105 protein-coding genes, 1 tRNA gene and 2 pseudogenes (1 of these 108 running past the window's edge) are annotated in these 115,343 nt (G+C 46.5%); 56 read left to right on the top strand and 52 right to left on the bottom strand.

The window, feature by feature from the left end; all coding sequences use genetic code 11:
• Both QUA62_RS11055 and QUA62_RS11050 read left to right on the top strand, forming a co-directional pair.
• A protein-coding gene (locus tag QUA62_RS11055; RefSeq protein ID WP_333403943.1) for an SdrD B-like domain-containing protein crosses the window boundary here: on the top strand, positions 1–1,017 show its final stretch. It extends 1,572 nt beyond the left edge of the window; the window shows 1,017 of its 2,589 coding nt (coding positions 1,573–2,589); its start codon lies beyond the left edge, outside the window; it ends in the stop codon at positions 1,015–1,017.
• Between the two features lie 505 nt (positions 1,018–1,522).
• Positions 1,523–2,383 carry an SDR family oxidoreductase gene (locus tag QUA62_RS11050; RefSeq protein ID WP_333403941.1) on the top strand — a complete coding sequence of 287 codons (861 nt, stop codon included), beginning with the start codon at positions 1,523–1,525 and terminating at the stop codon, positions 2,381–2,383.
• Positions 2,384–3,000: 617 nt separating this feature from the next.
• Here the strand turns inward: QUA62_RS11050 and QUA62_RS11045 are convergent.
• Entirely contained in the window at positions 3,001–4,029 is a 1,029-nt protein-coding gene (locus tag QUA62_RS11045; protein WP_333403939.1) for a hemerythrin domain-containing protein, read from the bottom strand.
• A 302-nt stretch (positions 4,030–4,331) separates the two neighbouring features.
• Between QUA62_RS11045 and QUA62_RS11040 the strand changes: the two genes are divergently transcribed.
• From QUA62_RS11040 to QUA62_RS11030, 3 genes are all read left to right on the top strand, one after another.
• Positions 4,332–5,597 carry a pitrilysin family protein gene (locus QUA62_RS11040; RefSeq protein ID WP_333403937.1) on the top strand — a complete coding sequence of 422 codons (1,266 nt, stop codon included), beginning with the start codon at positions 4,332–4,334 and terminating at the stop codon, positions 5,595–5,597.
• A gap of 281 nt (positions 5,598–5,878) precedes the next feature.
• Positions 5,879–7,147, top strand: a complete 1,269-nt coding sequence (locus QUA62_RS11035; RefSeq protein ID WP_333403935.1) for a pitrilysin family protein — start codon at positions 5,879–5,881, stop codon at positions 7,145–7,147.
• Positions 7,148–7,283: 136 nt separating this feature from the next.
• Positions 7,284–7,598, top strand: coding sequence for a helix-turn-helix transcriptional regulator (locus tag QUA62_RS11030; RefSeq protein ID WP_333403933.1), 315 nt, complete (start codon positions 7,284–7,286; stop codon positions 7,596–7,598).
• A gap of 62 nt (positions 7,599–7,660) precedes the next feature.
• Here the strand turns inward: QUA62_RS11030 and QUA62_RS11025 are convergent, their stop codons facing one another.
• The 4 genes from QUA62_RS11025 to QUA62_RS11010 all read right to left on the bottom strand — a co-directional run bounded on the left by QUA62_RS11025 (position 7,661) and on the right by QUA62_RS11010 (position 9,055).
• Positions 7,661–8,317 carry a hypothetical protein gene (locus QUA62_RS11025; RefSeq protein WP_333403931.1) on the bottom strand — a complete coding sequence of 219 codons (657 nt, stop codon included), beginning with the start codon at positions 8,315–8,317 and terminating at the stop codon, positions 7,661–7,663.
• 219 nt (positions 8,318–8,536) lie between these two features.
• The gene (locus QUA62_RS11020; RefSeq protein ID WP_190661752.1) at positions 8,537–8,815 is read right to left on the bottom strand and encodes a BrnA antitoxin family protein; all 279 of its coding nucleotides are present in this window, start codon (positions 8,813–8,815) and stop codon (positions 8,537–8,539) included.
• Positions 8,778–8,915, bottom strand: a complete 138-nt coding sequence (locus QUA62_RS11015) for a BrnT family toxin (protein WP_333403928.1) — start codon at positions 8,913–8,915, stop codon at positions 8,778–8,780. Before QUA62_RS11015 ends, QUA62_RS11020 begins: the two co-directional genes overlap by 38 nt.
• Entirely contained in the window at positions 8,885–9,055 is a 171-nt protein-coding gene (locus tag QUA62_RS11010; RefSeq protein WP_333403926.1) for a BrnT family toxin, read from the bottom strand. Before QUA62_RS11010 ends, QUA62_RS11015 begins: the two co-directional genes overlap by 31 nt.
• A gap of 212 nt (positions 9,056–9,267) precedes the next feature.
• Here QUA62_RS11010 and QUA62_RS11005 point away from each other — a divergent pair, with 212 nt between their 5' ends.
• The 4 genes from QUA62_RS11005 (at position 9,268) to QUA62_RS10990 (ending at position 16,039) form a co-directional block, all read left to right on the top strand.
• Complete coding sequence (locus tag QUA62_RS11005; RefSeq protein WP_333403924.1) at positions 9,268–11,088, top strand: efflux RND transporter periplasmic adaptor subunit; 1,821 nt, start codon at positions 9,268–9,270, stop codon at positions 11,086–11,088.
• Positions 11,089–11,225: 137 nt separating this feature from the next.
• The gene (locus tag QUA62_RS11000; protein ID WP_333403922.1) at positions 11,226–12,491 is read left to right on the top strand and encodes an ABC transporter permease; all 1,266 of its coding nucleotides are present in this window, start codon (positions 11,226–11,228) and stop codon (positions 12,489–12,491) included.
• A 61-nt stretch (positions 12,492–12,552) separates the two neighbouring features.
• Positions 12,553–13,686, top strand: coding sequence for an AAA-like domain-containing protein (locus tag QUA62_RS10995; RefSeq protein WP_333403920.1), 1,134 nt, complete (start codon positions 12,553–12,555; stop codon positions 13,684–13,686).
• A gap of 430 nt (positions 13,687–14,116) precedes the next feature.
• Entirely contained in the window at positions 14,117–16,039 is a 1,923-nt protein-coding gene (locus tag QUA62_RS10990; protein ID WP_333403918.1) for a hypothetical protein, read from the top strand.
• Positions 16,040–16,130: 91 nt separating this feature from the next.
• On the opposite strand, the gene QUA62_RS10985 is transcribed toward QUA62_RS10990, so the two are convergent.
• From QUA62_RS10985 to ndhC, 6 genes are all read right to left on the bottom strand, one after another.
• Positions 16,131–16,379 carry a DUF4926 domain-containing protein gene (locus QUA62_RS10985; RefSeq protein WP_333403916.1) on the bottom strand — a complete coding sequence of 83 codons (249 nt, stop codon included), beginning with the start codon at positions 16,377–16,379 and terminating at the stop codon, positions 16,131–16,133.
• 85 nt (positions 16,380–16,464) lie between these two features.
• The gene (locus QUA62_RS10980) at positions 16,465–16,692 is read right to left on the bottom strand and encodes a type II toxin-antitoxin system HicB family antitoxin (RefSeq protein WP_332967673.1); all 228 of its coding nucleotides are present in this window, start codon (positions 16,690–16,692) and stop codon (positions 16,465–16,467) included.
• The gene (locus tag QUA62_RS10975; protein ID WP_006635497.1) at positions 16,689–16,913 is read right to left on the bottom strand and encodes a type II toxin-antitoxin system HicA family toxin; all 225 of its coding nucleotides are present in this window, start codon (positions 16,911–16,913) and stop codon (positions 16,689–16,691) included. The genes QUA62_RS10980 and QUA62_RS10975 overlap by 4 nt, the downstream gene beginning before the upstream one ends.
• Positions 16,914–17,078: 165 nt before the next feature.
• Positions 17,079–17,582, bottom strand: a complete 504-nt coding sequence (locus QUA62_RS10970; protein WP_333403914.1) for an NAD(P)H-quinone oxidoreductase subunit J — start codon at positions 17,580–17,582, stop codon at positions 17,079–17,081.
• Entirely contained in the window at positions 17,575–18,297 is a 723-nt protein-coding gene (ndhK, locus tag QUA62_RS10965; RefSeq protein ID WP_190661736.1) for a photosynthetic/respiratory NAD(P)H-quinone oxidoreductase subunit K, read from the bottom strand. The genes QUA62_RS10970 and ndhK overlap by 8 nt, the downstream gene beginning before the upstream one ends.
• Positions 18,288–18,650 (bottom strand): photosynthetic/respiratory NAD(P)H-quinone oxidoreductase subunit C, encoded by a 363-nt coding sequence (gene ndhC / locus QUA62_RS10960; RefSeq protein ID WP_006635500.1) that lies wholly within the window; start codon positions 18,648–18,650, stop codon positions 18,288–18,290. The genes ndhK and ndhC overlap by 10 nt, the downstream gene beginning before the upstream one ends.
• 162 nt (positions 18,651–18,812) lie before the next feature.
• Between ndhC and QUA62_RS10955 the strand changes: the two genes are divergently transcribed.
• The 9 genes from QUA62_RS10955 to QUA62_RS10915 all read left to right on the top strand — a co-directional run bounded on the left by QUA62_RS10955 (position 18,813) and on the right by QUA62_RS10915 (position 25,348).
• Complete coding sequence (locus QUA62_RS10955) at positions 18,813–19,148, top strand: rubredoxin (RefSeq protein WP_333070731.1); 336 nt, start codon at positions 18,813–18,815, stop codon at positions 19,146–19,148.
• Positions 19,135–20,148, top strand: coding sequence for a photosynthesis system II assembly factor Ycf48 (locus tag QUA62_RS10950; RefSeq protein ID WP_333403912.1), 1,014 nt, complete (start codon positions 19,135–19,137; stop codon positions 20,146–20,148). Before QUA62_RS10955 ends, QUA62_RS10950 begins: the two co-directional genes overlap by 14 nt.
• A gap of 56 nt (positions 20,149–20,204) precedes the next feature.
• Positions 20,205–20,453: a cytochrome b559 subunit alpha gene (gene psbE, locus QUA62_RS10945; RefSeq protein WP_006635503.1), complete on the top strand. Its 249-nt coding sequence runs from the start codon at positions 20,205–20,207 to the stop codon at positions 20,451–20,453.
• Between the two features lie 20 nt (positions 20,454–20,473).
• Positions 20,474–20,611 (top strand): cytochrome b559 subunit beta, encoded by a 138-nt coding sequence (gene psbF / locus QUA62_RS10940; RefSeq protein WP_006635504.1) that lies wholly within the window; start codon positions 20,474–20,476, stop codon positions 20,609–20,611.
• A gap of 9 nt (positions 20,612–20,620) precedes the next feature.
• Positions 20,621–20,743, top strand: a complete 123-nt coding sequence (locus QUA62_RS10935; protein ID WP_006635505.1) for a photosystem II reaction center protein L — start codon at positions 20,621–20,623, stop codon at positions 20,741–20,743.
• A gap of 69 nt (positions 20,744–20,812) precedes the next feature.
• Positions 20,813–20,935: a photosystem II reaction center protein J gene (locus tag QUA62_RS10930; protein ID WP_006635506.1), complete on the top strand. Its 123-nt coding sequence runs from the start codon at positions 20,813–20,815 to the stop codon at positions 20,933–20,935.
• Between the two features lie 336 nt (positions 20,936–21,271).
• Positions 21,272–23,524: a transglycosylase domain-containing protein gene (locus QUA62_RS10925; protein ID WP_333403910.1), complete on the top strand. Its 2,253-nt coding sequence runs from the start codon at positions 21,272–21,274 to the stop codon at positions 23,522–23,524.
• A 487-nt stretch (positions 23,525–24,011) separates the two neighbouring features.
• A complete protein-coding gene (locus QUA62_RS10920; protein ID WP_333403908.1) occupies positions 24,012–24,566 on the top strand; it encodes a hypothetical protein in 555 nt (184 codons plus the stop codon).
• Between the two features lie 47 nt (positions 24,567–24,613).
• Positions 24,614–25,348 carry a hypothetical protein gene (locus tag QUA62_RS10915; RefSeq protein WP_333403907.1) on the top strand — a complete coding sequence of 245 codons (735 nt, stop codon included), beginning with the start codon at positions 24,614–24,616 and terminating at the stop codon, positions 25,346–25,348.
• Positions 25,349–25,453: 105 nt separating this feature from the next.
• Here QUA62_RS10915 and cobA read toward each other — a convergent pair whose 3' ends face one another.
• The 4 genes from cobA to QUA62_RS10895 form a co-directional block, all read right to left on the bottom strand.
• Positions 25,454–26,263, bottom strand: coding sequence for a uroporphyrinogen-III C-methyltransferase (gene cobA / locus QUA62_RS10910; protein ID WP_333217416.1), 810 nt, complete (start codon positions 26,261–26,263; stop codon positions 25,454–25,456).
• On the bottom strand, positions 26,260–27,003 hold the full coding sequence (locus QUA62_RS10905) for a sirohydrochlorin chelatase (protein ID WP_333403905.1): 744 nt from the start codon (positions 27,001–27,003) through the stop codon (positions 26,260–26,262). Before QUA62_RS10905 ends, cobA begins: the two co-directional genes overlap by 4 nt.
• A gap of 240 nt (positions 27,004–27,243) precedes the next feature.
• Positions 27,244–27,927 carry a manganese catalase family protein gene (locus QUA62_RS10900; protein ID WP_242716323.1) on the bottom strand — a complete coding sequence of 228 codons (684 nt, stop codon included), beginning with the start codon at positions 27,925–27,927 and terminating at the stop codon, positions 27,244–27,246.
• A gap of 190 nt (positions 27,928–28,117) precedes the next feature.
• The gene (locus QUA62_RS10895; protein WP_333403903.1) at positions 28,118–29,653 is read right to left on the bottom strand and encodes a serine/threonine-protein kinase; all 1,536 of its coding nucleotides are present in this window, start codon (positions 29,651–29,653) and stop codon (positions 28,118–28,120) included.
• A gap of 628 nt (positions 29,654–30,281) precedes the next feature.
• Between QUA62_RS10895 and QUA62_RS10890 the strand changes: the two genes are divergently transcribed.
• From QUA62_RS10890 to QUA62_RS10880, 3 genes are all read left to right on the top strand, one after another.
• Positions 30,282–30,354 (top strand) — tRNA-His (locus QUA62_RS10890).
• A gap of 303 nt (positions 30,355–30,657) precedes the next feature.
• Entirely contained in the window at positions 30,658–34,962 is a 4,305-nt protein-coding gene (locus QUA62_RS10885; protein WP_333403901.1) for an AAA domain-containing protein, read from the top strand.
• Positions 34,940–35,830, top strand: coding sequence for a hypothetical protein (locus tag QUA62_RS10880; protein WP_333403900.1), 891 nt, complete (start codon positions 34,940–34,942; stop codon positions 35,828–35,830). Before QUA62_RS10885 ends, QUA62_RS10880 begins: the two co-directional genes overlap by 23 nt.
• Positions 35,831–36,088: 258 nt before the next feature.
• Here QUA62_RS10880 and QUA62_RS10875 read toward each other — a convergent pair whose 3' ends face one another.
• The 3 genes from QUA62_RS10875 to QUA62_RS10860 form a co-directional block, all read right to left on the bottom strand.
• A complete protein-coding gene (locus QUA62_RS10875) occupies positions 36,089–36,352 on the bottom strand; it encodes a hypothetical protein (protein ID WP_333403898.1) in 264 nt (87 codons plus the stop codon).
• Positions 36,353–36,691: 339 nt separating this feature from the next.
• Positions 36,692–37,447, bottom strand: coding sequence for a DUF3747 domain-containing protein (locus QUA62_RS10865; protein ID WP_333403896.1), 756 nt, complete (start codon positions 37,445–37,447; stop codon positions 36,692–36,694).
• Positions 37,448–37,879: 432 nt separating this feature from the next.
• Complete coding sequence (locus tag QUA62_RS10860; protein ID WP_006635514.1) at positions 37,880–38,872, bottom strand: ribose-phosphate pyrophosphokinase; 993 nt, start codon at positions 38,870–38,872, stop codon at positions 37,880–37,882.
• Positions 38,873–39,481: 609 nt separating this feature from the next.
• Here QUA62_RS10860 and QUA62_RS10855 point away from each other — a divergent pair.
• The 4 genes from QUA62_RS10855 to QUA62_RS10840 all read left to right on the top strand — a co-directional run bounded on the left by QUA62_RS10855 (position 39,482) and on the right by QUA62_RS10840 (position 44,283).
• The gene (locus tag QUA62_RS10855; protein ID WP_333282125.1) at positions 39,482–39,940 is read left to right on the top strand and encodes a GatB/YqeY domain-containing protein; all 459 of its coding nucleotides are present in this window, start codon (positions 39,482–39,484) and stop codon (positions 39,938–39,940) included.
• Positions 39,941–40,315: 375 nt separating this feature from the next.
• Positions 40,316–42,046: a serine/threonine-protein kinase gene (locus tag QUA62_RS10850; protein ID WP_333403894.1), complete on the top strand. Its 1,731-nt coding sequence runs from the start codon at positions 40,316–40,318 to the stop codon at positions 42,044–42,046.
• Between the two features lie 60 nt (positions 42,047–42,106).
• The gene (gene bioD / locus QUA62_RS10845) at positions 42,107–42,814 is read left to right on the top strand and encodes a dethiobiotin synthase (RefSeq protein WP_333282131.1); all 708 of its coding nucleotides are present in this window, start codon (positions 42,107–42,109) and stop codon (positions 42,812–42,814) included.
• Between the two features lie 254 nt (positions 42,815–43,068).
• Entirely contained in the window at positions 43,069–44,283 is a 1,215-nt protein-coding gene (locus tag QUA62_RS10840; RefSeq protein WP_333403892.1) for a M20 family metallopeptidase, read from the top strand.
• Between the two features lie 372 nt (positions 44,284–44,655).
• Here the strand turns inward: QUA62_RS10840 and QUA62_RS10835 are convergent, their stop codons facing one another.
• Together QUA62_RS10835 and QUA62_RS10830 are read right to left on the bottom strand one after the other, a co-directional pair.
• Positions 44,656–45,636 carry an aldo/keto reductase gene (locus QUA62_RS10835; RefSeq protein WP_333403890.1) on the bottom strand — a complete coding sequence of 327 codons (981 nt, stop codon included), beginning with the start codon at positions 45,634–45,636 and terminating at the stop codon, positions 44,656–44,658.
• Between the two features lie 347 nt (positions 45,637–45,983).
• Positions 45,984–47,375 carry a glycoside hydrolase family 10 protein gene (locus QUA62_RS10830; RefSeq protein ID WP_333403888.1) on the bottom strand — a complete coding sequence of 464 codons (1,392 nt, stop codon included), beginning with the start codon at positions 47,373–47,375 and terminating at the stop codon, positions 45,984–45,986.
• A 229-nt stretch (positions 47,376–47,604) separates the two neighbouring features.
• On the opposite strand from QUA62_RS10830, the gene QUA62_RS10825 reads away from it, so the two are divergent.
• The 3 genes from QUA62_RS10825 (at position 47,605) to QUA62_RS10815 (ending at position 50,627) form a co-directional block, all read left to right on the top strand.
• Entirely contained in the window at positions 47,605–48,894 is a 1,290-nt protein-coding gene (locus tag QUA62_RS10825) for an FAD-dependent oxidoreductase (protein ID WP_333403886.1), read from the top strand.
• Positions 48,895–49,020: 126 nt separating this feature from the next.
• Entirely contained in the window at positions 49,021–49,680 is a 660-nt protein-coding gene (locus tag QUA62_RS10820; protein WP_333403885.1) for a DUF2834 domain-containing protein, read from the top strand.
• A 197-nt stretch (positions 49,681–49,877) separates the two neighbouring features.
• On the top strand, positions 49,878–50,627 hold the full coding sequence (locus QUA62_RS10815) for a gamma-glutamyl-gamma-aminobutyrate hydrolase family protein (RefSeq protein WP_333403883.1): 750 nt from the start codon (positions 49,878–49,880) through the stop codon (positions 50,625–50,627).
• A gap of 7 nt (positions 50,628–50,634) precedes the next feature.
• Here QUA62_RS10815 and QUA62_RS10810 read toward each other — a convergent pair whose 3' ends face one another.
• The 8 genes and pseudogenes from QUA62_RS10810 to QUA62_RS10775 all read right to left on the bottom strand — a co-directional run bounded on the left by QUA62_RS10810 (position 50,635) and on the right by QUA62_RS10775 (position 55,405).
• Positions 50,635–50,823: a CPXCG motif-containing cysteine-rich protein gene (locus tag QUA62_RS10810; protein WP_006635525.1), complete on the bottom strand. Its 189-nt coding sequence runs from the start codon at positions 50,821–50,823 to the stop codon at positions 50,635–50,637.
• Positions 50,807–51,268 (bottom strand): SRPBCC family protein, encoded by a 462-nt coding sequence (locus tag QUA62_RS10805; protein ID WP_333403881.1) that lies wholly within the window; start codon positions 51,266–51,268, stop codon positions 50,807–50,809. Before QUA62_RS10805 ends, QUA62_RS10810 begins: the two co-directional genes overlap by 17 nt.
• Before the next feature lie 12 nt (positions 51,269–51,280).
• The gene (locus tag QUA62_RS10800; protein ID WP_333403879.1) at positions 51,281–51,640 is read right to left on the bottom strand and encodes a transcriptional regulator; all 360 of its coding nucleotides are present in this window, start codon (positions 51,638–51,640) and stop codon (positions 51,281–51,283) included.
• Between the two features lie 4 nt (positions 51,641–51,644).
• Positions 51,645–51,974, bottom strand: a complete 330-nt coding sequence (locus QUA62_RS10795; RefSeq protein WP_333403877.1) for a type II toxin-antitoxin system RelE/ParE family toxin — start codon at positions 51,972–51,974, stop codon at positions 51,645–51,647.
• A gap of 34 nt (positions 51,975–52,008) precedes the next feature.
• Positions 52,009–52,122, bottom strand: a pseudogene (locus QUA62_RS10790) (SRPBCC family protein); the annotation flags it as partial.
• A 117-nt stretch (positions 52,123–52,239) separates the two neighbouring features.
• Positions 52,240–53,877, bottom strand: coding sequence for a radical SAM protein (locus tag QUA62_RS10785; protein ID WP_333403972.1), 1,638 nt, complete (start codon positions 53,875–53,877; stop codon positions 52,240–52,242).
• A gap of 205 nt (positions 53,878–54,082) precedes the next feature.
• Positions 54,083–54,604, bottom strand: coding sequence for a signal peptidase II (gene lspA / locus QUA62_RS10780; RefSeq protein ID WP_333403875.1), 522 nt, complete (start codon positions 54,602–54,604; stop codon positions 54,083–54,085).
• A 222-nt stretch (positions 54,605–54,826) separates the two neighbouring features.
• A complete protein-coding gene (locus QUA62_RS10775; protein WP_006635529.1) occupies positions 54,827–55,405 on the bottom strand; it encodes a biotin transporter BioY in 579 nt (192 codons plus the stop codon).
• Positions 55,406–55,787: 382 nt separating this feature from the next.
• On the opposite strand from QUA62_RS10775, the gene pstS reads away from it, so the two are divergent.
• From pstS to pstB, 4 genes are all read left to right on the top strand, one after another.
• Positions 55,788–56,972: a phosphate ABC transporter substrate-binding protein PstS gene (pstS, locus tag QUA62_RS10770; protein ID WP_333282160.1), complete on the top strand. Its 1,185-nt coding sequence runs from the start codon at positions 55,788–55,790 to the stop codon at positions 56,970–56,972.
• Between the two features lie 450 nt (positions 56,973–57,422).
• A complete protein-coding gene (gene pstC / locus QUA62_RS10765; protein ID WP_333403874.1) occupies positions 57,423–58,379 on the top strand; it encodes a phosphate ABC transporter permease subunit PstC in 957 nt (318 codons plus the stop codon).
• Between the two features lie 34 nt (positions 58,380–58,413).
• A complete protein-coding gene (gene pstA, locus QUA62_RS10760; protein ID WP_333403872.1) occupies positions 58,414–59,310 on the top strand; it encodes a phosphate ABC transporter permease PstA in 897 nt (298 codons plus the stop codon).
• Between the two features lie 141 nt (positions 59,311–59,451).
• The gene (gene pstB / locus QUA62_RS10755; protein WP_190657593.1) at positions 59,452–60,252 is read left to right on the top strand and encodes a phosphate ABC transporter ATP-binding protein PstB; all 801 of its coding nucleotides are present in this window, start codon (positions 59,452–59,454) and stop codon (positions 60,250–60,252) included.
• A gap of 231 nt (positions 60,253–60,483) precedes the next feature.
• On the opposite strand, the gene QUA62_RS29355 is transcribed toward pstB, so the two are convergent.
• Positions 60,484–60,747 carry an NblA/ycf18 family protein gene (locus QUA62_RS29355; protein WP_006635534.1) on the bottom strand — a complete coding sequence of 88 codons (264 nt, stop codon included), beginning with the start codon at positions 60,745–60,747 and terminating at the stop codon, positions 60,484–60,486.
• A gap of 135 nt (positions 60,748–60,882) precedes the next feature.
• Between QUA62_RS29355 and QUA62_RS10745 the strand changes: the two genes are divergently transcribed.
• The gene (locus QUA62_RS10745; RefSeq protein ID WP_333403871.1) at positions 60,883–61,479 is read left to right on the top strand and encodes a phycobiliprotein lyase; all 597 of its coding nucleotides are present in this window, start codon (positions 60,883–60,885) and stop codon (positions 61,477–61,479) included.
• Here the strand turns inward: QUA62_RS10745 and QUA62_RS10740 are convergent.
• Positions 61,420–61,770, bottom strand: coding sequence for a hypothetical protein (locus QUA62_RS10740; RefSeq protein ID WP_333403869.1), 351 nt, complete (start codon positions 61,768–61,770; stop codon positions 61,420–61,422). The genes QUA62_RS10745 and QUA62_RS10740 overlap by 60 nt on opposite strands.
• A 126-nt stretch (positions 61,771–61,896) precedes the next feature.
• Here QUA62_RS10740 and QUA62_RS10735 point away from each other — a divergent pair, with 126 nt between their 5' ends.
• Entirely contained in the window at positions 61,897–62,655 is a 759-nt protein-coding gene (locus tag QUA62_RS10735; RefSeq protein WP_333217391.1) for a phycobilisome rod-core linker polypeptide, read from the top strand.
• A gap of 143 nt (positions 62,656–62,798) precedes the next feature.
• A complete protein-coding gene (locus QUA62_RS10730) occupies positions 62,799–63,647 on the top strand; it encodes an NERD domain-containing protein (RefSeq protein ID WP_333403867.1) in 849 nt (282 codons plus the stop codon).
• A gap of 236 nt (positions 63,648–63,883) precedes the next feature.
• Here the strand turns inward: QUA62_RS10730 and QUA62_RS10725 are convergent, their stop codons facing one another.
• The 3 genes from QUA62_RS10725 to QUA62_RS10715 all read right to left on the bottom strand — a co-directional run bounded on the left by QUA62_RS10725 (position 63,884) and on the right by QUA62_RS10715 (position 67,557).
• Positions 63,884–64,849, bottom strand: coding sequence for an RluA family pseudouridine synthase (locus tag QUA62_RS10725; RefSeq protein WP_333403865.1), 966 nt, complete (start codon positions 64,847–64,849; stop codon positions 63,884–63,886).
• Between the two features lie 541 nt (positions 64,850–65,390).
• Positions 65,391–66,839 carry an ATP-dependent DNA helicase RecQ gene (locus QUA62_RS10720; protein WP_333403863.1) on the bottom strand — a complete coding sequence of 483 codons (1,449 nt, stop codon included), beginning with the start codon at positions 66,837–66,839 and terminating at the stop codon, positions 65,391–65,393.
• 337 nt (positions 66,840–67,176) lie between these two features.
• Positions 67,177–67,557, bottom strand: a complete 381-nt coding sequence (locus QUA62_RS10715; protein WP_333403861.1) for a hypothetical protein — start codon at positions 67,555–67,557, stop codon at positions 67,177–67,179.
• A 33-nt stretch (positions 67,558–67,590) separates the two neighbouring features.
• Between QUA62_RS10715 and QUA62_RS10710 the strand changes: the two genes are divergently transcribed.
• Together QUA62_RS10710 and QUA62_RS10705 are read left to right on the top strand one after the other, a co-directional pair.
• Positions 67,591–67,776 (top strand): hypothetical protein, encoded by a 186-nt coding sequence (locus QUA62_RS10710; protein ID WP_333217386.1) that lies wholly within the window; start codon positions 67,591–67,593, stop codon positions 67,774–67,776.
• A gap of 199 nt (positions 67,777–67,975) precedes the next feature.
• Positions 67,976–68,596 carry a M23 family metallopeptidase gene (locus QUA62_RS10705; RefSeq protein ID WP_445243744.1) on the top strand — a complete coding sequence of 207 codons (621 nt, stop codon included), beginning with the start codon at positions 67,976–67,978 and terminating at the stop codon, positions 68,594–68,596.
• Between the two features lie 263 nt (positions 68,597–68,859).
• On the opposite strand, the gene ftsH is transcribed toward QUA62_RS10705, so the two are convergent.
• Positions 68,860–70,794 (bottom strand): ATP-dependent zinc metalloprotease FtsH, encoded by a 1,935-nt coding sequence (gene ftsH, locus QUA62_RS10700; protein ID WP_333403859.1) that lies wholly within the window; start codon positions 70,792–70,794, stop codon positions 68,860–68,862.
• Positions 70,795–71,116: 322 nt separating this feature from the next.
• On the opposite strand from ftsH, the gene QUA62_RS10695 reads away from it, so the two are divergent.
• Positions 71,117–71,662: an NADPH-dependent FMN reductase gene (locus QUA62_RS10695; RefSeq protein WP_333403857.1), complete on the top strand. Its 546-nt coding sequence runs from the start codon at positions 71,117–71,119 to the stop codon at positions 71,660–71,662.
• A 159-nt stretch (positions 71,663–71,821) separates the two neighbouring features.
• Here QUA62_RS10695 and QUA62_RS10690 read toward each other — a convergent pair whose 3' ends face one another.
• Positions 71,822–72,052, bottom strand: a complete 231-nt coding sequence (locus QUA62_RS10690) for a hypothetical protein (RefSeq protein WP_006635545.1) — start codon at positions 72,050–72,052, stop codon at positions 71,822–71,824.
• A gap of 132 nt (positions 72,053–72,184) precedes the next feature.
• Between QUA62_RS10690 and psb32 the strand changes: the two genes are divergently transcribed.
• A complete protein-coding gene (gene psb32 / locus QUA62_RS10685) occupies positions 72,185–72,907 on the top strand; it encodes a photosystem II repair protein Psb32 (RefSeq protein ID WP_333036839.1) in 723 nt (240 codons plus the stop codon).
• 59 nt (positions 72,908–72,966) lie between these two features.
• On the opposite strand, the gene QUA62_RS10680 is transcribed toward psb32, so the two are convergent.
• Positions 72,967–73,350: a DUF4346 domain-containing protein gene (locus tag QUA62_RS10680; protein ID WP_190657611.1), complete on the bottom strand. Its 384-nt coding sequence runs from the start codon at positions 73,348–73,350 to the stop codon at positions 72,967–72,969.
• Between the two features lie 73 nt (positions 73,351–73,423).
• Between QUA62_RS10680 and QUA62_RS10675 the strand changes: the two genes are divergently transcribed.
• The gene (locus QUA62_RS10675) at positions 73,424–73,612 is read left to right on the top strand and encodes a hypothetical protein (RefSeq protein WP_333403855.1); all 189 of its coding nucleotides are present in this window, start codon (positions 73,424–73,426) and stop codon (positions 73,610–73,612) included.
• Between the two features lie 76 nt (positions 73,613–73,688).
• The gene (dcm, locus tag QUA62_RS10670) at positions 73,689–74,720 is read left to right on the top strand and encodes a DNA (cytosine-5-)-methyltransferase (protein WP_333403852.1); all 1,032 of its coding nucleotides are present in this window, start codon (positions 73,689–73,691) and stop codon (positions 74,718–74,720) included.
• Between the two features lie 398 nt (positions 74,721–75,118).
• Here dcm and QUA62_RS10665 read toward each other — a convergent pair whose 3' ends face one another.
• Complete coding sequence (locus tag QUA62_RS10665) at positions 75,119–76,927, bottom strand: aspartate kinase (protein WP_333403851.1); 1,809 nt, start codon at positions 76,925–76,927, stop codon at positions 75,119–75,121.
• Positions 76,928–77,202: 275 nt separating this feature from the next.
• Positions 77,203–77,985 (bottom strand): annotated as a pseudogene (locus tag QUA62_RS10660) (Uma2 family endonuclease).
• Positions 77,986–78,096: 111 nt separating this feature from the next.
• Between QUA62_RS10660 and QUA62_RS10655 the strand changes: the two are divergent.
• Both QUA62_RS10655 and QUA62_RS10650 read left to right on the top strand, forming a co-directional pair.
• Positions 78,097–78,756: an HAD family hydrolase gene (locus QUA62_RS10655; protein ID WP_333403849.1), complete on the top strand. Its 660-nt coding sequence runs from the start codon at positions 78,097–78,099 to the stop codon at positions 78,754–78,756.
• Between the two features lie 408 nt (positions 78,757–79,164).
• Positions 79,165–82,506, top strand: coding sequence for a PAS domain S-box protein (locus QUA62_RS10650; RefSeq protein ID WP_333403847.1), 3,342 nt, complete (start codon positions 79,165–79,167; stop codon positions 82,504–82,506).
• Positions 82,507–82,997: 491 nt separating this feature from the next.
• On the opposite strand, the gene QUA62_RS10645 is transcribed toward QUA62_RS10650, so the two are convergent.
• Positions 82,998–85,247, bottom strand: coding sequence for an iron uptake porin (locus QUA62_RS10645; RefSeq protein ID WP_333403845.1), 2,250 nt, complete (start codon positions 85,245–85,247; stop codon positions 82,998–83,000).
• Between the two features lie 164 nt (positions 85,248–85,411).
• Here QUA62_RS10645 and QUA62_RS10640 point away from each other — a divergent pair, with 164 nt between their 5' ends.
• A complete protein-coding gene (locus QUA62_RS10640) occupies positions 85,412–86,143 on the top strand; it encodes a sucrose-phosphate phosphatase (protein ID WP_333403843.1) in 732 nt (243 codons plus the stop codon).
• A 410-nt stretch (positions 86,144–86,553) separates the two neighbouring features.
• The gene (locus QUA62_RS10635; RefSeq protein ID WP_190657625.1) at positions 86,554–86,907 is read left to right on the top strand and encodes a DUF6464 family protein; all 354 of its coding nucleotides are present in this window, start codon (positions 86,554–86,556) and stop codon (positions 86,905–86,907) included.
• Positions 86,908–86,989: 82 nt separating this feature from the next.
• Here QUA62_RS10635 and QUA62_RS10630 read toward each other — a convergent pair whose 3' ends face one another.
• The 6 genes from QUA62_RS10630 to QUA62_RS10605 all read right to left on the bottom strand — a co-directional run bounded on the left by QUA62_RS10630 (position 86,990) and on the right by QUA62_RS10605 (position 96,844).
• On the bottom strand, positions 86,990–87,340 hold the full coding sequence (locus QUA62_RS10630; protein ID WP_333282220.1) for a hypothetical protein: 351 nt from the start codon (positions 87,338–87,340) through the stop codon (positions 86,990–86,992).
• Positions 87,341–87,414: 74 nt separating this feature from the next.
• The gene (locus QUA62_RS10625; RefSeq protein ID WP_333403841.1) at positions 87,415–87,723 is read right to left on the bottom strand and encodes a DUF1830 domain-containing protein; all 309 of its coding nucleotides are present in this window, start codon (positions 87,721–87,723) and stop codon (positions 87,415–87,417) included.
• A gap of 1,064 nt (positions 87,724–88,787) precedes the next feature.
• On the bottom strand, positions 88,788–89,174 hold the full coding sequence (locus tag QUA62_RS10620) for a response regulator (protein WP_333403840.1): 387 nt from the start codon (positions 89,172–89,174) through the stop codon (positions 88,788–88,790).
• 542 nt (positions 89,175–89,716) lie between these two features.
• Positions 89,717–93,163, bottom strand: coding sequence for a PAS domain S-box protein (locus QUA62_RS10615; RefSeq protein ID WP_333403839.1), 3,447 nt, complete (start codon positions 93,161–93,163; stop codon positions 89,717–89,719).
• Between the two features lie 269 nt (positions 93,164–93,432).
• Positions 93,433–95,355, bottom strand: a complete 1,923-nt coding sequence (locus tag QUA62_RS10610; protein ID WP_333403970.1) for a response regulator — start codon at positions 95,353–95,355, stop codon at positions 93,433–93,435.
• A 202-nt stretch (positions 95,356–95,557) separates the two neighbouring features.
• Positions 95,558–96,844, bottom strand: coding sequence for a chemotaxis protein (locus QUA62_RS10605; protein ID WP_333403838.1), 1,287 nt, complete (start codon positions 96,842–96,844; stop codon positions 95,558–95,560).
• A gap of 631 nt (positions 96,845–97,475) precedes the next feature.
• Here QUA62_RS10605 and QUA62_RS10600 point away from each other — a divergent pair.
• From QUA62_RS10600 to QUA62_RS10590, 3 genes are all read left to right on the top strand, one after another.
• The gene (locus tag QUA62_RS10600; protein WP_333403836.1) at positions 97,476–100,022 is read left to right on the top strand and encodes an ATP-binding protein; all 2,547 of its coding nucleotides are present in this window, start codon (positions 97,476–97,478) and stop codon (positions 100,020–100,022) included.
• A gap of 175 nt (positions 100,023–100,197) precedes the next feature.
• Complete coding sequence (locus tag QUA62_RS10595; protein WP_333403834.1) at positions 100,198–100,512, top strand: four helix bundle protein; 315 nt, start codon at positions 100,198–100,200, stop codon at positions 100,510–100,512.
• Between the two features lie 82 nt (positions 100,513–100,594).
• Complete coding sequence (locus QUA62_RS10590; protein ID WP_445301654.1) at positions 100,595–101,314, top strand: N-acetylmannosamine-6-phosphate 2-epimerase; 720 nt, start codon at positions 100,595–100,597, stop codon at positions 101,312–101,314.
• Positions 101,315–101,486: 172 nt separating this feature from the next.
• On the opposite strand, the gene QUA62_RS10585 is transcribed toward QUA62_RS10590, so the two are convergent.
• Positions 101,487–101,846 carry a phage holin family protein gene (locus tag QUA62_RS10585; protein WP_333403832.1) on the bottom strand — a complete coding sequence of 120 codons (360 nt, stop codon included), beginning with the start codon at positions 101,844–101,846 and terminating at the stop codon, positions 101,487–101,489.
• Positions 101,847–102,060: 214 nt separating this feature from the next.
• On the opposite strand from QUA62_RS10585, the gene mrdA reads away from it, so the two are divergent.
• The gene (gene mrdA / locus QUA62_RS10580; protein ID WP_333403830.1) at positions 102,061–103,875 is read left to right on the top strand and encodes a penicillin-binding protein 2; all 1,815 of its coding nucleotides are present in this window, start codon (positions 102,061–102,063) and stop codon (positions 103,873–103,875) included.
• A 96-nt stretch (positions 103,876–103,971) separates the two neighbouring features.
• On the opposite strand, the gene QUA62_RS10575 is transcribed toward mrdA, so the two are convergent.
• The 3 genes from QUA62_RS10575 to QUA62_RS10565 all read right to left on the bottom strand — a co-directional run bounded on the left by QUA62_RS10575 (position 103,972) and on the right by QUA62_RS10565 (position 106,010).
• Entirely contained in the window at positions 103,972–104,349 is a 378-nt protein-coding gene (locus tag QUA62_RS10575) for a hypothetical protein (protein ID WP_333403828.1), read from the bottom strand.
• A 207-nt stretch (positions 104,350–104,556) separates the two neighbouring features.
• Positions 104,557–104,745: a hypothetical protein gene (locus tag QUA62_RS10570; RefSeq protein ID WP_333403826.1), complete on the bottom strand. Its 189-nt coding sequence runs from the start codon at positions 104,743–104,745 to the stop codon at positions 104,557–104,559.
• A gap of 233 nt (positions 104,746–104,978) precedes the next feature.
• Positions 104,979–106,010, bottom strand: coding sequence for a hypothetical protein (locus tag QUA62_RS10565; RefSeq protein WP_333403824.1), 1,032 nt, complete (start codon positions 106,008–106,010; stop codon positions 104,979–104,981).
• Positions 106,011–106,113: 103 nt separating this feature from the next.
• Between QUA62_RS10565 and QUA62_RS10560 the strand changes: the two genes are divergently transcribed.
• Positions 106,114–107,049, top strand: a complete 936-nt coding sequence (locus QUA62_RS10560) for a metallophosphoesterase (protein WP_333403822.1) — start codon at positions 106,114–106,116, stop codon at positions 107,047–107,049.
• 27 nt (positions 107,050–107,076) lie between these two features.
• Positions 107,077–107,559, top strand: a complete 483-nt coding sequence (locus QUA62_RS10555; RefSeq protein WP_333403820.1) for a PD-(D/E)XK nuclease superfamily protein — start codon at positions 107,077–107,079, stop codon at positions 107,557–107,559.
• Positions 107,560–107,645: 86 nt separating this feature from the next.
• Here the strand turns inward: QUA62_RS10555 and QUA62_RS10550 are convergent, their stop codons facing one another.
• Positions 107,646–108,521, bottom strand: coding sequence for a DNA adenine methylase (locus QUA62_RS10550; RefSeq protein WP_333403819.1), 876 nt, complete (start codon positions 108,519–108,521; stop codon positions 107,646–107,648).
• Positions 108,522–108,795: 274 nt separating this feature from the next.
• On the opposite strand from QUA62_RS10550, the gene QUA62_RS10545 reads away from it, so the two are divergent.
• The 3 genes from QUA62_RS10545 to QUA62_RS10535 all read left to right on the top strand — a co-directional run bounded on the left by QUA62_RS10545 (position 108,796) and on the right by QUA62_RS10535 (position 110,586).
• Positions 108,796–108,999 carry a DUF751 family protein gene (locus QUA62_RS10545; protein WP_190657763.1) on the top strand — a complete coding sequence of 68 codons (204 nt, stop codon included), beginning with the start codon at positions 108,796–108,798 and terminating at the stop codon, positions 108,997–108,999.
• Between the two features lie 341 nt (positions 109,000–109,340).
• Entirely contained in the window at positions 109,341–109,733 is a 393-nt protein-coding gene (locus tag QUA62_RS10540) for a PadR family transcriptional regulator (protein WP_190657761.1), read from the top strand.
• Between the two features lie 319 nt (positions 109,734–110,052).
• Positions 110,053–110,586, top strand: coding sequence for a cofactor assembly of complex C subunit B (locus QUA62_RS10535; protein ID WP_190734228.1), 534 nt, complete (start codon positions 110,053–110,055; stop codon positions 110,584–110,586).
• Between the two features lie 342 nt (positions 110,587–110,928).
• Here QUA62_RS10535 and QUA62_RS10530 read toward each other — a convergent pair whose 3' ends face one another.
• A complete protein-coding gene (locus QUA62_RS10530) occupies positions 110,929–111,252 on the bottom strand; it encodes a DUF3155 domain-containing protein (protein WP_006635576.1) in 324 nt (107 codons plus the stop codon).
• A gap of 395 nt (positions 111,253–111,647) precedes the next feature.
• Between QUA62_RS10530 and QUA62_RS10525 the strand changes: the two genes are divergently transcribed.
• On the top strand, positions 111,648–113,033 hold the full coding sequence (locus QUA62_RS10525) for an ATP-binding protein (protein ID WP_333403818.1): 1,386 nt from the start codon (positions 111,648–111,650) through the stop codon (positions 113,031–113,033).
• Between the two features lie 28 nt (positions 113,034–113,061).
• Positions 113,062–113,754, top strand: a complete 693-nt coding sequence (locus QUA62_RS10520; RefSeq protein WP_333403817.1) for a hypothetical protein — start codon at positions 113,062–113,064, stop codon at positions 113,752–113,754.
• A gap of 618 nt (positions 113,755–114,372) precedes the next feature.
• Here the strand turns inward: QUA62_RS10520 and QUA62_RS10510 are convergent.
• A partial coding sequence (locus QUA62_RS10510) for an ATP-binding protein (protein ID WP_333403816.1) occupies positions 114,373–115,343 on the bottom strand: 971 nt, incomplete at its 5' end.

The following is a 115,343-nucleotide window of genomic DNA, read 5'->3' as shown; positions in this document are numbered from 1 at the left end:
CCAACAGGCAACTATGTCGTTCGAGAAGTTGCACAGCCCAATTTCTCTCCTTCTACAGCCGATCGCGTCGATGTGACCCTCAGCACTCAGGACGCCAACATTACCTTTGCCAACACACCCAACAGCAACATCACCGGTTGCAAGTTTGAGGACTTTAACCTGAACGGTTATCGAGATGGTAACGAACCAGCTATTCCTGGTGTCACCATTGCGATCGATACCAACCGTGACGGTGTGTTGCAAGCAAATGAACCCACTACTACCACCGATCAGTTTGGTACTTTTGCATTCACCAATTTGCGCCCTGGCAATTACAGCGTTCGGGAAGTAACACCTTCTGGCTTCTTCAAAACGACTCAACCGCTGGATATTGTTCTCGGTGCAAATCAAACCTTTACTTGTGCTTTGGTGGGTAACTCTCGCCGCTATGACCTGTCGGTTCCTAAATTCCGAGATGACAACCGCAACGGTATACGGGATGCAAACGAACCGCCCCTGGAAAATATACCATTTACCTTGGATTTGAACAATAACAACCGCTACGATCCTGCTACCGAACCGCTGGTGAGAACAGATGCTAATGGTATTGCTCTGTTTCCTAATTTGTCCCCAGGCACCTACTCGGTTTTGGAAGTCTTCGATGCGAGCGTTAATAACCCGTTCCCAATCCCAACGGGACCGAATCCGGTTAACTTTAGCGTGCCGGGTCCTAACACAGCGCCTACGACGACTGCGACGCCCCCAGACGCATCGGGAATAGTAAGACTAAGCAGCCTCGATCTCGACGATCCTGTGACTGGTCAATCTCGGGAGGTGGCAACTGGTACCGATCCTCTGAATAACCCCGGCTCGGTTGCTCAATCTGTTACCCCTATTGACAGCTTGATCGCACCTCAGATTGCATTTAGCAGCTTGATTAACCCTGATGAGTCGAGAACGGCGAGTTCGCTGATTGTAACGCCCGACAATTTGGCTTTAGTCGATCCATTACTGTTTTTGGTAGCTCCTACAAAGTAGCTGTTCTGATGTTAAGTTGAGTCTCTAGTTTGAGACTCAGCAATTAGCAGCTAACTTTTTTTAAACTGCACGTCAAATCATGTTTTGGCGTGCTTTTTGCTGTTTTGACAACTATAACCTAAACTTCCCCCATACAAATGTACTAACAGTCCTAAAACTCTTACTCAACAAATGATGCAACTGTTGAGCTGAAAATTTGTACCCATTGATCGGCAATAGCTGACGCAGGATCTCGCGCTCAATTGTTGTAGATTCAATATAATGACCGATCGCAAACAGATATCAATCATCTACATGGGTACACAATTTTTTACTCAACAATTGAAACCTTTGCGCTCGGATACTTTTGAGTCTTTGTAAGTATCTTTGCAGGGGGAAGTTCAGTATAACAATTGGTTTCGATCGCCCTAACTGTCTTTAGTGGTAGGGAACGATCGGCAAAAAGAGCGATTCCCCGCCTCAAGAAAACCTTTATTTATAGAGGTAGAACCTAGAGGAATATGTTATGCCAACTCAACAACAAACCAATCCGGCTCAACATCAAGACCAGCAACCCGGTATTGAATCACAAATGACTCCGCAACCTCAGTCCTTCGCGGAGGGCTATCGCGGTAGCGACAAATTGCGGGACAAAGTAGCCTTAATTACCGGCGGAGACAGCGGTATCGGGCGTGCAGTGGCGATCGCCTTTGCCAAAGAAGGCGCTAACGTGGTCATCAGCTATCTTAACGAAGATGATGATGCCAAAAAAACCAAAGAGGCGATCGAACAACAAGGTCGGCGCTGTATTGCGATCGCCGGCGACATCGGCGACGAAAACGTCTGTCAAAACCTTGTAGAACAAACCGTTAAAGAGTTTGGTAGCCTCGATATCCTCGTCAACAACGCCGCCGAACAGCATCCCCAAGAAAGCATTGAAGACATCACCGCCGAACAATTAGAGCGCACCTTCCGCACCAACATTTTCTCGATGTTTTATCTCACAAAAGCCGCTCTCAAACACCTCAAAGAGGGAAGTGCAATTATCAACACTACCTCTGTCACCGCCTATAAAGGCAATCAACAATTACTAGATTACTCCTCCACAAAAGGAGCAATTGTTGCCTTTACCCGCTCTTTGTCTCAAAGTTTAGCGGAGAAAGGAATTCGCGTCAATGGAGTCGCGCCCGGCCCGATTTGGACCCCTCTAATTCCTGCAACTTTCCCTGAAGAAAAAGTGGAGAAATTTGGTGCAGACACGGCATTGGGACGCGCCGGTCAACCCGATGAAGTTGCCCCCAGTTTCGTGTTTTTAGCTTCAAAAGATTCGTCTTACATGACTGGTCAAATTTTGCATCCCAACGGCGGATCTGTGATTAACGGATAGATTTGTCGCGACTTTAGATATAAATAACCGCATTTTTTGGCGGAGAATTTCACCCACAATCTCTGACTATAAGTCACAATCTAAATAAACCCGCCCCCACAATGACGTTACCTAGGGCGGGTTTATTCATTTTTTTAGTTATATTGAATCTGCTAGCATCATCGGGCGTAAAATTCAGTCAACAGCGAGGCCCCCTTAGCTTCGCCGAAGGATCAACAATCACGGACGGTGCAAGCGAAATTTATACAATTAATCTGCATTAATCTGTGTTGATATGCCGTCATCTGCGGAAAAAAAAAGAATTGGTGAACCGCAGATGACAAGGGATTGACGCTGATTCACGCACATGAAGAGAATAGATAGATGAATAATTCCGATGCAGCCATCCTAAATCATTTATGAATTTCTTACTCCCTCCCCTTGCCAAGGGGAGGGTTGGGGTGGGGTAAAAAATGTACGACTCCTGGAAGGATTGCTATAAGAGATTTGATATTAGTTTTTGAACATTGGTGACGTTTACACAAAACAGTAATCCCGCTACGTGGGTAGCGGGATTGATAGGTTGCAGTTTAGCTAGTTTTGAGCTCAGCTAGAGCTACAATTAGCTCGCTGCTGAATTAGCTCAGGTTAGCCATTTCTTGCTGGAGGGTGCTTTTGGCTGCTTTGAATTGAGTAGCCATTTGTTCCATTTGTGCTTCGCTCAAGTTGCGGCGAATTTGAGGGAACATATCGTTTTCTTCTTCTTTTACGTGATCTTGAACCGCTGCTTGGAGCTGTTTGATTTGGGCTTTGAAATCAGAAGAACTGGGGTCCATTGACTTAATCTTGGCGAGCATTTGCTTCATTTCTGCTTGCTCGTCGTACAGTTCTTGAGTGTTGTTGTAGTAGCTGCGAATTGCTGGGTAAACAATTTGTTCTTCGGCTTCGGCGTGAACGCTGAGGTCTTTGTAAAGTTGACCGAAGAATTCTTGCAGTTTTTGAGGATCGTCGGTGCTTGCGATTTCCATAAAGAGGGTATCGGTTTTGCGGTGATCCATTGAGATGATTTCGGTGATGTTCATCTCATCTTTGCTGCGGGTAACTGCACCGCCGATGATGCCGGTCATTGCTGCCATTGCATCTTGTACGCGAGCCCAAACGCCTTGGTCGGGGTCTTTGCCGGTCAGCTCGCGCACGCCCAAGATTTCCATAACTCCCTTGAGTTGCTCTTGGTGAGCGCGGTTTTCAAAGTTAACTGTGTTGAGGGGAGTAATGGCGGCTTCGATGTCGGCGCCGACTACTTGAGCAGCTTTGTGAATTAACAAACCGGCCATTGTTTGTTTGTGTTTGAGCAGTTCGTGCTGGGTGACTTTTTCAAACAGTGTCAGTTCAGAACCTTCCATGAGTTTCTGAACTTCTTCAATCATTTTTGCACTGGTTTCTTTGGGCTCAGCTTGAATGCCGTATTGCACGATCGTAGTTTCTAATACGCCCAAGTTTTTGCGATCGTCTTCGAGCATATCCCGGAAGCGCTGGGCTAGTTCGGAGTCGTTGCAGGAATTGATGAACAATTGCTCGTTGGCGATCAACAGGTTTTGCAGCGCTTTCATGTCTGCTAATTTAGTGGCGATCGCTTGGCGCTTGGTATCTTCTAGGGTAGCTACCATCTGTCGTTTCTCCTCTCAATGTCTTTAGTGTTCTTACATCTCTTAATTTATTGATATATTCTGATAACATCCTCTTTCTCCCGACTGATTCATTAATATCCCGCGCAACCTATTGACTTTTGAGCAAAAAAAGGGTAAGTATTTGAGACTGCTTGAAAAAAAGCAAAAAGCAAAAAACAACAGATGAGTAAGGATGAATGGCAGATGAGTGATGATTTCTGTATCAATTAATCCCGATCGCATAGCTGTAAAGCGCTACCATAGTTGCAGCCGAAGTTAACTAAAGTTTAAGAATAACTAGCTTGTCTCAACTGCTCACTGCTTTAGAGTTCCCAGCCAATGTCTGGAAGCTGAATAATGGGTTAACGGTCATTCACCAGCGGATTTCGGCCACACCGGTGGTCGCGCTAGACGTGTGGGTGAAAGCTGGCGCTACGCTGGAGCCGGATTCTTGGTCGGGAATGGCTCATTTTCTAGAACACATGATATTTAAAGGGACGGATTCGATCGCCCCGGGAGAATTTGACCAGGTAATCGAAAATCGCGGCGGTGTCGCCAACGCAGCTACAAGTCACGACTACGCGCATTTTTTCGTCAACGCTGCGGCTGATTATTTAGCAGAAACAGCGCAGCCGCTGGCAGAATTGCTGCTGCGGGCTTCGATTCCAGATCTGGAATTCGATCGCGAGCGAGATGTGGTGCTCGAAGAAATCCGTCAAGCTCAAGACGATCCCGATTGGCTGGGTTTCCAAGCCATGATGGAAACAGTTTACCAGCGACATCCCTACAGGCGATCGGTATTGGGCACGGAAGAACTGCTGATGTCGCGAACTCCCCACGAAATGCGCTGTTTCCACCGATCGCACTATCAGCCGGAAAATATGACTGTGGTGGTAGTCGGGGGAATTGATGAACAACAGGCTAGAGATATTACGGGGAAAGCTTTCGAGCAGTTTTCCGATCGGTGGGATTGTCCCAAATTAACCGCAGAGGCGGAACCGCCACTGATAGAAATTCGCCGTCAGGAACTCTGTCTCCCCCGATTGGAACAAGCGCGGCTGATGATGGCCTGGACGGGCCCGGGAGTTGAACACTTGCAAAGTGCTTGCGGTTTGGATTTGCTGTCGGTGTTGCTCGCACACGGGCGGACTTCGCGTTTAGTCAGGGAACTGCGGGAAGAATTACAATTGGTAGAGGCGATCGACAGCACTTTCTCGCTGCAACGGGAATCGAGTTTATTTACTATAAGTGCAGTCTTGGACGCGAAAGATATTGAACAGGTGGAATCTCGGATTTGCGATCGACTTTGGCAATTGCAGTCTGAGCCGGTTTCCGAGGTAGAATTGCTCCGCTGTAAGCGTTTGCTGTGCAACGATTTTGCTTTCTCGCTCGAGACGCCGGGACAGCTCGCCGGTCTTTACGGATATTACAATACGATCGCCACTGCGGAATTAGCGCTCAGCTATCCCACCAGGATTAAAGCATTTGGGCCCTTAGACCTCCAGCGCCTGGCTCAACAATATCTCTCTCCCCGACGCTATACGGCCGTCGTACTCAAACCAATCTAATTGGTAAACGGGTGAAAATACATATATTTTTGGTACCGGAGAGATGTTCGGCATTTGTCCGGGGTTCTTTGTGCTTGTGGCACACCCTACGCGATAGATGTTGTTACATTTAGATGTTGGGGGTCAGGCCCTGCCCGGTATGACATCATACAAGATCCGCATGGAAAATAGAAAAATGGCAATCAAGTAATTACCAATTACCAATTACCCATTACCAATTACCCATTTTCAATTACCAATACTTCAGCTACTCTCAGTACAAGTTCCCAACTAAATTAACCATGAAAAATGAAATCCAGCGCACGGTTTTAGACAACGGTATTGTTGTCTTAGCAGCAGAAAATCCAGCAGCGGATATTATTGCAGCCAGGATATTCCTGCGGGCCGGCAGTCGCTACGTGCAGCCGGAACAAGCAGGATTGTGTCATTTGCTGTCGGCGGTAATGACTAAGGGAACCGATCGCCTGTCTTCGCGGGAAATTGCCGAGCGTGTAGAATCGGTGGGAGCGAGGTTGAGTGCCGACTCTACTACAGACTATTTTTTAGTGAGTTTGAAGACAGTTTCTGCGGATTTTGAGGAGATTTTGGAGTTGGCGGCGGAATTGACCCGATCGCCCAATTTCCCGGAACCTGAAGTCGAACTCGAACGGCGCATTGCCATATCGGCAATTCGATCGCAACAAGAACAGCCATTTGCGATCGCCTTCGAGCAATTGCGGCACTCGATGTACCAGGAACACCCCTATGCTTTCTCTCCCTTGGGCACGGAAGCTACTATGTCAAAGCTCACCAGAAACGAGCTCGAACAGTTCCACAAAACCTATTTCCGTCCCGATAATGTAGTTATTGCTGTAGCCGGCAGAATATCGACCGAAGATGCGATCGCCCTGATCGATCGAATTTTTGGAGACTGGAAAGCGCCTTTAACACCCTTACCAACTTTAACCGTCCCCCCTCTGTCACCCTCCCCTGAATCGGTCGTTACGGCGCAAGATACGCAGCAATCAGTGATTATGCTGGGCTACCTCGCACCCTCTGTCAAAAATCCCGACTATGCAGCGATTAAGTTGCTAAATACTTATTTGGGTAACGGTTTGTCGAGCCGGTTGTTTGTGGAATTGCGGGAAAAGCGGGGCTTGGCTTACGACGTTTCCGCGCTCTACGCGACACGCTTGGACACGGCTCAGTTTGTCGTGTACATGGGTACTGCGCCGGAAAATACGGCGACTGCTTTTGAAGGATTGCGCGCAGAAGTCGATCGACTCGCCAACACCGAACTAAGCGAGGAAGAATTGCAAGCTTGCAAGAATAAAATGCTCGGTCAATATGCTTTAGGAAAACAAACTAATTCGCAAATTGCCCAAGTTTTAGGCTGGTACGAAATTTTGGGATTGGGAATTAAATTTGACCAGCAATTTCAAGAAGAAATTGCACAGGTGACAGCTTCACAAGCGCGGGATGCTGCTAAGAAATATTTTGTAGAACCGTATGTTTCTTTGGTCGGCCCGGAGGCAGCGATTACAGAGTTGGGTGTAGCGGCTGTTTGTTGAGTAGGAAATTGGCGATCGAACTTTTCAAAAGTTCGATCGGTTTAGTCAAGAAGCACGCATAGAGGCTGGTGTGATTGTCAGACACTTGCAGCAAGGTGAAAGTCTCGTAATGCCTCATTTATAGAGGACTAATGTTATGGATATTTCAAAAAAGAAGCGTCTAGAAGATAAATGCTGGAAGATTGGATCGGGCTCGGAATTCTTAGAACTTTCACCAGAGGAATCGATCCTAATTGACATTAAGTTAGCTCTCATTCTTAATCTCCAAGAACGTCGGCAAATATTGATGACACAGGCAGAGTTGGCTGAGAAAATCAACTCCAGCCAACCTCGTATTGCCAAAGCTGAAAATGGCGACGATTCGGTTTCAATTGAACTGTTAATACGCGCAATCCTGGCAACAGGTGCAACGCCTCAAGATATAGGGCAAATTATTGCTCAAGTAGGATAGACAGATCGATAACTAACCCACTATACTATTAGCGTATACCTCCGTTCCGGTGCAAGTGCTTGTTAGGTTGTGGAATACCGAAGCGTTGAGATGTATATAACAGACAACCCTAGACGATTCCAATTGGGTTGATTAAGCGAAAATAATACACCTCCCGCTAGTGCTGCCCACCCTACAGGACCGAGTAGAAATGCAAGAGTTTGGCTCACACCCATGTAAACTGCAAAGGGCAAGGCAATCCCCAAAGCACTTGTGAGGCTACCTAGTACAGTGCTTGCCAACAAATACACCCCAAAACCACTCATCTTTGCTGCAAACATTGTACCACCACTTAAAAGGAAACCTTCAAGATTAGGGTCATCGCTCTCTCGTCTGAGATCCATAATAATTTGTTGTCGTTGCTCTGGTGTAAGCTGATCCAACATATTCTGAAATAGCTTAACAACGACAGCACCTTCAATTTCTTGAGTTGATAACTCAAGCCATGTACGATCGTTAAAAATTTCGGACCAATCAATACCAATGTGATCGGCAACATCTGTGACAATTTGTTTCCAAGAGCTGTTCCAGAAAAGCTGACCAAGACTCCCGCACCTCAAATACCGTAGGTGATTGCAAAGAATTTCAGAGGAACTACCAAATCCTGAATTGGTCAACTCTGCTAAGTTTTGGCGTTGCTCTTCTGTAGCTAAACTGACGATTTCGTAAAATTCTTGCATATTTAGTCTTAACTTGGGCGAGTAATCTCAAACTATTTACCAAGTGATATAACCCACATTCCGCACCCTCTACTATCATAGGTTTTTGCGGAAGTTTGAGCTATTATCGCGGCTAGAAGGGAATCAAGCCATTATGATATCTACTACCGATGCGTTCAACGGCGGTACAAAGCTTTGAGTCATCACCAGAGTATTGAGTCCGTCCGTTAAAACGCACGGCTATGCTGAGTGGTGAGTTTTGTTGCTCTCTATATATTGGCGTAAAACGTTATTAATTAGAGTTTTATACTGTTCTCCTTGAGCCTGAAACCACTGCTTCACATCTGGATCAAGCTGAACTAAGTTGTCGGCTCGATCGGCTGGAATAAGTAAAGTCGCTCGTTCAAAAAATTCATCGGTCAGCGGTGGAATATCTGAGTAGTCGATATTCTCTTCTGACCTTGACTCTAAGGCGGCCCAGTTAGTACCAGAGGTACTGTTCAAATCGTTTCTGCTCATGACGGTTAGCTCTTCGCGCTGAAATGATTCGGATTACATTGTTTTGAGGTTCTGTCCAGACTACTACCGCTATTCCAGAACCGAGAAAACCGATTCCCAACCAGCGATCTTTACCACAATCAAAACATCGTCTAGCTCAATCAGCATTTCACCATCAAACATCGCGGGAACATCGGCAAAATTAATCTGATGTTTACGGATGTTTTTAATATTTTTCGCTTCGTCCCACTCAAATTGCATGAAGGATTAGGGTATGCCAGATTAAACTATCTTCCTCCATTATCACGCATTTGGCTGAACAGGTTTTATGCAGCACTGGATCTCGATGTTGATATCTAAAGTCGATCGCCCCCAAGCATTAAACACCGGAAAAAACTTAATCAGACTTCAATTGAACCTTTTCTGTTCCCGATCGGTCTAAATTCAAGACAGACCCATCAGGTCTAATTTATATGTACTTAGTAAAGCACTTTCAGATTAAAAAAGAGCTGACTCCCTGGCTTAGCGGACTCCTCGCCGCTTCCCTGCTTGCAGGAGTAGGCTACACCGCTTACAGCCAACTCACAGTCAAATCCAGCCGCGAAACCAGACGCAAGGAAAAAACCGTTGCTGTCGAAAGGGTGAACCTGCCGATTACTATTTCGGCAAATGGCACAATTGTGCCCGAACGTTCCGTTAACGTCAGCCCCAAAACTTCAGGAATGCTCAAAAGTTTGCTTGTCAAGGAAGGAGATAAGGTTGAAAAAGGGCAGATTCTCGCCTACATGGACGACTCCAACCTCCAAGGGCAACTTACCCAAACTCGCGGACAACTCGCAGCCGCAGAAGCAAACCTGGAAAAATTGGTCAACGGCACTCGAACCCAGGACATTGCTGTGGCTAAGGCTGTGTTAGCAGAACAACAGGCAAGTCTGGAAAAATTGCTCAACGGCAATCGAAGCCAAGATATTGCTGTAGCTGAGGCACAACTAGCTGAACAACAGGCAACGTTGCAAAAATTGCTCAACGGCAATCGAAGCCAAGATATTGCTGTAGCTGAGGCACAACTAGCTGAACAAGAAGCAAATTTACAAAAATTGCTTAAGGGCAATCGGCCTGAAGACATCGCCCAAGCAATTGCCAAACTCAGAGATGCCGAATACGCCAAAAACCAAGCAGAGGAAGACTTTCAGAGAAATCAGGAACTCTATAATGCCGGAGCCATTGCTTTGCAAGTTGTGAACAACTCCCGCACCGCGCGCGATCGAGCTCAAACGCAAGTCAGGCAAGCTGAACAAGCTGTAGCTTTGCTGCAAGCGGGTACTCGCCCCGAAGAAATCGCTTCGGCGCGGGCTGCTGTGGAGCAAAAACGGCAAGCTTTGACCCTGGCGCGATCGGGCGCACGCCCTGAAGAAATTGCTGCGGAGCGGGCTGCTGTAGAGCAAAAACGGCAAGCTTTGGCCCTGGCGCGATCGGGCGCACGCCCGGAAGACATCGCTGCGGGGCAGGCCGCCGTCGAGCAAAAACAGCAAGCTTTGGCGCTGCTAGAAGCCGGTTCTCGCCCCGAAGACATCGCCCAAGCCCGCGCTCAAGTTCTCGCCGCTAGAGGCAGCCTGCAAAGCGTTCAAGCGCTGATCGACGACACTGTGCTACGGGCTCCTTTCACCGGCACTGTCACCCGCAAGTACGCAGATCCGGGCGCTTTTGTGACTCCCACGACGGCAGGTAGTGCGGTTTCTTCGGCGACTTCTTCTTCGATTTTGTCCTTAGCTTCAAAGAATCAATTAGTAGCAAACGTAGCAGAAACTAATATTTCTGAGATTAAGATCGGCCAGGCTGCGTCTATTCAAGCCGATGCTTTTGCGGGAAAGACTTTTGCAGGTAAAATCACTCAAATTTCGCCTCAGTCGATCGTCCAGCAAAATGTGACAAGTTTTGAGGTAAAAGCGGCAATTATTAATGATGATAAACAAATGCTGCGATCGGGAATGAATGTGAATGTGGAGTTTAAGGCTGGTGAACTCAAAAATGTTTTGGTAGTTCCGACTGCGGCAATTGTCCGCCAACAAAGGGAAACGGGGGTTTTTGTTGCGGGTGGAGAAGATGGTAAACCTGCTTTTATGCCGATTAAGACTGGTATGACGGTGGATGACAAGACGGAAGTGCGATCGGGTTTGAAAGGAAATGAAAAAGTGCTACTTAGTTTACCCCCCGGATTGCGGCCTAGATCCCAAAATCCATCGTCGGGCGGGATTCCGGGTTTGCAACCGGGTGGCGGAACGCGCTTGCGTTAGGGTTTTGATTTTTTTATTGAACCGCGAAGACGCGAAGGGCGCGAAGGAGGAAAAGGAAGAAGGAATAAGGAATAAGGTTTTAATTGCCTATGCTTTTCGGCTCACTGCCCAATACCCAATGCCTAATCAATAATAACATGAAATTACAGACTCGCCCCCGCACCAACAAAATCTCTAACGTTCAAATCGCGTTCATGGCGACAGAGGCGCTGTGGAATAATAAGTTGCGTACCAGTTTAACTATGCTGGGCGTAATTATTGGGATATCTTCGGTAATTGCCATTACTTCTGTGGGACAAGGAGTACAAAAATCAACTGAAGAACAGTTAAAGGCTTTGGGTACAAATGTGCTGTTGGTTTTATCCGGCGCTTCGCGATCGGGCGGTGTCAGTCAGGGAAGCGGTTCTGCTACTACCCTGACTTGGGATGACGCTAAGGCGATCGGCAAACAAGCTCCTGCAGTTAAGGCTATTTCGGCTTATTTGCAGCGCCAAGTGCAAGTGGTTTATGGCGGACAAAATTCATTTACTGCTATTTTGGGAACGGATTTAAATTATCCCGATGTCAAGAACATTCAACCCCAAGAAGGACGGTTTTTTAACGAGGATGAATTGAATGCTGCTGAGCCAGTAGTTGTCCTCGGTTCTAAGGTGCGGGACGAACTTTTTGGAGCCGGAGCTAATGCGCTCTCCTCCGATATTCGCATTCAGGGAAACCGCTACAAGGTCATTGGAGTGATGGAAAGCAAGGGGTCTGTAGGGGGAACCGATCAGGACGATCGAGTGTATATTCCCCTCAAAAATATGTCTTCGCGGATTGTGGGGAGAAATTCTTTAGCAGGGATTGCGATATCGGGTTTTTGGTTGGAAACTGCGGGCGAAGCGGATTTAGCGGATGCTCAATTTCAAGTGGAAAATATCATGCGCTTGCGCCACAATATTTATCCGCCACAACCGGATGATTTTCGAGTTGTAAATCAAGCTGAGATCGTTAATACTTTTAGCAATGTGATAGGTTTATTTACGGTTATGATCGGAGCGATCGCCGGAATTTCTTTGGTGGTTGGCGGCATCGGTATTGCTAATATTATGTTGGTGTCTGTTGTGGAACGCACTAAGGAAATCGGGATTCGCAAAGCGGTAGGCGCTACTAATGCAGCAATTCTAATTCAATTTATGGCGGAATCTATTTTAGTTTCCACGGTGGGGGGAACGGCGGGTATTGGGTTGGGAATTGCGATCGCCTTTGGGGCCTCGACAGCCTTCAAATTTCCGTTTGTGGTTTCTGTATGGTCGATCGCGGCGGGTTTTGGGCTGTCTTTTACCGTCGGGTTGTTAGCTGGAGTATTGCCGGCTCGGAATGCGGCTCGCTTAGATCCGATCTCCGCCTTGCGGAATGATTGAAAAGCGTAACGTAGTGTATCATCAATCTACCAATCCGCTTCTGCTCTAGTCAAATAACTCTATGGCTCCCCCTTCGCCATCTCCCTGTCCGTTTTCTGCACCCTCTATGCTAAAAAAGCGCGATTACTTTGTGGGGCGCAAAGACGAACTAAGATTTATTCAATCTCAGATGACAGGCCCACAGCCAACCAGCGTTAATATTGTGGGGCCACATAAAATTGGCAAGTCATCCCTACTTTGGCGTTTTTATCAAAATTGTCGCAATCATCCTCAATACGCTTCCAGCCCTTATGCTGTAATTTATTTATCATTTCAAGATGGTGAATGCCAAGAAGAAAATACTTTCTATCAAGCAGTTGCTCAAAAGTTGAGCGAAGTGCCAGTTATTCAAGCCAAGCCAAGTTTAGTTACAGCGTTTCAAGCTCCCGATTGGAATCGCAGTATCTTCGCTAAAGCCATTAGACTTTGTGAGGTACAGCAAATATTACCCGTGTTATGTATAGATAAATTTGAAGCGCTGTTTCAGGAGAGTTATCGCGAAAAATTTGATGAAGGATTTTATGACAATCTTCACTCCTTAATCAACAATAGCGCCCTGATGTTGGTATTAGCCTCTCTAGAAACTCTTGATTCCTACCGCACCAAATATAAACTGACCTCTTCTTTTTTCAACGTCGGTTCAGAGTGCTTATTGAAAAAGTTTTCGGAAGCAGAAGCTCAAAAATTGGTCGAGTTGCCTAAAGGAAATATAGCAGGGGCTATACCAGCTTTAACTCAAACAAATCAGCGCCTAGCTTTGGAGTGGGGAAAACAGCATCCTGTGCTTTTGCAATTAGCCGGAAAATATCTCTGGCAAATGCAACAAGAGCGTAAAGATGTGAAGTGGGCAAAGCAGAAGTTTCAAGACCAAACTAGGGCATTTTTACAATTGTCAACTCGACCCAAGCGCCCTCAGAAGTTTTGGCATTTGCTGCGCTGGCTAGTCTGGGATATGCCAATTTGGGTGGGCAATTTCGCTAAAAATTTCGGGCTGAAACTGGATGACATATTTACTTGGCTAATGGGTCTGAGTTTGATAATTGTGGCGATTATGTGTGTCGCAGGTATTGTTACTCAAAATTACTTTTTTGATTTGTTCAAAAAGTTTTTGTGTGGCAGTTTGAGTCCGGTGTTAGGCAAGTGGTGTGATGGTTAGGATAAATATAAATCGAAATTATTTAGCTGAATGTGCTCGCCTTCTATACTGGATTTACTTTAAACCTTTTACTTTGGCGGACTGGCTGCGAGAAATTCACCCTGATTTGAAATCGGATACTAATCCTTTTACGATGCGGGCGGAGTTTAGGGTTAATCCTAAGTTGAGGCGGTATGCAGAACAATTTTGGTTTTTAAAAGCAGCAACAACTATACTTCCTGTAATCCTATTTTGCATCACTTATTCTCTTTCCATTATATTTAATTGGTCGTCTTTGAGTATTCCTACGACGATATTGCAATTGACACACTGGGTATTTATTAGTATTAATAGTAGTTTGCGAAAGACGTTGAAACAAATTATATCAATGGTTTTCAGTATTATATTTTTGATAATTATTAGTCTGATATTCTCGCCGGAACTAACGCCATTGATTCCACATATCGTTCTCCTACAATATTTAATTCCATTTCAGGTTGATTGGATGGTGGGGGATGTAGCAGCGGATGTGGGAAGGGATGTAGGGTTAGGTGTGATGTTAGGTGTGGGGTTAGGTGTAGTGTTAGGTATGGCATTCGGTGTGCTGTTCAGTGGGGCGTCCAGTTTTGCGTTGGGTGTGACGTTGGGTGTGGCATCCAGTGTGGCGTTAAATGTGGCGTTCATTCTCGGCATTTTGCGGGTTTATTTCTGGATTCCAGAATTACTGTGGATGTTTTTCCTGTTGAGGTTCGTGCCAAAGGGAGACGAGGCAAAATGGCTGCTGCGTCTGCCACCCTACTTCGACCAACTCATTCACTTACCGATTCCTTGGATGGACTCTTTTATCGTCAAAGCTTATTGCCAGAACTCAGTTGCAGCCCAACAAACCATCAATTATCTAATCGACTCAACTAACCAACAAAAAGTAGCATTAAAGGCAATGGTGGGAATTGCCATTGATACCCTCAACCGCTGTCAGAACTCTCAAGATATCGTTACCATTACCGAACAACTTGCCTGGATACCCTCACCACCGCCCGCCGAACTCGGTTCCGTACTACCTGAATTTTTGGAAATCAGCCAAGATGTCCGCGCTGCCGAAAATGCTAGTTCTGCCTACCTTCAATATGAAATGCTGGCAACACTTTTGACTAAACTCAATCGCTTGCGAGAAAGTCTGGTTTTAGGCAAAAATGCAGCTTTAGCAACCAGCTTTGGCAACATTGTGCAGCGGTGGCTGAGTATCTTAGAAACCTCCCGACAAACTCTAGAGGACGCAGCTTTAGATTCAGCAGAAATCCCGCAAGTTTATGTCGCTGGGCCAGCCCTCAACCCAGAAGATTCTAGCACTCGCTTCAAAGGGCGTTTGGACGTATTCCGAGAAATCGAGTCTTTGGCTCGTTCATCTCAACCACCTGTATTGTTGCTGTATGGAGGCCGTCGCACCGGGAAAACCTCCGCCCTCCAGTTTTTACCTAAGAAAGTTGGCTCAGAATTAGTGCCGTTGTCGATCGACTTTCAGGGTGCAGCAATGACAACAACCTTGAGCGGTTTAGCCGAGTTTATCGCTGGTGAAATTGTCGAAGCGGCGCGGCGCAACCGCAATTTGCAATTACCCGCCATTGAAAGAGAATCGCTAAAGATTGATCCGTTTATGGCTCTCCAAAAATGGTTTGTGCAAATTGAAAAAATTGCGCCAGGAAAGCGATTTTTGTTATGTATGGATGAGTTTGAGCGGTTAGAAGAAGTAGTCGAAGAGACGGGAAGTCGATCGCCCCTGAACTTTTTGCGCTACATTTTGCAGAACCGCGCTAATTGGATTTTGCTATTCAGCGGTTCCCATACTTTGGACGAACTAAATCCTTATTGGAACGATTATTTGATTAATACACAATCTTTACGGATGACGTATTTGCAGGAAGCAGAGGCGCGGGATTTAATTCAGCATCCTATTGATAATTTTCCCGACATTTATACAGAGGGCGCGATTGATGAAATTATTTACTTAACCCGGTGTCAGCCTTATTATGTACAACTGATGTGTCGCGTACTTGTCGATCGCCTGAATGCAATAAACAGAGAAAAGACCACGTTAAATCAGGAAAAACAAAGGCAATTAGCACAAGGGGACGTGAAGGCTGCGATTCTCAAAAGTTTGGAACAAGGGGGGGCTGCATTTCGAGAACGCTATCAAGAATTAACGGAATCAGAACGAGAGTTTTTGCATAAATTAATCAAAGAACCAGTTGTAGCGGTAGCAGAAAGTGGTTCATGGCCGAGACTTGTGGAGAAAGAAGTGCTGGAGGTGACTGAAGAAGGTTATCGTTTTCAAGTACCGCTATTCCAGAAGTTTGTAGAGATTCAAAGTCGGTGATAAGTTATACGCTCGATGATTCCGCGATTGAAATCGCTTCTACATTTACCAGATATCAGCTTATACTAAAGTCCGCAAGTTATTTTGCCACTTATGCTGTAACCCTTTCGGGTTTGATATCCGGTGATGCTGGCTGAAAGTACAACACCATGATTTGCTCTGGATGCAACCCGACAGATTCATAAGTGCGTCCGTTGCGATCGCTAAATTCAACTTCAAACGCTGCACCATCAGCCAACTGTTCAACCACAGTCCCTACTTGTCCGCGCCAGAGGTTGTATTCAGGAATGTCAACTGTCAAGGCAACAACATCTAGTAATTTAATTGTATTCTTTGCCACTCTTATTACCTCCAGGCACTACAAAGGATAGCAGGTTGTTAATCTCGGAATCTCCGAATCATGCTCAATGACTTCAAATCTATGCTCAAGCAAACAGCAAGTTTTGTACTAAAGTTTTAGGTGCTGGGAGAGATTTACCATCTGCCTGATATTCTTCTACTAAAAGCTCTAATACCTCCACTGCATTCTGCAAAGCTTCTTCGTAGGTATCTCCGTGAGTGTGGAACTGCTGAGATGGAAAATCAGGTAAGTGAACTAGGTAGCAGTTATCTTCATTTGACCATTGAATAACAATTATATAAGGTAATTTCATGATTCAGACTCCTCTTCTTCAATTGCTTTCAATATTCCAATTTTTCGATTAACTTCTCTCTCTAAATACAGTTTCGCATCATCGCCATCATTTCCAGCAATGGTAATTGGTTCATTAGGTAGTAAAGGATGAACCCATCTTGTATGACTGCCTTTTGCCGAACGATAAGTAAACCCAGCTTTAAGCAACAGGCTTTTGAGTTCTCTAATCTTTTTGGGCATAAGCAGACATTAAAAATATGGCAAGGTGACGGACACACTTTCATCATATCCCAGAAAGTTTTGATCGACATTTCAAAAAAAAACGCACAAAAAAATGTACCCACTCCTCAAAGAAGTGGGTGCAAAATAACCAACTGTATTTTGAGCTAAAAACTCAAAATTTCCTTAATAAGCGTCTTGCAATTCGTAGAAATCCGGGGAAATGTAATCTTTCCGCAGCGGCCAGCCTACCCAATCTTCGTTCATCAAAATCCGTTTCAGATTCGGATGTCCTTCGTAGACAATGCCGTACATATCGTAGGATTCCCGCTCTTGAAAGTCGGCTGCTTTCCAAATCCAGTAGACTGATGGCACTCTGGGATCTTCGCGGGGTACGAATACTTTGACGCGGACTTCTTCAGGCTTGGAAGCATTATCTGTCAGCTTAGCCAAGTGGTAAACGCTGACTAAATCTTCTCCGGGCCCTTGGTCGTAGGCGCACTGGCACTGCATATAATTAAACCCGTAGGCATACAGTGCTGTTGACATTGGAATTAAGAAGTCTCGATCGACCTTTAATATCTCCACGCCCAAATTATCGGGCGCTAAAGCTTCGTGTTCAAACCCATTCTGAGTCAACCACTGGGAAACCTTCCCGGCTTCAACAATTGCAGATTCTGTCTCAGCCACGGTTTACCTCCTGTTTTTGTCCTGCAAGCAGGGCCGGCGGTACTGGCATTCCCATTGCTTCCGTCAATTCCTTCGGCGGCGCTATCCGGCCTGGAATAGATAAGTATTTGCCGTCCAAAATGTCGTCTACTACTTTCATTTTGTGGGGTCTGGTGTAGTAGCGGTGGGTGGGCAGCAATCTGGCCCGTTCTTGCATGGAATCGTTGGCGATTTTTTTCCGCAGTTTGATAATTGCGTCAATAATCGCTTCTGGGCGGGGGGGACAGCCGGGGATGTACACGTCTACAGGAATCAGTTTGTCAACGCCTCTGACTGCTGTGGTGGAGTCCATGCTGAACATTCCGCCCGTGATGGTGCAAGCGCCCATCGCGATGACGTATTTGGGTTCCGGCATTTGTTCGTACAGCCGCACCAAGATGGGGGCGTACTTCATGGTAATTGTGCCGGCCGTGATGATCAAGTCGGCTTGCCGGGGGCTCGATCGCGGTACTAAGCCGAATCTGTCGAAGTCAAAGCGCGATCCGATCAAAGCTGCAAATTCGATGAAGCAGCAGGCTGTGCCGAAAAGCAGCGGCCACAGGCTGGAAAGTCTCGCCCAATTGTAGAGGTCATCCACTGTTGTCAGGATGACGTTCTCTGAGAGTTGCGATGTGACTTCGGGGCGCTCGACTGGGTTGATCAGCGCTTTTTGTGATTTGTCAGAACTTAAGACCATTCCAAGGCTCCTTTGCGCCATGCATAGACAAGAGCAATAACGAGGATCGTGATAAAAAACAAGGCTTCGATGAAAGCCAACAGTCCTAGCTGGTTGAAAGCAACCGCCCAAGGATAGAGGAAGACGGTCTCTACGTCGAAGATGACGAAGACTAGGGCGAACATATAATATCTGATGTTGAACTGAATCCAGGCTCCGCCGATCGGCTCGACGCCAGATTCGTAGGTAGTGCGTCGGTCGTAGGGACGACTTTTCGGGCGCAGTACCTTAGACGCCGTGAGGGCGAGGATAGGGACTAGGCTGGAAATTAACAGGAAGCCTAAGAAATACTCGTAGCCGCTGAGTGCAAACACGGTGAATAATTACTGCCTAGGTGAAAGGGTTCTGTAACTTAGTCTTTACATTATATAGATTTTGGGTAGCTAAAATTACGAGTTGGTTGAGATTAATCGTCCATCTTCTGCAATAATTTTTAATGTATATTTTAAGATTAGCTTACCTACTCTTTTGGAGCTATGAGCGATCGAGCCACTGAGACTAAGACCCTCGATCGGCACGAGTGCCGCGCCTGCGGCTACGTCTACGATCCGAAAAAGGGGAATCCTAAAAATGACATTGCCCCGGGCACGGCTTTTGAAGATTTGCCCCAAACTTGGGTCTGTCCCGTTTGCGGGGCACGCAAATCGGTGTTTCAAAATCTCGGTCAGATGGAAGGGGTATCGGGATTTAAGGCAAATCAGCGCTACGGTGTCGGTGTCAACGGCATGACCGAAGGTCAGAAAAGTTTGCTGATTTTTGGCGGCTTGGTCGTTGGTTTCTTGTTGTTACTTAGTATGTATGGTTTGCAGTAAAACGATTGTGAGATTTTGGCAACGAATTGTAATGTTATTGGCCGCTGCCCTCATCTGTACGAGTTGCAGCACCATCAGTTCCGTGAGTTACAACCCCTGGCACGTTATTTCCTTGCCGACGGAAGCTAATTTGCAGGATATTGCCTTTACGGGCAATTCTCAGCACGGCTGGGTTGTGGGTTCTGAGGCGACTCTGCTCGAAACCCTTGACGGTGGCACTAGCTGGAAGTCTATAGCACTGGATATCGACGATCCGAGGTCGCGTTTTGCGTCAGTGAGTTTTTCGGGTTCCGAAGGCTGGATTGTCGGCCAGCCTTCAGTTTTGCTCCACACGAACGATGAGGGCAAGTCTTGGACGCGGATTGCTTTGAGCAGTCAGTTGCCTGGTTCTCCCAGTACGATCGCAGCTTTGGGCCCGAATTCCGCCGAGATGACGACCGATGTCGGGGCGATTTACCGGACTTCCGACGGTGGCAAAAATTGGAAAGCTGTCGTGCAGGATTCTTTTGGGGTAGTTCGCAATATCAACCGTTCTGAAGACGGGCAGTATGTTGCGGTTTCCTCGAAGGGCAATTTCTACTCGGTGTGGAAACCCGGACAACAAGCTTGGGAACCTCACAACCGCAATAGTTCTCGCCGCCTGCAAAATATGGGCTTTACCAAGGACGGGCGTTTGTGGATGCTCGCCCGCGGCGGTCAGATTCAGTTTAGCGACGCGTCCAATCCTGACGGTTGGGGAAAACCGTTTTTTCCCGATCGCAAAGCGAGTTGGGGTTTGCTGGACATGGCTTACCGGACTGATAATGAAGTTTGGGTAGCCGGCGGCGGCGGCAATTTGCTGTGCAGTTTGGACGGCGGGAAAACTTGGCTAAAAGACCGCGAAGTAGAAGATGTTCCCGCTAATTTTTACAGGATTGTCTTTATGGGCCCCGATCGCGGATTTGTGATCGGCGCGAGCGGTACTTTACTTAAATATCAAGGTTCAGCACAAGCTGCTTGATAGTAGAATAGTAATAGAGATTGTCTGTCAATTTGTTGTTGAAAGGAGGATTCTAAATGGCTGGTACAACTGGAGAACGTCCGTTTGGGGACATTATTACAAGTATCCGTTATTGGGTAATTCACAGCATCACCATTCCAGCTTTGTTTATTGCTGGATGGCTGTTTGTGCAAACGGGTTTGGCTTACGATGCTTTCGGAACTCCTCGCCCTAACCAGTATTTCACACCGCAGCGAGAAGAAGTGCCGATTATCTCGGATCGCTTTGAAGCTAAGAAACAAGTAGATCAGTTCATTGCCAAGTAATTTAACAAGGATTTGGAAAAATGACGAGCAGAACCCCAAATAATGAGCCAATTTCGTATCCGATTTTTACGGTGCGCTGGTTGGCAGTTCATACTTTAGGTGTCCCAACAATTTTCTTTTTGGGCGCGATCGCAGCAATGCAATTTATTCAACGATAGGAGTTTACAATGCCTGAGCGCCTTCCTAATCCCAACGAGCAGCCTGTTGAGTTAAACCGGACTTCTTTGTATTTGGGTTTGTTGCTGATTTTTACTCTGGGTATTTTGTTTTCCAGTTATTTCTTTAACTAACTGGTGTCTGAGTTGGTTTTCGATAGTTCGATCGAATGTGTTTAGCTGTGAATTAGTGAGGTGATAGCTATGTTTAGTGAAAGTGGCAGAATTCCTTTGTGGCTGGTAGCTACTGTCGCAGGTCTCGGTGTTCTGAGCATTGTGAGCCTTTTCTTCTACGGTGCTTATGCCGGTTTGGGTTCTTCGATGTAAGGAGAATTAAGCGGATTTTCGGCTTTTAACCCCCCTTTTTCAAGGGGGGTTTTAATTACTTAAAGTGTGTTGGTAAATTAGGGATAAATTTGATTTAAAGTGTTGATTTGTGGGCAAGTTTATGATATTTTAATTCTCTCGTGAGAGCGGGATTTTTTGTGGTTGGGTAGAGATTTGCTCAATAAACGGATTCCGAGCGGGTTCACCAATCACCGCAAAATCGATCGCCACTAGCCGACGATCGCCTCCTTCTGTGGGGCAGATCCTGAAATTAGCCAAAAGTTGCGAGTAGAATGGTGCAAGAGCCGATCGCTCGACTGTAGTGCACAGCGAAATATGACCCCACCGCCGCCGCCCCGCAAACCTCAAACCGTCTTGGGTGCAATTACCCAAGCAGTCCAGACTATTGCCAAGGTTAATTTTAACCAGCTAGCGCTGAAACCAAACGCCAAAGTACCCGAACTGTGGGTACAGGATGCGGGTGCAGCTAAAGCTGAGGTTTATCCGCTGTTAGGCGATCGATATTTGTTAGGTCGATCGTCCAAATCTTCAGATATTGTAGTTCGCAATCCCGTTGTCAGTCACGTACACTTATCCCTGTCGCGGGATACTCGGCGGCGGACTCCTTTTGTCATCAAAGATGAAGACTCCACCAACGGCATTTACAGCGGCAAAAGGCGAGTTAAAAGTATGTCCCTGCGTCACGGAGACGTGTTCACATTAGGGCCGCCGGAACTAGCCGCCGCTGTCAGAATTCAGTACGTATATCCGCCGCCTTGGTATTTGGAACTTGTGCGTTACAGCTTTTACGGCGTCAGCGGAATCACCGCTTTGATTGCCGTGTTGGTAGGGATGGAATCGACAAAGTTTCAAGTGCGGCCTCTGCCTAGAAGTATCAATGGCCCCGTGATTGTTTACGCGCGCGACGGGCAAACTCCCCTGCGTCCTCCTCAGAATAACGCTCACTTAGAATTAAAAAAATTGCAGGATTTTTCGCCTTATTTATCCAAGGCGGTACTTGCTTCGGAAGACAGCCGCTACAATTGGCATTTGGGGGTCGATCCGCTGGGGGTTTTGCGGGCGCTTTTGACCAATGTTCGCGGGGGAGGAATTCGCGAAGGCGGCAGCACTGTGACGCAGCAGTTAGCGAGGAGTTTGTTTCGAGATTATGTGGGAACTCAAGATTCGGCAGGACGCAAGTTGCGGGAAGCCGTAGTTGCTTTTAAACTGGAGACTTATTACAGCAAAGATGAGCTGTTGCTGACTTATTTAAATCGGGTGTTCTTGGGAATTGACCTTTACGGTTTTGAGGATGCGTCTCGGTTTTATTTTGGCAAGTCAGCGAAGGATTTAACTTTGTCAGAGGCAGCAACTTTGGCGGGCATTTTGCCTGCGCCAAACAGTTTTAATCCGATTCAAAATTATCAATTGGCGGTGCAGTACCGCGATCGAGTGATCGAACGGATGCGGGCACTGGGGACTGTTTCTCAGGAAGAAGCAGATCGCGCGAGGCGATCGCGAATTGAGATCAATCCCAAAGCTCGCGAATTTTTGCAAAGTACGATCGCTCCTTATTTCTACAGTTATGTATTTGACGAATTGGAGTTTTTGCTGGGGGAACAGTTAGCCCGAGAAGGCAATTTTATTGTAGAAACAGGTTTGAATCCCGGCCTGCAAAAGTTGGCGGAAAGTTCCCTCAGAAATGCTGTTGAAAATGCGGGAGCCAGTGCAGGTTTTTCTCAAGGAGCAGTGGTAACTCTCAACAGTACAACCGGAGAAGTCTTAGCTTTAGTTGGGGGCGTAGATTATTTGAAAAGTCAGTTTAATCGGGCGACTCAAGCTTTGAGACAGCCCGGTTCTACATTTAAGATTTTCACCTATGCAGCCGCCCTGGAACGGGGAATCTCAGCCGAGAAAACTTATTCTTGCGCCCCCCTTTCCTGGGGGGGACAAAGTTACAGCGGCTGCGAAAGAACCAGCGGCAGTGTGGATATGTATCGCGGCTTAGCGTTGTCGGAAAATGCAATTGCATTAAGGGTAGCACAGGATGTCGGTTTAGAAGATGTAGTGCAAATGGCTAGGCGTTTGGGGATTACTTCTGAACTGCGTTCTAACCCGGGTTTAGTATTAGGTGAAAGTGAAGTTAATGTGTTGCAATTAACGGGTGCTTTCGGGGTTTTGGCCAATCGGGGTTTGGGAAATCGTCCCCACGTAATTAAGCGAATTATTGACAGCAGCGATTGCAAAGATAGAAATGATTTTAACAGTTGCCGGGTGATTTATGACTATCAAAAAGATGGCATTGCCAATCGGCAGTTAGTTTCTGAAGCCGTAGCGGATACGATGACTGATATGCTGCAAGGTGTTGTGCGGGGAGGTACGGGCAGCAGTGCTGCTTTGGGGTTGGGAGAAGCGGGAAAAACAGGCACGACTAATGATAATAGAGATTTGTGGTTTGTCGGTTATATTCCGAGTCAGCAACTGGTGACAGGAGTTTGGTTGGGAAATGATGATAATTCTCCGACTGCCGGAGGTAGTGCAAATGCCGCTCAGTTGTGGGGGGAGTATATGCGGCAAGTGGCGCGTTGAAATTGCTGAAATTATTACTTTTACTTTTTTAAAATCCCCGACTTCTTTAAGAAGTCGGGGATTTGCGTATTGGTGGACTTATTTATAGCATTCACCAAGGTGGTTAAGACTTTTATTGGTAGGGGTAAGGCTAGCCATAAGCACCCTACAGATAGAGTAGGTGCGTAAGTTTTGAGTTTTTTTACCAGTCGCGGCCATGTCTGTAAAATAAGTGACACTCAAACGAGCTACCCCAAACGAGTGTCACTAGAAAAAGTTACTGGTAAAGCGTTTCCGTTAGCAGTTACGCCTAAGAAATAAATGCAAACAAGGGGTCACGTAATGCTAGACGGAGAAACAATGCCACACGAATTCGCGATCGCGAATTCGAGGGTGAAAGAAATTACGAATACCAAGGCCTGAAACCCGCATTGTATCCTCGGCGCTCTAAAACTGTCCCGAGTATTGATTTAGGTGTATGTAGACTCACCTACTTTAGGAGTTTCCCATGAAATTTAGTTCCCTGTCGATGACGATCGGCTGTTCGAGTCTAGTTGCTCTGGGGCTATCGCAATCCCCCTCAATCGCTGCAACTGTAACCGTGCACTTTCCTCGGATGCCGAGGAGCGGCCAAAACTTCGAGCACACCCACACTGTCAGACGTTCTACCAGCAATCCTCTGCAGGATGTGGGTGCTCTCCAGAACTTATTTCAGGGGCCAACCCGTACCGAAATTGCTAATGCACCGGGTCTAGAGAGGGCGCTACCGCTGCTCCCGAGCAATGCCTGCAACGGTCAACCTCTACCTCCTGGAGCCATCAATGCAGGTCGCTTTATCATCAAACGCCAAATCAGAGGCAGTAACATTGCCTACAAAATTCGCATCTGCAAACCTTTTATTAGCGGTGGAGTTGGAACTACTGCGATTCTGGAAACCGCTATTAGAAAGACTCTTTGGGCAAATCTCAACTACGTCTCCCGCGTGAAAAACATTACCCAAATCGATATCGCTCAACCTAATAATCAGTGCCTTGGTGGTAGTGGAGCTACCTGCTGGCCGTAACATCTGCGCTCAAACCAAATTCATTTATCTAAATTAAGGAACATACTATGAAACCCATAATTTCTATTTTAGGCGCGATCGCTGCGATCGCCCTTTTGCCCCACATTGCCCAAGCCAGCGCCTACAAAACCAGCAGTCGCACCACTTTTATTAATATTAAAGAAATTCCTGGTGACAGTGGCTCTGCTATTGGCGGCGGCTACTACAGGACTTACGTAGGTGGCAGGCAATGGGGAGGGAACTTCCAGGCGACTAGCGTCACCAGCAGTGGTGGTATCAGAACCTATACTGGAACCTTCACCGACGAGCGTTTCGGGCCCGGTGCAACGCAACAATGTAAGGGCAACCTGAAACTACAACGTCCGGTTTCTAACTCCGGCCCGGCGCGCCTGACAGCCACTTGGACGATTACTGGTGGGGTCAACTGTCCCTCTCGGGTGGGTTCAATCTTCAAGCTCAATCTGACCGAAGCCGTCCCCGTCGCCAATAGCAGCGGCAATTTCCTGGCCAGCAATGCCAATACCATTGAATCTGAAACGGCAGGCAGCGCCACTTGGCCTAAGTGGGTTGTCACCGACCCAACGGGACTCAATTGTCGCGCCACTGCCCCTAGTGGCACTGTCGTTACGACCTTCCCCAACGGCAGCACCGTTGATGTCGGTTATCTGGGCCTCAACAGCTTCATCACCGCTGGGGGCGCTTCCTGGCTGCGGGTGCCCAGCAAAAACTGCTTCATCCGCGCCAACAGCCAATACATAAAGCCCAAGCTGATGCCCTTCTAACGAGCATCTAGCCACTTATTTGAATCTCTAATTTTTGCTTGGCTAGAGAGGGTGTAGGGGCAAACAAGGGCGATCGATCGCCCTTATTTGCTCCTATGTTTTCGCTTATTCTACAGTTTGATGAACAGGGCGACAGCCAGACAATATTGAGTGCAAATTGACAACATTTCCGATTACGGCGATCGCAGGTGCTGCAAATCCGACCGCCTCAACTTGCTCTACAATGGTACCCAAAGTTCCGATCAATTCTTCTTGTTCCGGCCGCGTTCCCCACCGTACTAATGCTATGGGCGTTTCTGCACTCAATTCGGCTGCGGTCAACTGACCGATAATGTAAGGCAAATTGTGGATTCCCATGTATACTACAATGGTTTCCGAGCCGCGGGCGATCGCCTGCCAATTTACCTCCGGTCGATATTTTCCCGCTGATTCGTGACCGGTGACAAAGGTGACAGAGGAACTGTACGATCGGTGTGTTAAAGGAATTCCCGCATAAGCAGGGGCCGCAATCCCAGAAGTTACGCCGGGGACGACTTCTACTGACACTCCAGCTTTTACCAACTCTTCCATTTCTTCGCCGCCGCGACCGAAGATAAACGGATCGCCGCCTTTGAGACGAACTACGATCGCATTATCTCCAGCTTTTTCTATCATTAACTGAGTTGTTTCATCTTGCATTAACGAGTGACGGCCTTTGCGTTTTCCGGCATCAATTCGTTCTGCTTGGGGGTTGATTGCTGCCAAAATTTGAGGACTGACTAAAGCGTCGTAAATCACCACATCCGCGCACTCTAACAAAGCTTTTCCCTTCAAGGTCATCAAACCCGGATCTCCGGGTCCCGCACCTACTAAATACACTTTTCCTAAAGACATTTTTCTTTCTTCCTTTACCTCTTCTGTGCCTCGGCGGTTCATTTTTGAATTAAATCCCTAATTAAGTCTGCTAATTCTACACTTGGGCCTAGAGGATTTGCGAGATGAAGTTCCGCCGCAGGAAATTGCTGCTTTAGCTGTGCGACATTTTTGGCGATCGCATCTGTAATTCCTCCATTAAATAAGAAGTATGGCACAATTCCTATTTGCTGCTGTCCACCACGAACCAAACTCTCAATTTGCTCTTCCAAACTCGGCTTTACCGACCAATACGCTGTTTGTGCACCGATTTTGCTGGCGATTTCCTCAACAATCGAGTTACCTCCGGGGCGACGGCTGCCGTGAGATAATAAAATCCATTTTGGCAATAGCAGATTGGGGAGAAAAGCCACCTCTTGCATCTGACTTTTTACCAATTGTGTTAAGCCTGCTTCCTGGGAACCTAAATGCGGGCGCAATTCAATTTTTAGCTTGTCACCAAAAGTTTTTTGGGCAAGTTCCACCTCTGCCGGTATGTCTTCGGCGACGTGAACTCCGGGCAATAAAAATACAGGCAGGATTTGCAATTCTGTCACTCCCAGCGACAGGGTACGTTCGCCAAAACTGCAAATTTGTTCGTGCAGCGGTGCGGGCCCGAGCTCTAAGGTGGCGGTTGCTACTGCGGGGAAGGAGTCAGCCAAATTTTGAGACAGCAGTTGACCTAGGTTTTCCAAAGCTTGTTGGGGTCTGGGGTCGCGGCTGCCGTGAGAAACTAATAAATAGGTGGATGATCGCAATTTCAATATAGATTGGATGTTAATGTTCGATCCGGATTTCAAATAATTATAACACCGTGGGGCGCGTGACTTAAAAATTACTTAACACAAAAGTTCGATATTCTAGGGTGCGCGGCTTAAAAATTACTCAACACTGGGCTTAAAGTTTCTAAGCCGCACACCTTACAAAAGAAGGTGCGCGGCTTAAAAATTACTTAACACTGGGCTTAAATCTTCACTCGCCACCCAGGTTACACAAATCTCAAATTAAGCTTTGGGAGCGGGATCGGCAATGTATTGGAAAGTAGGTTCCGAGTTCCAAGGCCCGCGTTCATCCTTGCCATTTGTGGACAAGTTAAAGTAGAGATCCACAGTGGAATCGGGGGGAATATTGCCGAACATCGGATCGGTGAGTTTGCCCACCGATTCCAAAGCTTTCATGAACATTTGAGTGTGAGAAATTTCGCGAGTCAGCAGAAACTGCAGCGTCTTTTTCGTTCCCATATCCGGTGCTAGTTTAATCAACTCTTCGTAGGTTTGGCGAGCTCCTCCTTCCGCAGCGATATTAGCGCGCAAATCGCGCACCACTTCCCCGCCTTCGTTGATATAAGCTGCCGTCCAAGCTTGACCTTGGCTGTCTAACAAGTGTGGGCCTACGCCGCGCACCGCAAACAAAGTGCTTTTATAAGCTTCTGTTTGGTCAGAGTTTTTGGTGTGCATTTCGATGAGTTGACCCACCATTTCTAAGTGGCTGAATTCTTCGAGCGCAATATCTTGAAGCATATCCTTAATCCCTGCATCTTCACAGTGGAATGACTGCACCCAGTATTGCAGAGCTGCTGTCAGTTCTCCGGTTGCTCCGCCAAACTGTTCTAGCAGCAATTGGGCAAAACGGGGGTTGGCTTCGTCTACAGTCACCGCAGCCATTAATTGTTTTTTGTGAAAAAACATGGATTGATACCTCTCTTTAATTCTGTTGTGTCTCAGGATCGCAGACTTTATCTGTGTTCGCCTTCAGCATCCATTGTGCGACAAGCGATCGCACCGAGCCTCGGTCAATGGATACATCTCTCGCGATAAATTTCTCTGCTTTCAGGTAGAGTTTAAAGTTAAAATTTTAGCTACTTAGTCGGTATAAATACTACAATTTACACGCGGCATTATTGTCGCACTCGGTTAATTTTGCAGACAGGGCATCGAGATGCCGCAGCCACTGAATGCCACCAACCCAAATGCGAGAGGGGAGGTGTCCGATTGGTGCTTGCTGATTAAATTTAATCTGCCCTAAAGTAGTAGTAGAATTGTAGGCTTGCCAGTTGACCCGATCGCAAAATCTGATATAGTCTCCCTTAACGCTTTCGTAAATCTGCTTTTGGACGCTGAAGCCAAACCGACCTTGACTGTAGTGCAGCCACAGGCGATCGACTGTTTGCAAATCTTGGCAGGGGAGCTGGTAAATTTGGCTTATTTCTAGCTGAGTTCCCGGTGGCTGGGAAAGAGATTGACACATCAAGCCCCAAGTTTCGCGATCGGCTTCTTTCCACTTTTTGTGAGACAAAAAATCCCGCAGTTTGGTATAATCAACTCCCCGTGCAGAAATTAGGGTTGGATCGAGATTTGAAGTATTTGAAGTGACAGATAAGGACAAATTTTCTGCCGAATTGGGGACGGCATTGGTGGGTAAAATTGAAGAATCCGGAGCTTGTAGTGCGCTGATATCGGTTGAGTTGTCGGTATTACCGAGCTCAGGAGCGATCGGCTTTTTGGGCGAAAGCAAATTTTGATGACGAATTTCTAAAGCTGCTTGGATATCGTCCAAAACTTCCGCAGCAAAACTGTACCGCTGATTGAGATGAGTTTGCAACAATTTATCTAAAATTTCACCTAACTCGTCGCTAATACTCGTGGCTTTGGGGAGAAACTCGCGCCACCACCAGCGCTCGTTGTTGCAGTCGTACATATCCAAGGGAGGAACTTGCGTCATTAGGCGAATGCAAGTAACACCTAAACTGTAAAGGTCGCTAGCAGGAAATACTTTGCCGCGCATTTGTTCGGGAGCTACATAATCTTGACTGCCAATGAGCGTTGCTGGACGAAGCATGGCTGAATCAGTCAGCAGTTTGGCAATGCCGAAATCGATCAATACGAGTTTGTTGTCTGACTGTCGGCGGATAATATTTTCGGGTTTGATGTCGCGGTGAATGACGCGCTTGCCATGGATAAAATGCAGCACTGGCAATAAGTCTTGCAGCAGTTGCCAAATTTTCTCTTCATCGTATACACTCTTGTCTAATTCTTGTTTAAGAGTCGATCCCCCTATAAACTCTTGAACTAAATAAATATGACCTTCTTGTTCAAAGCAGGCTAATAATGTAGGGATTTGCGGGTGTTTTCCGAGTTCGTCTAAACGGACGCCTTCTTGCCGAAATAATTCAACGGCTTTGTTAAAAATTTTGGGGTCGCGGTCGTAAAAATAAAATTGCTTGACTGCACAGCGGGGTAGAGATGGGATGTCTTCATCAATTGCTAGGAAAGTTTTACCAAATCCGCCTCTACCTAAAAGTTCAATCGGGCGATATCGCTGTCTCAGCACCAGGTTAAAGCCGCAGTTTAAGCAAAATTGTGCGGCGTTGGAGTTGTGAGGATTTTGACATTCAGGGTTCACACAGTAGCTCATATTGATTTTAGATTTTAGATTTTGGATTGCGGAGAAGAGTTTTTTTTACGAACCGCGAAGACGCGAAGCGAGGCGAAGGAAGAGGGAAGAGAGAAGAGAGAGAAGAGGGATGGTTGATAACTCATGCGGTGTGGGATAAGCTGTCCCGCTTCTTGTGTTGTATTTTTCGGGCGGGCGGGAAACCCCACAAGCATTTCATCTGAGATGTTGCACCATTCTCAATAAGGCTTTTAGGAGCGGGCTAGAAGAGCCCACCCTACAAGAAATTCATTCTTTGTGGAGCAGGCATCTTGCCTGTTCTTGAGAAGGGTGCAAGATGTGAGTTTTATCAAACTGGACTGTAAAATTTAGATGCGCCTGGGCTGATAAGGCTATTTTAATGCGCTGGGCCGAATCGGAACGCTGCCAAAGCTACCGAACCCAAGCCGCATGACTGCTGGGGGCGATATAATTGCCGATCGCACAAGCCGATCGCGCAGAGCGAAAATAGTGCTATAGTCTTACTGTGCTTGGAACTTGAGGCACAATCGATCTGTCGGGTTCAGGGACGCTCAGAAATATTTCAAAATATTTTTGCCTTACCCCTAGACTTGTGCTGAGATCTGATGCTATAGTTAAAACTGATACGGCGAGCGTAGCCAAGTGGTTAAGGCAGTGGTTTGTGGTACCACCATTCGTGGGTTCAAGTCCCATCGTTCGCCCTTTTGATTCTAAACAGTTTAATTCGAGCGCCTGTCGCCTGTACGGTAATTTGCGATGGTCGTAGGGTGTGCAATGCACACCTTAATTTTTTTTGGGATGTAGCGGTTCTGTCGGCACAAGTTCCGATGTGCTAATCTTAAATCCGGCGTTGCTGAATACAAATAAGAATTCAGATTTCGGCATTGCTATAAGCCAAGTCGGGTTAGTTTTGTAACATCAAGCGAAAATTTGATTCATACCGTGAATCAGCAACACCCTTAAATCCAATCTAAAATCTAAAATCTAAAATCTAAAATCAAAGTATGCCATCTTTAGTAACAGAAGATTGGGGATATAAATTTAGTGGCGATCGCACAATTAATAAGTTTATTCGGGATATAGAAGGAGAAGCGGCTTTAGGGAAATATTGCGATTGGGAATGTAGAGAGCGTGCGGAAATTCTGATGTCGGAGATAGCTGGCAAATCCCACAATCTTTTCTACGTCCGTCGCCAAAAGGTAAATGAGAGATTTTCTGAAGAAGAAATCTGGGAATTGCTGCTTGCTACGGATGGAGATGATTTTGAATTACCCCAATTGTTGCAAAAAGCCGATCGCACTTTGCGGTTGTTAGCAACTGTACGGTGTGAAGACGGAATCGGCGGTTTAAAACTGCTGGATGCTGGTTTGGTGGCGGTTCCCAGAGGGAGGAAAGATGGGTATGCTTTGCCGGTTCAGTTGCGACTTTTGGCTAACAGTCGCTCGCCAATTCCTGTAAAGTCGATCGCCCGCGTCCAACAAATGCCATTTTGGGACGACAGACACATACCGACTACCGAACAGCTAAAAGTTTGGCACACTTTTTTAAATGTTGAAAAACGCATCGCCGAAGCGCGTCAATTTTGTGTGCCTTTTCGCGGCCACAATTACGGTTCTGGCTTCAAAATCGTCACTTTTGAAATCGATCGTAATTCCGCAACTCTGGACGGCTACGAGGAAAATTCCTTAGAATTGGGCGACTTTCGCGAAAGGCTGAAAAAAGCCAGAAATGAAGAAATTATCCTGTTTGATTCGCCGCCCGGAAGCAGAAGCAGCCGCGATGGCGAGACATTGGGTAGCATCGCCGAAATTGACTTTGAACATGGTAAATTACGCATTAAGTTAGATTGTGATTTGGGCGCTCGCATGGCGGGCGGCAGATATCAAATGCCCAAACAAGGATTCCTGTATTTTGAGGCGGCGGGCGATATCAGTCAGATCGAACGCAAGAAGAAAGCTTTAAAAATGCTGACAGATGGTCGCGCTCAAAATCCCTATTTGAGTGAGTTTTTATTCGATTCTTCTCAGGCGAGACTGCCTGAAAAACTGATTAAATTGGATCGGGAAAACTTATTAAATCGCAATGCTAATGACGACCAACTTGCCGCCGTAGAAACGGTGCTTTCGGCGCGGGATTTAATTTTGATTCAAGGCCCGCCGGGAACTGGCAAAACGACTGTGATTGCGGAGATTTGCTATCAAATTGCCAGTCAGGGCGGCAAAACGCTCATTGCTTCGCAAGCAAATTTGGCTGTAGACAATGCTTTGAGTCGGTTAGTACACAATCCGGCGATTCGGGCTTTGCGGAAGGGAAAAGCTCATAAGGTGCAGGAAGAAGGGCAGCCGTTTTTAGAGGAAAATGCGATCGGCACTTGGCTGCAAAATACGGCGACTGACTGCGAAGAAAAGCTCTCGCAGCGCCTGACTAATGTCACATCTTTGCGGCAGTTGGTGGCAGAATCAGAGCGATTTACCGCATACTGTGCCGCCGAGAGAGATTTTTTGAATGAACTCAAACATCTGCACGACAGTAAAGCAAATATAGAGGAAAAATGCAGTCAGCAAGCAGCAGCTTATGAAGAGGCTTTAACCAAAAAAAGCGAGATTCAATCCCTAGTTCTGGGGCTAGAAAATTTGCTGGATGCGCCGAAAATCAACTGGGAATCTCCAGAAGTTGCCGAGTTTATGCCCACACTAAAACCTTATTCAGAAGGCAATGTTTTAGTAGAAAACTTTATGGCAAATGTTCGCATTGCTGCCAGCTATGCTACTCAAATCGGCTTCGATCGCCCTGCTTGTGGCGCGTTTGGGATTGCGGTTTGGCTGCAGGAAACTGTAGCAGCGCAAATATCGGAATTTAAGGCGGCATTCGATCGCGCTGATGATGTTTGTCACGCTATGTCGGCGGTTGCGGAGGCGTTGCGGGTGTCGCGGCAGATGTCTGAGGCTGTGAATCAACTCGAATTGGGCGATCGGCAAAATCAGACACACCGCCACAATCTCGAACAGAAAATCAAGAATTTGGAACTGCGAAAAGCGGAAATTGCAGCCGTTGTCGTCGCCGTTGCACAGTGGATTGAGACGGCAGATACGGGGCTCTATGAAGTCGTGAAAACTTGCTGGGAAACGGGCGCAATGCTCACGGATGATATGGTAGAATTGCCCGCAGGATTGCTGAAAATTGCCCGATCGCTCAAATTGCCGATCGTGCCTCCCAAATGCAAAATCAATTTGCCCGATTTGGATCGGTTGCAAAAGGCGATATCCCACGAAGAAAGCGCAGGTTTTAAGGACATACAAGGGCAACAGTTCCGGTTTAGCGAGTTTTTGCACCTAAATTTGAGTCAAACGCCGATCGTGCTCTCTGCGGGCGATCGCGCACAGTGGCAACAACTCGCCAAAGACTTCGCCAGCTACTCCCAAGTCAGCCAAAGTCAGCGCAAATTTATCATCGAAAAAGCTCGCACTTTCTTAGGTAGCATTCAACAATTTTATAGTGAATCATTGCACCCAAATCATATCCAGGCTACCTTCGATCGCCTAGTCAAAGAATTGCTGCACAGTATCCTCGCAAATGCCCGTCAGTGCGTGGTTCCCCTGAAAACCGAAACCGAACAGCAGCTTATCAAACAGCAACAATTATTAGATAAAATCGGTCAAACCTTGAACCAGCAGCAAATATCCGCCGCTAAACTTCAGGTAGAAACAGCGCAGCAAGAGGCGAATTTAAAAATTAGCGAAGTTACTAATTTGTTGCAAGCAATTGTCCAACAGCCAAACGCCCCTGAAAAGTTGCGGATTTTAGCCGAACAATATCTCGCCCAAAAATCGAATATTTGGGAGCAACCACAGCAGTTTGTCAAGCAAGTTGAGGCTTGGAAAGCAAGCACGATTCAGCTTGAAAAATCCATTGCTGACCTCGACCCTTTTGGGGTTTTGGAGACAATCAAAAACACTCTTGACGAGGATTTATCCCCGCTGCAAATTGCGGCTGCAACTTCGCAGCAACAACTTGCCGAGCTTCAAACAGAATTGAGCGAAATTACCGCTCAACTGCAACAGCAGCAACCGACAGCAGCATTACTGGTTGAAAGAAATTGGTGGGAGTCAGCATGGCAAACTATCCCGACTCAATATCAGCCAGAAGTTCCGAATACAGGATTATTCACCGTAGCTTTTTTAAACAAAATTAAGCGTTTATTTAAAACTTGGCAGCGGAAGTTAGAACAAGAAGAAACAGCCCTAAATCGTTCTCAAAACTTTGTGACAGATTGGATTCAAAAACTTCGCAATCCATCAGAAAAAGACCGCAACGATTTAAAGCAAATTTATATTGACAATGCCAACGTTATCGGCATTACTTGCGTGCAAGCGGCTAGTTTCGATTTTACTAAAAACTTTCCCAGCTTTGATGCAGTCATCATTGACGAAGTTAGCAAATGCACTCCCCCAGAGTTATTAATTCCCGCTTTGAAAGGCAGAAAGTTAGTATTAGTGGGCGATCACAGGCAATTGCCGCCGATGTTTAATCAAAGTACGATCGACGATATTGCCGAAGACATCGGCTGTACCGGAGACGAACTTAGCTTTATCAAAGAATCGCTGTTCAAAGTTTTGTTTGAAAATGCCAGCCACAGCATCAAAAAAATGCTGACAACTCAGTATCGAATGCACCCGCAAATCATGGGCGCAATCAATCAGTTTTACCAGCAAAAACTCAACTGTGGCATTCAGGAAGCTGACACCAAGCGCGCCCACAACCTCGCAGGTAGAATCATTCAAGAAAATAATCACATTCTGTGGGTGAAAACGCCCATCGGACAAGGATTTGAAGAAGAAAAACAGGGTACTTCGCGGTTGAATGTCAAGGAGATTGATGCGATCGAGCGTTTGTGCGAACAAATGCAGACAGCTTGGCAGCCCAAAGTTGCCGAGGGTGAACCGCCAAAAGAAATCGGAATTATCACTTTTTATGCTGCTCAATTAAATGCAATTAAAGACAGAATCGAAGGCGAAAGATTCCCTGCTTTGAGCATCCGCACTGGTACGGTTGACATATTTCAAGGCATGGAAAGACCTGTAATTATTGTCAGCACGGTGTGCAATAATGTTAGGGGCGATATTGGATTTGCTAAGGAACCGGAACGGGTGAATGTGGCATTTTCCCGCGCTCAAGAATTGCTGGTAGTTGTCGGCTGCCACGATTTATTTACCCAACAAACAGGTACAGTGGGAAAAATGTATCAGGAAGTTTCAAAAACGGTGCGTCACTGCGGAGGTTTTGTAGATGTTTCTAGCGTCCTCAACTAAACCAATAGACTCGAATTTAAGTTCGCTAGCCGAACAAATTGAGCAACAAAATCCGGGTTTGTCAGTGTTGGCGGCGCGTCAATTCCGCTTTGCAATCCGCCAAACTCCGCTGGAGGTGGCGGTTAGCGAACCGCGCGAGTTTAACGTGTTGGAAGAGTTCATTTTGCGGGCGGGTGTTGAGTTTGAACCTGCGCCAACTTTGAAGGAATTGGCGGATTTGCTGGGGTTGGACGAGATTTTTGTGAAGACTACGGCGGCGACTCTGGTTAGTTTGGAAAGCTTGGAGGTGGCTGAAAATGGGCAAATTGCGATCGCCCCGCAAGGTAGAGATTTTTTCGAGAAAGGTGCAGTTAGTCGATCGCAAATTCAATCAATTTATGCCATTTCCGATCCTTTAAATCAAACTCTTACCTTCAAATTCGATGCTTTAGCCGCAGAATCGGTCAACTTACCAGATTTAGCAGATTTAGTATCCCTCGAACATAAAATTAGCGACCTTGCGAATTTAAGTCTAGCAGAAATCCAGCCGTTAATTCAAGATTCCGGCTTAGGAATTCACGCCCCACAAAACGGCAAAATTGTCTCTGCTTGCGATGTCGTCGGCGACGATTTAGAGATTTGGCAAACAGTCTCGATTTTTGTGTTGCTAGATGCGATCGAAAATAAAACTACTATTCAAGTCAGACAGGGAAAGCAAATATTAGAAACCGCTTCAAACTTGCTAAACGAACTTGAATCGCAACAAAAACTTTCCTTAAATGACTTGTGTAAAGTAACCCCAGACATCGCACAGCAAGAATCCGAGACAATCCCCGTCCATAAAAATCCTAAAAAGCCATCTAAGAAGAAACCCAAGGAAACGATATGATGAGGACTAAAGTCCTGATTACCAACGGGTTTATAGTAAGGACTTTAGTCCGGATTAACTGATATCTTGCACCATTCTCAATTACTTGTTTAGGAACGGGCAAGATGCCCGTTCCACAATAAAATCAAGTTTTGTGGAACGGGCATCTTGCCCGTTCTTGACAAGAGTACAACATATAACTATTAACCAACAAATGAGGTAATTGTGCAATATACTCACATTCCCAACTTCTTGAAGAAGTCGGCGATCTAATTCGCCCTACTGAGGCTTAACGCATTTCAGCATCCGCCAAGTAGCCACCGCCGCGTAATTCCGCTTTGCAGGATCATCGAAAGCAAACCGATCGCCAATTTCCTTAAAAGCGGCAGCAACAGAACAATAAGCAGACATTTGAGTAAAAATAGAAGCAGCCCAATAATTCTGAGTGTCTGAAAAAGTTTTAGACGGTGCTTTAGCAACTAAATCCCGGTTCATTCCCCGGGCAGAGAAACCAAATTCCGCCGCTCGACGGAGCACCGCCATCAATTCAGCGCGAGTGACAGACTGCGTAGGTTTAAAAGCTCCATCTTGATAACCGCTAACTATTTTGTTTTCCCGCGCAAATAGAACTTTTCAGGCACTCCAGCGAGAAATAGGAAGGTCGCTATAGGGACGGATAGAAACATTGCTAGGAAATGTGATATTAGCATCTTGTATTCCTTTCCAGGATTCCAATACTAAAGATACCAATTGCTCTCTGGTAACAGCAAGTTGCGGTCGAAAGGTATTATTTTGAGAAAACCGGGCTACAAACCCAAAGCCCACAGTTTCTTTAATTTTGGAAGCGTAGCTATCTCCGAATTGTAGAAAAGCCTGTATTGCCTACGGTATTGGTATTTCCTGCGGTATTGGCTGGGGTAATGGCTGCGGTGATGGCTGCGGTAATGGCTGCGGTGATGGCTGCGGTAATGGCTGCGGTAATGGCTGCGATGATGGCTGCGGTAATGGCGGCGGTATTGGTATTGGTATTGGCTGCGGTATTGGCTGCGGTATTGCTTCGGTATTGCCTCCGGTATTGCCAATTTCTCCCGGTGCGGATTGATTGGTAGTGAAATAAAAGTGGCCTAATGTGCGGCCTTGGTAAGCTCTTTTACTCAAGCGCCAAGCAGGATCGAGACTGATTTTCATGAAGTCGTTAACATCGCCGTTTGTGCGACCGATAACCACCGATTTACCTTGGTAATCTACCGGAGTTCCAATTAGTAGAACATTGCCATCAACAGTTTCCAAAGTTAGGGTGTATTTTAATGCTAAATCGGTGCCTGCCATGCGAATTGAAAAGCCGTTGCTGTCTGTGGCGCGGCCACAAATACCGGTGAAATCAAAACTAACTAATAATGGATCGACTTTCACGGGATTAGAGCCACTTTCGCTCCAGCATTTGCGCGTGTCAGAGACTTGTTCTAGAATTAGCAATTGGTAGCCGCCGGAAGGGCGGGGTTGGGCGATGACAATTACTCGGTCTTGGTTAATTTCGGTTTCGTCAAAAGTAAATGCTTTAGCCGAACCGATCGCGCCAAGTGTTAAAATTGCTGAACCTGCCAGTGCGGCCACTGTTCGTACAAGTGAATGTTTCATGATTTTTCCCTATTGGCTCCTGATTGTGACGAGACTTATCTAGAATATAAAAAATTCGCCCTCTTCCAACAACAAGATAGAATTTTACCATCTCTTGTTCCGGTGGTACCAAGTGCGATCAATCGCCGATCGTCACATTGGTTTGTAGTGAGAACTAAAGTCCGAGCGAATTTTTATGACGACTTTAGTCCTCACTACAAAGTTATAACGGTTATTTTACCGAGGAACTTGATAAGCTGTCGGGCATCTAAATTGTATTTTGCGGGCGGGCGGGACGCCCACTCCACAAGAATTTGATGGGACTTGACAGTAAAATTTAGATGCGCCTGGGCTTATTACTTGCGGGAAACGATCGCACTATTCACAAAAAAACGGTGCGTTACACTTGGTTAACGCACCCTAAAACAAACATTCAAAAAGCGCCTTTCCTGTCTAGCGGAACATACTGCTAACAGAACTATCTTCGTGAATCCGCCAAATAGTTTCTCCGAGCAAATTGGCTACCGAAAGCACCGTCAACTGCTTAAAACGGTTCTCTTCCGGCACAGGAATTGTATTCGTAACAATTACCTCTTCCAAAACCCCGCTAGACAAACGCTCGATCGCCGGAGGCGAAAACACCGCATGAGTAGCACAAGCATAAACCTGCCTCGCACCCTCGCGGCGCAACAATCTCGCACCTTCAGAAATCGTGCCGGCAGTATCGATCATGTCGTCCACCAACACAGCAGTTTTGCCCCTGACATCACCGATAAGATTCATCACTTCTGCCACGTTGTGAGCTTGGCGGCGCTTGTCAATAATTGCCAGGGGAGCATCGCCAAGCTTTTTAGCAAAAGCTCTCGCCCTAGCGACTCCGCCAACATCCGGCGAAACCACAACAATATCCGTCAATTGCTTGCTCGCCAGATAATCCAAAAGCACCGGCGAACCGTAAACGTGATCGAAAGGAATGTCAAAATAACCTTGAATCTGAGCTGAGTGCAAATCCATCGCCAAAATGCGACCGGCCCCAGCTTCCGTAATCAAATTAGCCACTAATTTTGCAGTAATCGACTCTCTTCCGGCCGTTTTGCGGTCAGCCCTAGCATATCCGTAATAGGGGATGACGGCAGTAATTTGTCTGGCCGAAGCGCGGCGACAAGCATCGATCATAATTAACAATTCCATGAGGCGATCGTTTACCGGACAGCAAGTTGGCTGAATCAAGTAAACATCGCAACCCCGAATTGATTCTTGAATTTGAACGTAGAGTTCCCCATCAGCAAACCGCTTGCGAACCATCGGCCCCAAATCGATCCCCAGATAGCGAGCCACCTCTTGGGCGAGAGGAACATTAGCAGAACCGGAGAACAGCCGCAGACGGTCATGAGCGGAAACCGGCGGCTCGGGAAGCGGAAGCGGTAAAGTAGCAGAACGGATCACAGCAGGCCTCTTGCAGGACGTTTATTCCATCGCTATCTTACCATCTGAAACTAGAAATATTCAGCCAATTTTTTAAGAGATTGAACATTCGGGGCGGCCACAAGTGTGAAGTTAGGCGAATTGAATAGGACTTGCAGAAATATGTCCAACAAATCCGGTTTCTACCCCACATTCGGCTCCCTTAACGGTCACAATCGGTTTTTACTTATTTTTATCCAGCAATAAAACTATGAATTATACTTGAGTACCGTACATTAACGGATTAAAAACTTTTTAAAGGCATAATTTATTACTGTAAAGATAGAGTTTTCTGCGTAATTATGCTGTGTGACACTCCCACGGCGTGGAATGTGGGTTCTAGCGAACTCTGTACTGGCAGAAGTACGATCGCACTTGTGTCCCTGCGTCTAAAAGTTGTGGCGTGAGTCAATTTGGGGCCGAGGCTGGAAGTCTAGCCGCCCAAAATTCAGTCGAAGGCCGAAGGCATCCGGGTTCAATGCGATAAAAATGCCACCAACAGGCAATAAACTTGAAAAATACTGTAAAAAAAGTTAAGAATCGGAAGCATACTCCAGATTTTTGATATCGGGCAAAGCAAGGTAGAAATCGATGAGCTTAAGAGAACGCATTGACGAAGAAATCAAAGCAGCCATGAAGTCCAAGGACAAAGTTCGCTTGGAAACAGTTCGCGGCATCAAGAAATTTATTCTCGAAAAAGAAGTCAGCCTTCGTCCCTCCGGCCAAGAGACGCTGACAGAAGCTCAAGAAATGGAAATTTTGATGCAAATAGCCAAACAGCGCCGGGATTCGATCGAACAATACCGCAAAGGTGGCCGCGAAGATTTAGTGGCACAAGAGGAGGCGGAGTTGGCAATTGTTGAAGAGTATTTGCCGCCGCAGATGTCAGACGAAGAGGTGAGTCAAGTCGTTGACGAAGTGATTGCTTCGGTTGGCGCTACTTCTGCAAAAGATATGGGCAAGGTGATGGGCAAGGCAATGCAGCAGCTTAAAGGCAAAGCAGACGGTAACAGAATTCAAGACATGGTGAAAGCAAAGCTTAGTCAGTAGTCAGTAGTCAGCAGACATCTCCCATAAATAATCTCCAGCTTTATAGAGATGTATGGCCTAGACCGAGGGGCGACAACTTATTAGGGCTAAAGCCAAAAAACCCGGTTTCTACGAAAAATCGTGCATTTCTCCCTTGAGATATTGACGCAGAAACCGGGTTTTCGATCGGATATGCGGGTTGCAACCTGTGTATTTTCGTGAAAAAACCCGGTTTCTGACCATCCTGGCGTCCAAGAATGTCAAAAAAATGTAAAATACTAACTTTGGTCGGGACTGGAGACTACAGATAGTGAAGTATGCTCAAGAGCATTAAAGACATAGCATTACTAAGTCTGTGAGCGATCGTCTATTTTTTAACAGTTTCTACTTAAACTTATGCAGCCACCTATTGCTATTGGAACTCTCCTACAAAACCGCTACCGCTTGGTGAATATTTTAGGTCAAGGGGGATTTGGCCGGACTTATTTAGTAGAAGATTTGGGACGGTTTCAAGAACGCTGCGCCCTGAAGGAATTGATCCCAGTGCAAAGCGGGCCTTACGTTTTGGAAAAATCGAAGGAATTGTTTCAAAGAGAGGCGGCAATACTTTACCAAATAGCGCACCCGCAAATTCCCCAGTTTCGGGCAATATTTGAAGAGAACCAGCGTTTGTTTTTAGTGCAGGATTACGTGGAAGGGATGACTTACCGCGAACTGCTGCTCGATCGAACTTCAAATGGTCGCAGCTTCACGGAAGCCGAAGTCTTGGTATTTATCCGGCAAATGCTGCCGGTACTGGCTCACATCCACGCCCGCGGCATCATCCACCGCGACATCTCCCCAGAAAATATCATCCTCCGTGAAAACGACCAAATGCCGGTGCTGATTGACTTTGGAGTGGTGAAGGAACTCGCCACCAAAGTCCAGTCTCCCGAAGGAACAGCCCACGCGACAACTGTCGGTAAAATCGGCTACGCGCCGATGGAACAGTTGCACAGCGGGCGAGTAACTGCCAGCAGCGACCTCTACGCTTTAGCCGTAACGGCGATCGTCCTGCTGACAGGCAAAGAACCGCAGGAATTGCTCGATCAAAAAACGCTGCAGTGGAATTGGCAGCAGCAAGTGCAGGTGAGCACAGGTTTGGCTTTGGTGCTGAATCGGATGTTGAATCGGTCTCCGGGCGATCGATATCAATCTGTCAGCGAAGTCGCCCAAGCACTCGACGCCCAAACTAATCCTAAGCCTAGCCAGCCAACTGTACCGCCCGCGCCGCCAGCAGTGGTGCCGACAAACCCTTCGCTAATAGCAACGGTGGCCGTGGGCAGGCCGCCGGAGCCAGCCGCCCCGACTTCCCCCCCGCAAAACCAGCCAGCCGCCCGGAGTTCCCGCCCGCCAAACCAGCCAGACCCGTTAAGTGAGCCAGCAGGCGACACTTTTTGGGACAATCCCATCGCTGCGATCGGACTGCTGGCGGGCTTAGTAATCTTGACTGGCTTCGGTTCCTGGGCCTTAGTCGGCTCATTTCTCAACAATTCGCGCCCCAAACCCACTCCGACACCGCCAGCACTCACAAACCCGACGCCGACACTAACTCCGATACCAAACCCGCTACCTTTGCCAACCCCAACCCCGCAACCTTTGCCAACCCCAACCCCGCAACCTTTGCCGGAACCGAGCCCAGAACCTTTGCCGGAACCGAGCCCAGAACCTTTGCCAGAACCCAGCCCAGAACCTTTGCCGGAACCCAGCCCAGAACCTTTGCCGGAACCCAGTCCAGAACCTTTGCCGGAACCCAGCCCAGAACCAAGCCCAGCGCCAACTCCGACACCAAAACCGACGCCCGCGCCGGCTCCAGCGCCCAAACCGACGCCCAAACCGACGCCCGCGCCGGCTCCAGCACCCAAACCGACGCCCAAACCGTCGCCAACACCCGCGCCAACACCCGCACCAACACCCGCACCAACACCGGAACCGGCCCCAACACCCGCACCATCGCCGGAACCGGCCCCAACACCCGCACCGTCACCGGAACCGGCCCCAACTCCTGCACCGTCGCCGGAACCGGAACCGGAACCCGCGCCGGAACCGGAACCAGCACCAACACCCGCACCATCGCCAGAACTCTAAACTTCTGGCAAAATTCCCCTAGACTGATGTTGAGGCCAATTACTTGTTAGCTATTTGCCAATGAACTCGCTGCTAATTGCTGGAACTGATACCGACGCGGGCAAAACTGTTTTGACCAGCGCTCTGGCTGCTTATTGGCAAATGTATTTTCCCGATCGCAGTTTGGGAATTATGAAGCTGTTGCAAACGGGAACGGGCGATCGCGAACTCTACACCCGTTTGTTTTCCCTCGACCAATCCCCCGAAGAACTCAATCCAGTGCACTTTGATGCCCCTCTAGCACCGCCGATTGCCGCCGAACGGGAGGGGAGACGTATCGAACTCGAAAAGGTCTGGACGGCTTGGCAAAGCCTCTCGCAGCGCAAGGATTTTGTGTTGGTGGAATCTTTGGGAGGGCTGGGATCGCCTGTAACGCGGGAACTGACGGTGGCCGATATTGCCAGGGATTGGCGGCTGAGAGGGGTTTTGGTAGTACCTGTGAGGTTGGGGGCGATCGGGCAAGCTGTGGCGAATGTTGCTCTCGCCAGACACACTGGTTTTAAGCTGAGAGGAATTGTGCTCAATTGCGTTAAAGCTTATTCGGAACAAGAAATTGCCGATTTAGCGCCCGTTGATTTGATCCAGTCGCTGACTCAAATACCTGTGTTGGGTATTTTGCCGCATTTAGATGACCCGACTGACCTTGCTAAATTAGCTAAAATTGCTTCAGATTTAGATTTAGAGCGGTTACTGCCAGGGGTTAATTTAGTTGCTCAGACTTCTAAATAACCCTATTCTAAACACCTCTCTTTCTCATTCTTCTCTTCCTCTGCGTACTCTGCGCCCTCTGCGGTTCATAAAAAAATCTCCGGCCCAACTGGGATAGGATTGAAGAAGATTTTATTTTAACCACAAAGACCGCAGAGACCGCAGAGAAAGAGCACAGAGAGTTTCACAACTTATTCGGCATCGCTATAATTAGTGATTACCATTTATTAAGTGATTAAATCTAAAACCTAATCCAAAAAAAAGGAGAATAAAACATGGTTTCTACTTTACCGAATTTAACCTCTGTCGATTTATCTCAATTGCGGCTGGAGATTAGAAATTTGCAGCCTCAGCTAGTCGAATGGCGTCGCCTTTTGCACCAAAAGCCGGAGTTGAGTTTTGATGAAAATTTAACGGCGCAGTTTGTCTCGCAAAAGTTGCAGGAATGGGGCATAGATCATGAAACTAATATTGCTAAAACTGGTATTGTCGCAACTATAGACAGCGGCAAACCGGGACGGGTTTTGGCAATTCGCGCGGATATGGATGCTTTGCCTATTCAAGAAGAAAATGAGGTGGATTATCGATCGCAGCATGATGGAATTATGCACGCTTGCGGCCACGACGGCCACACTGCGATCGCCCTCGGTACTGTTTGTTATCTCGCAAAGCACAAACACAGCTTTTCGGGTAAAGTAAAATTTATCTTTCAGCCCGCCGAAGAAGGGCCAGGAGGCGCAAAACCGATGATTGAAGCGGGAGTTTTGAAGAATCCTGATGTTGATGCGATCGTCGGCTTGCATTTGTGGAACAATCTACCTTTGGGCACTGTAGGCGTCCGCAGCGGCGCTTTGATGGCGGCTGTCGAAGTTTTTGACTGCACAATTTTTGGCAAAGGTGGACACGGCGCAATGCCACATCAGACTGTGGACTCGATCGTAGTTACAGCCCAAATTGTCAGCGCTTTGCAGGCAATCGTCGCGCGGAACATTGACCCGATCGACTCAGCGGTAGTAACTGTCGGCAACTTCCACGCAGGCCACACCCACAATGTGATTGCCGACACCGCTCAAATCGGTGGCACGGTGCGCTATTTCAACCCAGCATATCAAGGTTATTTTGCCAAGCGAATCGAGCAATTAATTGCCGGAATTTGTCAGAGTCATGGGGCAAATTACCAATTAGATTATTGTTCGCTGTACCCGCCAGTTATTAATGATTCGAGAATAGCTGAATTGGTGCGCGGCGTGGCAGAATCAGTTGTCGAAACTCCTGCAGGAATCGTTCCCGAATGCCAAACAATGGGCGGCGAGGATATGTCGTTCTTTTTGCAAGAAGTGCCAGGTTGCTATTTCTTTTTGGGTTCAGCAAATCCAGAGAAAAACTTGGCTTACCCGCACCATCACCCGCGTTTTGATTTTGATGAAACTGCGTTGGGGATGGGTGTAGAAATGTTTGTGCGGTGTGTCGAAAATTTTTGTGTGGTGTAAATCAGGCTTTCAGGGGTGGGCTAGAAGCCTACCCCACCACAAAATTTAGTTTTTCTAGAACAAGCACATTCATGTCTTGTGGAACAAGCATCTTGCCTGTTCATGAGAATGGTACAACATCTCACATCTTGCACCATTCTCAATAAGCCTTTTATGGGCGGGCTAGAAGCCCACCCCACAAGAAAATTTAGTTTTTGTGGAACAAGCAAATTCATGTCTTGTGGAACAGGCATCTTGCCTGTTCCTGAGAATGGTACGGGCAGGCTAGAAGCCTACCCCACAAGAAAATTTAGTTTTTGTGGAACAAGCAAATTCATGTCTTGTGGAACAGGCATCTTGCCTGTTCATGAGAATGGTACAACATCTGAGATATTACCGAGTTTGAAAGATATTCTGCACCATTTTCTTATCTACACTCGCCGCTGCCTTATCCAATTCGGCAATCTCGCCCGAGTCTAACTCCCAGCCCAAAGCACCAATATTATCCCTCGCCTGTTCCACAGATTTCGCCCCCGGAATCGGAATAGTTTCTTTGCAGATGCACCAGTTAATTGCTATCTGCGAAACAGTCTTGTTTCTGAATGCCGCTATTTCTCGCAAACACTCCAAAAGCGATCGCATTCCCGGAAGTAGCTGCTTGCACGCCAAACCTCGGATACCTTTAGGAAGAGAGCCATTTTCCGAGTATTTACCCGTCAGCAAACCCAAGGCTAGAGGACTGTAAGCAATCAATTTTATCCCCAATTCATCGCAAACATCTTTCAATCCGAGTTCTGTCACCGGATAGGTAGAAAGTAGCGAATATTGCACTTGTAAAGTAAAAATAGGAATTTGGCGATCGCTAAATTTCCGATGCACCCATTTCAGCCGTTTCGGCCCGTAATTAGACAAGCCCACTCCTTTGACCAATCCTTGCTCGTAAAGGTCAGCCAAACCGTGTAAAAGAGCCCCCTCTTGCCAAGGAGCGTAATTGGCTGTAGACCAGTGCATTTGTACCAAATCTACATTTTTTCCGAGGCGCCCAGCAGAAGCTTTGCAAGCCGATATCATTGATTGTCGCGTCAGCCTCCAAGGATAAGCAGCCAGTTTTGTCGCAATACAAATACTATCTTTGTTTACACCTTGATATTGTTGAGAAAACTGCCCCAAAAGCTGCTCGCTGCGTCCATTTAATTTCCCAGTTCCGTAAGAGTCGCCGGTATCGAATAAAGTGACGCCGTTACTAACACAAAGATCGAAAACGGCTTGCAATTCCTCGTCCATACTTTCATTGTAGCCCCAGAGCAATCTGTTGCCCCAGGCCCAAGTGCCACAGCCCATTTTTGGAATTAAAATTTTTTGGTTAGTTGGCATTTTTTTGATGGTAGTTGTTGGTAATACGGATATTTTATAGGAACATAACTCGGTATCCCCTACCCCCCCAGTAGAGCTGTTTTATTCTGTTACGGGCCGCCAGGGACTCAAGTCCCTGTCGAATAGCATAAGTCGGTTAAAACCGACTCAAATAGTAATCTAAATTTTCAAAAGTAGAGTTACACATATATTCTGCGCTAACTCTATACAAAAACAGCTTTAATAGAATTGCTACAGTCGTCTAAAGACGACTTCAGCTATGAGACAGGGGTTTAAACCCCTGTTGGACTGTCGGACTAATGGCACACCCTACAAAATTACCAATGACTGATGACTCTTTAATTCTTTTACGTGGTTGGCGAGGGGGAAGGTGCCGTGTTTTTAATAGGTTGCTCTGGCTTAGCTTTCGGGTCTGGTTTGGGTGGCGCCGGCGGAGGGAAAGTCGCCGCGCGTCTGGGTATTTGTAGCGCTGTTCGGAATGCAGAAGACGGGAAGAAAGCACTAAATTGAGAAAGTCGATGGGCGAGGGGTTCTGGTGCATATTCCCACAAGCTTTCGTAGTAGAAGAAAGCGACGCCTAAGCCGTATCCTTGGACTGCTTGCACCTGAGATTTAATTTGCTGAATCGGTACTGGGTTATTTCTCAAACCTGTCATAATCCCAACTCCGGTGGGAATTTTTTGCTGTGCTTCTTGCATTTCTGGACGGTTAATCTTGTCCACAAATGATTCTAGATTGGGACGGTACACTTGCACGATTAGCTCGTCGGCAATATCCAAACGCACCCAAGCCAGCCAATCTTGCAGGTGATGTTTGTAAGCAAAATCGTAATAATTGGGAGAAATCGAGAAAATTGCATTGGGTTTGACTGCTTTGACGGCTTGATTTAGCTGTGACATAAAAGCGGTAATTTTATTTGCCCGCCATTGCACCCATGCTGGATTTTGAAAATCTTTTGGGGGAGCTTTTTTTGTTTCTTTGGTATACAAAGCAACTGTGTAGTCATCATATCCAAATTCCGCCGGCAAACTCATGTGATCGTCAAATTGTATGCCGTCTGCGTTATATTGACTGGTGATTTCTAGTACAAGTTCGGTAATGAATTGCTGCACTTCTGGATGAAAGGGATTGAGCCAAACTACTTCGCCGCCCGCGTCGTTTGATGTTTGGCTGCCGTCCTGTTTTTGTGTCAGCCACTCGGGATGAAGTGTGGCTAATTCTGATGTGGGAGGAGCCATGAAACCAAACTCAAACCAAGGAATTACTAACAGGCCTTGGCGGTGAGCTTGATCGATTAAATCGGCGATCATATCTTGTCCATCTAACCCTCTGTAAACAAAGGGTTGAATGTCTCTTTGCTGCGCTACATAGCTGGGATACATTGTATAGCCAGAATTCCAGACTACAGGATAAATAGTGTTGAAATTTAACCGCTTTAATTGGCTGACAGCATCTCCTAGTTTGCGACGATCTCTGAGGATGTCTTTGTCGTTTGTCGTCATCCAAACGCCGCGAATTTCCTGGCGGGGTTGCTGGGCGATCGCCGGAATCAAGTTGTTCGCCAGCAATACTATAATGAATGAGAGGGCAAACAGAAGCGGGAAAAGAGTTTTAATCGATCGCTGCCAACTGCGCGGAATGATGCGTAATGTCATAGTTTTGAATGGTGAGTTAGCTATTGAAACACACCCCGGCATAATTTGGTGATAAAATTTGCTCGCTCTACAGTCTACAGCCATTTGCGCTGAATGTGGAATCAATTAAACGAAATGGGTAGATTGATGTGCTCCGAGCGCAACTGAGCTAAGTATAATCTCTGAGACAGAGGCTAAGTGACAGCATTCTGTCTAACTGCTAAGAAATCATTCCTTACGCAGTGCAAGCTCTCCTTACCGGAGAGTGCGGCCCAAGGAGTGCGAGTGCTGTACAATATTGGTGCTGGAACATTTCGATAGAACATCTGTAATTGTGAAAGATTTAGTCTTAATTGGTGGCGGTCACAGTCATGCTATTGTATTAAAAATGTTCGGTTTCAAACCGCTGCCTGGAGTGCGTTTAACTTTGATTAGCGACGTGCTGCACGCGCCTTATTCCGGGATGCTGCCGGGGCACGTTGCCGGGTTTTACGATTATGATGAATGTCACATCGATTTGCGATCGCTCGCTGAATTTGCCGGGTGTCAAATATTAATCGATCGGGCGATCGCGATCGACCTTAACAAAAATTTAGTTATTTGTCAAACTCGCCCTCCGGTTAATTTTGACTTGCTTTCTGTGGATATCGGCAGCACTCCTGCGAGTTTATCTGTACCGGGTGCTGCAGAATATGCAATCGCCGCTAAACCCGTACCGGAGTTTTTAGCTAGCTGGAATCAGTTAATTTCCCAAAGGCAAAACCATCCCGAAAAACCGCTGCGGATCGCCATTGTCGGCGGCGGTGCCGGCGGCGTAGAATTAGCATTAAATATGCAATCTCGATTGGGGAAGGAAGAGGGAAGAAGGAAGAGGGAAGAAGGAAGAGGGAATAAGGAAGAGGGAAGAATGAAGAGGGAAGAAGGAAGAGGGAATAAGGAAGAGGGAAGAAGGAAGAGGGAAAAAAAATTAGAAAACTTATCATCAGAAATTCATTTGTTTCACAGCGGTGCTGAATTGATGCAGGGACACAATCAGCGGGTGCGCCGACGCCTTCAAGAAATTCTCATCAGTCGCGGCATTCAATTGCATTTAAAGGAAAAAGTCTGTGCTGTAAAAAAGATTAAGAGGGAAACCACTCTTCAATTCCCTACCGATTACCAACTTTCCTGTAAATCAGGTTTAGAATTAGAGTGCGATCGCATTTTTTGGGTGACACAAGCATCGGCAGCCCATTGGATCGGAGAATCCGGTTTAGCAGCCGATTCAAACGGCTTTATCCAAGTCAACGATTGCCTGCAATCAGTCTCTCACCCCAACGTATTTGCGGCTGGAGATATCGCTGCGATGGTTAATTATCCCCGGCCCAAAGCAGGTGTGTTTGCCGTGCGTCAGGGCAAACCGCTGTTTGAAAATTTGCAGCAGTTTTTATTGGAAAAACCGCTGAAACCCTTTGCACCGCAGGAACAATACTTAGGGTTAATTGGTACTGGGAATAAAAGGGCGATCGCATCTCGCGGATCTTTCATGTGGGAATCGGCGCTGCTGTGGTACTGGAAAGATTGGATCGATCGCCAATTTATGCAAAAATTTAGCAATCTGCCCAAAACCCGCAATACCAAATAATAATACATTCAGATATTCTCCTCTCCTCCTCTGCGTCCTCTGCGTCCTCTACGGTAAACAAAAAAAGTCTTATTCAAAAACCCTTTAAGCTTGCTATAGTAATATCAGAAGTAAAGAAAACTAACTATGTTCCGAAAAATTGGATTTTGGCTGCTTTGGATTGCATTTACCACCTACGCCTTTGTATTTGCACCACCCAACAGCCCAGAAACCATCACACTAATTACCAATCTTTCCACAGGCAAAATATCAGACATCAACCCTTTAATTGTAGCGTTGTTCTACATCATGGGAGTCTGGCCGCTCATCTACAGTTGCATCTTATTTACTGACGGCAGGGGCCAGAAAATACCTGCATGGCTATTTGCCACTTTATCCTTTGGCGTCGGCGCCTTTGCCTTGCTGCCTTATTTAGCCCTGCGCGAACCGAATCGAGAATTTCCAGGTCAGAAAAATATCTTTTTAAAGATATTAGACTCCCGTTTTACTGGAATTTTCTTAACATTAGGCGCTGCTGCGTTGGTTGCATTTGGCTTGACAAAAGGCGATTGGTCGGATTTTATTGGACAGTGGCAAACCAGCCGTTTTATCCACGTAACGAGTTTAGATTTTTGTCTGCTTTGCCTACTATTTCCGGCTTTGTTGGGAGACGACATGACGCGCCGAGAAATGCAGAAGTCTACAGCATTTTGGGCTTTAACATTAGTGCCGCTGTTCGGGCCACTGGCTTATCTGTGTACGCGCAAACCGCTGCCCGAAACTAATACTCAAACTGTTACCAATTAGACAGCAGTGGAGGAAATTATCAGTTTAATGTAGGAATCAATCACAATAAAGCAGACAAAAACAGGCAAGATGACTGTTCCACAATAAGTAAGTAAGTTTTATTGTGGGTGGACTTCGAGTCCGCCCATAAAAAACTGATTACAAATAGTGCAAAATCTGAGTATTAATCTAAATCATTATCTCCCAATCTCTAGCAAATGAAAAAATTTCCGATTGTTGGCATCACAACATACAACCGCTGTCCAGCAGGCGAATATCGCTTAAATGGAACTTATATTGATGCAGTTCAAGCGGCTGGTGGCATTCCGATTTTACTGCCCCCCAATCAATTAGATCCCGCTAGTATTTTGGATGCAGTAGATGGTTTGATTTTTTCCGGGGGCGGAGATATCAACCCAGAACTTTATGGCGGTTATGTCGATCGCACAGTTTACTCGGTTAATGCAGAACGCGACAATTTTGAATTAAGCTTAGCAAAGCTAGCTTTGAAGGCTGACATACCTGTGTTGGGGATTTGTCGGGGAATGCAAATCCTGAACGTAGCCAGCGGTGGCAGTTTGGTGATTCACGTACCGGATGCTTACGGAGACGAGGTTAATCACGGATCGGGAATTCCGCCACGTGCGATCGAGCATACCATTGAAATTGAGCCAACCAGTCGGCTAGCAAAAATTATGGGAAAAACTTCAACAACAGTTGTTTCCTGGCATCATCAAGCTGTGCGGAAGGTAACCTCCGATTGGCGAATTGTAGCCGATGCACCTGACACTTTAGTAGAAGCAATGGAACACTGCTATCACCCTTGGATGATAGCAATTCAATGGCACCCGGAAATGTCGCCAAACTGTTCGTTCAACTCTCGAATTTTTAAGGCTTTCGTAGAAGCAGCCGCTTCAAAATTTATGAATTCTACCCAGTCTGCATCACAGGCAATTCATACATTTTGATAGTCACTTATTCTTGATAGTCAGTATCTATTTCAATATCGAGAGTATCTTCATCTATTCTGACATACAGAACATTCGGGCGACAGCAAACTTGACAATCTTCGATATAAGATTGTTCCATACCACCGCTGATATCAACAAAAGTTGTACTCGGTTCGCCGCAGAAAGCACAGTAATATTCAGCCGTTGTTTGCATTTTTTTCGCACTCTCTTTTTGTGACTTCGTGGCGGTAGCGAAACATATCTGTTAACCGCATTTCCACCCACCAACCTAACAACAAATCGACAATCGGGCCGCCCGGTATTGAAAATGCGATCGCATCTGTCAATCTAGTCTTGCCATTTTCTGAGGTAAACTCGTGTCGGTGAGTCCAACGTGCCATCGGCCCCTCAGTTTGTTCATCAACAAACAAGCGATATTGTTCGCACTCAGTGTGAGTCGCCACCCATTTTACAGGAATCGGCCCCAATAACAGGCGAAATTCTGATACAGCACCCACATCGAGTCCCCCTTCGCGGCGAATGATTTTCACCGGTTGCCAAGGCGGAGTCAAAAGTTGCAGAATGTCCGGCCTTTCGTGAAAGTTCCAGACTGCTTCAACAGTGGCATTAATCAGCGACGAATATTTAAAATTGGGCATTGTATCGTTGGGCTAGACAGTTAAGTGCGATCGCCTTTCAGCATTTGCAGTATTATCCTCTGTATCAGTACAAACAGCAACTGTTAGTTTCAATCCCAAAGCATTCAGCCAAGTTGCCAGATTATAAATCGCATCACTTCCTTGTAGCGATAGCAATTCATCCAGTTTTTTTAAGTGCAATTCATATTCTTCTGGAGTCATTTTTGGTTGACCTAGAGCTTCAGCTACATCGCCCAGAGATCGTTTCAGCAATGCTTCGTCAGGTTCTTCGCCTTCATCTAATTCAAAATGAGTTTCGAGATAGACTGCCGCATAACTGGGGTTTTTTAGCCGTGCCATCAAAAAGTCATGATACGGTAAACTTTTAGGCATTTTTTTAACTCCTATAATCTGTCCAGTATTCTATTGCTTGGCGAATGTCTCGGTCTTGAGTGCTTTTATCTCCTCCGCACAGAAGAAGTATAATTGTTGTTCCTACTTGCCCAAAATAGATTCGGAAACCAGGGCCATAGTCTATCCTTAATTCAAAGACTCCATTTCCAACTGATTGACAATCTCCCAAATTCCCCAAAATAACTCGGTTAAGTCTTTTATTGATAATTGTTGAAATTTTGCTATCTCGGAGCGAATCATACCAGTTATCAAACGGCACTTGACCGTCTGAGGCAACATAACGCTGAATTTCCCTGGGTTGGACTTCTGCCATAATTGTATTATAGTATGTCGCTCCTCATCTTATCTTGAACCGGTTGCCAAGGCGGGGTCAAAAGTTGCAGAAGATCCCGCCTTTCGTGAAAGTTCCAGACTGCTTCAACGGTGGCATTAATTAGCGACGAATATTTAAAATTGGGCATTCTATCGTTGGGCTAGACAGTTAAGTGCGATCGCCACGTTTCAGCATTTGCAGTATTATCCTCTGTATCAGTACAAACAGCAACAGTTAGTTTTAATGTTTTGCATCCCGCTATTTCCTAAGTCGTCAACTGCAAATCCTTCGTCCTAAAATGACTCGTCGCCTCAGCCAAATGCTTCTTCAAAGTCGCCTCGGGTAGCGGCCCTTTTAAATGACTCCAAGGCAAAACCTGCTCCAATTCCCACTTTTGAAAAACATAATAATCCATTTCCGGCAACTGTCCCCGCAACTCCTTAAATGCCCGCCGATAACTGCCCAAAGTATCGCCGTAATGCCGCACTAATTCCAACAGCCGAGACAACCGCCGATCGCCCTTTGACAACAAACCCTGAATCACAGACCAGTTATAGCTTTCGGGTCTAAATTCTAAACCTAACTTACGCAATTCTTTATCTAAAAACTTCAGCCTCTTCTCCGCATCTTTATTCACTCCAAACCACTGAAAAGGAGTGTGAGATTTCGGAACAAAAGTGCTGCATCCCAAAGTCAACCGCAAACCGGGAGCGGCTTTTCTAATCGCCCGCATCATCGCCACCGTCTCCTCTAAATCCTCCATTTCTTCACCCGGGATTCCCGCCATCCCGTAAAGTTTAATTCCCTTTAAGCCACCCGCCTTAGCATTGATAGCAGCTTGGATAATTTCGTCATTTGTGAGTTTTTTGTTAACGATTGTGCGGAGGCGATCGCTCCCACTTTCCACCGCAATTGTCACCGATTTGCTGTCTCTGTTGGTCAATATTTCTGCTAGTTTAACTGTCACCGTGTTCGTCCGTACCGAAGAAAGACTCAGCCGCACGCCGTCGTATTTCGGATGATTCAAATGATCCAGCAACGCTTCAAATTCCGGGTGCTGGGTGACAGAAGCACCCAACAAACCCAAACGATTAGTCACAGCTAAACCGCGATCGATCGCCGGAATTAGCGAACTCTCCAAACTCGCAGTTCTAAACGGCAAAGTCAGATAACTTGCCAAACAAAAACGGCACATTTCTGGACAACTCCGAACCACTTCCACCATGTAAATATTTTCCCAAGCCGCTTTTTCTGTCACCACAGTGGAAGCAGATAAAGTATTGCCGCGATAAGTCTGTTTTTCAACCATACTGGGAATTCCCGAATCGACAGGCTGAATCGATTTAATACCCTCAGCCGCATCCAGATAAGTTACTTCGTACAAACTGGGGACGTAAACTCCCGGAACTTGGGCTAAATGCCGCAATTTAGTTTGTCTGTCGGCTTTACGGACTTCTTTACAAGCATCAATAAAATTGTCAATGAGATGTTCGCCATCTCCCAGCAAAATCACATCAAAAAAATCTGCAAAAGGTTCGGGATTAGCCGTAAAAACCGGGCCACCGCCGAATACTATCGGATGATTATCAGTTCGTTTTGACGCCCAAATCGGAATTTCTAGAGATTCCAATAAATTGAGAATATTTACATAGTCTAGTTCCCAAGAAAGCGAAAATCCCAGTAATTCTGGATTTCGGGGAAGTTGTTCGCGGATATCAGTAAATAAACGGCCCACTTCAATATCCGATCGCACAGCCAAAGTTGCCCACACTATCTGATAGCCGAGACTGGTAATACCCACCGTGTACTCGTTAGGAAAAGCAAAAATAGTCGGGATAGCATCAGCATCGGGCGTTGCTGGGGCAAATAGTAAGCGTTCTTGAGCAAAGGGATTAGGAGTCACGGGCAAATTTAGTTTTAACAATAGGTCTGTTCTTATCTCATTTTAAGCCATTACCAAAGTCATTGTAGGGTGCGTCAGGGTTGAATGTGGCGACCACAAACTAAGAATCTCCCCCGTGACGCACCCTACCGTTAGTTAGCTGTTACATCCGTGACATCCCAATAATGCCAATTCGTTGGCGAACTTCCTTCTTGCTCCTTCAAAGCTACTCTGAAAGAGAATTGCGATCGTCCTGAGTTCTCGGAGTAGTCGGAGTAGGCGGTGCACTGTGAAAAGTTGCAATCAGCAAACAGATAATCCCAGCATTAATAAACACATCGGCTAGATTAAATACGGGGAAGCGAATCAGCCGAAAATCGATAAAATCTACAACGTGGCCCGAAACAAATCGATCGATCCCATTCCCCAGTGCTCCCCCCAAAATCAAACCGTAGCCAGCTTGTTCCCAGCGGTTAATTCGCGGTCCGAACCAAGCCAGCACCATCAATCCCACACTAACGCCCAAAGACAGCCAGCGCAACCAAATCGCCCCGCCATTGCTGAACATACTAAAAGCGGCACCAGTATTAACAACATAAGTGAAGTGAAACACCCCAGGTAACAGCGGCTGCGTCTGCGGAGGAAGTGTCAATTCAAAATTTTGTACCACCCAAAACTTAGTCAGGTGGTCTAAAACTAAACTGATAACCGCAGCAATCCAGAACAAGGGATTTCTTTTAAAACGCATGAATTAAGCAATAGAAAATGGGGCATCGGGCATGAGAGAATTTACTCCAATCTCACTTGTCATCGCGAGCAGAATGCAGTGCAGCAAAGCAATCCGAGCCGCAGCGAGATGACTCTCCCGTTTCGCAATGTATAGTATAACCTTATTTTGCACAATTACCCGTTACATCTTCCTTCTTCCTTCTTCCTTCTTCCTTCTTCCTTCTTCCTTCTTCCTTCGCAATTAATAAAACATCAAGCGGCGCAAAGTAAATGACAGCACTGCGATCGCACAAACTACTGCCAATTGTCCCGGCAGGGGATAAACCGAATATTTAAGAATCTCATCGAATAAAGGTGTTTTTTTTGCGGGAGGCAGCCAGTAAGTAAAAATTAGATAAATTAAGCCGATCGCGTGCACAGTAAACAAACCGCACAAACAGCTAAAAGCCATAGATTCCAGCCGCGAAGCCACCTTAAAAGCCACCCAGCCGCACACCCAAGCACCAGGCACAAAACCCAGCAAATACCCAAAACTCGCTTCTTTGAGATAGCCGATGCCGCCGCCTTGAGAAAAAACTGGCCACAAAGTTAATCCTAATGCTAAATAGGCAATTTGCGAGAGAGCCGCAGCATTTTTCCCCCCCATGCAGCCTACTAGCAAAACGGCTCCAATTTGATAGGTAACACCTAAAGAGTACGCCTGAAGTCCTCGATCGTCCCACAACCCAATAGGAATTGTGACAGATGCAGGCAAAAAAGTGCCTCCTATCGTCAGGAGCAAACCAATAACAGCCCAGATTAATTCAATAGGAGCAGGCATTATCATCAAACGGCATTTGTCAGAACGTATAAGGCAGAAGGCATTTGTCAGATGCAAGCTTCAATGCCCGCAGCTTTTAAATTCTTAATACTAGCACTACTGTCAAAACAACCATCATTGTATGGTTTTCTGGTTCTCAAGCCTGGATCTTGTGATAATTTAATGGGGAATTTTTCGCGATCGGGCGATCGACTGCTTGTTTCCGTAGCTATTTCGCGGCCTATATCTTATAAATCCACAATCGTCAAGCTCATAAATAACATTCATAATATTAATTAATATTAATTTGCCATTAAGTGTAAAGATTCTTAACCTAACCTTTACTTTTGCGCGCTATGCTGATGCGGGACACCCATATAACGATCGCAGATTTTTTATACCTATGCTTTTTCGTCTCAACTTGATTAATCCAAACCGTTTGACTACTGCAATTTCCGCTATGGCGATCGCCCTGAGTGTAGCAGCTTGCGGCGGCGAGACCACAACCACGAGCAGCAGCCCTAGCCCCGGCGACACCGCAGCATCACCCGTTGCAGCTACCGGCACAGCAGCAAACACCAAACTCGCCCTAGCCTCAGACGTAGCCATCACCGCAGCCGGCGCCTCATTCCCCGCCCCTCTGTACCAGCGTTGGTTTCAAGACTTCAACAAAATCAACCCCAAAGTACAAATTAACTATCAATCAGTAGGCAGCGGCGCCGGAGTCGAACAATTTACCAAAGGCACAGTAGACTTTGGGGCCAGCGACACCGCCATGAAAGACGACGAAATCGCCAAAGTTCCAGCAGACAAAGGCGTCATCTTGCTGCCCATGACAGCCGGCAGTATCGTCATGGGCTACAATTTACCAGACTTAACCGAACCATTGAAACTGCCACGGGATGTTTACGCAGATATCTTCGCCGGTAAAATTACCAACTGGAACGACCCCAAAATTGCAGCGGCAAACCCGGGCGCTAAATTGCCAGCAGACCAAGCCATCACAGTTGTCCACCGTTCCGACGGCAGCGGTACCACCGCCGTCTTCACCAAACACCTGAGTACCATCAGCCCCGACTGGAAAAGTTCAGTAGGCGACGGCAAAACCGTACAGTGGCCCACAACTGGTACTTTTCTCGGTGCAAAAGGCAACGAAGGCGTCACAGCCCAAGTCCTGCAAACCGTCGGCAGCATCGGCTACGTAGAATACGGCTACGCCAAAAACAACAATCTCAAATTTGCATCTTTGGAAAACAAAGCAGGCACATTTGTAGTACCTACCGACGAGTCAGCTTCTCAAGCTTTAGCAACTGTGCCGCTGCCGGAAAACCTGCGAGCATTTATCGAAGACCCCGAAGGCGCTCAATCCTATCCAATTGTCACCTACACTTGGATGCTCGTACCCAAAACAGTTGCGGACCCCAACAAAGCTAAAGCAATCGAGGCGATGGTTGAATACGGCTTAACTGAAGGTCAAAAAGTTAGTTCCGAATTGGGCTACGTTCCTCTGCCCCAAAACGTTAAAGAAAAAGTAGCCGCGGCCGCTGACGGCATCAGCGCAGATTACAAGATTGAGGTTGCCCAATAGTAAGTGTTGACTGTTGACTGTTGACTGTTGTCCGTTGTCAGAGGGAAAAAAGCCCTTCGGCATTGCGCGTGCGGGTAAAAACCAGGAAGAACGAAGAGAGATATTTCTGTGGGGCGGGCTTTACCAGAAATATTTGTTAAAAAGTCAGGGGATTAATAAATCCGCCCCTCTTCTATGTAACAATCGGTGCATCTGTGTAGGGGCGGGTTTCACCAACCATAATTGCCTAAAATCAATAATCTGATAAACCCGCCCCCGCTTGGCCGGCAAATCGCCATCTACCTCTTTCACAATACAAGGGGCGGGTTTTACCAGAAATATTTGTTGAAAAGTTAGGGGATGAATCAACCCGCCCCTATGTGATTTGATTTATGGTCTTTGTTTCTGCTTCCTTCTCGCTTTTTCTGAAACAGGCTATTTTCCGCTACTATATATTTGGTTTTTTTTTCTATGATTTCAGATAATCAGAGCACTCAATCAGAGAGCAGATCGCGCTCTGGGGCAGAAAAATCCTTAGACCAAGGCTTTATCTGGCTGACTCGGATTTTGGGAATAGGAGTTGGGGTAATTTTGCTGGTAATCGCGCTCACCGTTGCTTATAGGGCTTTACCTGCGATTCAACAGTACGGTTTGGGCTTTCTATTTGGCAGTAGCTGGAATCCGGTTAAAGAAGAGTACGGCGCGCTGCCGATGATTTACGGGACGATCGTCAGTTCGGCGATCGCGCTCCTAATTGCTGTACCATTAGGAGTAGGGACTGCAATCTTCTTGAGTGAAGATTTTTTGCCGCTGCCAGTGCGTACAGCTTTGGTTTTTTTAGTAGAACTTTTAGCTGCCATTCCCAGCGTAGTCTACGGTTTGTGGGGAATTGCTGTATTGATTCCCATTATTAGCAGCATCGGAAAGTTTCTCAACAGTAACTTCGGATGGCTGCCGATTTTTAGCACTCCGCCTGTGGGCCCGGGAATGTTACCAGCCGGAGTAATTTTGGGAATCATGACTTTGCCCATTATTACTGCTATCTCCCGTGACTCTTTGGCAAGTCTCCCGCCCGAATTGCGGCAAGCATCTTTAGGTTTAGGAGCTACTCGCTGGACAACAATTTTTAGAGTGCTCGTACCAGCGGCTTTTTCCGGCATTGTCGGCGGAATTATGCTCGGGCTTGGTCGCGCCATGGGAGAAACAATGGCTGCAACTCTGTTAATTGGCAATTCCAATCAGTTAAGTCTTTCAGTGCTAGCTCCGGCAAATACTATTGCTTCTTTGATGGCAAATCAGTTTGCGGAAGCCTCCGGGTTGCAAGTAGCAGCTCTGATGTACACGGGGCTAATTCTGTTTATTCTGACACTGATTGTTAATATTTTGGCAGAGTGGATTGTTTCTCAAGTCAGAGCGAAGTATAACTAAAAGTTTGCCGCAAATTCCCATACATTGTTGATTTATGTCAAATCTCTCATCGGAAGAGCGCAATCCTTTTGCCTCGAATCCAGGCAGTTTGAAGAAGGTTAAAGGCAGTCCGCAATCGCTGTTCAATATCGCGATGACGGTACTAGCAGGAGCCTGTTTAGCAATTAGTCTTTTGCCTTTGTTTGCAGTGCTTTCCTACGTCACCGTACAAGGTTTCAATCGCCTGAATTTAGACTTGTTTACCAAGCTGCCACCTCCGCCCGGACTATCGGGAGGCGGTATTGCTAATGCAATTCTCGGTACATTGATGACGGTGGGAATTGCTTCTTTAATTGCTGTTCCTTTTGGCGTGTTGGCAGCAGTTTATTTGTCTGAATTTAGCAAAGGCCAAATCGCTCGCTGGGTGCGCTTTGCTACTAATGTCCTCAGCGGAGTTCCTTCGATTATTGCAGGGGTATTTGCCTACGGTTTGTTCGTGGTAAATATGGGAGGTTTTTCGGCAATTGCAGGGGGCGCGGCGCTGGCCGTGCTGATGTTGCCGACGATTGTGCGGACTACTGACGAAGCTCTACAAATAGTCCCGCAAGATATTAGATGGGCGTCGGTTGGTGTGGGTGCTTCTAATTATCAAACGGTGTTGCAGGTGGTTTTGCCTGCGGCAATTCCCGCTATTTTAACGGGTGTGACTCTGGCAATTGCTCGCGCTGCGGGAGAAACTGCTCCTTTGATTTTCACGGCACTAAATTCGCCTTTTTGGCCGGCAGGATTTGATAAGCCAACTCCGAGTCTTTCGGTTTTGGTGTACAACTTTGCAACGGTTCCTTTTAAGGCACAGAAAGAATTGGCTTGGGCGGCATCTTTGATTTTGGTGATGATGGTTTTGCTGACGAGTATTCTTTCTCGCTGGGCTACTCACAAAAAAGTGTATTGAGTGTATTGAAGGAAGAAGAGCCTTCGACTTGGCGAACGGGTAAAAAGAAGGAAGAAGGAAGAAGGAAGATTTTCCCCATCTCCAACTTTCGCACTCTCATCTTCTCCTTATTTTGTAAAATTCGATTGGATAGTTAGCTGTATGATGATGGATTTAGACAAGCAAGCGGAAACAGTTTTACGGACAGAAAATATCAATATTTTTTACGGCGGTTTTCACGCGGTTAAAAATGTTTCAATGGAGATTCCTAAAAATCGCATTACTGCCTTGATTGGGCCGTCGGGCTGCGGTAAAAGTACAATTCTGCGATGTTTTAACCGCCTCAACGATTTAGTTAGCGGTTTTCGTTTAGAGGGTAGAATTGATTACCAGGGTCAAAATCTTTACGATCCTGATATTGATGCTGTGGAGGTGCGCCGCAAGATTGGGATGGTGTTTCAAAAGCCGAATCCTTTCCCCAAGTCGATTTATGACAACATTGCTTACGGTGCGAGGGTGAACAATTATAAGGGGGATATGGATGAGCTGGTGGAAAAATCGCTCAGCCAAGCTTATTTGTGGGATGAGGTGAAGGATAAGTTAAAGCAAAGCGGTTTTTCTCTTTCGGGTGGCCAGCAGCAGCGTTTGTGTATTGCTAGGGCGATCGCGATTAATCCTGATGTAGTGTTAATGGATGAACCTTGCGCTTCTCTTGACCCGATTTCTACGATTAAGATTGAGGAGTTGATGCGGGAACTCAAGGAGAAGTATACGATTGTGATCGTTACTCACAATATGCAGCAGGCTTCTCGGGTTTCTGACCTGACTGCTTTTTTCAATGCTAAACTTTCTGACGATGGGAAGCGGTTTGGCTATCTTGTGGAGTGTGACAAGACTGAGGTAATCTTCCAAAGTCCGAAAGAAGAGTCTACTTTGGATTATGTGAGTGGCCGTTTTGGTTGATTCCGCGACAGGTTTTAAGCTATCGCTACACAAACAAAGTCCCTTTCTAAGAGATTAAAAATATTTAATTTGCTGAGTCTGGTAGCGACAAAAAAAAACCCGTAAAGCTTTTGTGAATTTAGAATCCCGCTTTCTTGGAGAAAGCGGGATTTGGGATTTTATGATTAAAAGCTCGATCGCACTTTTTGCAGATACAAGCCACTGATTTTTGTGAAGAAATGCTCGAAGAGTTCACATTTTCTTCATCCAATACTTGAACAGGTTTTCTTTGACCATGTTTTGCCGCATAACTTCGAGCAAGTATTCCTGAGCTTGGTCTTGGCTTAACCTTTTGACTTCTTCGCGCAGCACTTGAAGTTTGAACTGCTGTTCCATGCTGAGGCTGGTTGTAGGCATATCCATAAATCGCTCCTCCAGTTTGCTGAGATTGATGCGAAATTGATCGGAATGACGTTTCGCAGGATTTGTTGTGTCTCCTACATTGTAAACTATCATAACATTCCCTTGACAATATGTCCAAAGTAGACATTTTAAGACTAATTTGTGTAGCAAAAGTACATCTAAGTGAGGGGAGCTTTATCATAAAAAGGCGTAAAGACAGGGAAGCCTAAGCCAAAGGAGCTAGTTCGTATGGATGCCATGGAGTTTTTTCAAAGCAGTGCTGGGGAGTGGCGTTCTCAGCGCAGCACTCACCATCTCGCTTTTCGTCAAGCGGAGATTGGGGATTCAAATATTCAGGTAACAGCCCTGGCCGCAGATGACGCGCGAGTGGCGGAGATTTGCAAGATGCACGAAGTCGATCCGAGCCGGGCTGCTGGGGGGGCTTTTGTGACTTGGCACGGCTCGATGGCGTGGGATAAGGATGATGAGAATCATAAAGGGTCTACGGTGTTCGCGATCGTCCCCGATCCTGAAAATCCCCGCCAGGGCTTGATGTTGCGGGAACGCGGCTATGCGGAAATTGTGCCGGTGGCTGGCCGTTTTGAGATGGATGATGAGGATGGGCTGCTGCTGATTACCGAATACGAGACGATGAGTTCGATCGAGCGTTTCTGGTTTGCTAATCCGAACGTGCGGATGCGGACGAGTAGCGTAAAACGCTTTGGCGGTTTCAGCACATCGACTTTTTGTACCGAAATTCGGGTGCAACCAGACTCGGATGCAACATCAGAACCCGCAGCAGCTCAAGTACCCGCCAGCGAGTTTTATTCGGCTCTGGGCTGGTAATTTGTAAGCTCGTTCCCCAGCTCTTAAGCTCGTTCCCCCAGCTTTGCCTGGGAATGCTTGGCGGGAGCCGTTTGCCTCCTGTTTGACGAGCCAGAGCCTCGCCGAGCGGCGTTCCTGCCCGCTCCCGGGGAACGAGCCTTCTTTCTGCCTAAGTTCCCTCTCCCCTCTTCCTTCTCCCCTCTTCCTTCTCCCCTCTTCCTTCTCCCCTCTTCCTTCTTCCTTCTTCCTTCTTCCCTCTTCCTTCTTCCTTCTTCCTTCCCCAAAGTCAACAAATGTTACAGATTGTTGCAAAAATTCAGGAAAATCAGATTTAGATTGCGGGAATCCCCTAATCTGTATGTTGGTTAGTTGTATCCGTTATGCTGGCAGCTCACGGTGTCAACTATTTCTGAAATTTGAGATAACGGAGATTTTAACGTGGCGCTACCTTTATTAAGCTACGCCCCCAAGAGCCAAAACCAGCGCGTTGCTGGTTTTGAAGTGGGGAGCGACGAGCAGCCGAGAATTTTCACAACTGAAAATGTGCTCTCGCCTGGAGACATGGACAATTTGATTTGGGCTGGATATCGCCAGATTTACAGCGAACACCAAATCCTCAAGAGCAACCGCCAAAAGTCTTTGGAGTCGCAACTTAAGTTCGGCCAAATTACTGTGCGGGACTTTATTCGCGGTTTGGCGACTTCTTCTCCTTTCCTAGAGCGGAATTACCAAACTAACAGCAACTATCGGTTTGTGGAAATGTGCGTGCAGCGCATTTTGGGCCGGGATGTTTACAGCGAGCGCGAAAAGATTGCTTGGTCGATCGTAGTAGCCAATAAGGGGCCTCAAGGCTTTATTGACGAGTTGGTCAATAGCGAAGAGTACCTCGAAAAGTTCGGCTATGACACAATACCTTACCAGCAGCGCCGAATTTTGCCTCAGCGAGTTGGAGGGGACACTCCTTTCAATTTGAAGACGCCCCGCTACAGCGAATACCACCGTTCGCAGCTTGGCTTCCCGCAAATCATCTGGCAGACAAGTGTCCGCCGTTTTGTTCCTCAAGAACAGCAGCCGAAGGCTGGCGATCCGTCGAACTATTTGGGTATGGCGCGCAATATGCCCATTCCTACTACTCCGCCGCCGCGCGTGCCTCTGGCTAATATCAATATCGACTCGATGGTTCCCCGTCGCCGGTAATTGATACTGCCCTGATGCAATTATTTGTGTCGGGCGATCGACTGAATCGATCGGCTTTTAGGCTGAGAGAGTTTTGAGTCTTGAGTTTTGAGGTTTGAGTTTTTTACTAAACTTGGAATCCAAAACTCGGGACTCATAATTTTTTGTCATTAGGAAGAAGGAAGAAGGAAGAAGGAAGAGGGAAGAGGGAAGAGGGAAGAGGGAAGAAGGAAGAGGGAAGAAGGAAGAAGGAAGAGGGAAGAAGGAAGAGGGAAGAAGGAAGAAAAATAATTCGACCTTTTCTCATTGTCAACTCTAAGTGCATAGGTGCATTTATGCAGCCGCAATATAACGAAGATGCTGGAAAACCATTGCGCCGCCATGCTAAACAGCTTCGTACCAAAGCCTTATACAGGTACGGTGCCGCGACAGGGCTAGTGTTGTTGCCACTGCTGGTATACGCGGTAGCACCTTTTGCTCCTTTATTTTTGGTCGCAGCTATTGTGATAGGGGCATTAATCGCCCTTCCGTTCATTGAGGACGGGAAAACGTTTTGGAAGTCGTCTCAGAGATTTGACCAAGGGGCCTGTGGTGAAGAAAAGACTCAGCAAGTTTTGGAGTCGCTAATCCAATCTGGATGGATAGCTGAGTACAACTTAAGATTGCCGGAAGTAGGCGATATCGATGTGTGGCTGCGATCGCCTAAAGGAGTCAATTTTATCCTTGATGTGAAGTCTCACTCAACCGTAGTTATGTTGGATGGGGATGCGCTCAAGCGTCTATCTTACGGGAAATTGAGAGATTTTGAGAAAGACTTTCTGGCACAGATTGCCAAAGAAGTCACAGCTATCAAAAAAGCTAAGAAGTTAACCAAGGTCACTCCAGTAGTTGTATTTAGCGATGCCAAGGTGAGTTTTAGCAACACAAAGAAGATTAGGGGTGCTTACGTCATGGAACTGGGCAATCTGGTGTCAGGGTTGCAAGAACTCGATCGCTCCTATAAAAGTAGATAAGATGGGGAGAAATGAGACAAACCGCTACCTTGATATGTTTGACATCAACAAATTTGCACAGACCAGTAACATCCCAGACTTGCACTAGCATCTAAGTGATACTTGTGCTATTAAAAAAAGTTAAGGTAGAAACAATATCCTGGAGGGAATGTTGAACAAAGCAATCAAGGTAGATAAAATTCTCAACGCCTGATGGCGACTTGCCCTAAAAGCTTTGGTGACTGCTATACCAATTATCAAATATTAGCCCGCAACCGCAATATTTTTAGCAGGGTGTTGAATTGATCGGGCAAAGGTGCGATCGCCTCTATTAATTCTCCTGTGACGGGATGCTGCAATGTCAGCCGCCATGCGTGGAGGGCTTGTCCGGTTAAATTGACGCCGATAGAACGATTGGAACTGTACATCGGGTCGCCCACAATCGGATGTTTTATTTCCGCTGTATGCACGCGAATTTGATGGGTGCGGCCGGTTTCTAATTGATAGTGCATTAAGCAATAGTTGCCGATTCTTTCTTTGATTGTCCAGTGAGTAACTGCGGGGCGACCGCCTTTTTCTACTAGTACTACCGCCATTTTTTTGCGGTCTGTGGGATGCCGCCCGATGGGTAGGTCTATTGTGCCTGTTTCACTGCTGGGAGTTCCGTAAACTACGCCTAAATATTCGCGGCGGGCGGTTTTGGTTTTGAGTTGGGCTTGGAGGTGTTGGTGGGCTATGTCGGTTTTGGCGATCGCGATCGCACCCGTTGTATCTTTGTCTAATCTGTGTACGATTCCCGGCCGCTGAACTCCGCCTATTTCTGCTAGGGGACAGTGGGCTAACAGAGCGTTGACTAATGTACCGTCTTGGTGTCCGGCGGCTGGGTGGACGACTAATCCGGCTGGTTTGTTAATGATAATTAGGCTGTCGTCTTCGTAGAGAATGTCGAGGGGGATTGCTTCGGGCTGCAAGTTTGTGGCTTGGATTTCAGGTAGGATAATTTGGATGCGATCGCCCGTTTTTACTGATATTTTTTTCGAGGTGCAGGTTTCGTCGTTGACTTTGACGTTGCCTTGTGATATGAGAGTTTGGATTCGCGATCGGGATAAGTCCGGTATCTGGTTTGACAGCCAAATATCTAATCGCTGATTGACATTACTGCGATCGAATTCCTCTGTATTTTCTACTGTGTAAATCTGTGCCGCAGTGTCTGTTTCTATCATCAGAAAAATGGGTAGAAACCCCGTGCTAAAAGCACGGCTTTACATTAATTTAAATCCCCTCGCGGGGTGGAGGGGTATGGTTGCCCCTCCGATGAGGTATGGTTGCCTCAAACTCCCATTTCTGGGGTAAAGTTAGCTTCGCCAAGGTTTTCTGAGCTTGTTAGGCTAGCAGCACTACTTCAGTGACCTTAAAGTTGTTTAACTACTAGCGACAGAGCAGGGGACTAGCTTCGCATCCGCCCGGTGTCGTGACTCAAAAAACGTAGTCAGTTAAGACTTAGGCTGGGCAGGATGGCTTGTTAGATTTCTCTTTCAAGCCTCATGCCTTTAGGCTGAGGTTCCTGACTTACTTTTTACTATTTTTTGCCAAGTGTGTAAAGCAAATATCCTCATCATAACATCTGTGAGTTAGTTCGCGATCGCACGGCTAGCGAGAAACCGGTTTTTTTCACCGCAATACTTCCTTTGGGCCCGCAGACTGGGTAAAAAACCCGGTTTCTTTGGTCGGAGTGGTTAAGTCGTTTGAGTATAATCGTCAATTCTATCGACAATTATCGCAGTGGCCGCAGCGCATTGATGTAGCTTCCTTGGTAAAACCAAAAGCTTGCAGCAAAAATTGCCACCTGCACTCTCGATGTTTGAGATATTTTGCCATTTCTTCCGCTGCGCTAAAGTTTTGTTTTTCCCCTTTTTGCTGTGGAGATTTATTGATCGCATAATTAAAAGGATCTTGCCATGTTAATTGTCCGCTGCTGTGCAAGATTGAAAGGGCGAGATCGCTTTCGGGAAATTCACGAGAAACTGCTTCTATATCGCCTTTAACTGGCAGTTTTTTGGCTAATTGCTGAGCTTCTCGGTATTGCGATCGCAATTTATCTTGAAAAAATTGCCCTCTTTGTTTATCTTCAGGATAAAGCAAACCCGTCGGTTCGCTAATCAATGTCAGGGCGATCGCCGATTTGCCGTCGCGTCCGCCTCTACCAATTTCCTGAATGTATTCCGATAATAGCAAAGGTGCTTGAAAGTGAACAACCCACCGGACATCTGGCTTATTAATTCCCATCCCGAATGCTGACGTACAAGTCACGAATTTAAGCTCATTGTTCAGCCAAGCTGTTTCTATTTTTCGTCGTGATTCTGGACTCAAACCTGCATGATATGCTGCTGTTTCATAACCTGCTGCGTCCAACAAATCCGCCAAATTTTCGCTATCTTTTCGGGTGCGGACATAGACTAAACCTGCTTGTTTTTGTCGCTCTTTGATAAAATTTAATAATTGCTGCTTGCGTCCTCTCGGCGTCCAGACAGTCTGCACTTGCAGGTGCAGGTTAGAACGGTAGGGACTTAGCAGAAAGGCTTCTGGTTTTTGCAGTTGCAAGACATTTTTGATTGTCTGCTGTGCTTCCGGGTTTGCGGTAGCGGTGAAAGCGGCGAGCGCAATTTTACTGTTTGCTGGTTTAGCTTTCAACAAAGCAGGTCGGACTGTTCCCAAACGGCGGTAAGCTGGTCGAAAAGTATCACCCCACTGCACTAAACAGTGAGCTTCATCTAATATTAAACCGTTGATTTGGATGTGCGGCTGACTGATAATTTCCCAAACAGGCTTGCTGAGTAACGTTTCGGGAGACAGGTACAGCAATCTTAATTTGTTTTGTTGCAGCGATTGCATAGTTTGTCGGCGCTGCGCTGTTGGCAATTGACTGTGGAGGAGGGAAGCAGGAAGATTGCGATCGCGCAATTCTTGCACTTGATTTTCCATCAGTGCGACTAACGGCGAAACAACCAAAGTTAAGCCTGTTTGCAACAAAGCTGGCAGTTGAAAGCAGATTGATTTGCCGCCACCTGTCGGCATAATTATAATTGTATCTTTTCCGGCTAATAAACTACCGACGATTTCTCCTTGGGGTGGTCGAAAGTCGTCGTATCCCCAGATTTTTTGGAAGGCGGCGCGGGCTTGATTTAATGATATTGGTTCTGGTTGGTATTTCATTTGATTTATCCCCAAATCAGACGTAAGGTGAGCAGTGCGTGCCCTACATAATTAGTGAATCTGAGGCCGTAGGGTGCGTCAGCAACAATACGATCTGTATTTAGCGAAGATTGTACAACTGACGCACCCTACAATAACTATTCTTAAAATTATCTGCGTTTATCTGTGTTTATTTGCCTTACATCTGCGGTTGACCGGCCCTATCAAAGATTTATGTAATTGCTCGTCTATTTTAGATTTTGAGTTTTGGATTTGAGACGATCGTCCATTCTAGAACCCTGCGAATCCCGGAATATCTTCAGCAATCCAAAATCCAAAATCCAAAATCTAAAATCGCCTAAGATTGAGCGTCTCGGCGGCCGAGTTCGTAAACGCCGCCGCCAATACAGGCGATCGTACCCATAGATACCGCCCAACCAGTACCCAGAGAAAATTCTACGCCCCAATTGCACAATCCGCCCGCAATCAAAAAGGGCAGAATGCTCAACAGCGAAGCGTAAAAGGCATTTTGAGCTTCTCTCGCTTGGCGGGTTCTTTCAAACTCGGCTTCCGAGGTGTAGAGCGATCTCTCGGCAAAATTCATCCAGCGGTTGAGTTGCAGGATTACCCATTCTGTCAGGGGCGACAGGCCCCAGTACAGGGCCAAAGACCACAAGGACGCACCGGCGATCGCAGTTGCGTCTATGGCAAAACTAAAGGGAAAAATTTCAGTAAGCATTGCTTGATGTTTGTGATGAATTTGAGATTTTGGATGTTATCCAAAATCTCCGAACTTAACTATAGTGTCAAGCAAAAGCTCGATCGAATTCAACCGCAGCAGCAATTCCTCGGCCAATTTTTTTTTATCACCCCTGGGCATTTTCCCGGAAGCCTTGACACGGGTTTTGGATGGAGTAAGATACACGTTGTTATTAAACTGATTCGCGATCGCGGGTAGAGCTCAAAGCCAATCTTGCAGCGAATTGGCATAACTTACCATCTTGCACCTCAGAAACGGGCTCTCCGGCCCACCCCACAAAGAATGATTTTTTTGTGGCGTGGGCCGGAAAGCCCGACCCTGAAAGCTTTATTGACATTGGTGCAAGATGTGAGCCTAACAGACAACGCACACTCGCACACACATTTAACTTTGAGCCGTGAAAAAAATCCTGCAAAACTCTAGAGGCCCGCTGACGGCAAAACGCTTTTTTCGTCTCAGACAGATGCTGCTGCTGGCACTTTCGATCGGCATTGTTTTGATCAGCCCTTATTTGCAGCAGCAGGTAGTCAAAGCTCAGTCAGGCTTACCAAACAGAGTAGCGACGGGTAATTTGTGGCAAGAAGCTTCTTTTCCAGTCGAAAACTTTGAAACATACACTTCCGCCTTCGGCCCCCGTGGCGGGGATTTTCATTACGGTTTGGACTTGGCCGCCCCGGAAGGCAGCTATATCCGCAATTGGTGGGGCGGGCAAATTGTGGAAGTTTGGGAAGATGGCCGATGCGGCACTGGTATGGTGGTGCGATCGGGAAATTGGGAACACATCTACTGTCACCTCAGAGGCCGAGTGCTAACAGCTAACGGCGGGCGTTATTATACCGATAGCGAAGGTACCGTGCAAATTTGGCAAGGTCAAACAGTGCCTGCGGGTGCGAGAATTGCCAGAGTTGGGATGACGGGCCGCACGAGTGGGCCTCACTTGCACTGGGGATTGAAGTACGGCGGCCGCTGGGTAGACCCGGCTTTGGTACTTCGGGAAATGTACGCGCAACAATCTTAATTTCTCATTAGTTAGTAGTGATAGCAATCCTCGCATCATTTGTTAATTTCTTACTCCCTCCCCTTCGTAAGGGGAGGGTTGGGGTCGGGTAAAAATTTACGACTCCTGCAAGGATTGCTATAGTAGTCATTAGTAATTAGTTAAAAGTCATTTTTTTGAGTTTGTAGTAAGGACTAAAGTCCTTATTTTTTGGAGAATGAGGAATAAAGTCATCACTACAAACTTGAATAACTAATGACTAATGACCAATGACTAATGACTCTTTACGTTGGTGCCAACTCTTTTTTGGTCAACTGGGTGTACCGCTCGACAATTTGGCGGAATTCGTCGCCGTCGATGGTTTCTTCATCCAACAGCGCTTCTACAAGTTTGTCTACCAAAGCTCGGTTTTCGCGGATAATCCGGCGAGCTTCTTCGTAGCACTCACAGGCAATTTCCCGGACTTGGCGATCGATCTTGATTGCCATGTCTTCGGAATACTCGGATCGCGAATTCCAATTCTGGCCTAAAAACACCTCATTGTTCGGACTCTCCAAAGCCACAGGCCCCAAATCCGACATTCCGTAAAGCGTTACCATCTCCCTCGCGAGACTGCTAACTTTTCTGAGATCACTACCGGCACCGGTGTCGATTTCAGCATCGCCATAAATTTCGGCCTCCGCCGCTCGTCCCCCCAAAGCTACTTTAATTCGGTTTAGCAGCAAAGCCCGACTCCTCAAACCTTCGCTGTCGAGCATTTCGTCATCGAGTACAAAGCTAGTAAAGCCTTCGATGCCGCCGGAACGGGGAATAATCGTTACTTTTTCCACCGGGTCAGCATTTTTGAGCATGGTCGCGACTAAGGCGTGTCCAACTTCGTGGTATGCTGTCATCCACTTTTTCTTGCTGTCCAGCAGCGGGTTGAGGGTAAGCCCGATCGTAATTCGGTCGATCGCGTCGTGAACTTCTAGGTTAGTAATCGTATCTTTGCGACGCCTCGCTGTGAGAATAGCTGCTTCGTTGAGCAAGTTTGCCAAGTCGGCGCCGGAAAAGCCGGGAGTGCGGCGGGCGATCGTGTCTAGGGCAACTTCTGGGTCGAGTTTTTTGTTGCGCGCGTGAACTTGCAAAATCCCCAAACGCCCTTTGTAACTGGGTAAATCTACCGTTACTTGCCGATCGAACCTGCCGGGCCGCAGCAGGGCGGTATCGAGTACGTCGGGCCGGTTAGTAGCTGCAATCACAATCACGCCGCTGTTACCCTCAAAGCCGTCCATTTCTGTCAACAACTGGTTGAGAGTTTGTTCGCGTTCGTCGTTGCCGCCGCCGATACCAGCGCCGCGCTGCCTTCCTACGGCGTCTATTTCGTCGATGAAGACGATGCAGGGCGAATTTTCTTTAGCTTTGCGGAACAAGTCGCGGACGCGGGAGGCGCCGACTCCGACAAACATTTCGACAAATTCGGAACCGGAGATGCTGAAGAAGGGGACGGCTGCTTCGCCTGCGATGGCTTTTGCCAGCATTGTTTTGCCGGTTCCTGGAGGCCCGATTAACAGAACTCCTCTGGGAATTTTGGCGCCGATGGCGTTGAAGCGTTCGGGTTTTTTGAGGAAGGTTACGACTTCTTGCAGTTCTTCTTTAGCTTCTTCGATGCCTGCTACGTCGTCGAACATCACGCCGGTTTTAGCTTCCATTTGGAAACGAGCTCTGGATTTGCCGAAGTTCATGGCATTTCCTTGAGATTGGGTCGATCGGCGCAGGATGGCCATCAACACTGCCAACACTGCAAAAATCACTAGCAAGTTTACTACTAAACTGACTGCGGCGGCGTTGTCGGCTGTTTGTTTGACTTCAAAGTCAATCTTTTTGGCACGGATTTGCGAGTACAGTTCTCGGTTGTTGTAGTCGAACAGACTAACTGATTGGGTCTGATCGCTTTTTTGATTTTTTAGCCTAACCTTGGCAGTTTTTTGAGTTTCGTCTACTTCGATTTTACTGATTTGCCCTTTTTCTATGTTGTCGATCAGTTGGCTGTAACTCATGGTGTTTGGCGCGCTGTCGGCAAACACCGGGGTCGAGAGCAATATTCCTTGAGAAATCACCAAACTGCCCAGGATGCGCCAAAGATTCCGTCCTGGAATTGATTTTTTAGGATTCTGGCTCGACTTGTCTTTGTTTACAGCTAGATGCCCCAGCCATGCGTGTTTCCAAGAATTTTTCATATTGCTTTGCCCAATGTTGAAGACTGCCAAGATTGACCGCTTTTAGTTTGCTACGTTCATTTATTTTAACAAGATGGCGGGTGTTGGATGGGTTTATCTCTCGCGGGGATCTTAAGAGGCGCCTCAAAATAGCGGTTTGTAAACGATCCGAGTCTGTTTTCCCTTACCGGGCGAGCACTCACCCCTCCTACCCATAACCTTGTGTTCTTCCTTCTATTTTCTACATCGGAAACTTTACTTGACAGTTGCCGATCGAACTTGCTATGTTAATCATACTCGTAATGAGTACGTTTTAGTAAATCAGTTTTTGTTTTTAAGCTTTATGGTAAAAATTGTCGGCATTGGTGGAAGTTTGCGGGCTGGTTCATACAGCCAGTTAGCATTGAATGTGGCAGCAGAACGGGCGCAAGCCCTGGGCGCGGAAATTGAAATATTCGATTTGCGATCGCTCAATCTGCCATTCTGCAATGGTGAGAATGATTATATCGATTACCCCGATGTGGAAAAGCTGCAGAATGCGGTTAAGCAAGCCGACGCCTTGATTTTGGCAACGCCGGAGTATCACGGTAGCATCAGCGGTGCTCTCAAGAATGCCCTGGATTTGATGAGTTTTGAGCATTTGGACGGGAAAGTTGCGGGTGGGATTAGCGTTTTGGGAGGGCAAGTGAACAACAACGCACTCAACGATTTGCGCGTGATTTTGAGATGGGTGCACGCTTGGGTAATTCCCGAACAAATTGCGATCGGACAAGCTTGGAAAGCTTTTAGTCCCGATGGTAAATTGTTGGATGAAAAACTGTCTGAAAGGTTCGACGAATTTGCTCGGAGTTTGGTAGAAAATACGCGGAAATTGCGAGGAATTTCGTAATTTTATCTCATGACAAATGCCGTCCGGGACGCAACTGGCATAGTCTTTGGCTGCGTCAGTTGCAATAATTGCTCGATTTGAAGAGGTTTTGTCTCTAGTAGAGCAGCCGACAAGCTGTAAAGTTAACTGTTAACAGTCAACAGTCAACAGTCAACTGAGTTAAAATGGCATATCGATCATATCTCCGAAAGGATGGGGTACGTCGATCGGCATTCTTCCGGGTTTTGACTCATATTTGTCTATCCACTTTTTGGCCAATTCCAAAGCTTCCTCCTCAGTCTTGGCATTTTGGACGGCGACGTGGCGGTTGCCGCGGCTATCCCAAACCTCGACGTAGAAGACTTTCTGGGATTGAATAATCCAACCTTTATAAGTGTCTGCTGGTTCCATAGTTAGAATCCTAAAATAATAGGGCGGGGAGTTCCAGTGGCGAGCTAATTGTAAATATTGCCCTGCATAAAATGAATTTTACGGGGGTTTCTATAGTATTTTTGGAAAAAAGTCAGTTTTACGGTTAACCTCATGACCCGACTCCTGAAGCAATTATTTAACTGGAGAAAATATCTCCAACCTTTGGCGGCGACGATCGCGATCGCCCTAATCGCATCCCAGATGGCAGTATTGCCGGCATTGGCGACTGGCGTGTACGAAATGCCCGTGTTGTCGGCGGGCGATCGAACTTGGGTGTTCGACAAAGGTGACGTGCTCAGCCGCAGCAGCGAAAGCAATATCAGCAGCGTGCTCGACAACCTGGAAAACAAAACAGGGAAACAAGTCAGGTTTGTCACCATCCACCGCTTAGACTACGGCGAAACGACTGCCACTTTCACCGACCAACTGTTTGAACAGTGGTTTCCCGCAAAAGAAGACCAGACTAATCAAATTTTACTCGTTCTCGACACTGTTACCAACAGCGCGGCAATTCGCACCGGCGAAGGGGTGAAATCCCTGCTAACCGATGAAATTGCCCAGAGTGTAGCTGGGGAAACCGTGCAAGTGCCCCTGCGGGAAGCCAATAAATACAACGAGGCATTTGCGGCTGCAAGTACGCGCATTGCAACTGTTTTGTCGGGCGAACCCGATCCGGGTCCTCCTGAAGTTGTTGACAACATTCAAGTTGAAGGCACGTTTAAAAAAGCTGAAGAAACAGACCAAGGCAATGCCACAGTTGTTGTGGTTGTGCTGTTGGTGTTGGCGACAGTGATTCCGATGGTGACTTATTTCTGGTATCAAGGTTTTTCGTGATCGGGTGCTGATAAATTCGATCGGTTGCCGTTTTGTCAAGAAATTAAGGCAGGGCTGCACTAATCTTGAACGTATTCTCGATCGCTCAACAATGCGATTTCTGCCCGTAAAAATTCCCGTCCCAGATAAGCCGCGTGATCTAACATTGTCACCGGACAGGGGCGGGTTTCTTCTAGGATTTTGACGCAAAGTTCTTTGGCGGTTCTGCCTGTAAAAAGTGTGGATTGGGTGCGTTCTACTTTGCCACGGGCGGGGATGGGTTTGCCAGTTTCGGGATCGACGGCGAGGCCTCGATCGTCGATGATGTTGGTGAAGTGTTTGGCACAAATTAAGCTGGTTTCGCGATCGAGATAGATGATGAAGTAGCCGCCTGGATCGAGGTCGATGTGGCGTTTGGATAGCTTGTCATCAATTGCGGTGAGGTTTTCCAAGGTTTGACTCATGGTTGGTGAAAGAAAGTAAACAATAGCTGTATTTTTTGCTGCTATTTCTAGTTTAGTCGGCTGCGGGACAAGTTTGGGACATTGGTTGGTTGAATGCGGGGGAAATTTTTGGCGATCGACAATTCCTGCAATTTGCCGATCGCTCCTATGCTACAGTCGATCGGGCTGGACAGAGAAATTGATGAGTGAACTTAAGACGCGATCGCTGTTATATCACGGACTTCTTCAAGAAGTCTGGGATCGGGTAATTCTGTTTTTTTAGCCATTGCTCACTTATCTAGGATGCAAAATCGGTTATTATTGTATAGATGATTTGTTTGTGTTAAAGCTGAGCCAAAATGAAATTTATAGATTTGTTTTCAGGAATAGGAGGTTTCAGACAAGCGTTTGAAAAAATTGGCTTTAAATGCGTTTTTTCCTGCGAAATTAACAGCAAATGCCGACAAGTTTACACGGAAAATTTCGGTGAGGTTCCTTTTGGAGATATCAGTAAAATAAATCCCGTCGAGTTAGAAGACTTTGATATTTTAGTCGCCGGGTTTCCGTGCCAACCTTTTAGCATCTGCGGCAAAAAGCTCGGTTTTGAAGATACTAGAGGCACACTGTTTTTCGAGATTTGTAAAATTATCAAAATCAAGCAGCCTAAAGTTATCGTTCTCGAAAATGTCAAGCACTTAATCCATCACGACAAGGGAAATACCTTAAAAGTAATTATTGCCAGTCTTGAAGATTTGGGATACAGCGTGAATTACAAAATGCTGAATGCTAAAGACTTTGGAATTCCTCAACATCGTGAAAGAATATTCATTATTGCAACTAAAGGTAAACCATTCAATTTTTCTCGGCTTAAAACCCAAGTGACTCCAAAACTCAGGGAATTTCTAGACAAGACTGGGGATTTTGAAATAGTGGATAAATCTGAGTATACTTTAATTGATTATCCGAGAAAGCAAGATTCGGGACTTTTGTTTGTAGGTTACAGAAATAAAGGTACTTGGAAAACAGGCGTGAGGCCGAATACAGAACATTTATCGAGGGTTCACAGACAGCCTAATCGCATTTATTCGGTAGATGGAGTGCATCCGACAATTCCTTCGCAAGAAACATCTGGCAGGTTTTTTATCTACATTCCTGAGCAAGATATGGTGAGAAAGTTGACGCTGAAGGAATGTTATCGACTTATGGGTTTTCCTGAAGATTTTAAAAGTTATCCAAGTGCGGGAGAAAGTTACAAGCAAATTGGGAATTCGGTGTGTGTACCGGTGGTGGAGGCGATCGCGCAAGAAATATTAAGTCAAAATTTATTGTATGATGAAATGAAGGGATTGCCAAGAGAAATAAATGAATATTTACAGGTTGCTCTTTTCTAACAGCACTTACGCAAGTGTGCCACTCCCATCGACTTGTAAGGTGCGTCAGACGGATGTAGAGAGCGATAAGCGAGGATTTTGGTTCTGACGAACCCTACTAATACAGGACTAAGATTAAATTCCTTAATTCGATCGCCAGTTTCCTTTTAACACAGCCTCATGCTGTGAAATTTGCACTCAAAACTCCGACGTTGACTGTCGATCGATATTTGTATGAACACAGCAGTGCCGTGTCCAAATCCGAATATATTTGTAGGGATACAGCAATGCTGTGTCCGCGATATTTGCAAGGACACGGCAGTGCCGTATCCCTACCGAAAACTCTAATTAATGAAATTTTTAAGCTTGTAGTTGGGATTCAGAGTCTGCCGGCGCTGAAGCGCAACTACAAACCTCGATTAGGCGGGAACTTGGATTTTTTCAGTGCCGGCAAGTTCAAAGGCTGCGTGAATTGCCTTCAAAGCAGTTACACCTTGTCCTTCATCCACAACGCAGCTAATTTTAATCTCGGAAGTGGCAATCATTTGAATGTTGATTTGCTGGCGGGAAAGCGCTTCAAACATCTTTGCCGCTACTCCCGGATGCGCTACCATCCCGGAACCGACAACGCTAACTTTGGCGATTTGTGTATCGACTGCTACTTCGCCCCATCCAAATTCCGGGGCGGCTTTTTCGAGGGCGTTTTTAGCAGCTTCGGCGTCAATTTGTGCTACGGTAAATGCAATGTCGCGAGTTAATATGCCGTCAATATTGTGACAGCGCTGCGACTGAATGATTGTATCTACGCTGATATTTTCCTCGGCTAAAAGTCCGAACAGTTTTGCTGCTACTCCGGGTCGATCGGGCAATTGGCGAATTGCTAGACGCGCTTGATTGATATCCAACGCAACGGCGCGGACTGCAGGCGGTTTTTGGGATGATGAACGCAGCCCAATAGGGGAGTTGGCAACATCAAATGTTTTGCAGAGTTCGGCAACGGCCCGATCGCAATCTTGGGCATCGATCGCACAACTAACTTTCACCTCGGATGTTGAAATCATTTGAATGTTAATTCCCGCATCCGCTAAAGTCTTAAACATCTGCGCCGCTACCCTCGGACGACCGATCATTCCCGCACCCGCAATGCTAACTTTAGCTATTGGCCGCTCTTCTGCTTTCACTTCCGGTTCTCCCAATTCTGGGCGAGAATTCTTGCCGAGGGCGGGGATAATGGCATCTGCAACGGCGGCGGCTTGTTGCAGAGATTTTCGCGTCACTGTGAAGGCAATATCGTTAGTATTTCCTTCATGAATTGACTGAATAATTAAATCAACATCGAGGTTTTGTTGCGCGATCGCACCAAACAACCGCGCTGCTACGCCGGGGCGATCGGGCAAACGCAGCAGCGACACCCCCGCCTGATCCAAGTCAAATTCCACCGCATCCACCGCTGTTGCGAGCTCCAAACCCTCCAAAGGCCGAAGTTTCGGGGGTGGAGACACTACCCGCGTACCGGGGGCGTCACTCCAGCTAGAAAGCACTACCAGCGGCACGCCGTAATTCTTGGCAATTTCTACCGCGCGCGGGTGGAGGACTTTTGCGCCCAAACTCGCCAATTCCAGCATTTCGTCGCAAGTGATTTCGTCCATCAATTGGGCGTCGGCAACCAAGCGCGGATCTGTAGTCAGAATTCCGGGCACGTCGGTATAAATTTCGCATCTGTCGGCCCGCAGCGCTGCAGCCAGGGCTACTGCGGTTGTGTCGGAACCGCCACGGCCCAAGGTGGTAATTTCCAATTCTCCGGCATCGGCGATACCTTGGAACCCCGCAACCACAACGACTTTACCGCTTTTTAACTGGCTTTCAAGCCGATTCGGGTCAATTCGCAAAATCCGGGCGCGGGTGTGGGCGGCTTCGGTGACAATGCCGACTTGGGCGCCGGTGAGGGAAATTGCCGGCTGTCCCATTTCCTGCAATGCCATGCTCAAAAGTGCGATCGAGACTTGTTCCCCAGTGGAAAGCAACATATCCATTTCCCGCTTGTTGGGATTTGCGGAAATTTCCTTGGCGAGTTTAACTAAACCGTCGGTGGTTTTGCCCATCGCTGAAAGTACGACAACCAGAGAGTTGCCGAGCTGTGCTGTTTTTACAACTCGTCGCGCTACCTCCAAAATGCGATCGACTGTGCCCACCGAGGTTCCGCCATATTTCTGAACAATTAGTGCCATAGGACTTACACAAAAAGTGATGCAATACTTAAGCTAATATACGCAAATTTTTGATAATAACCGATGAATGTTTATATCGTTTCTGAGGAGGCTGCTAGGCGCTCGGGTTTTTACAGCACATTATATTCCTAGGGACACTGAATTGCCGTGTCCCTACCGGCATCTGCGACTTATGGGAATTAAGATTTTTGATGGAAGAATTGAAGAATTGCCAAGGACTTATGAAGAATCCAACCCCGATAATCATCAGTCATCCCCAATCTAAAATCTAAAATCTAAAATCTAAAATTGTATTGCCCACATTCTAACTCTCGCAAACGCGCTTCTAAAGCTTGAATTCGCAACTCAGCTTCTATGCGCCTTTGTCGTTCTCGTTCTGTCCCCAATTCGGCTTGTTCTGCCCGTTCCTCGGCCGTCGGCAGCAAATTCCCCTCAGCATCCCACCAGCGCAGCCAAGGCAATTCTACACCCTAATAAACCCCTTGCCAAATGCCTAATTCCACTCCTATTTGTGCGATTTGGTAATGTTCGCGCTGATTTTCCCGCACTAACTCAAATCTATTTTATACCAAATGATACAATTCTACCTCTGCTTTTTCCACTTCATAAATGCCGTAAAATGCAGGTCGAATTATCCGCTCGTAAATCCAGAATTTTCCCTGGCAAGGAGTCCTATCTCTTTCTTCACTGCCATCGCCCGAAACAAATTCAAGTACAATCAGAGGCGGTATTAATTCCCGCCACATTACATAGGACTGGCACAGATTTCCGTCAAGAGTTGGCGGCACTTCGGGTACGTAAAATTAATCAGGTGCTTGGGCTGCTCTTTCGGGCGGTTCCGGGAGTTCGGCAACTCGCCAATAAATACCGGAATTTTTACCGATGTAGTATTGCCCGTCGGGATGAACTTGGTCTAAAATGGGTCGAATTGATGTTATTAACATGATGTTGTGAGGGTGTTATAATATTTTTTTTACAACAGTACCTGCGGAGTCTGGTAATTGAGTGTAATCGGGGAAATTATTTGCTAGAATTTCCGATTTTTCGGTTACACTCATATTAACCTCTTTAAGGTGGAAAATTTATACTTATAATTGGTAAGTTAGAGATTAATAATGCTATTATTTTAGGGCAAACCTCCGGTTGGTATATATAAAATTTTAAGGAATATGAGTCAGTACAAGTTAATTATTTTTGACTTCGACGGCACTTTGGCAATTACTCACAAAGCTATTGTATTTTGCTTTACAAAAACTTGTGAAACTTTCAATATTACCCCGCCTGCTGCTGATACTATTATAAGTACGATCGGCATCAATTTACCAAATACTTTTAAAATCCTGCATCCGGCGATCGAGGAAAGCGCAATTCCTGAATGGGTGGAAACTTACCGCTCTTATTATCGGACGGAAGGTGAAAAGCAGGTAGAGTTATTTACCGGGACAAAGCAAGTCTTGCGGTTGGCGCGCAAGTCGGGATTGAGCTTGGGAGTTTTTAGCAACAAACACGTTAGTTTTGTGAATTCGTTACTGCAAAAATTGAAAATTCACAGTTTTTTTGATTTGATTTTAGGTGACAACGGAGAAATGATTATGAAACCAGAGGCGGCGGTTTTTCACTCAATTATTAAACCGCTGTTCCCGGAATTGGATAACAGTCAAATTTTAATGGTTGGCGATACAGCGATTGATTTGCTGTTTGCTAAAAATGCTGGGATAGATGTTTGTTGGGCGGCTTACGGATATGGCGATCGCGCTCAGTGTCTCGCCCTAGAACCGACTTTCGCGATCGACGATATTTCAGAACTTGCTGTGTTCGTTCAACATTAATTTTTCCGGTTTTTTTATGGGATATTTGGAATCGTTTAAATCCTATATATTTTATTCCAAATATTTCAATAGAGACTCCGGGCATCAGATTTTGATTTACTCAAAAAAATAAATGCCCGAACTTGTAAGCTACCTAAACCCTGCCAAGCAAACCATACCAAAGATAGAGTGATCCCGGGAACAGCTATTATAAATTAACAAGTAGGATTCCTTTGAAGGTAGAAGGCACAAGGCAGAAGCAAAGAGGAAAAAAACGAGGGAAGCCAGATTTTTTTTAGGTAGAATTTACCGCTCAAATTCTGCATAATAGCCTTCTACCTTCTGCCTGTGGAAAACAGGCAATTCTGTTAAAGTCTAGGGTGTGCTGCCAGTCGAGATCTCTACAATAAACTCAATTTATAGAAAATCATGCAGATAGATATAAGCATTCCTTCTGAAACGCTATCGCCGACTCGTACTGGCGGCACACCGAATTTAATAGAAGAAGTATTTCGGCTGTACGATCGCGCCCTGGCAGCTACCAGCAACGGCATCGCGATCGCGGACGCTACCCGACCGGACAAGCCCATAGTCTACTGCAACGGGGCTTTCGAGCGGATTACAGGCTACAATCGCACTGAAATAATCGGGAAGAACTGCCGCTTCCTGCAAGGCCCGGATACCGATCGCGCTGCCGTCGATCAAATCCGTGTGGCCCTGAAAGAACAGCATGACTGCAAAGTAGTTCTGAAAAACTACCGCAAAGACGGCACCCCTTTCTGGAACGAACTCAGCATCTCGCCGGTGCGCGACAGCAGCGGGCTCGTTACCCACTTCATCGGCGTCCAATCTGATATCACCGATCGCTTCCAAGCAGAAGAAGCCCTCAAACAAGCCGAGGCAAAATACCGCAGCATCTTTGAAAACGCCACCGAAGGCATTTTTCAAACCGCCCCAGACGGGCGCTACCTCAGCGCCAACCAGGCACTCGCCCGAATGTACGGCTACGATTCCCCGTCAGAACTGATCGCCAAATGTTCGGCAAAAAACCTTTACGCCGATCGCGGCCGCCGCGCTTCCTTCATTGCAGAAATTACCAAAAATGGCTCCCTGAAAGAGTTTGAGTCCTGCGTCCGCCGCAAAGACGGCAGCACTACCTGGATCTCGGAAAACGTGCGCGAAGTCCGCGACGAAAGCGGCGAACTCCTTTACTACGAAGGAACCGTCGCCGAAATCGCCGCCCGCAAAGAAGCCGAAGCAGCGCTGCGAAATCAAGAATACTGGCTGAAAACCGCGATTAACGCCGTCCCCGACGCGATCAACCTCACAGACAGCGAGGGGCGCTGGCTGATTGCCAACGACTGCGCCCTCCAACTTTTGGGCTGGGAAACCGCAGACTACCAGGGTAAAACTACTGCCGAACTAGCTGCCGCCGCCGATCCGAGAGTCAGAGAAATCCTGCTAACTTGGCAGGAAACCGACGAAACCACCTGGCAAGCAGGCACTCTTACCTCCAGCAGCCAAATTGTCTCCTTGCCCACAGGCGGCAGCAATTTGTTTGAAGTGCGGAAAGTGCCGCTGTTCAACCCCGACGGTTCGCGCAAAGGTTTGGCAGTCGCAGGGCGGGACATCACGCAGGAAGTGGCAGCGGATGCAGCTTTGCGAGACAGCGAACAGCGGTTTCGGGCAATTTTTGAACGCGCTGGGATCGGCATGGTAGTCGCTACCCTCGAAGGTGTTGCGATCGCCACTAATCCGGCATTTCAAGCTATGCTGGGGATCTCGGAAGCTCAACTGCGGGGTGTTGGCCTCGACGACTGCGCGCACCCGGAAGACGCAGAAGTTTCGCGCCAGTTGCGCCAACAGTTGGTCGCGGGCTCCCGCGAAGCTTATCAAATCGAGAAGCGCTACCTCCGCCAAGACGGCAGCATCAGGTGGGGACGCCTCAGCGCCTCTGTCATCGACAGCAGTCAGGGAACGCCACAGTTTATTTTGCAAATGGTAGAGGATATTACCGATCGCAAACAAGCCGAGTCAGCTTTGTTTCAAAATGAGGCTAAGTGGCGATCGCTGATTCTCAACAGTTCCGACATCATTACTATTCTCGACGCCAGCGGTCGCATTGTTTACGAAAGCCCTTCTGTAGAAAGAGTTTTGGGCTACGAACCCGATGAACTCGCCGGTCAAATTGCTCTCGATTTAATCCACCCTGACGACCTTCCCTCGGTGATGTCCGACTGCGAAAAACTGATCGCAAATCCAGGCGATTCGATCGCCCTAGAAGGTCGCTTCCGGCGCGCTGACGGTTCTTGGTGTTTTCTTGAAGGTGTCGGCATCAACTTGCTAGCAGACCCCGCTGTGAAAGGAATTGTGATCAACTCCCGCGACATGACGGCGCGCAGGCAAGCAGAGTACCGCCTCAGCAAAATCAACGAGTGCTTTTTGGGATTCACCACCGACGCCGCTGAGAACATCCAGCGTCTGACATCCTTAGCCGGCGAGCTTTTGGGCGGAAGCTGCGCCATCTACAGCCGCGTCGGTGGCGGTCTGCTGCGCGCGATCGGGACTTGGCAAGCGCCGCCGGACTACCCGCTGGTCGATCGCGCCGAGGGCCACATCTGCACCGACGTATGCAGCAAAGGAAGCGATCGGGCTGTTGCCATTCCTGACTTGCAGAACACGATCTACGCCCAAACCGATCCCGCTGTCATCCGCTACCAACTGCAAAGCTATCTGGGACAAGCAGTGCGGCTGGGCGACAATTACGTGGGTGCGGTGTGCGTTGTCTACACCGAGTCGATCGCGCCCACCGAAGCCGACTGCAAGCTGATCGGAATTATTGCCGGGGCGATCGGAGTTGAGGAAGAACGGGCCGCCGCCGCCGATCGCGATCGGCAAAAATCCCAAGAACTGCAAACAGCTTTGAGCGACTTGCAGCAAACTCAAATGCAGTTAGTACAAACCGAAAAAATGTCTTCCCTCGGACAGGTGCTAGCAGGAATTGCCCACGAAATTAACAACCCAGTTGGCTTTGTCGCCGGCAACCTCTGCCACGTCCGAGGCTACGTTCTAGACTTATTAGAAATCGTACAGGTGTATCGAGAAGAGTACCCGAATCCCCCTGCAAAACTTCAGCAACAAGCCGATGATATAGACTTAGAATTTCTAGCAGAAGACCTGCCCAAATTGCTCAGCTCGATGCAGACCGGATGCGAGCGCATTGTAGAAATTATTCAAACTCTTCGCAATTTCTCGCGGGCAGACGAAGCTAAAATCAAGACTGCCGACATTCACGAAGGTTTAGAAAGTACCTTGTTAATGTTGAACACCAGGCTAAAAGCCAAGGCAAAATGGCAGGGCATTAAAGTGATCAAAGAATACGGAGAACTGCCGCAAATAAACTGTCATCCCGGACTGTTAAATCAGGTGTTTATGAATGTATTGGCCAATGCGATCGACGCCTTGGAAGAAAGCAGCAGCCAAGCAAAAGACACCGCAAATTCTATCTCTCCTACTATTACCATTCAAACTGAAACGATTGAGGACAAGAGCATTTTAATTCGGATAAAAGACAACGGTATGGGCATTCCCGAAGATCAGATTGTGCGTTTGTTTGACCCGTTTTTTACCACAAAACCCGTAGGTAAAGGCACAGGTTTGGGTTTATCAATTTCGCACCAAATTGTCGTTGAAAAACACAACGGCAAATTGCAGTGCCTCTCAGAACCAGGTAAAGGCACTGAATTTATCATCGAAATTCCAATTCGTTGACATCAGGACGACGCTAATCAGCATATCATATCAATTCCGGTTGCACCGTCCGTGATTGTTGACTGTTGGCTGTTGGCTGTTGACTGTTGGCTGTTAACTGTCCGTCGAAAAACTGAATGATGGTTGAGTGTTGACTGTTGACTCGATTTTACGCCCGACGATGAAGCACGGATTTGATATCATGTCCATTAATTATGTCCGCATTCGCCTTAAAAACCCCCTTGATTTCTTAGTCCCTCTCAGCTAGGAACGACAGTTTGTGTAGTAGCGATTTCAATCGCCTAGCCTGATCAAGGGGTTTTTAACGCGGATTTGGTATCAGTGGTTTGATACCCTACTAAGAGCGCGGTAAGGCGCTCCAGGCGCGCCCTAAATATAGCAGTTTTAAACTGAGCCAGGTACTCTGCAGTCAGCACCCCATTACCCATTACCAATGTGTACCTCACTCAACTGAAAATACTATAATTAGGTTCAAGTAAGTCCTAATTTAGTTAAAAACTAAACTGCGTCCGCAAATTTCCCACAAAAATTGTCGGGTTGTTATCGAAATTATTGGCATTCCAGATCGCATAAAATGCTGGCACGATCGAAATATGGTCGGTGAGAGGCAAATAATAAGTTGCCTCAATTTCGTACTGCGTACCGCCATTCCCTCCGCCAGAAACCAGAAACCTCCGACCGCCAGTAAAGTCAAAAGGTACTAAATATGACACCGTAAGCAAAGCTCCTTCTTTGAACAAATCGGGAAATGCAAGTCCTAACTGATAAGATTGATTCTCGATCGTGCCCTTGGGTCGGTCAGTCTTGGGAAATATATTGGTTTCGGCGTAGCCGTAGCGGCCGAAAAGACCAAAGCGGCGAGTGACTGACCAATCGAAATTGAAACTATAAGTATTCGCAGTAGCATTGCCCAGGCGGCCGCCGAAACCGTCATCTGCCACACCGTTTAACGGCTTGCTGTTAGGAGATCCAATTAAGCCGCCGATTTGCTGGATATTGGAACGGCTGTACAAAAAGCGCAAATTAGTCCGATCGCTCGGACTGAATGTTAATTCTGCTGTAGTCGTATTTGTCCCACCAAACAAGCCTTGAGACGGATTGGAAGCGGAATTAAACACGGAAGTGGGCAAAAATTCCGTACTCTCGCCCAAGTAGCCAAAACGCAGTTTCAATGCGCGGCCGATATCCCACAAAACCAAAGCACCGGCACCGCGTCTGGTAGCGCTTAACAGAGGGCTGTTGTTAGAATTAAAGCTGCTCGCACCGTCTACGAAAAAGTTAAACCTATTGTTGTCAAAGTAGCGGTAAAAATTAATCCGCGGCCCGAATACTACTTGCAAGCTGTTGGTAAGCGGGAACCGATAGGAAAGTTCCCTCAGGACAACTTCATTGGGATTTGCTCCCGCAGTTTGATCGAGAAAAGGAGTGCCAAAGGTATTGAACAGGCCCGTAGAAGTATACTGATTGGCTGGTGAATTTCCGTTACCTACAGCTAGCTGTGTAATCAATTCGTCTTTCCCTGTAAAGGAAGTAGTGAGAGTCAACCAAACTAACTGGCTGAAAGTGATTTCTGGGTCGTCAACTTTCTGCACAATTGGTCTGTTGGTGACAGGATCGCGTCCGGCAACTCGATCGAGCGGAGCAGCATTTCCATTTGTTGCTTCAACTCGGACTCGCTCGCCCGCAAAAGCTCCAGTCAGGTTAAACCAAGCAAATCCGTTTAGTTTAGTGGTAGTTGAAAATTGGTTGGCTTCTAATTCGGCAGTGCGGGCTTCTAAAGCATCGACTCGACCGCGCAAAGTAGCTAATTCTGCTGCAAATTCTTCTTGCAATCTTTGCAAAGCAAGTAAATCTTCTCGCTGGACTAAATTACCAGTAGAACCGCCAAGTTGTTTGGTAATTTGGTCTAAGCAAGCGTTTAATCCGGCGGCGAATTCATAGCGAGTCATTGCTCGATTGCCTCGGAATGTGCCGTCTGGATATCCCGCAATGCAGCCGTATCTTTCTACTAGGGATTGTAAGGCTTGAAAAGCCCAATCTGTGGGGCGCACGTCGGAGAGCTGGGAAACAGAGGTGACTTGTGCTGCGTCTTCTTGTATGCTGAGGTCATCAGCGGTGCCCGTCTCGCTGCTGATGTCGGCAACTGTACTGGCTTCAGCAACTTGTTGAGACTGAGGAGAGTTTGCAATTTCTAACTCCTGGGGGGGTAATTCGCGAATTGCCCCCGTTATTTCTGGGGCTGTTGTTGCACGATCGACTGTTGCTATATCTGTTTCGGGTAAAGCACGATCGACTGTTGCTATATCTGTTTCGGGTAAAGCACGATTCACCCATGCTGCATCTGTTTCGGGTTCCGGGCGATCGACTGTTGCTATATTATCTTGGGGTTCCGGGCGATCGACTGTTGCTATATTATCTTGGGGTTCCGGGCGATCGACTGTTGCTATATCTGTTTGAGGTAAAGCACGATTCACCCATGCTGCATCTGTATCGGGTTCCGGGCGATCGACTGCTGATTTAGTCTCTGCGGCAATCTCCGCTAACTGCGGTATCTCAATCTTAACTGCTGCCAGCGCTGCGTCTGGGGTAGCCTCCGGGACGGCACTCGCTTCTAGCGCAACTTCTGGAGTTGAGGTATCCTGAATTTGAGCTGTTGCTGCGATCGGCCCCAAAGGCACTGCCGCACCAGAAATCAAGAAAGACAGCCAAAAAGCTTTAAGGGAGGTTGAATTATTCACCATACCACTCACACCACTTGTTGAAAATTAAATTGGGCCAATCTTAAACGATAAGCTTGCTTATAAATGTGTTTGGTTTAACAAATTCTTATAAATAGTTAAAAGAATTTTAGGAAGCCCTCGGTTCCAGATCGCTGATGACTACTGACTACTGACTAATTCCCAAAATGAAGTTTTTATTAGTTACAGATTTAGACAACACGCTAGTCGGAGATGACGAAGCAACTCAAGTTTTAAACCAGCGCTTGCAATCAAAGCGATCGCAAATATGTTTGGTTTATGCTACCGGGCGTTCTTATGCTTCAACTTGCGAATTAATTGCCCAAAAGGAACTACTAGCACCGGACTATTTGATCGCAGGTGTAGGCAGCGAAATTTACCAAGACGGAACCCTGGACTTAGATTGGGCGGAATATCTTTCTCAAGACTGGGATAAAATGGCGATCGCCTCTTTAGCTCAGCAGTTTTCCCAGCTTAAACCCCAATCCCTAAAAGAACAAAATCCTTGGAAAATCAGTTATTGTCTGGAACCAGCAGCAGAAAATAGTTCGATTGTCCAGACTTTGCAGCAAAAGTTAACTGAATCGAGACTGCCAGGTCAAATCATTTTTAGCAGCAATCGCGATGTGGATATTTTACCGCAAACTAGCAATAAAGGTAATGCCCTTACTTATTTACAAAAGCGCCTACAAATTCCATCTGAGGCAACATTAGTTTGCGGAGATTCTGGCAATGATATCAATATGTTTGAACAGGATGTCCGGGGAGTAATCGTCGCTAATGCTCTATCAGAACTCTTAGAATGGCATCGCGAATGCGGCACTGAAAATCATTATTTAGCTAGTTCTGCTTGCGCTTGGGGAATCATGGAAGGAATGGCATATTTTTGGGAATTATGATTGCCGAAAATCCGGTTGGGTTTGTAGTGATCACTGAAGTCCTCATAAAAATCACAGGACTGAAGTCCTCAGTACAAACGCACCCGAAGCACCCCAAGTCCTGCAAACCGTTAAAATCGGTTCAGGAATCTCAACCGCGTATCGATCGAACCTGCGAGTTGCGATACCATCAGCGTGTACTGCTTTATCAAACCTAATCGAACTTAACTTTAGTTACCTCAAGCGAGTTGAAGTTTATTTCCTAGCCTGTTGGTTAGTAGGCTATCCGCCGATCGCCAAAGGTTCTATAGTTAAGTTTAGCGCCTCAACCGAAATTACTCTCTCTAAAAAAAGTTATCTTTCTAGATGAAGAAGATGTCGGTTTAGCTCACTATTTGCCCCTTTAGTTCAGTTCGCGAACGCACCGCCACATGGAACAAAATACTTTACCCGTAGAGGTGATTCTCTCTCACCCCCGCCAATATTTAGGTAGCATTCGGCTGGATTGGACGCCACAACCGGGGAACTATCTAGATTTAGAGGGACAAACCTACGCTGTTTTGGAACGCCACCACCGCTATCAACTCAAATCCGGCCGCTACCGACTGCAAAAAATTGCCCTGTACGTGCAGTCGGCCACACCGCCGACGGAAAGAACTTTTGTAAGCGGCATCTGGGTTATCGGAGATGCTAGCTGCCGTTTTAATGCTCGATCGGAAATTCTGCGCTGTGCTGTCAATCCCAATGGCCCGTGCAACTGCTGCTGCGATTACGAAAAGTCTTGAACCATCGAGTCAGTAAACAATTCCACCTCGCCCAACCGAGAGGGCCGAGAATCTCGGCGTCTCCCTCATTTACAACAAACTATCAAAACCAACTAGCAACTCTCGAATCAAATTTAACTTCTTCAGGCAGGCGGTGATCTATCTTCTGATAGCTGTGCAGCACCTCGCGAATTCCAGTATGAATCAAATTTTCTATGTGCAGCAATTGCTCTGAAGAACAGCGAACCTGAACTGTTTGGTTTGACACCGACTCGCTGGGGTCGATCGCAGTATATCTATTAGGAACTCGGCTGAGCACATAAGCAATTAAATCTTGTCGCAATCCCGAAGGCGAAAAAGCTTGTTGGTAGGGGTGCTTCGGATAAGACTCCAAGATAATTTCTACTTCCTCTGTGACTACAGCTAAGGTAATATTGACAAGATTTTTCTGCATTTTCCCCGTCCCGAAACACTCGTTAACTAATATTTTTGTGGCTGTTCTCGATCTCGTCTGATTTCTCATGAATTTTAACCGGCTAATACAGCCAATCGTTCTTCGGTCATCACGAGCTCAAACTCGGAACTTACCTCTTCTATAACCCGCAGCACGTAGCAGGGAATCTTGTCGGATAAAATAGCACTTGGCACCAAACCCGTGTGAACTTCTAAGACTGCTTCTGCAGCAGCTTCAAACATCAGTCGCTGTCCGGGAAACATCACTCTTTCAAAGTACCAATTAGGAATGTTCCCAATCCGAACCACCTGAACTAGGTTGGTAACATTTGCGTAATAGCACAGAATCTGGTTGTTACCTTTATAAGATAGCTGATCAGACATTTAAAAATCTCCACACTCTTTCAAAAACTAACTGAGACTTGACTTTGGCGGTTAGTGGCAATTGCGAGTTGGGCTCTGGACAAAACGACCGACTTATTTGTGGGGTGTTATTCAAGAGCGCGAATCACATCTTCAGTTATTAATTTTTTTACCCTTGAGTTCTCCTGCCAACACTTAGAGGACTGGCGCACCAACCCCGTTTTTCCCCGTTAAAAACCGGGTTTTTGTGGTAGGCACTGCCTAACCCCTGACTTATTCAGGCTGGTTGTTCTGTAGCACCAGTTAATTGAAATTACCGTCACTGCCCCGAACTCTCCTGACAACAGGTTCGCTCTTTGGCAGTGGAATGGTGCTGAGATGGCATAGACTTTCAACTCAAGAGCTTGGACTAAATATTATCTAAAAAATATGAGGAAATTATGAAGACCATAATTTTTTTTGATAAATATACTTTTGCCGAAGCAGGGATTACAACAGTTAGGCAAAAACCGGGTTTTTTAGCCAAAAACTTGGTTTTATCTGTGTTCCTGGGTTAAAAAACCCGGTTTCTGAGGGAAATCTGCGTAAATCTTTGATTAGCAGGCTAAAACCTGGTTTTTTAGCAAAAAACTTGGCTGCATCCGTGATTCCGGATTGAAAAAAATCGTTCTTGAGGCAAGTGTACGTAACTTCTGGAGGAGTTATTCGGCCTGTAAATGCGGTGATAGCCGATCGGCTTTTTAGGTAACAAAAAACCCCGACTCCCTGAGATCATCTCTAGAACTTCTAGGGAATCAGAGTTTAAATTAATCAATCACCGATCGATCTCAAAGCTAAATCAAAAAAATGAGGAAATTATGAAAATAGCCGGAAAAACTAGGAATTTCCTGGACGCATAAACCGGGTTGTGTAACATAATTGCGTAATTTTCGCAACAATCAAGAGAAGGAGAAAGCGGATTTTTGATCGTCATCCGGCTTTAATGCCTCCTTGATTCTTCCGTCGGGCTGGGCCGACTTTGTGGGTCTAGTAGCGGTTTCAAATGCCGAGTTTGATATGCTATCTGCGATGTGTTTTACCCGAGTTTAAAGCAACGGTTCCCAACCCAGAATTTCCGCTACTTGCTGTGCCAAACTCAAAGGATCGAAAGGCTTTGCAATCACCCCCGCTACCCCCAAATCAGCAAATTGGCTCAAATCCATCGCCTGCACCTTAGCCGTCAGGAAAATCACCGGAATCCCCCGAGTAGCCGCATTGTTTTGCAGCAAACCAAACAGAGTAAGTCCGTCCATATCCGGCATCATCACATCTAACAGAATAGCGTCAGGGAGGTGAGTTTCAGCTAAAACCAATCCTTGGCTGCCGTCAGGCGCGCTTAGTACAATCCAGCCGCCTAAATGTTCCAGACAGGCCTGAATCACGCTGCAGAGGTTTTTTTCATCATCGATGACCAGAATGCGCTTTGCTGACATAATTAAAACTCTAATTTTAAATTAATCATGGTAAACCGAAAAAAAACTTACGCACGCTGCCTCATCAACCGGGTTTCTTGACACATATAGCAGAAGGAAGAAGCAATAAAATTAAGAGTTTCAGCACTTAAGAACGTCCTAATCGAGCGAGGTTGCTATATTTTGCCACTCACCTACTGATATCATTTCCGGTTACACCGGAATGATGTTGACGGTTGACGGTTGACTGTCAACAGTCAACAGTCAACCGTCAACAGTGAACTCGAATTTACTATTCCGATGCTAACGGATTTAATATGAAACCCTGACCACAAAAATCGGGCGTTCCATAATGGCGGGATGATTTTGATTGTTTTGTGGGGTGGGCCCATGAACCCGTCCGATATATTTTCACCGCAGGCGGGACGCCTAACCCCTACTCCCCACAAGCATCATCCTCCAATTGTGCAACGCCAAAAATCGACATATCAGCCTCCCAAAATCATCCTACCCACGTGTGTTTCCAAGAACTTTAGCTTTCGCGAGATCTGATCGAAGCAATCTCAAAACTCAAAACTTTTTCCCCCTTCGCCTTCCAACGGTGCGGGCACTGTGAAATAGAAACTGCTTCCTTCTGAGACAACACTTTCGGCCCAAATTCTGCCGCCGTGCTGCTGCACGATGCTGCGACAGATAGCCAACCCCAAACCCGTACCTCCTTTTTGGCGGGAGTCAGAAGCATCGACTTGTTGAAACCGTCCAAAGATTGTTTCTAGTTTATCCGCAGGAATCCCCCGCCCTCGATCTTTGACTTCAAATAAAACCCGATCGCCCAAATCTTCAACCCTGACAGTTACTTTACTCCCCGGAGCCGAGAATTTAATCGCATTGCTCAACAAATTTACCAACATTTGAACGATTCTGTCGGGGTCAGCCCAGATTTTTGCTGTTTCGGGCATAATCGACAACTCAATGTTACTTTCTGCCGCCAAAGAAAGTACAGCTTCTGTAGACTTCCGCATCAAAACCTGGGCCTCGCACCACTGCTTGACAAGGATAACTTGGCTCGACTCGAGCCGTTCTAAGTCTAGAATATCGTTGACCAAACGCACTAACCGTTCGGTATCGCTCGAAGCGATTTCTAACATCTGTTTGGCAGTTTCCGGTTTATTTTTCAGTACCCCAGCCGCCAGCAAACCTAAAGAACCGCGAATTGAGGCAAGCGGCGTTCGCAGTTCGTGGCTGACAATCGAAATAAACTCATTTTTCATTTTTTCAATTGCCCGACTTTCTGTGATATCTGTGACTGTGCCGACGTGACCGATTAGTTGATCTCTGTCGGAAAAAATTGGAGCTGTTTTAAGCCGACAAAACCGGATGGTTCCGTCTCGCTGGATGTGGCGGAATTCGCAGGAAAATTCCCCATCTACCGATTGCGATTGAGACCACTTAGACAGAATTAGTTTGAGGTCTTCGCGGTGAACAAACCGCATCCAGCCGTTTCCTAAAGCTGCTGCGGGTGTGAAGCCACCAATTGCTTGACAGCGAGGATTTGTATAGGTACATTTCCCCTCTGTATCGATTTTGAAAATGCCCACGGGGGAACTCTCGCTCAGAGAGCGAAATAAAGCTTCGCTTTCCCGGAGTTCTGCTTGAGAGCTTTCTAGTTCTCTGGTTCGCTGCAAAACTCGCATTTCTAACCGTTCGTTGAGCTGTTGGAGGGCGGCTTCAGCAAGTTTGCGATCGCTAATATCGCGGTGCACTGATACCCAGTGGGTAAACTCACCATTTTCGTCCGCTAGGGGCACAATGCTCATTTCTACCCAAAATTCCGTCCCGTCTTTGCGGTAATTGATCGAGTCAACCCGCACCGGCTGCCAGGTTTTCAAAGCTGTCCGAACTCGCTGGAGACTGGCGCGGTCTGTTTTTTCTCCTTGCAAGATGCGGGGCGTTTTGCCCACAATTTCTTCTAGCGTATAGCCGGTCATCCGCGTGAAAGCTGGGTTGACATAAAGAATTCGCGGGCCCGGTTCCTCAATCGGTTCAGCTTCGGTAATTAATACGGCGTCGTTAGTGGTGGTGACTACTGATTCCAACAGGCGCAACTGTAATTCTCTAGCTTTGCGATCGGTAATTTCTCTAACTGTCCCCACCATCCGCACTGCATCGCCGGCTTCGTTGTAAAAAAACTTACCCTTCCCCTCAATCCAGTGAATGCTGCCGTCGGGCCAAACCACGCGGGTTTCGTGACAGTAATCCGATCGCTGGGCGATCGCCTGATTTATAGCATTCTCCATACTTTTTAAATCTTCTGGGTGAATGCAAGTTGCAAAACTTTGATAAGTTCCGCCAAAAGTGCCCGGGGTCAACCCAAACAACTCTTCGTGTTCCCTCGACCAAACTATGCGGTTTTTCTGCACGTCCCAGTCCCAAAATCCAATTTTGGTAGCCGACAAAGCTAAGCTAAGCTGCTGATTGGTTTTCCGCAACTCCATGCTAGTAATAGCAACTCGAAGTTCTCGGGCTATTTCGATTTCGCACCGCTGCCAAGGCAAAGATTTTAACCTCACAGTTTCTTGCCACAAGTCAAAGGAATTGCGAGGAGACAGCGGTGGGCTGCCATCCGGTTTAACTTCAATTTCCCCGTCTGGTTTACCGGCCCAGTTGACAGTTTGAATTGTTTCTGGACGAAACCACAAAATGTAATAATTTTGCATCTCGGACATGGCAAGTACCAGCAAACCGCTAGCAACTTCTTTAAACTTCTCGGATGGCGGATACAGCTTTGAGAGAGAATCTGTATGAAAAAGATCATTATTTCTTTGAGTTTTTATCCAAGCAATTAAGCTTTCGATTTCTACCAATTCCGGGGTTTGGCCGATGGTTGTTAAATTTTCATTGGCACACACAACTCCACCGGTAGCGCCCACTAAGGTCAGTAATTCATCTGGGGATTTAAGTAAACCTTCTACAAACCAGTGTGATTGAGAAATTTTGGTGACAAACTTATGGCAATTTTCTTTTAAATAAATTGCATATTCCCAATTTTCGCTATCTTGTTTGTAGCTGAGTTCTAGATTCACAAACTTGGCTAGCAGTTCGCAAGCCTTTCTTGTTTCGTAGCTGACATACTTTCGTGTAGGGTGGTGACAGGCGATCAATCCCCAGAGTTTTTGATCTTTGATTAATGTCAAGGTCATGCTAGCACCAATGTTCATGTTTTTGAGGTATTGAACATGGCAAGGGGAAACTGCTCTCAACAAAGAGAACCCCAGATCCAGGGGGCTACCTGTCAGCGGATTGCAGTGAGGAATTAGTTCTACAGGCTGACAGTTAATATCGGGAATAAACCGAATTAAATTCATGTTGAAAAGGTTTCTTGCCTGGGGGGGAATATCGCTAGCCGGATAGTGCAGTCCCAAGAAAGGAGCCAAACTTTCTACTTTGTCTTCGGCGACAACTTCCCCCGCACCTGTGGCATCAAATTGATAGACGATCGCTCGATCGAAACCGATCATCCTCCGCACTTCTTCAACTGCTTTCTGACACAGCACTTGCAGGTTTGGTGTTTTGTGGATTTTGTCGATCGGCTCTTGGACTAAATGATAAAAATTGAAAGAATCGCTATGTTTTGGGGAAACAGCCGATTCGAGTTCAAGAATTACTGCTGAACTAGATTGATGCAGCGTCCCCTGAAAAAAAGACTGGCGGTTTTGACTTTTGAATGATAATCTGATACCGTTAGATTGATGGCAGTTTTCAAATAAAGCTTTTTCTATAGCCTCAATTTCCTCAGTTTCGACAAATTCCTGTAAAAATTTGCCCAAAAGTTCTTCGGGATAAATGCCGAGATCCTCAAAAATATTGTTGCTAACTTGCAAAATTTTCAACTCAGGAGATTCCAGCACTAAAAGGATGCCATGAGGTTGGATCGCAGCCGGGGCGTAAATTTGTTCGCCGTCGCTGTCATTGAGATTGTCTGTGTCTGAGGGCAATACCATTGCTTTCATCTGATTAATACTTCTCTAAATTAGCCTGTGTTCTCGATCGGCGCGCCAGCATCAATCAAAAGCACCGCGTCGGCATCACACCATCTAACAATCCCAAGTCTGGCTAAGGCTTCCTGAGTTGTTTCGGGCACGCACTGCATATTTGCTCCTAGTTATCCCATTTAAAAAAAAGACTACAACTGTAGGTACGCGATCGAAACCCATCTCTCATAAGTGATTTCCAGTTCTTCAATTCTTTAATTCTTTAATTTTTTAAATCTCAAATGGGATTAGCGCTGTGCTTGAGCCAGTCTGTTTCTGAGTTGAGTCCGCTCCAAACGATTCAGGAGGCGAGCAATTAATTCCGGTTTCACGATCGGCTTGTTAACGTAGTCGTCAGCACCTGCGACAAACATTTGGCGCACTGTTTCCGATTCGGAATGAGCTGTCAAAAACAGCACTGGAAGCTTGCTCCAGCGCAAATCGTTGCGAACTGCCAAACACAGCTCGATACCGCTGTAACCGGGCATCTCCACATCTAAAATTAGCAAATCCGGACAAGTCGTTTCCAGTACCTCCCAGAACTTTTCGGGATCGTCCAAGGTTGTTACTTGAAATCCCCAAGGTTGTAGAATTACTTGCAGTGCAGCCAATAGATGCACGTCATCGTCTACCACCATAACTTTAGCTTCAGCAGGGCCAGTCTGGTCGATTAGTTGGGCCACTGCTTTGAGTATATCTGCTGGGGGCATAGATTTGTGTAAAAAGCCCGAAGCTCCCAAACGAGCAACTTCTATTCGATCGCTCAATTGATTGTGTGCGCTAAAAACCATCACCGGAATTTCGGGCTTTTCACTGCGGAGTTCGGCTAAGAGAGAAAGTCCGTTTTCCTGAGATCGGGAAAATGTCAAATCCAGCAAAATCGCGTCGGGAGGCTGTCGAGAAATCGCATTTCTTGCCGCTTGCGGAGAGTTGGCAACTTCTATCTGGAAGCCGGAACCGGATGCTACTGTTTTCAGTTGCTCGCTCCCAAAAGTATCATCATCAACAATCAGCATTCGGCGCTTTTGGGAAACCGCAGGAACCAAATCGCCTTCTGGTTCGGGCGACGGGTCATCGAATATATGTTTGAGCTTATGCAGAAATCCCTCAATCTCCTGAGCCGTCCCCGGTTTCAAGATGTTTTCAGCCTTGAACAAATGTTCTATCTGGCGCGCAAATTCCGAACCTTTCGGCAGGCCTAACGTTCCCAAAGAACCGACTAATTTGTGAGCTTGAGCCTGGGCTTGCTCGCGCACTTCGCCCTCCAAGCTTCCGTTTTTCAGTTGAGCGATCGCGCGATCGAATATCGCCACCTTTTCTATAAAATTAGCTTTTAAATTCCCCCGCATTTGGGCAATCGCATTCAAGACTTTGAGACGGCGTTCATCTTTGTTTAATTCCTGGCTGGACCCGCTGGATTCAGTTGATAAAGTCTCTTGAGTTTTAGCAGTTTCTGCCGTTTCCTGCCCAACTTGTTGGCTCTCAATCTCATCCGGCAGACTTTTGAGCCGATAGCCCAATCCGTACACGGTTTCCACTAAATCTACTGTCATCCCGGCTGCTTTCAGCTTCTGCCGCAGCCCCTTGATGTGAGCGGTAACGGCTTCTTCTTGAGGAAATTCGCCGGCCGACCAAATGCGATCGAGGATGGCGCTGCGACTGAAAATGCGGCGGGGATTTCTCAGGAAAAGTTCTAGCAAATTGTACTCTTTGGGAGTCAAGTGCAGCACTTTTTCGGCATAAGTTACTTCCGTAGTGTCCGGGTTGACTTGCAGTTTTTCCCATGTCAAATTTGTACTCGACAAAGTTGTCTTACCCCGGCGCAGCAAAGCCCGAATTCGAGCGATTAATTCTTCGAGATTAAATGGTTTGACCACATAATCGTCTGCACCCGCCTCTAAACCTTGGACTCGATCGTTGCTGCTATCTAGCGCTGTCAGCAGTAAAATCGGCATTTGGCAGCCGGACGATCGCAATTTTCGACACAAACTAATGCCGTCGAGTTTAGGAATCAGCACATCCAAAACAATCAGGTCGTAATCGTATGCCTGCACCAAATACAACGCTGTTTCACCGTCTGCGGCCGCATTCACATTGTAATTGTGAGAGTTCAGCGCTTGAGTCAGCAAACTGACTGTAACTGTGTCATCTTCTACCAGCAGGATTTTCATCAGCGTCACCTGTCCTTCCAACTATATTTTGGAACTTTTTATCGGTTTTTGGGCATAATTCAATAGCGTTTTTACAACTGAATTTAAAAATCCCTACCTTCAGTATAACAAATAGTCTTCTTGAAATAGAATAATGGTTAATAATATTGTTTTAATTTTATTTTTTCCTCTCAAAATACCTCCTTAGATTCTGGCTGGAATTTTATGGTTTTTTGGACTTCAGCGCTTGCTGAATCTTTTGAATCAGATATTGCGAGGAATCTTGATGTTTAACTAAGTCTTTTAACTCGGAAACAGCTACTTCGGCGTGTTCTATCTCTCGAACTAAAGAATTAGCGGTAACACTTTTTATGACTCCCAAAGGTTCTTGGATAGCGGTCAATGAATTGAAATTTTTTTCCGCTATTAATTCTTCCAACTCTAGCAGGGCCATTTCTGCGCGATCGATCTTGATTGTCACTGATTTAGCCACATTAGCACCCGCTCTTGCTGCCTCCGTGAGTTCGTGAACTCGAAGTTTAAACCGACTGGCAATTTGCTCCATTTGAGTCCCCAATTCAAAAGTTTTACTTGCCAGTCTGCCAATTTCTAGACTCACTTTGCTCAGACCGCTGGGCTGACTTCCCATTTGATTGGTAACTACAGCCACCTGTACTGCTAAATGCCTGACTTGTTCGATCGCCTCCCGGATGGTTCGGGAGGTGCGGTTAACCGTTTCTAAATCGTTAGCTATTGCTTTGCCCACGCCCAAAATTTTATCTGTATTGTTGCAAATAGAATTAGCACCTTGAAAAGTAGCTTGAAATGCTTGGCGACCTTCCGAAGAAATCAGTTTCGCAATCCTCACAAATCGCTGATTCATTTGAGCAATTTCTTCAGCTTGTTTAACCAGTGCCACTTGCTGGGAATTGGGACTGGTCTGCAACTTTTCTGTTTGACGTTGTTGAATTTTTAAAAGCTCATTACATTCGTGAAGCTTAGCCTGTTCTTGTTGAAGGAGCGCCAAATACTTGTGTCTTTCTACTCGGTATTTTTGAATAACTTTGTTAGCTTGCGATAAAAGTCTCGACTGGGCAATTACCATAGTTTGAACGTCCAAAATGCGGTAGCTGTGGTTTTCCATTACCACAATAATCGGTTCATAAATCAAGTCTTTGTGCCTGTTGAAAGAGGCTTGCACGGCATCGTCAATTTTCCAGTTTTCCGAAAGCACCAAAGGCGGAATTCTAATAAAATCTAACAAGGCTCGAATCGGGTGGGAGCCGTAAAGTTTTACGCGATCGGGAAAACTCATTTGCTCTCGAAATTTGACGCGAGAAATCATGCCCAATACTTGTGATTCATGAGTAATAATGACTCCCGGCAGGTCGGGTTCTTGCTCAAATCTTTCAGCCACTACCTGTCCTGGAGTTGCAGCGCTCACTTGGAAGTCGTGACACGGCAGATGTCCGATCGTGAAATCGGGGGTGAGTTGAGTTAAATTGCTCATTTACCCGGATAGCGTTAAGTACAAGTTAACAAATTATATATTAATATAATACTGGAATAAGATTGTTGAAAGTAGTCAAAGACCCAGCACGGAAGTGACTGGGCTTGGGGCCTAAAACTTCATTTTCAGTTGACCAGCCTGAGACCTTTGATGTCTAGGTTTTTTGAGTAATGACACCAAGGGGATGCGTAGCTAGTTCCCTGTTCTGTCGTTAAGGGTTAAACATTTTTATTTGGGTTAAGGACGTGCCATTAGGCGAATCAGCTCAGAAAACAAAGGCGCGTGCTAACTTCACCCCAGCAATGGGAGTGGAATTGCTTAGTTTCCATCAACAACCCGGTTCACAAACACAACCAGAAGCGATCGATTATATAGCCGTATCCCTTCCCCCCGTTTCCTCCTACCGCTTTCGCGCTCGTAAAGCGCTGCAGCGGGGGTCACTCGCTCTGAAGAAAGATGACAACTATATGGAGAAATTAGCTCTCTGGCTCCGGGGCCTTCTATTACCTACTTTCTGACTACTGTCATCTCAAGTCTTTTGGATGGGCCGCGCCTGCTGTGTCCCAGGTTCCGTCCTCACAACAGGGCCATTCATATTTTGTTCTTTAAAACAACCGGGAAAATATCTAGATTGAAACCAAAAACCTTAAATCGGACTTTGCCACTAGCAACCTTTGAGGCTGCTTACCAGTTGTTACAGCAAATGGCTGAAATCCCAGGGGCGATTTGGCTTACCGACGATGCGATCGCTGATTCTCAAAATCGGGAATATTCGTCGGAAAGGTTTGCAGCAGTGGTATCAGATCATTTTAGCGCGCTGCTGCGGGGCAATCTATTAGATGAGTTCGCAACAAACAGACACAAGCACAGCGAAAAAAATCTCCATTCGCAATTGAATGTGCAGTTGACTTTCGACCCCGGGGCGATCGCCCATTTCCTGTCTCCCCTCGCAGACAAACTCGCAGAAATAACGCCGACACTATCAGGGCAAATTGACATTCGCGCCCTCAAACAAGGAATTAAAAATATACAGCCCAACTCGGCCGTTATTCAAAGCGAATTTACCCTAAATTTGCTGGATCTTCTCGCTGTCAATGCCAACCCAAATAATCGCCTGCCCCTACACAGCCAAACAGAAATAGAGGGAAAATCAGCGCCCAAAGTTATAGCTCCAGAAACGCTACAAAGCCAGATTGCCGAAGCCGTCAATCAATTACAAATTGCCAGTCCCTGCATTTCATTTTGTCAGCCAGTAGAAGCTGCTTTGCAGCAGCAGCTCGAACAAGAGCGACTTTTGAATCAGGTGACAACTCAAATCCGCCAGAGTTTGGAATTGCCTGTAATTTTGTCAAAAGCAGTCGAGCGAGTGCGAGAGTTTTTGGAGGTGGATCGCCTGTTAATTTATCAATTTGAAAAAGTGCCAGTATCGCACAATGGCGAGTTAGCTAAAGAAATACCTGCGGCGGTTTCTGGATCGGGCGAAATTCAAGAAACTTCCGGGTCTTACTTGTATTTAGGTCGCGTCACCTACGAAGCTTTAGCCAACGATGCTATCTCGTCTGTACTGAATTTTAGTGAAGGCGCGCAGTGTTTTACCAATGGAGTCATTGACAGAGAGAAATATCGCAAAGGCTTGGCTTTGTGCGTCGCGGATGTGGAAACAACTTACTCTTCGCAGCCTTGTTTTTTAGAGTTGATGCGGCGCGCGAAGGTGCGGGCGAAGTTGCTAGTGCCGATCGTAGTTCAAGACGAGTTGTGGGGACTGCTAATTGCCCATCACTGTACTGTTCGGCATTGGGAAGAAAGCAAAAAAACATTTTTGCGGCAAATAGCAGAACATTTGGCGATCGCCATTTACCAAGCCGAACTTTATGCACAAGTCCAGCAGCAAAAGCGCACCTCAGAACAGCGCGTAATAGAGCGCACGCGAGAACTGCGCGATGCACTGGTCGCCGCCCAGTCTGCCAGCCTCGCCAAGAGCGAATTTTTGGCAGCTATGAGCCACGAATTGCGGACTCCCCTCACCTGCGTCATCGGCATTTCCGACACGCTGCTGCGGTGGTCTTACGGCAAAGTTGGCAGTAAAGAAGTGCCGCTGCAAAAGCAGCGGCAGTACCTGCAAACTATCCGAGACAGCGGCGACCACTTATTAGAATTAATTAACGATATTTTAGATTTATCGCAAGTAGAAGCGGGAAAAGCAGTATTAAAAATTAGTGAATTTTCACTTTCTAAATTAGCTTCTCAGAGCCTGCACGCTCTCAAAGAAAAAGCTGCGGCTAAAGGGGTGGAACTCGTGCAAGAACAGCGGATAAAACAAGAGTGCGATCGCTTCATCGCTGACCCGCGCCGCTTGAGACAAATTCTCTTCAATCTTTTAGGAAATGCGATTAAGTTTACTCCCAAAGGGGGGCGAGTCATTCTGCGAGTTTGGGTGACAGAAGATAAAAATCGAACGCCGGCCGTGCGGCAGCCCGGTACTACACCTGCTGGCAGTACCGCTGTTTTTCAAATCAAAGATACTGGCATTGGAATTCCCGAAAATCAGCGATCGCTTTTGTTTCAAAAATTCCAGCAGTTGGATTCCCCCTACCGCCGGGAATACGGCGGCACCGGTCTGGGATTGGCCTTAACTAAACAGTTAGTAGATCTTCACGGCGGCGCGATCGAAGTCAACTCTAAAGTTGATGTCGGCTCTACTTTTACCGTTTTTATACCCATCCAAACTACAACCAAAGATGAATCCACAAAATTCACCTATGAAAAATCTAATTCATCTTTACCGCTGCATTATTCCTCGCGGGGCAGCCTCGTACTCGTGGAAGAAGATGAAGAAACTGCCATGCTGATTTGCGATATCCTGACAGCCGCAGGACTGCAAGTGGTGTGGATGATTGAAGGTTCGGCGGCGGTGGAACAAATTGAACTTTTGCAGCCCAATGCTGTGATTGTCGATATGCGTTTGCCCGGTATGAATGGCTGCGAAATAATTCACCAACTGCGCCAAAAACGCGCTACTGAAAATATCAAGATTCTAGCTTTAAGCGCTAATGAAATTCCGCCCGATCAGATATCTCTCCTGACTGCGGGAGCTAACGAGTGTTTGGCTAAACCGATTCACCCTGAGCAATTGCTGGACAAAATTATTTCTTTAATGACCGGGATTGGTAATGGGTAATTGGGGATGGGGCATTGGGCATTGGGCATGGGGCATTGGGCATGGGGCATGGGGCATGGGGCATTGGGCATGGGGCATTGGGCATTGGGCATTGGGCATGGGGCATGGGGCATGGGGCATTGGGCATGGGGCATGGGGCATTGGGCATTTAATATAATTAGTTTTTGAGGTAATTATGGGAAGACCTGATTTTGAGGAATTAGAGGTTTATAAGTTGGCGGAAAGTTTGGCGAATCAGATTTGGGAGATTGTTAAAAAATGGGATTACTTCACAAAAGATACGATGGGCAAACAGATAGTTCGGTCTGCGGATAGTGTCTGTGCTAATATTGCTGAAGGAAGAGGTCGTTATAATGACCAAGATAATCGGCGTTTTGTAAAAATTGCAAGAGGCTCTTTGTACGAAACAGTAAACTGGTTAAGATTAGCCTATGCTAGACAACTTATCACCAGCGAAGAAGTAAGCAAATTTAAACGAATTGTCGATTAACTACTACCAAAACTTAATGCTTATTTGAGTTCAATAGGGCACAGGGAATAAATTACAAAAAAAGTCCTATGCCCGATGCCCGATGCCCCATACCCCATACCCCATTCCCCATTCCCCATTCCCCATGATTAATTGTCAAATTCCTACAGGATTAATTGTTTCTTGTCAAGCACCTGCTGATTCGCCGCTGCACGATCCGATCGTAATTGCGGCAATGGCTCGAACCGCCATCAATCGAGGTGCCTCGGGCGTGCGGATTGACACTCCGGCTCACATTGCAGCGGTGCGAAAACAGATATCCGCTCCCATAATTGGGATTTGGAAGCAGCAATTGCCGGGATGCGAGATTTACATTACTCCTCGGTTTGAAGACGCGCGGGCGATCGCGGCTTCTGGAGCTGATATTATTGCCGTGGATGCTACTCTGAGAAACCGTCCTGCTGGTGGCGAAGACTTAAAGACATTAATCGGGCGAATTCACAGTGAATTGGGCAAATTAGTGATGGCAGATGTAGATACAATAGAAGCTGCGATCGCGGCAACCGAAGCGGGTGCAGATACTGTAGCAACTACTCTTTTTGGCTATACTGCCCAAACGGAAAATTTTTCGCCGCCGGGATTTGATTTGCTTGCGGAAATGGTAGAAAAGCTTAAGGTTCCCGTTATCTGCGAAGGCGGAATATCGGGGCCGGAAATGGCTAAAAAAGCCTTGGATTTAGGAGCGGTGGCTGTTGTTGTGGGGACAGATATTACTGGGATCGATCTTAAGGTGACCGCCTATAAGTCGCTGATAGGGAAGTAAGTTCGGCAACGGATTGTTTAACGGATTTAACCAATGTAACGGATGTAACCGATTGAAGGAAGAAGCGAGAAGAAATATTCGGCGATTGAAATCGGTTCTAGACAAACTAAACTCGCAAGGCAAGGGTGTGAAATATCGAGGGATTTCAATCGCCCTTTTTCAGGGGAAGTTGCTACATTAGTGCGCCGTTGATAAAGCTGCTAACTACAGCCAAGGCGATCGCCCCCAGTACCGCGCTCCAAAGACCCATCCGCAAGCTAAATCCTTCAACTAACTTCGCAGCCGAGGCAAAAACAATCACATTCATTACAAAAGCAAACAGGCCGGAAAGCAATCCCAGCGTTAGTAGGTTCGGCACGAAAAAAACTGCTTTCAGAATTGGCAAAATTAAAACATTCAAAATTCCCAAAACCGCCGCGGAAATTACTGCTTTCGGTGTGCTGTCAATTTCTACGCCGATCGGCAGTTGAGAAATTAGCAGCAAGCTGCTGCCCGTCACGAGCCAAGCAATCAAAAAATCGATCGGTTCCACAGCGCTCTTACCTCCTTAACAGTTGAATTGTCACAAAAACCTGATATTTAACATCTACGCTAATCACACAATCCGGCTGATTCGTCTGCCAATCGACAGAATTTATGTCTGTTACTAAAGAGTTAGAAGTTATAATCCCTGTATCATCTGCCAAATCATCCGGATGGGAACCGTATCAACCTGTTAGTTGAATAAAAAGAGCAGATTAATTAATATGGCTGGCGATTTTTCTTTTAACTCTAAAATCCGATTAGACAAAAATGGCTTGGACAATCCTGCACGGCAACGCAGCCGCTCGCTCCAAGTTATGATTTTTATGCTGTTCGTCACTACCTTGGTGACGCTACCAATATTTCGTCTAGCCGAACTGCAACTGGTACAGGGAGCCTACAACCGACAGCGGGCGGAAAATAACCGCATTCGCCCTGTTTCAGTCCCAGCGACTCGCGGTCAAATTTTAGACCGCAGCGGCCAAATTTTTGCGGCCAACCGCGTATCTCGATCGGTCTATGTGTGGCCAAAAGAGCGATCGGCCCAGGAGTGGCAAGAGATCGCCGCTACACTCGGCCCGATCGTCAAACTTCCCGCGGCCGAAATTATCAAAAAAATCGATGCCGTTGGCTACAAATCAGCCCTACCAGTGCGAATTAGTAAAGATATCGATGTCGGTACTTTCGTCGCTTTGGGAGAACAAACTAATGCTTTGCGGGGAGTTGAAATTCGCGTAGAATCGAGCCGAGACAATCCCCACCAGCAATTAGCAGCTCACCTTTTGGGATACGTAGGCGAAGCTAGTTTAGAGCAATTAAAAGCTAATCCTGCATATCCGATGGGGATGCTCGTCGGTCAAATGGGAGTTGAAAAATTAGCCAATTCAACTTTAGAGGGCGTTTGGGGAAACCGTTTAATCGAGGTGAATGCTAAGGGCGAGGAAATCCAAGATTTAGGTGTAAAAGAGCCTATTCCCGGCAAACCGGTGCAGCTAACTTTAGATTTAGATATGCAGAAAACTGCGGAAAAAGCTTTGGGCGATCGCCTGGGTGCAGTTGTGGCGATCGACGTGAAAACCGGCGCTCTTTTAACAATGGCTAGTTGGCCGACATTTGATCCCAATATTTTCACCCGCAAGGTAACTCAAAAAGAATGGGATCGGCTGCAAGGGCCAGAAAAACCGTTTTTAAATCGGGCCGTCCAAGGCTATCCAGTCGGTAGCACTTTTAAGATTGTAACTTCTGTAGCCGGGATGGAGTCGGGCAAGTTTTCTCCTGACTCTACTTTGGTAAGTTCTTCTTCAATTAACATCGGCGGAATTTCCTTTAACGAACACGGCGCCGGTTACGGCGTTATCGGTTTTCGCGATGCTTTGGCCTACAGCAGCAATACGTTTTTCTATCAAGTAGGCATGGAAGCCGGACCGGAAGAAATGGCGAAATGGGCTAAGAAAATGGGCATTGGCGGTACTATTAATTTAGAGCTTTTGGGGTTGGACTCCGCCAATCACGGTCAAGTTCCGATACCAGCAGAGAAACAGAAAATGTATGGGGAAGATTGGTATGTGGGCGATACAGTAACAATGGCGATCGGTCAAGGTTTGGTACTTTGTACTCCCCTAGAATTGGCAGTGATGGTGTCAACTATTGCCAACGGTGGTTGGCGAGTGCAGCCACATTTGTTGGCTTCTCAAACCAATACGCCTGTTACTCAAAAAATTTCAACAGGTATTAAGCCGGCAACTTTAAATGTCATTAAACAAGGATTGATTGAGGTGGTGAAAAAAGGTACAGGCCGCGGCTTGAATGACGGTACTATTCCTTTAAGTGCGGGCAAAACTGGAACGGTGGAAATGCCCGGTCATCCTGACAATTCTATGTATGTGGGTTTTGCTCCTGCTGACAAACCTGAAGTTGCGATCGCAGTTATAGTTGAAGGCGGCGGATATGGTGCTGTAGCGGCGGCACCAATTGCTCACGAGGTATTTAGAACCTATTTTCAAAAGCAGGGTTTTAAACCTACTAATAAGCCTCTCTAGTCATTAGTTAATAGTTGACTGTTGACTGTTGACTGTTCCGATTTTTTGTTATACTTCGATCGCACTATCCTTGATATCTGGGAAAAGTGCGATCGATCAAAAATTTTCCCCTACCAATCGTCTCACTTCCACGGTCGATAAATTCATCATTTGCGCTACCTGTTCCAGACTCATTCCAGAATTTAAAAGTTGAGTTACGAGCTGGCGCAATGTTGACTCCGCCGCCAGTCGTCCCAGGTTTTCTTCCTTGTGAGTCTTCAAAAACTCACCCGTTTCAGGAACTCTAAACCTCAATTCTCCTGAAATTATATGCAATTCCCGTCCCAGCACTTCACTGAACAACCACAGCGTATCGAAAGCAATATTGTTGGCTGCAATCGGCTCGTACTGATTGTTTATCCAACGTACTCCCTGTAAAATCGGATTCAGATAATCTCCAGACGGATCGTACTGAAAATATTCCCTAACTCCCACAGCCCGATAAATTTCCGGTTTACTTTCTTGGTCTTTCGTCTGAGTTGTTTCCGAAGTAATTTATAACACAAAATCGGGAGTAATTCCGCCTTCTTCCCAAACTTTATAATTATCCCTTTTGTGGTTTGCAACTCCAAACACCACATAAATATCCGGAGCAACAACCGCTTGGTTGTTCTCTTGTCCATAATAAATGAAAGAATTAGCTCACAGGTAAAAATTAGAACGTTCTTGGAAGTAAAGCTTGACAGCTTCTACACTGTAAGTCATGTAATCGCGCGTGATGCCGCTTTCAGCCCTCGGGTTTCCGTCGCTGCTGGGATATTCAATTTCTACTTGTTCGACTTGAGTTAAAAGGGTAAATAAGCGTTCTAAGGTTTCTAGTGAGAACTTCATTCCTAGTAGTTGTATGAGGACTTCAGTCCTCACTACAAACCTATTTAATTGTGGTCGTGACCGCTGACATCATATGATTTAATGCTAGCCTTCTGTCGGAGGTGGGAAAAGTTCGATATTGCTCAAACAAATCAACAGCCGTAAGGTACGCAGGGAACACGCTACATAATTAGGTTCTGCGTCTTGGACTGTAAGTCTGGTAAGATGGTGTACAGATACAGACTCTTTAAATTCTAATTAATCCCTCTATCTAAAATAATCATTTCCGAACCAACAACCGGACTTCTAGCTATTAACTTGCCTTGCATATTCGCAATTTCTAACTTGCTGAAATCGAGTGAGTTAGCCTCCTTCCACATCTTCGTTGCTAGTTGATTTTGCTCAACTTCGCTGAGTTTGTACCAATCTTCAGCGACTTTTACTGTCAAAATGCTGCTGGAAAAATTAGCTTGAACAGACTCAACTAAACTGCCGCCCAGTCGATTCTTAATGTCAGTAACTTGATTTTGAATCCCAGCAATCAGAGACTGTTCGGGCGTCAGCGGTGGCGGTGGGATAATTTCTACTGGTTGCGGTTTTTCCGGAGCCACTAAATCGGGCAACTTGCTTTTGAATTTAGCAGAGATTGGCTTAGACGGTGCGATCGCCTCGGGGGATTTCGGCGTTCCCGGCCCCACAAAATCGTCAAAGGTTGGCGGCGATTGCGGCGCTGCTGCGACAGGCATTTTTGCTAGTTTCTCCGGCGGTTTTGCCGACAAACTATTGAAAGTTAAACCGACTACAACGATCAGAATTGCTGCTATGCCGGCGTTTAAAATTGGATCGGACAGCTTCTGGTTCGTAGATGGTGGCAGTAGCGATCGCACTAACCGCACAATACTTTGCCAAAGTACACCGGCGTTCTCTAAAAAGCTCCCTTCCCTGCGTTGGGATACAGGCTTTTTATCAAATTTTACAGCAACTTTTGGTGGCACGCTGTTAACTTCCGCAGCAACAGCGGGAGGAGTTACTGTTGCTGAGTCAAAAGCGGTGGGCGCGATCGGCTTTTGGGGCTGCAACGGGGGTTCGGCTGGTAATTTTTTGCCTTTTTTTCCCAAATTCCCAATCGACGCAATCAAAGCTTTGATTCTCTGATTTTTGGGAACCGCGCTGCTGGCATTTTGAGTTTTGCTGCCAGTGGGGGCAGACTTTGCAGCCGAATCAACCTGCGGTGTCGGAGATTGAGACGGTTCTGGAGTTGACTGGTTTAGTTGTTCTTCTGACATTTTCTCTGCCTTGGGGCGTTGCAAATATATCTAAAAGCGATAAATTTTTAGTTGAGCCATCTCAACCTTAATTTATCATTTCATTAGTTGTAACTGAATCAAAATGAGCATCAAACGCCGTCACTTTCTAATTTTAGGCAGTCTCAGCAGCTTAGGTTTGGCCGGAGTCTGGAAAATGTTTCAGCTTCGGACTGCCTGGGGTACAGACGCCAAGGCTGCTGTGCCTTCTAACGTTGAAGCAGAAAGGGCGAGCGTCCCATTGCCGGCCTCACCGCCTATTTTACGCTTTATTTCGGTGGCCGACACCGGTACCGGCGCTGAAGGTCAGTATGCTGTGGCTGAGGCGATGGCGCAATATCACCGGGAAAACCCTTTTAATGTTGCTGTTCTCGCCGGCGACAATATCTACAATAACGGCGAATTTGAAAAAATTAATGCTGTTTTCGAGAAGCCTTATCAGCCGTTATTGCAGCAAAACGTAAAATTTTATGCTTGTCTGGGAAATCACGACATCCGCACTGGTAACGGCGACCAGCAAGTTAAATATGCTGGTTTTAATATGCAAGGTCGCTACTATACTTTTCGCCGCGATCCGGTACAGTTTTTTGCTTTAGATACCAATCACAATGCTGACTGGGAAAATCAGCTTGTTTGGCTGGAAAAAGAGTTGAGTCAGAGCACGGCACCTTGGAAAGTTGTGTTCGGTCACCACCCGATTTATTCCTCTGGCGTCTACGGATCGAATCAATCTTTTATTAAGAGTTTGGCGCCTTTGTTTCAAAAGTACGGCGTGCAGCTTTATATCAACGGACACGAACACAGTTACGAACGCACTCGCTCGATTAACGGTACGACTTATTTAATTTGCGGTGCCGGCGCGGGCACTCGTCCCGTGGGGCGTTCTGAGTGGACGGAGTATTCTGCTAGCCGCCTGAGTTTTGCGACGTTTGATGTCTATGATGACCGGATGTTTGTCAGTTCTATCGGTACTGACAAACGGGTTTTTGACCGAGGGGTGATTCAAGTGCGATCGGCTTAATTCAGATTATATTCAGGAGCAAACAAAATGAATAGGGGTTTTAGAGCCAATAAAACTGGTTTTGTTTTAGAAACAACTGTAGAAGGTACGTTGAGAGGCCACGGATATCTCGAAATATGCCCCCAGTTGCCGAAAAAGCGCAAGCGAGATTGGCTCTTAATCTCTACTGAAAATCCCAAGCGATATGCTAAACAGGTTTATATCGGGTCTAGCATCTATGAAACTGAAATAAATGTCGATTTTTATATTGTGGGTTCCGGTTTGTTTCCTCTGGGTCTAATTGTTGAGTGCAAGTGGCAAGAAGACAAACGTTCAGTAGACGAGAAGTATCCTTACCTCAATTTAAATATTAAAAATTGTTATCGGGTGCCAACTATTGTTATAGTGGGCGGTGACGGTATGAGGCAAGGTTCGATCGACTGGTTTAAAAAACAAATTCCTGAGAATCCAAATCTGTTGGCAGTTCACAAGCTCGAAGGTTTTATTACCTGGGCTAACAAATATCTGTAACAGGAATTACAAAACTATGCCGAGTGTGGCAACCACGTATTGCTCATACAAAATCTGCTTAATTAGAGACTTGGCTTAAGTAAGATTTAAAATGAACGTATTAATAATTCCTGGATTTTTCCGCGTTTGAGACTATTAGAATTAATTCCCCTTGAGGCTGATATTTCAATGAGTTTTGGTAGAGACTTCTTTGGAAAAAGTTGAGTATCGCTGTAGATTTTTTTAATAAAATCGCAGTTAGAATTAGACAGCAGAACTTTCACGCCCCGTTCTGCAAGTTCTGCAAAAATATCTCTCAGTTTAAGCTGTTCCGATTCTTTGAAATTATCGCGGCTGTAAGTCGTGAAGTTACTGGTAGCACTGATTGGATAATAAGGCGGGTCAAAATAAACAAAGTCTTCGCTGCTTGTAGCAAAATCCAAAATTTCCTCGAATTTTCTGACTTCTATTTGAGCGGGCGCGAGTAAAGATGAGACCGAGCGCAGTAAATCAGCTTGACAAATGTTAGGATTTTTGTATCGACCTATGGGAACATTAAATTCACCTTTTGAGTTTTCTCTGTAGAGGCCGTTGTAACAAGTTTTATTTAGGTAAATTAGGCGTGCTGCTTTTTCTGTATCTGTTTTGTAGGAGCGCGATCGCACCCAGTAATAATAATCTTTATTGTCCTTGGTATGTTCTAACTGGTGCTCCTCTAAAAGTAGAATCAGCTCCTCAACTTTATCCCTGACACAGCGATAAGCATTAATCAACTCAGGATTAATATCTGTTAAAACAGCTTGCAAACCAGGGTGCTGCTGTGCTAAGTAAAAAAATACAGCTCCGCCACCCAAAAAAGGCTCGTAGTAAGTTGTGAACTTTTCAGGAAAATAAGGTTGATATTGTCCAATCAACCTAGTTTTGCCTCCTGCCCATTTCAGAAAGGGACGTGGCAAGACGAAAGAAGTTGCGGCAGCAGACATTTATCTAGAAATAACGGCCCTATAATATTTATCACAACTAGAACTCAATAGAAATACTTCTGAAGTTCTTACCGGAGGTCGCGTGGCATTAAACAGACAGTGCCGGAGCCATCGGCGAAAAGTTTTCGTTAGAATTATATATGTCAGCCTCGGCGGCAAAAATGCCCGATCGCCCGATCGGCAGATTTAGCTTCGGCTGTGCCAAAATTGTCTAACTCGCTCACAAGTGTTACCAGTCAAAGATGGTGCTGTGACACTTTACCCCACCAAGCTCATGCAAGATTTTATTAATAACGTCTCTCGTTACCCGCGCTTTTTCATCACGATATGTCTGGGAATTTTCTTTTTCCTGTTCGAGCGACTCAAACCCCTGCTCGATCGACCGGCAACTGCGATCGCCCTGATTAGTTCGATTGTAGCGACTTTTGTCTTTCTAACTTTTACACTGCGCGCCATGTTAGGCCTGAGTTCGGTTTGAAGCCAAGCTAAAGCGCAAATATCAACGGCAAATTCAGTTAAAACACTAACTTCCAAAGTAACTGCCAACTCTTGCAGGCGATCGCACACTTGACAATAGTCGCTGCGATAGATTGGAAGAGGAAAAAATTGCGCTAGTTACGGCAGTGCTCCTCAACAAAGGGGCAGGCAAACATTACCGAAGTGCAGGACAAGCCTTTGGGGCCATCAACATTCACTGGGGAAATACTGCACCTCTGTTTCCCCGATGTCCACTTAATCCTTAGGAAGCGGCATCTCCCGCCCCGCTTTCCTCTCCCGTTAACCTGACGGTATCACGAGAGTTTCCAGCGGACAAGACAGATGAAGTTTGAACATATCTATCAATTTTTTCAAGACCCCCCTCCTGTTTATCTAAACAAGGAATTAGCTGTGTGCTACATTCTCTCCGTGTTATTGCGCGGAGATTCCTACGGTACAGAACTGATTGGCCAACTAGAGAGGGAATTCCCCATCTACCGACTTTCTGATACCGTTCTCTACAGCGCTCTGAAATTCCTCGAAGATGAAGGCGTAATCACCGGTTACTGGAAAAAAGTAGAAGGACGCGGCCGCCCCCGCCGGATGTATCAAATCCTCCCTGAGTGGCGGCACCAAGCTCAAGACCTAGCTCGTCTCTGGCATGAGTACATCGGTCAGGGAAACGGCGCCTCAGATCGTCGTTCCCGCGCCTTAGAAACTGGTCAGACGGGTTAACCGAGTTTGAATCGGATGCCTAAACCCAAGAGAAGCTGGCGCTACTTGCAAAGCGATTTGCCCGATTGCCTTCGCTTTGCTCGATCGCCCGCCGCACAGCGATTAAAGCCGTTACACTACGTCAGGACTTACGCATTGTCACTTGAGAATTAGCGACGATGGGGAGATATGGGAATTGGGTGATGGAGAGCAAAACCCCTTGCTACAAAGCTTTCTGCGAATTTTGATAACAAAGTGTCTGCGTAAGTCCTCGATCGCTTTCGTATGTCAAGTTCTGTAAAGTAATAGTAGAGAATTTCAATTACACAAACTTCTACCGATGGATACTGCTGTTCTTCCTTCAACATTTGTGCTAACGCTACTGCTGGCTGTTGGCTTGTTTTTCTTCATCAAGGCTTCAGTCAAAGATCGAATCGAACAAGTCAAGCTGGCTTCCGAGAGCGCCCAAGAGTTACTGTTAGCCGACTTACAACAGTATTTTGCCGATAGAGCTTACCGAGTTGCAGCCGTCGATGCCCCCAACTATAAAGTCACGTTTGAGGGTTTTGTGCGGCCGAGTTGGTTTCTAGCTATTTTTCTAACTCTGCTGAGTGCAGGCGGCGCTCTGTGCTTGGGGCTGGTTTTGGGGATGCTAGTTCCCCAACAGGGTCAAATTTTCCTAGCTTTGGTACTGCTGTCCCCGCTGGCGGGGGTATTTTACTGGAAAAAAGCTGGACGCTCTGAGCAAGTCTCCCTCAAACTCGAATCAGTTGCTGAGTCTGGAAGCCAAACCAAGAGCTTTGTTACTGTCAGAGCTCACCGCGATGAACTAGCAGCCATGCAAAAAGCTTTAGATTTGAAACCGCTCGATTAAAAGTTTGACGCGGAACGTTTTTTGATATGCTAGATGCCGTAGTTAGACTTCGAGCTGACAAACCGATGACTCAACAAGAGCGGCTCTCTCGTTGGCTGTTTTTTTGATCCACTTGTTCGATCGACCAAACAGTAAAAAAAAACCATTATCGTGAAAGTGCCAATTGTGGCGATCGCCCTTGGGCTGCGATCGAGCCTTTTGCGATGGCTCCTTATACCCTAATTCCTAAGGACTTTTCGCATAAATTTCAGTTGGCACTCTCCAGACAATGAGAACTCTCGCGCTTTTGTTAAAAGACTTAGAAAAACATTGCTGTCAATGTTTTGAGCTAAACATTTTGAGCTATGCGCGGCTGGCTGACACCACAGGAATTTTTTCTGTGGTAGCTTCCAACATCACCTTTAAGCTGGGAAACAAGAAATGGTTCTCTTCTACGTATTGGGCTCCAAATAAACCTTTTTCAGCCCAGAAGTATCTGTCAGTGGTATGCTCGTTACGCTTGACTAACAGCAAAGCTGGGGGAGCAATGCCTTCTGCATGGATGAACTTGCGAGCCGCTGTTACGGGTTTATCTTCGCCGCTCTCGATGCTATATTGAGGCACACACTCTAAAATTCTGCGTCCTTCTTGTCGGCGGCGACTCTTGCGTTTGCGTCTCCTGGCCAATTTCTTTACCTCCTCTGTGAGCAGACAGTATGAGCAGACAGGTTGTAATGATAGCTACCAAATCCGAGGCCAGTATATCCGTTCTAGCTCAAAATTTCAACTGTTTTTAATATATCGACATAATCTTAACATTCCTGCCGAGCGACAAAAGTGTAGCGGTTGTGGTATGGTGGGCCGCAACTTCCGGCAAGAGCCAAGCTTGGGGATCGGTGGAAACTACGCGGACCCGGATGCGGGGCAATTTTGGTTCATGAAAACCCCATGCCTTCAACATAGGTGGCTCCTATCAAAGGGAAGAAACCTGAAATCTAAAAGTCTCTCATCAGTAATCGGTAGCCGATCGTTTGTAATTTACTTAGAATTCCGTTAGATATCTTAATGTGGCGCTCATGTTAATGCCAGCCAGTTCAGAATTTGTCAAACTTTGCCGCTCGCAGGTGGCCATCGCCGTTAGTTTGGGAGCGAAATTCAGCGCGGTATACCTGACACAAGAGTTGGTAGAAGGCAGCGAAGCAAAGTTGGTGCCGATCGCGGTTTACCCAGAAACCTCAGCCGAATCGGAAGAAAATCAGGGGTTGAGGTTGCAATCTTCCGAAAGCTCGACAGTCAAACCGGTACCGCGACTGCTGGCGCCGCCTATTGTGACAGAAGAATCAACGGTAGAGGCGATCGCACCCGAGCGACTTCCGGGTGAGGAGCGCAGTTCCCATCAGTGTCAAGGCCCGGAGAATGTGTGGCAGCAGCGCAGGCAAATTGTGACGCCTCTGATACACGAGGGAGCTGTAATGGGACTTCTAGTCAGCGGTCGGCAAGACAGGCCTTGGAACGAGCGAGAGGAGGCTCAGATACAACAAATTGCTCGCACCTTAGCCCTAGCCTGCATTTTAGACCAGCGATCGCAGTGGATGCAGCAGGAATTGGGTACGAGTCGGCAAATCCAGGCTCAGGTTTACGACACGATGCACAATTTGCTGCACCAGTTCAAAAGTCCGCTGACAGCGTTGCGAACTTTTGGCAAGCTGTTAACGCGGCGGCTGGTACCGGAAGACAAAAACCGCAATGTGGCTTTTAGTATTGTCCGAGAGAGCGATCGGCTGCAAGAGTTGCTCGGCCAGTTCGATCGAACCGTTGACACCGGCGAAGCACATCTAAAACTGCGATCGGGTACTTCAGAAAAAGCAATGTCCAATGTGGAATCAATCCGGCATTCTCCTCTGTCGCTGTTACCTGCTGGCAATTTGCAGGAATCCTGTTTTGTGGCAGAAGTCTTAAAACCGCTGTTAATTTCCGCAGAAGCGATCGCATCTGAAAGGAATCTGAAATTGGTAGCCGACATTCCGGCGGATTTGCCACCAGTCTGGGCGAACGATCGAGCTTTGCGCGAGGTTTTGAGCAATTTAATTGACAATGCTTTGAAATATACCCCTGCCGGCCGCCAAATTTATATTAAAGTAAGGTACAAAGCAGCGGATGGCGATCGGGCCGGATACAGCCAACTGCCTGCCATAGCAGTTGCAGTCAGCGACACTGGTTCCGGCATTCCCCCCCAGGATTTAGAGCATTTATTTGAGCGGCACTACCGGGGAGAAAAAGCACAGACCGAAATTCCTGGGACAGGATTGGGTTTGGCGATCGCCCGGGATTTAGTCCGCCAAATGCAAGGAGAAATAGAAGTATTTTCCCCAGTCAATCCTGAATGGCTGCCCTCAGCAGAAACTAATTTATTATACCCAACGGAGCGTGGCACTACATTTGTGGTTTGGCTACCCGTGAATAAGTAACGTTCCCTATTGATTAGAGACATTTTTTATGAAGCATCTGCATTTATTCGATCAAATTCCCAAGCTGTCAAATTCTTTAGAACTTTTCAAAAAACACTTTTTTCGTGTACGGTTTTTAGCGGCTTTTAACATTCTGACTGTTCTGATTTTGGGCTGGCTGAGCGTATACGCAAAACTCAACAATCAGGGAGACGGAGTTGAACGCCTGTTTAGCGATCCTTTTAATTTCTGGTTCCCTTACGAAGGTATTCTAACCGGAGTTTCCGAAATCCTCTGGTGTACCCCAGTCGCAATTTGTGCATTTACTTTCGGAGTGCTGCGCCAGAAAAATCCGCGCAGTCGAGCGGCAATCTTCTTATTTTTTAGTGCTTTACTACTCGGAGTCTTTTTCCTGGATGACAGGTTTCGGATGACTTTGATTATTTCTCGGTTGGGAATATCTAAGAAATTAATTTATTTGTGTTATGGTAGTGCTGTTTTCCTTTACGGAGTCAAGTTTTGGCGATACATGAAAACCACTCCTTACCTGCCATTAGTCGCAGCCTTTCTATTGTTCGCTATCTCTCGGTTTGAGGATATGTTAAACTTGCAAAGTCAAGGAGTACACGCGATGTTAGAAGATGGCACTAAATTATTAGCTCTTCTGAATTTAGCCCTGTATTTTTGGCACGTATGTCATCAGGAAGTTGGGCGACATTTGCAGCGAAGCGAAGATCGTTGAGCAGATGGTATTACAAAAAAGGCGTTGCTGAATTAGGGTATCACTAAGCAACGCCGGCGATCGCATACGATGCAAATAATTTCTTTGATTTTGATATGGCATCGGAAGATGAGCAAACTTTAGATAGTGAATTAATAGTCGAAGGGAATGTCTGAGCAACTTGTTGCGTGATGTAGAATAACAAAAAGTTTTTCCTGTCAAACGAGCTATCAGGATGTGTTAATCTTGTATTTACGCGCTCAACAATTCAGCAGCGTTCTAATTGATGTATCACCGGGTTCATAGGCTTTAACTATTTTTTTACGAAACTCGATCGAATAAAGTGTGATTTGAGCCGCTTATCTACTGAATGCAGTGTACTACACATACATGGAATTTGCTGTATTTTTACGGCACAGTTGGTAAAGGCTTGGAAGAGATTGTTAAAAAATATATTAAAAACCAACACAATTAAGTTAGAAGAATGCGGCTTTCATCCGCAGTGCCTATCACCACCCCTGAAGGGGTGGGGATAGGCGCCAAAAAAGTCTGTCAGAATTCTGATTACTTAGCAATTAGCAATTACCCGGTTCTCATGCAACTGAAAACCGCTATATGATGAATTGCCAGATGAGCTTTCTAGGCCATAGCTACCGCGAGATGGGGTCCTATACAGATAGTCGGCATCTCAATAATAAACTGCGTTCCCTGGTCTGGCGTAGAAATACAATCCAATTGAGCGCAGTGTTTTTCTAGCAGAATTTTTTTGCTGATTGACAATCCCATGCCTGTACCTTTTCCGATTGGTTTAGTAGTAAAAAAGGGAGTGAAAAGTTTAGCACGAACTTTCTCGGTCATGCCAGCGCCATTATCGGCAATTGTTATCCGAATGCCTGAACCCGTGCTAATGTTCTCCTGCGAACTACCCGGTATGACTTCAGTACGAATCAAAATCTGCGGGTAAAAAACTCTACCCTCTTCTCTACTTCCCCGCTCTTCCAAAGCATCTATAGCATTCGCTAAAAGGTTCATAAACACCTGATTAAGCTGACCTGCATAACAGGTCACAAGTGGCAATGGACTATACTCTTTAATCACGTTAATAGCAGGACGATCTGACTTAGCCTTGAGGCGGTGCTGCAATATCATCAAGGTGCTATTAATACCTTCGTGAATATCTACTGATTTGATTTCGGTTTCATCCAACCGCGAAAAATTTCGTAGAGACTCCACAATCATACGAATGCGTTCGATGCCTAACTGCAAGGAAGAAAGCAACTTTGGCAAATCGTCCATGATAAATGACAACTCTCCATCTTCTATTGCCTGGAGAATTTCTGCTTCGGGTTGCGGGTAATGCCGTTGGTAGAGATTCAATACATAGATGAGTTCTTTAATATAATCTTTCGCATAGGAGATATTGCCGTAAATAAAGTTAACCGGATTGTTAATTTCATGAGCGACACCTGCAACTAATTGACCGAGACTCGACATTTTTTCACTTTGAACTAGCTGGAGTTGTGTGTCTTGCAGTTCTTTGACAAAATGCTCTAAGGCAAGAGCTTTTTGGTGTTCTTTTTCTTCACTGATACGCAGTGCTTTCTCTACTT

This window comes from Microcoleus sp. MON1_C1 (genome assembly GCF_036701945.1).
In the GTDB taxonomy this organism is placed as follows: domain Bacteria; phylum Cyanobacteriota; class Cyanobacteriia; order Cyanobacteriales; family Microcoleaceae; genus Microcoleus.
The sequence above is the reverse complement of the archived record's forward strand: the minus strand, read 5'-3'. Positions and strand labels throughout refer to the sequence as shown.

Bases quoted from the DNA above. Each gene is read 5' to 3' on its own strand.
- QUA62_RS11050 (WP_333403941.1), top strand. From the start codon at position 1,523: ATGCCAACTCAACAACAAACCAATCCGGCTCAACATCAAGACCAGCAA.
- QUA62_RS11045 (WP_333403939.1), bottom strand. From the start codon at position 4,029: ATGGTAGCTACCCTAGAAGATACCAAGCGCCAAGCGATCGCCACTAAA.
- QUA62_RS11035 (WP_333403935.1), top strand. From the start codon at position 5,879: ATGAAAAATGAAATCCAGCGCACGGTTTTAGACAACGGTATTGTTGTC.
- QUA62_RS11030 (WP_333403933.1), top strand. From the start codon at position 7,284: ATGGATATTTCAAAAAAGAAGCGTCTAGAAGATAAATGCTGGAAGATT.
- QUA62_RS11025 (WP_333403931.1), bottom strand. From the start codon at position 8,317: ATGCAAGAATTTTACGAAATCGTCAGTTTAGCTACAGAAGAGCAACGC.
- QUA62_RS11020 (WP_190661752.1), bottom strand. From the start codon at position 8,815: ATGAGCAGAAACGATTTGAACAGTACCTCTGGTACTAACTGGGCCGCC.
- QUA62_RS11010 (WP_333403926.1), bottom strand. From the start codon at position 9,055: ATGCAATTTGAGTGGGACGAAGCGAAAAATATTAAAAACATCCGTAAA.
- QUA62_RS11005 (WP_333403924.1), top strand. From the start codon at position 9,268: ATGTACTTAGTAAAGCACTTTCAGATTAAAAAAGAGCTGACTCCCTGG.
- QUA62_RS11000 (WP_333403922.1), top strand. From the start codon at position 11,226: ATGAAATTACAGACTCGCCCCCGCACCAACAAAATCTCTAACGTTCAA.
- QUA62_RS10995 (WP_333403920.1), top strand. From the start codon at position 12,553: ATGGCTCCCCCTTCGCCATCTCCCTGTCCGTTTTCTGCACCCTCTATG.
- QUA62_RS10980 (WP_332967673.1), bottom strand. From the start codon at position 16,692: ATGAAATTACCTTATATAATTGTTATTCAATGGTCAAATGAAGATAAC.
- QUA62_RS10975 (WP_006635497.1), bottom strand. From the start codon at position 16,913: ATGCCCAAAAAGATTAGAGAACTCAAAAGCCTGTTGCTTAAAGCTGGG.
- ndhK (WP_190661736.1), bottom strand. From the start codon at position 18,297: ATGGTCTTAAGTTCTGACAAATCACAAAAAGCGCTGATCAACCCAGTC.
- QUA62_RS10955 (WP_333070731.1), top strand. From the start codon at position 18,813: ATGAGCGATCGAGCCACTGAGACTAAGACCCTCGATCGGCACGAGTGC.
- QUA62_RS10950 (WP_333403912.1), top strand. From the start codon at position 19,135: ATGGTTTGCAGTAAAACGATTGTGAGATTTTGGCAACGAATTGTAATG.
- psbE (WP_006635503.1), top strand. From the start codon at position 20,205: ATGGCTGGTACAACTGGAGAACGTCCGTTTGGGGACATTATTACAAGT.
- psbF (WP_006635504.1), top strand. From the start codon at position 20,474: ATGACGAGCAGAACCCCAAATAATGAGCCAATTTCGTATCCGATTTTT.
- QUA62_RS10935 (WP_006635505.1), top strand. From the start codon at position 20,621: ATGCCTGAGCGCCTTCCTAATCCCAACGAGCAGCCTGTTGAGTTAAAC.
- QUA62_RS10930 (WP_006635506.1), top strand. From the start codon at position 20,813: ATGTTTAGTGAAAGTGGCAGAATTCCTTTGTGGCTGGTAGCTACTGTC.
- QUA62_RS10925 (WP_333403910.1), top strand. From the start codon at position 21,272: ATGACCCCACCGCCGCCGCCCCGCAAACCTCAAACCGTCTTGGGTGCA.
- QUA62_RS10920 (WP_333403908.1), top strand. From the start codon at position 24,012: ATGAAATTTAGTTCCCTGTCGATGACGATCGGCTGTTCGAGTCTAGTT.
- QUA62_RS10915 (WP_333403907.1), top strand. From the start codon at position 24,614: ATGAAACCCATAATTTCTATTTTAGGCGCGATCGCTGCGATCGCCCTT.
- cobA (WP_333217416.1), bottom strand. From the start codon at position 26,263: ATGAACCGCCGAGGCACAGAAGAGGTAAAGGAAGAAAGAAAAATGTCT.
- QUA62_RS10900 (WP_242716323.1), bottom strand. From the start codon at position 27,927: ATGTTTTTTCACAAAAAACAATTAATGGCTGCGGTGACTGTAGACGAA.
- QUA62_RS10895 (WP_333403903.1), bottom strand. From the start codon at position 29,653: ATGAGCTACTGTGTGAACCCTGAATGTCAAAATCCTCACAACTCCAAC.
- QUA62_RS10885 (WP_333403901.1), top strand. From the start codon at position 30,658: ATGCCATCTTTAGTAACAGAAGATTGGGGATATAAATTTAGTGGCGAT.
- QUA62_RS10880 (WP_333403900.1), top strand. From the start codon at position 34,940: ATGTTTCTAGCGTCCTCAACTAAACCAATAGACTCGAATTTAAGTTCG.
- QUA62_RS10875 (WP_333403898.1), bottom strand. From the start codon at position 36,352: ATGGCGGTGCTCCGTCGAGCGGCGGAATTTGGTTTCTCTGCCCGGGGA.
- QUA62_RS10865 (WP_333403896.1), bottom strand. From the start codon at position 37,447: ATGAAACATTCACTTGTACGAACAGTGGCCGCACTGGCAGGTTCAGCA.
- QUA62_RS10855 (WP_333282125.1), top strand. From the start codon at position 39,482: ATGAGCTTAAGAGAACGCATTGACGAAGAAATCAAAGCAGCCATGAAG.
- QUA62_RS10850 (WP_333403894.1), top strand. From the start codon at position 40,316: ATGCAGCCACCTATTGCTATTGGAACTCTCCTACAAAACCGCTACCGC.
- bioD (WP_333282131.1), top strand. From the start codon at position 42,107: ATGAACTCGCTGCTAATTGCTGGAACTGATACCGACGCGGGCAAAACT.
- QUA62_RS10840 (WP_333403892.1), top strand. From the start codon at position 43,069: ATGGTTTCTACTTTACCGAATTTAACCTCTGTCGATTTATCTCAATTG.
- QUA62_RS10835 (WP_333403890.1), bottom strand. From the start codon at position 45,636: ATGCCAACTAACCAAAAAATTTTAATTCCAAAAATGGGCTGTGGCACT.
- QUA62_RS10830 (WP_333403888.1), bottom strand. From the start codon at position 47,375: ATGGCTGTAGACTGTAGAGCGAGCAAATTTTATCACCAAATTATGCCG.
- QUA62_RS10820 (WP_333403885.1), top strand. From the start codon at position 49,021: ATGTTCCGAAAAATTGGATTTTGGCTGCTTTGGATTGCATTTACCACC.
- QUA62_RS10815 (WP_333403883.1), top strand. From the start codon at position 49,878: ATGAAAAAATTTCCGATTGTTGGCATCACAACATACAACCGCTGTCCA.
- QUA62_RS10810 (WP_006635525.1), bottom strand. From the start codon at position 50,823: ATGCAAACAACGGCTGAATATTACTGTGCTTTCTGCGGCGAACCGAGT.
- QUA62_RS10805 (WP_333403881.1), bottom strand. From the start codon at position 51,268: ATGCCCAATTTTAAATATTCGTCGCTGATTAATGCCACTGTTGAAGCA.
- QUA62_RS10800 (WP_333403879.1), bottom strand. From the start codon at position 51,640: ATGCCTAAAAGTTTACCGTATCATGACTTTTTGATGGCACGGCTAAAA.
- QUA62_RS10795 (WP_333403877.1), bottom strand. From the start codon at position 51,974: ATGGCAGAAGTCCAACCCAGGGAAATTCAGCGTTATGTTGCCTCAGAC.
- lspA (WP_333403875.1), bottom strand. From the start codon at position 54,604: ATGCGTTTTAAAAGAAATCCCTTGTTCTGGATTGCTGCGGTTATCAGT.
- QUA62_RS10775 (WP_006635529.1), bottom strand. From the start codon at position 55,405: ATGCCTGCTCCTATTGAATTAATCTGGGCTGTTATTGGTTTGCTCCTG.
- pstS (WP_333282160.1), top strand. From the start codon at position 55,788: ATGCTTTTTCGTCTCAACTTGATTAATCCAAACCGTTTGACTACTGCA.
- pstC (WP_333403874.1), top strand. From the start codon at position 57,423: ATGATTTCAGATAATCAGAGCACTCAATCAGAGAGCAGATCGCGCTCT.
- pstA (WP_333403872.1), top strand. From the start codon at position 58,414: ATGTCAAATCTCTCATCGGAAGAGCGCAATCCTTTTGCCTCGAATCCA.
- pstB (WP_190657593.1), top strand. From the start codon at position 59,452: ATGATGATGGATTTAGACAAGCAAGCGGAAACAGTTTTACGGACAGAA.
- QUA62_RS29355 (WP_006635534.1), bottom strand. From the start codon at position 60,747: ATGATAGTTTACAATGTAGGAGACACAACAAATCCTGCGAAACGTCAT.
- QUA62_RS10745 (WP_333403871.1), top strand. From the start codon at position 60,883: ATGGATGCCATGGAGTTTTTTCAAAGCAGTGCTGGGGAGTGGCGTTCT.
- QUA62_RS10725 (WP_333403865.1), bottom strand. From the start codon at position 64,849: ATGATAGAAACAGACACTGCGGCACAGATTTACACAGTAGAAAATACA.
- QUA62_RS10720 (WP_333403863.1), bottom strand. From the start codon at position 66,839: ATGAAATACCAACCAGAACCAATATCATTAAATCAAGCCCGCGCCGCC.
- QUA62_RS10715 (WP_333403861.1), bottom strand. From the start codon at position 67,557: ATGCTTACTGAAATTTTTCCCTTTAGTTTTGCCATAGACGCAACTGCG.
- QUA62_RS10710 (WP_333217386.1), top strand. From the start codon at position 67,591: ATGTTATCCAAAATCTCCGAACTTAACTATAGTGTCAAGCAAAAGCTC.
- ftsH (WP_333403859.1), bottom strand. From the start codon at position 70,794: ATGAAAAATTCTTGGAAACACGCATGGCTGGGGCATCTAGCTGTAAAC.
- QUA62_RS10695 (WP_333403857.1), top strand. From the start codon at position 71,117: ATGGTAAAAATTGTCGGCATTGGTGGAAGTTTGCGGGCTGGTTCATAC.
- QUA62_RS10690 (WP_006635545.1), bottom strand. From the start codon at position 72,052: ATGGAACCAGCAGACACTTATAAAGGTTGGATTATTCAATCCCAGAAA.
- psb32 (WP_333036839.1), top strand. From the start codon at position 72,185: ATGACCCGACTCCTGAAGCAATTATTTAACTGGAGAAAATATCTCCAA.
- QUA62_RS10680 (WP_190657611.1), bottom strand. From the start codon at position 73,350: ATGAGTCAAACCTTGGAAAACCTCACCGCAATTGATGACAAGCTATCC.
- dcm (WP_333403852.1), top strand. From the start codon at position 73,689: ATGAAATTTATAGATTTGTTTTCAGGAATAGGAGGTTTCAGACAAGCG.
- QUA62_RS10665 (WP_333403851.1), bottom strand. From the start codon at position 76,927: ATGGCACTAATTGTTCAGAAATATGGCGGAACCTCGGTGGGCACAGTC.
- QUA62_RS10655 (WP_333403849.1), top strand. From the start codon at position 78,097: ATGAGTCAGTACAAGTTAATTATTTTTGACTTCGACGGCACTTTGGCA.
- QUA62_RS10650 (WP_333403847.1), top strand. From the start codon at position 79,165: ATGCAGATAGATATAAGCATTCCTTCTGAAACGCTATCGCCGACTCGT.
- QUA62_RS10645 (WP_333403845.1), bottom strand. From the start codon at position 85,247: ATGGTGAATAATTCAACCTCCCTTAAAGCTTTTTGGCTGTCTTTCTTG.
- QUA62_RS10640 (WP_333403843.1), top strand. From the start codon at position 85,412: ATGAAGTTTTTATTAGTTACAGATTTAGACAACACGCTAGTCGGAGAT.
- QUA62_RS10635 (WP_190657625.1), top strand. From the start codon at position 86,554: ATGGAACAAAATACTTTACCCGTAGAGGTGATTCTCTCTCACCCCCGC.
- QUA62_RS10630 (WP_333282220.1), bottom strand. From the start codon at position 87,340: ATGCAGAAAAATCTTGTCAATATTACCTTAGCTGTAGTCACAGAGGAA.
- QUA62_RS10625 (WP_333403841.1), bottom strand. From the start codon at position 87,723: ATGTCTGATCAGCTATCTTATAAAGGTAACAACCAGATTCTGTGCTAT.
- QUA62_RS10620 (WP_333403840.1), bottom strand. From the start codon at position 89,174: ATGTCAGCAAAGCGCATTCTGGTCATCGATGATGAAAAAAACCTCTGC.
- QUA62_RS10615 (WP_333403839.1), bottom strand. From the start codon at position 93,163: ATGAAAGCAATGGTATTGCCCTCAGACACAGACAATCTCAATGACAGC.
- QUA62_RS10610 (WP_333403970.1), bottom strand. From the start codon at position 95,355: ATGAAAATCCTGCTGGTAGAAGATGACACAGTTACAGTCAGTTTGCTG.
- QUA62_RS10605 (WP_333403838.1), bottom strand. From the start codon at position 96,844: ATGAGCAATTTAACTCAACTCACCCCCGATTTCACGATCGGACATCTG.
- QUA62_RS10595 (WP_333403834.1), top strand. From the start codon at position 100,198: ATGGGAAGACCTGATTTTGAGGAATTAGAGGTTTATAAGTTGGCGGAA.
- QUA62_RS10590 (WP_445301654.1), top strand. From the start codon at position 100,595: ATGCCCCATACCCCATACCCCATTCCCCATTCCCCATTCCCCATGATT.
- mrdA (WP_333403830.1), top strand. From the start codon at position 102,061: ATGGCTGGCGATTTTTCTTTTAACTCTAAAATCCGATTAGACAAAAAT.
- QUA62_RS10570 (WP_333403826.1), bottom strand. From the start codon at position 104,745: ATGAAGTTCTCACTAGAAACCTTAGAACGCTTATTTACCCTTTTAACT.
- QUA62_RS10565 (WP_333403824.1), bottom strand. From the start codon at position 106,010: ATGTCAGAAGAACAACTAAACCAGTCAACTCCAGAACCGTCTCAATCT.
- QUA62_RS10560 (WP_333403822.1), top strand. From the start codon at position 106,114: ATGAGCATCAAACGCCGTCACTTTCTAATTTTAGGCAGTCTCAGCAGC.
- QUA62_RS10555 (WP_333403820.1), top strand. From the start codon at position 107,077: ATGAATAGGGGTTTTAGAGCCAATAAAACTGGTTTTGTTTTAGAAACA.
- QUA62_RS10550 (WP_333403819.1), bottom strand. From the start codon at position 108,521: ATGTCTGCTGCCGCAACTTCTTTCGTCTTGCCACGTCCCTTTCTGAAA.
- QUA62_RS10545 (WP_190657763.1), top strand. From the start codon at position 108,796: ATGCAAGATTTTATTAATAACGTCTCTCGTTACCCGCGCTTTTTCATC.
- QUA62_RS10540 (WP_190657761.1), top strand. From the start codon at position 109,341: ATGAAGTTTGAACATATCTATCAATTTTTTCAAGACCCCCCTCCTGTT.
- QUA62_RS10535 (WP_190734228.1), top strand. From the start codon at position 110,053: ATGGATACTGCTGTTCTTCCTTCAACATTTGTGCTAACGCTACTGCTG.
- QUA62_RS10525 (WP_333403818.1), top strand. From the start codon at position 111,648: ATGCCAGCCAGTTCAGAATTTGTCAAACTTTGCCGCTCGCAGGTGGCC.
- QUA62_RS10520 (WP_333403817.1), top strand. From the start codon at position 113,062: ATGAAGCATCTGCATTTATTCGATCAAATTCCCAAGCTGTCAAATTCT.